Genomic DNA, 114,179 nt, shown 5'->3' with positions numbered 1-114,179 from the left:
GTCGGGATGGCGCAGGGCGTCGGATTTCTGTGTCGCTGTCGCCACCCCGCCAGCCTCGGTCATGCCATAGATCTGGCGCAGCAACACCCCTTTGTCGGCCCAGCGTTTCAGTAGGTCGGTCGGCACGGCCGCGCCGCCGACGATCGCGGTTTGTAGCGAGCTCAGGTCGGCGTTGTCGAATTCATCTGCACGAGAGAGGGACTCGAAGATCAGCGGGACGCCGAAGATCGCGCGCACCGAGTGTTGTTCGATCAGATTCACCGCGCGTGACGGGTTGAGCTCTGGTTCGACCACCAGGGTTCCGCCCAGCACCGTCGTGATCAGCAGTCCGTACACCAGGCCCGGGGTGAACGCCAGCGGCAACACCAGCAGTGTGACGGTGCCCGGACGGAAACCCTCCTCGGTCAGCGTGTTTTCCAACACGATGGCCAGCAAGGTGTTGCTGGTCAGGATCACGCCCTTGGACAGGCCGGTCGATCCGCTGGTGAAAATCACCGCGATCGGCTCCTCGCCGGCCGGGTCGACGCGAAAATCATCAGGAGCGCCATTGCGTTCCGCGTCGACGCCGTCGAACGCCAGCACCGCGAATTCGCGGCCCGCCTGGCGCGCCTCATGTGCAACGCCGGTGTGGGAAGGGGCGGCGATCAGCAGGCTAAGCCCCGCGTCGTCCGCGATTTTGCGAACCTCGGTGGGCTTGAGGCGGGCATTGAACGGCACCAGCACCGCTCCGGCCTTCATGATTGCCAACGCCGCCACCGGCCATTGCAGCACGTTGGGTGCCAGTAGTCCGACGCGGTCGCCCGGCTTGACGCCGTCGTCGGCCAGGCGCCGCGCTACCCGCCCGGACCAATCGTGCAATTGCCGATAGGTGAGTTGGTCCTCGCCGAGCAGGATCGCGGGCTGGTCGCCCTTGGTTCTTGCCCACCAGTGCAGTGCGGAGCCGACGGTTGCCGCCATTTTCCTCCTCGATTCCCCGATGGGTCAGATCGTGGCCGCCGACCCGAATACCGTCGAACTGACCAGTGGTGCCATCGGACCGCCGATCAGCAGCGAAACATCAGCATCGGCAACAGGGTTGGGCGAACCTCCGCGGATTTGCCGCACCGCCTCGGCGACCAGGCCGATGCCGTGCACGAAACCTTCCGCGATGTTTCCGCCGGCGGTGTTGATGGGCAGCCGGCCGCGCTGCACGGTCAGGTTCTCGACGGTGAGGAACTCGCCGGCCGCGGGCCCCGGCGGGCACAAGCCGTGATCGATCATCGACGCCACCGCGGGACCGGTGAAGTTCTCATATACCTGCGCGACATCGATATCGGACGCGCTGAGTTGCGCCCCGTCCCAAAGCCGCTTCACCAGAGCGGGATGAAAGCCCGCACTGGTGTAAGGGTTTTCATTTTCCACTGATTCGGTCCAGCCGGCGGTGGCTCCCTGCACGCCGGACAGGATGTAGGCCGGCGTCCCGCGGTAGTCGTCTACGCGTTCGGCACTGACAACCAAAACCGCGGTGGCGCCGTCATTTTCGCGAGAGCAGTCGAATAGTCGTAGCGGTTCCGAGATGAGCCGGGCACCCTGGTAGCGGTCGTGATCGAGCGGTTGGCCGTAGGCGACAGCGTTTGGATTGTTTTGGGCGTGATGGTAGCCGGCCAGTGCGACCGCCTCCAGGGTTGAAGCCGGCACACCGTCGACCTCGAGCATCCGCTGGGTGCGCATCGCGCACACCTGGGCGGGGGCCAGCATGCCGTGAGCCGCATAGAGATGGCCCATGTGTCCCTTGTTGTATGCCCCGCGCCCGTCGGTGGCCTCCGATAGGCCGCGGTAGACCGCTACGCAGTTCGCCTGCCCACTGTGTACCGCGGCGGCGGCGCAGTTGACAGCGGCCGCCACCGCACCGCCGCCACCGCCCCACACCTGGGTCGACCAGCGCACCTCGTGGACGCCGAGTGCGGCGCCGATGGCCAGACCTTCGCTGGAATCCCCTGCGTAAGAGACGAACCCGTCGACGGCGCGCGGGTCGGCGCCCGCATCATCGCACGCCCGCAGGATCGCCTGCAGCACCAGTTGCGCAGACGACAGCGGACTGGTCCCGCGCTTGTAGTAGTCGGTGCAGCCGACTCCCACCACCGCGGTCGAAGCTCGGAACCCGCTCATTGCGCCTGTCCGTTCGAGTCGGGATCCAGATGCCAGCGCACCAGGGGCCAGTACCGGTCGTCGGAAGGCCGGTCGATGACCCCACGCACCCCGGCACCGATGCGTGGGGTGAGCCCGTCGGCGTTGGCGAGTACGCCCAGGATTCGCCGGCTGCCGGCGGCGGGAAGTTCGACCAGGATCACGACATAAGGCAGGTGGCCGGTGGCCTCCGGGCCGAACGGCTGCCAGGTTCGCGTCCACGAGTAGATGGTCCCTACCGGGTCGACCGCCTCGAACTTGAGGTCGAAACAATGACACGCCGGACAGATGGGGCGTGGCGACCAAACCCAGGTCGCACATCGGCAACACCGTTGCAGTAACAGCTTTCCGGCACGCAGCCCCTCCCAGTGCGCCGCGTCAAGGCCGTCGTCGGACGGTCCGGTGAGACTCATCCACGGTGGAGTCTCGGGAATGTTGCGCACGCTGGCCACCCGCCAGCTGCCGTCGGTGAATTGCACCCAGTGGCTGCGCAGTTCGAACCATTCGTCGTCGGGTTTGGTGTAGCGGATGACGACGTCGTAACTGCCGGGCCCCGCTTCGCGGATGGTGCGGACCTGAGCGCCCTTGAGTCGGTCGGGCACATCGGCCGACGCGATCAATTGGCCGACGCGGTCGGGCAGGAAATCGGCTAGTACCGTCTCATTATCGCCTGCGGCAACGGCCTTGCCGTGCGCCTCGGCCGTGCTGGCCAGGTCGGCGGGGATCGTTGCGGTCATCGCTGCCCTCCGATTTGATAGCGCACGTCGGTGCGGTCGTGTTGAAATCCGGCAAGTCGACAGGCATTAACGGTGCCGGTGTCGTCGGAGTCGACGTAGATGACCACCCCGGTCAGTCCGGCCTCGTGCACGACGGCCGCCGCGCCGTCAAGTAGCCGGCGGCGTGGTGGCACCTCGGCGCCCGGCGGGGCGAAGGCCGACACAATGGTGGCGCAGCGGCCGAACTCCTCGGATGTCGTGGCACGCAGATCCAGCGCTACCACCCCCAGAATGCGCCCCGACTCACGCAGCGCGTAGGTGTGGTCATTGCCCGGTGGCGCCGGCACCCAGCTCAGCTCGGCCAGCGCGACGTCATCGACGGGCTCCAGAACCGGTGCGGCGGTGGCGTCCTCAACGGCCTCGGCGGAGCGGATCAGTTTCCACACCCGCCGGGTGCGCGGGATCAAGAATCGGTTCGAAAGCCGGCCGGCCGCGGGATGATTGCCCTGGGCCCATGCGGTCACAGTGTGGGCACCGGTGTCCAGCCAGCCGCCGGGAGACGACGTGTCCAAGCCGACCCGTTCCACGAGTAGTGTCATGATGCCGATCGAGCGCAGCCGAGGATCGATCACGGCGCTAGCATGCGCCGACCCGTCCGGCAGGCACCTAAGGCGAAGTAGCCCGGCGATTCGCTCGGGTTGGTCGGGCTCGCCCATCGCGGTGGCGTGCGGCAGCATCCAAATCAAAAGATGGCGCTGCGACGAATCGGATTGGGACATAGCGCGATCGACGTCGGTGAAATCGATCCGATTGTATTCGGGTTCGGCGTCGTAGCTCGCGGCGCGCCTGAGGAGGTCGGATAGCTCGGCCCTTTCGTCGGGGCTCAGACTATTTCGCCACTCATATTTGATCATCGCAAGGTCACTCCGCGGTGAGGCCTTCGGCGAGAAGCCTTTTGGTTTCGCGGCGGAATACCTGGTTAGCGGTCTCGTTGCGGCCCAACAACATATCGCCGGCATCCGCGCTGGCCATCCCTCGCTGCGAATTGCGCAGCAACGGGAAGTCCTCGTTGTGCAACACGGCCAGGAGAATGTCCCAGTTCTTGTCCCACAAGCGGTTCCAGTGTGCCTCGTCCATACCCGAGTCTGCCTGTGCCGGGACCATCAGCCGTTGCTCCATGCGGGACTGGGCCGGATCGCTGGGGTGGGGCCGGAAGGTCAGTAGCTGGAAGTGATCTGGTTGACGCAGCAACGTGCTGTTAGGCAGCAGGAAGTGCGTCTCGGTGACATAGCGGTCGAGTTGACGGTCGCCGGGGTCCTCTTCCAACCAGCGGTCGATCGACTTACGCGGCGCGATGAATCGGCAGTGCCGACCGAAATCCTCGAATGCCATCACGTTGGTGTGGATGATCTTGCCGGCGGTGTTCGGGTGTGCGTACTGGATGTGGTAACCGTCGAGGAACGCGTCCTGCATGATCTTCCAGTTGGTCGGTTCGTCGAACCCCGCCGAGCGCACGCACTGGAGTTTGTCCAGGTGATAGCCGGCCAAGATCGTGTCCATATCCGGCCCCAGCCAGGCCGCGACATCGATTGAGGCGTGTGCGTTGTCGACCACCCAGATGAAACCGTGGCGTTCCTCGCACGGCAGCTCCACCAAACCCTGTTTCTTGCGGTCGATCTCGCCGAATGTGGCATCTCGGGTGACCATCCGCAACGAGCCGTCGGGATCGTAGGACCACCGATGATATGGGCAAGAGAAGAAACGGCAGCGTCCCTTCTCACTGTCCTCCAGCAGGGCACCGCGATGCCGGCACAGATTCACGAACGTCTTGACACTCTTGTCTTTTTGGCGCACCACGATGATGTTGTTACGTGGCATCTGCACGGTCATGAAGTCGAGTGGCCGCGCGATCTCGGAGCCGTGGGCAACGATCGAGGGGACACGGCCGAAAATGAGATCGCGCTCTTGTTGCGCGAGTTCCGGGTCGGTGAACTCGTGCGCGGAAAAGCCGACGACGTCGTCGAACTTGTCCGTCGTTTCGTTCCGCAACAGCTCAAGTGCCCGACGGATTCGGTCCTGGCGCGGTAGCGATGTGGTCATCAGACTCACTTCTCTGGCGTAAAGACGATCGGCATTCGGAGGCAGCCGCGCACCTGGGTCGAGTGGAAGACCGGGGGATCGGATTCCACCAGTTGGTAGTCCGGGATGCGTCGGTGCAGTTCCTCGAGCGCGATGGTCAATTCGACGCGCCCGAGATGTGAGCCCAAGCAACGGTGCACCCCGGCGCCGAACGACAAGTGCCGGTTGGGGGAGCGGGTGATGTCGAAGTCGCCGGGTTGGGTGAACGTATCCGGATCGCGGTTCGCCGAACACAGCATCAACAGGAGCTGGTCGCCCGCCGCGATATTGACCCCGCCGAGCTCGACATCGCGGGTCGCGCGACGACCGGCGGCGACGGCCGCTTCGATGCGCAGAATCTCTTCCACGGCCTTCGGGATCGAGGTCGGGTCGGCAATGATGAGATCCCGTTGCGCAGGGTTGTTGACCAGATGCACGATCGCCCATGCAAGCGAACCCTGCACCGTGTGCAAGCCACCCATCAACAGCAGGTAGAACATCAAGATGAGTTCTTGGTCTTGCAGCACCCGTGTGCCGTCGGGCAATTCGACCTCGGTGTTGATCAGGGTAGATGTCGCGTCGTCGCCGGGGTTGTTGCGCCGGTCCTCGATGACCTTCTGGAAATAGCCGGCCACGGTCAAACCGGCGGCGATGCGGGCCTGGTCCGACTCCTCCGGTGTACCGCCGGGCTTGCCGAACAGCACCACATCGGTTGCCTCGGTGAACAGCCCGGCGTCTTCCAGCGGCCAGTCCATCAGGGCCAAGAAAATCCTCGCCGGTAGCTCGTGGGCGAATTCTGAGATGAATTCGGCGCTGCCCCTGGCCGCAAAGCCGTCGATCAACTCGTTGACCACCGCACGGATATCGTCCGAAAGCTTCTTCATGCGCTGCGGACTGAATAGTGGCTGCAACACGTGGCGGTACGCGGTGTGCTCCGGCGGGTCGAGTTCGAGTGGGATGAACTTCCCGAAATCCATTGGCGTGACCAGATTGTTCGGGTAGCTGGAAAACGTTTCCGCGTCGGTGAGGATCTGATGGATCTCCTTGTACCGGGTGACCACCCAGTGACCTCCGTAAGCCGGCGAGTACACGACGGGACCTATGGCGGCCAGCTCGGCAACTCGCTGCTGAAAGACGTCAACCGGAGTAGCCAGGGCGGGCTCGTAGACGTCGAAGTCGGTGACGAGGTTCGGCGGCACCCGATCCATTGCTGTGGTCATCTCGCTACGCTCCAATCATTCGCGACGTCATTTTGGGGCCGGTCAATTCGCGTTGGTAACAGGCTCCGGGTTGAGATCCTCTGGGAACCACATTCCGACGCGGGCCAGCGTGCCCCCGTCGGTGGCGCCGAGGGTGACCCCGGAGATGTAAGCCGAGTCGTCGGAAACCAGGAACAGCGCCACTTTGGCGTTGTCGTGCAGCGAGGGAGGGCGTTGCAGCTTGAGGGGGATTGGTGACAGTGTCGGGTTCCACGGGCCGGCCATCTCTTCGTAGGATTGGCCAACCACCGGCGCGCCAGGGGGCATCAAGAAATTGGGTGACATGCCGTGGGTCGGCGCAATCGCATTGACCCGGATGCCGTAGCGGCCCAGATCCAGGCTCAAGGCGCGCACCAAGCCGTTGACGCCCGCCTTGGTGGCGCAGTACAACGCGATCTTTGGGTAGGCGACAAACGACGCCGCCGAGGACGTGGCCAGAATCGTGCCGCCACCATTGGCCTTCAGGTGTGGAACCGCGGCTTGAGCGGTGTAGACAACGCCACTCAGGTTGACGCCCAACACGTGCTGCCAATCGGACTCGGTCATGTCCTCGAATTCGATCGGCTGCTCAGTGCCCAGAGCCGCCGCACCACCACGTGACACGATTCCCGCGTTGGCCCAGGCGATGTCGAGCTTGCCGTAGTGATCGACGGTACTGGCCACGGCGGCGGTTATCTGGTCCTTCTGGGCAACGTCGGCCGTAATTGCGATGGCGTCACCGCCCTGCTGCTCGACCAGCTTTGATGTCTGCTCCGCGCGATCGGCGTCGATGTCCACGATTGCGACCCTGGCGCCCTCGGCAGTGAACAGTTGTGCCGCTTGCCGGCCAAGGCCAGAACCCGCTCCGGTGATCAAGGCGACCTTGCCTTCGAGTTTCATCGTTCTCCTTCGCTGTGTCCCCGGTCGGAAAAGCCTCACCTACCGAAGCCTCGATGTGGCTGACCAGCGGGCTGTTGCACCCGCGCGGTACGTGTTGCGAGCTCACGCCGCTTCACGGCAATTAAACTTACGACACTAGGTATAAGACGTCAATCAAGAAATGTCAGCTGATTTGTGGCCGGCCGGCCGCGTCTGCCTTTGGCGGTGCGTCGCGGCTTGTTTGGAACACAGCTCGGACATGGACTTTAACTTCAGTTGAAGAGGCTAATCTCACCAGGGCCGAGCCGGAGAGCCGCGACCCGTCCCGCAACTTCCGGCCCTGTTACCTGCCTACGGCACCGCGAGCCGTAATCTATGACAGCAAGGTTATTGGTTGCGGTGCGGAGGGTAGTGATGGACAGCGATCTGTTCGACGAGGACCACGAACGGTTTCGCGCGTCGGTACGTGAATTCGTGGACGCCCATGTGGTTCCGAAGCTGGCACAGTGGGATGCCGATCGCCTGATCGACCGCGAAACCTGGCTAGCGGCCGGTAAACACGGCATCCTCGGCCAGTCGGCGCCGAAAGAATTCGGCGGGGCACAGGAGCAGGATTACCGCTATCGGGTAGTGATCCAGCAAGAAATCGCCCGGGTCGGGGCCTCGGCCCTGCAGTCGGGTTTCTCTACCAACGACGACATCGTGTTGAACTATCTGCTGCGTCATGCCGATGAAGGACAGCGCGAGCGGTGGCTAGCCGGATTTGTGACCGGTGAGACCATCGGCGCCATCGCGATGTCCGAACCCGGCGCGGGCAGCGACCTACGCGCCATCCAGACCACCGCCCGCAAAGACGCGCGCGGCTGGGTCCTCAACGGTTCCAAGACTTTTATCACCAGCGGGATTCTGTGTGACCTGGTGATCGTGTTCGCCAAGACCGACCCGGGCGCGGGCTCGCGGGGTTTCAGCTTGTTCGTCGTCGAGGACGGTACGCCTGGTTTTCGCCGCGGCCGCAAACTGGACAAGGTTGGGCTGCACGCGCAAGACACCGCGGAGCTGATATTCGACGATGTCGTTCTCGGCCAAGAAAATCTGCTTGGCGACCAGGGGGCGGGATTTGCGTACCTGATGCAGAGCCTGCCGCTGGAACGTCTCGGGATCGCAATTGCCGCACAGGCTTCTGCCGAGGCGGTGTTCGACTGGACGCTGGCCTACGTCGGGCAGCAGTCCGGGTCCGGTGAGCGAATCGGTGATCTCCAGTCGCCGGGATTCGTTCTGGCGGAAACGAAGACGGCCATCGAGGTGTCTCGGGCGTACCTGGATCGCTGCGTGCGCGCATACAACCACGACAAGCTGACGGCCGTGGATGCGGCCAAGGCCAAATACTGGGCGACCGAATTGCAGGGCCGCGTCATTGACGCGGGCCTTCGACTACACGGCGACTACGGGTACGTGCCGGAGTACCGGTTCGCCAAGGCACTCATCGACGCGCGCATCCAGCGAATATATGGCGGCACAAACGAAATCATGCGCGAGATCATCCGCCGGGACCTGCTGGCTTCTCCGTAAGCGAGAGCCCGCCAGCTAGTCGTCCTCGATGATTAGCGCGACTTCGGGGCAGGCATTTACGCCCAAACGGGTGGCTTGCTCGTCGCCGGGGGCGACGTCGTGGTCCTGCAGGGTCGAGTAGCCGTCGTCGTCGATCGGGAACAAGTCCGGTTCGACCGCGAAGCACTGCGCATGTCCGGAACACTTAGCGCGTTCAAGGTGAACCCTCATTACCTATCGCCTCCGCTCGACAGCTTGACGCCAAAGGGTCTGGCCGGCTATCTGTTTCACGCAAAACTATAAGCTTTAGCTGTTCGCGGGTCCAGTAACCCCTCGATGCTGGACCGAAATGCTATGCGACGCTCGCGACGGCTTGCCCGTTCAGCTCGCGCAGGGCGTCGAACGTCTCGGCGAGCCGGCGCGCGCCGTTGAAGGCCGAGCCCATGTCGCCGGACTGCTGGACGCCTCCGCGCGGATGCGAGCGAGGACGAAATCATCGACTGGCTGCAAAGACAGATGACGTGGCTGACGCCACGCGACGACCTCGACGAAGCAGCCATGACGAAGCTGCTCCTGACTTTCGTCGGGCCGGCGTTGTTTCAGCCCTGATCAGAGGCTGAAGTCACGCCGCCGAACCGAAGTGCCCTAGGTGAGGTCTTCTTGCGGGTCCCGGAACCTAGCAGGCCGTTCGGTGCCGGCGATGCGGCCGGGATCGCGAAACGTTGGGTCCAGTCTGCGAACGGTGGAAAGAAACGCGATAGCGATGAACAGCGCGATGATGCCGTACACCGCTGCCGGGATGGCCATTTCGGGGTTGTTGAGTAGCTGCGGACTCAGCGCAATGCCCATCGCCAACACCCCATTGTGCATGCCGATCTCGAGACTCATCGCGATCGCCTGCCGTCCGGCAAGGCGCATCAAGCGCGGCATCAGGTAGCCGACGGTCAGGCTCGTTACGCAGAAGGCCGCAACGGCGCCGCTCAGCACTCCGAAGTACCGCGAAAGTGTCGCCCAGGATTTGACGAGCGTCGCCGCGATGATGAGCACCAACAGCAGTGCTGCGGCTATTCGGATGGGCGTCTGAAGTCGCCGGGCGAGCCCGGGAAAGCGATGACGGATTGCTACCCCGATCGCCGTGGGCACCAGCACAAGCCCGAACACTCCGAGAAACTTGTCCCATTGGAGCGGAAGAAAGCGCCCATTCCCCAGAAACCAGGTCATCGACAGCGCCAGGATCACCGGTACTGCGACGATCGATAGCACCGCGTTGACCGCGGTCAACGTGAGGTTCAGCGCGAGGTCTCCATTGAACAGGTGACTGAGAATGTTCGCGGTCGTCCCGCCCGGGGTCGCTGCCATCAGCATCAGCCCGACCGCCAGGTTCGGTGGAAGGTCAAACGCCTCGGCGATCAGCCAGCACAGAGCCGGGAGTAACAGGGCCTGGCAGATCAAGGCCACCGCCAGCGGCCGCCGCAGTGTGGCAGCGCGCCGGAAGTCGTCGATCGTAAGTGTCAAACCAAGCGCGAGCATGACCACGACTACGACTATCGGGAAATATCGGTTGTCCATGATCCTCCGGGTGCTGAGGCCGTCGGCACCGACCGGCCCGGAATCGAATGCGACTGCTGGTCCTCAGTTCCCGTTCCTAGCATCATTCGAGCGGTGCCGCAGTGTAACGATCGTTCGCCGCGATCGTGGTGCGAACCGACTCAGGGCCGGGTCGCAAATTCTGGAGTCGGGGCGGGCGAGTCGCCTGCAACCGGCTCGAGCCGCACCGGGATCCCGTCGAGCAGCGTCATTCCCGCGATCTTCTCGACATCAGCGATCTCGGTGGACGCGAGAACGTTGATGTTCGGTCCACCGGCGTCATTGGCCCGTCGCCATCCCGCCGACCGGTGGCCCCAGCCGTGCGGTACCGCGACGGTGCCCTCGATGATCTCATCGGTCACGAGCACTTCCGTCTCGATCTCCCCCGACGCCGAGACGATGCGTACCCGATCGCCGTTCATCAGGCCGGCGCTCGCGGCGTCCTTCGGGTGCACCCGCGCGGTGTGTTTGCGGCGCGCCGTCATCAGCGACGGCAGGTTATGCATCCACGAGTTGTGAGAATGCAATTCGCGCAACGTGATCAGCGACAGTGGCAGGTCCGGGTCGGCTCTGTGCCGGTCACCGAGTCGGCGCGATTCGGCCAGTACCGCGGGGGCATCCAGATGCACCAGACCGTCCCTGTGTCGAATCCGTTTGCGCTGCTCGCCGGTGGGTTGATGCTCGCCGAGCTGTATCCCATTCGTCGCCGCCGTGAGCTTCTTCAGGCTTAATCCGTTGCGGCGCAATCCGAAGAAGTCGCCATAGGGTCCCAACCGGACGGCCAGGTCGACCAGGGTCCGCGGCTTCGGCCTGATGCCGAACCTGGCCGCCGTCCGCAGCGCCGGGGCGCTGTACGGGGCGATGCCGATACGGCGGGCGATTTCATCGATGATCTGCCACTCGTCCTTGGACTCGCCGCGCGGGGCGATCACCGGCTCGGTCGACTCCGCGAACGGAACAATGTGATATGGCGCGAATTGCAATGGCACATCGTGCTTCTCGAGAAACGTGGTGCCGGGCAAGATGTAGTCGGCCAGCAGGCCCGTCTCCGACACGTACAGGTCGATCGAGACCATCAGCTCGAGGCCCTTGATGCCGCGGGTCAGTTCGTCGGGATTGGGGTTGGCCAGGACCGGATTTCCACCGACGGTAAAGAACGCCCGCAACTGCCCGTCGCCCGGGGTGAGCATTTCCTTGCCCATCATCACCGACGGCAGCATGCCGAACGCGTCAGGGAAGCCGCCGATCCGGCCGAAATGCTTGCCGAACGTATCGGCGGCCTTGTTGAATGCCGGCGGGGTCAACGACTTGCCGAGCAGGGAGCCGCCGGGTCGATCGAAATTGCCCGTGACGACGTTCAGGGCGTCGAGCAGGAACACGGTCAGCGTGCCATGCCGACCACGGCAGGTGCCGATTCGCCCGTACACGGCGGCGCTCCTGGCGATCGCGAGATCGCGTGCGAGCTGGCGGATCTGATCGGCGGGAATGCCGGTACGCCGTGCGGCTTCCTCGCAGGTGAAGGTGTCACCGGCGACCATCTGACGCAGCATCTCGATACCGCGCGAGGTCTTGGCAATGGCCTCGCGGTCCTCGAGTCCCTCGTCGAAGATCACCCGCAACATTGCGCCCAGTAGCCACGCGTCTGAGTCCGGGCGCACCTGCAGGTGCTCGAAGACCCTCGCCGTCTCAGTGCGCCGCGGATCGACCACGACGACTCGTCCACCACGCTTGGGAATCGCCCGCAGTGTCTCTTTGATGTGCGGAGCGGTCAGCAGACTGCCATGCGACACAAAGGGGTTCGCACCCAGCATCAACAGGAAGTCGGTGCGCTCGAGGTCCGGGATCGGGAAGAGCAGGGCCGAGCCGTAGAGGAACGCGCTGGCAGCAGAGCGACTCGCGGTGTCTTGCGACCCCGGGGTGTAAAAGTGCGGCGATTGCAGCGCGTCGATGAATCCCTTCACCCACATCGGTGGCGAATACGAAAAGTACACGGGGTTGCCGAGATAAGCACCCACGGCGCTGCCGCCATGGGTGTCGACCACGGACCGAAGCTTCGAGGCGATCTCGTCGAAGGCCTGCTCCCAGCTGATCCGCTCGAACTGTTCGAGTCCGCCCTGTCCGCGCGGTACTCCGGGCTTGCGTCGCAACGGGTACAGCACCCGGTCCGGGTCGTTGACCAGCTCAGTCATCGCGACGCCCTTCGGGCAGCCGAAGCCCCGCGACATCGGGTGATCCTTGTTGGGTCGCATCTGGACGAGCACGCCGTCCTCCACTGTCGCGATGTACCCGCACAAGGCTTCGCAAATGCGGCAGTAGGTGTGCGTATTGGTAACCGTCATGGCGCGCCTCCGGGCTGTGGATCAACTGCGAAATCGCTAATCAGTAGATCTGTGTCGCGTGTCGCTTCGTGCGGCGATGAATTGCAGCACCAAATCGCGGAACTGGTCCGGGAATTCGATCATCGGACTGTGTCCCGAGCCGGCGATGACGACGAGTTCGGAGTTCGGCAACTTGTCGTGCATTCGGTGGGCGCAGCTGGGCGGCACGATGGCGTCGTGCTCGCCCCACACCAGCAACACCGGGCAGGTGATCGACTCGAGCACAGTAGCGTTCACGGCGCGACCGGCCGCGGCGATGGCAGCTACCGAACCCGGGCCGCCGAAGATCGGCATGGTCTGCGCCGCCAGCTCCGGCGACATTACGCCGGGATCGCGAAAGGCGGCGCACAGGGCCAGTCGCCGAACCCATGGTTTGGTCGCCAGCGCGTGGCGAATGAAGCGTCGCCGCAAGACGCCCACGCAGATGCGCAGGCCTACCAGAATCACGGCCAGGCGTCGCTCCGACATGGGCACCCCGCCGGAGTCGACCAAAATCAGGTTTCGGACCCGCTGCGGGTCCGCATTGAACATCGCTATCGCGACCAGTCCGCCCATGGAATGTCCGGAAACCGTTGCCGATTCGATGCCGAGCCGGCTGAGCAGTTCGAGCACCGTGCGGGCGTGGGTGGCCATTTCGGCCGGCGCGGGCAATGGGTCGGAATGACCGAACCCCGGCAAATCGACGGCGATGACTCGGTGCCGTTGGGCAAGTGCCGGAATGTTCTCGAGCCACCACTGCCAGCTGGCGGCCATGCCGTGCAACAACACAACGGCCGGGCCCGAGCCGCAGTCGAGGTAGCGGACCCGTACGCCGTTGATCTCGCGATCGGCGATCGACGGGCCCCAGTCGACATCGGTCCAGTGCGGAACGTGCGGCGCTCTCGACGTCACCACCGCTGTCCCTGCAGCGGAGCCGCAGTAAACCTCATGGCGATAGATTAATGGGTCCGGCCCGTTCGGGCCAGCATTCGGAGTTAATCGTCGACGGGGTGACGGCGGCGGACGACCTGGATGCCGAGCATCGTCATGACGAGGTCGCCGTTCTGATCCACCATCTCGTAGCGGCAATGTACGTCGGCCTTTCGCGGGCCCATTCTGACCTCGACGACCTGTAGCGATCCGGTGAGCACCGAGCCGGGCCGGACGGGATGCGGTAGGCGCATCCGGTCGAACCCCTTGCCCGCCACCAGCGCGAGCCGTGCGATGAACGTGCGCGACGAGATGCTCGCGAACAATGCAAGCGTGTGCATGCCGCTGGCGATCACGTCCCCAAACGGCGATTCGGTTCCATCAATGTGAATCGGCAGTGGATCGAATTGCCGTGCAAAGTGGATGATTTCGTCGCGGGTCACCTTGACGGAGCCCAGGCTCATCCAGTCTCCGATGGCCAGATCCTCCGCGTACAGAATCCGATCGGCGTCGATCGACGCCAGATCGCGGCCCTCGTGTGGCTGCACACTCATCCGATCAGGCTAGAGCGTCGGCCGGCTGGCTGTCGGGCCGGCTCGGCAGCTGCACTCCGCCGTCCCCATGCGGTACCAAACACTGTTAGGATATCGGCACCGCAGTCCACCGAAAGGACCGTCGATGGCGACGCAGACCGACTTGGGTGTGAGCGACTCAGTGCAGGGATCCGGGTTGATCACCGTGCGCTGTCCCGCGGATGGACGGGTTGTCGGCGCCGTGCCCGACATGACGGCGGGACAGGTGCACGACGTCGCGCAGCAACTGCGCGCCGCGCAGCCGGCGTGGGAGGAACTGGGCCCCCGGGGCAGGGCCAAACACCTGCTACGGCTGCTGGACTGGGTGCTCGACAACGACAAACGGTTGATCGGCCTGATGCAGGAGGAAACCGGGAAATCGTGGGGTGACGCCCAGGTCGAGACCGCGGTATTCGTCGACACGGTGAACTATTTCACCAAGCATGCCGCCGAATTCCTCGCTGACCGCACCGTCGAGCGTTCGGGCGCGATGGCGTTGACGAAGAAGTTGCGCGTGTTCCATCGGCCGCATCAGCTCGTCGGCGTCATCACCCCGTGGAACGGCCCGCTCGCTACCTCGACCGTGGACGGCATCCCGGCGCTGATGGCCGGAGCGGCGGTCCTTTTCAAGCCGTCCGAGGTCACGCCACTGACTTGGGCCGAAGTCGTCCGTGGCTGGCTGACCGAGATCAACGGACCACCGGTGATGGCATGTGTGACCGGCGGCGGTGCCGTCGGGGCCGCGGTGGTCGACGAGGTGGACATGATTCAGTTCACCGGATCGACCGCCACCGGCCGAAAGATCGCCGCCAGAGCGGGGGAGCGGCTCATCCCATGCAGCCTGGAGCTTGGCGGCAAGGACGCGATGATCGTGCTCGACGACGCCGATATCGACCGTGCGACCAGCGGTGCGGTCTGGGGCGGCCTATGGAACTCCGGTCAGATTTGCGTTTCAGTGGAGCGAATCTACGTGGAGGACAAGGCCTATGACGAATTCGTGGACAAGCTGACCGCCAAAGTCGCGGCGCTGCGCCAGGGTATGGACCGTGCAGGGAGCTTCAAAACCGATATCGGGGCGATGGCCACCGAGAGGCAGTTGAACATCGTCGAGCATCATGTCACCGATGCCCTGCAGGCCGGCGCCCGCGCCGTGACCGGCGGTAACCGTCGTGACGACGGCATGTTCTTTGAGCCGACGGTGCTGACCGGCGTTGACCATTCGATGGCGTGCATGCGCGAGGAAACGTTCGGTCCGACCCTGCCGGTGATGCGAGTGCGTGACGAGGACGAGGCCATCGAGTTGGCCAACGACTCGCCCTACGGGCTGGCCGCCAGCGTGTTCAGCGCGAACAAGGAGCGCGCGGACCGGGTCGCTCGCCGGTTGGAAACGGGCGCCGTCAACATCAACAGCGTGCTGACCGCCACCATGCTGCTCACCCTGCCGATGGGCGGCTGGAAGTCCTCGGGTGTCGGTGGCCGCAATGGCGGGGCCGCTGGACTGCTGAAGTTCTGCCGGCAGCAGGCAATCGTGACCGAGCGGTTCAATCTGAGGTCCGAGCCGCACTGGTATCCATACCGGCCGCGGATGAGCCGGCTGCAGGCAATGTTGGTGCGGCTCACCGGCGCTCATGACTGGCGGCGGCGGCTCGGCCGCAAGGGCAAGAACCGCGAGGGGTGAGAGGTTGTCTCGGGTTTCGATCGACTCAGGAAAGTGCCAGGGGCACGGCCGATGCGTGCTGATCGCCCCGGCCTACTTCGACATGGACGACGCCGGTTTCGGTGTGGTGCTGCGCGACGAAGTCGACGCCGCGGACAAGGCCGATGTCGACGAGGCGGTGCTGAGCTGCCCGGAACACGCCGTCATCCTGGAATGACCTGTGCCGCTCGCGGTCTCAGCTGGGTCCGGAGACCGTTTCGTCGGCAATCAAGGCATTGACTTCGCCGTCGCCAAAACCGGACTCGCGCAGTACATCTCGGGTGTCGGCCCCGGTTGCGCTCGGGGCCGGGCCGGTACGCCCCGGCGTGCGGGATAGCCGGGGAGCAGGGCTGGCGGTCAGGGATCCGTCCGGCTCGGTGACGAGCGTGGCGCGCGCCCGCAAATGTGGGTCGTCCGCGAGTTCGTCGAGTTCGAGAACGGGGGCTCCGCAACCGTCCACATCGGCGAACACCGAGGTCCAGTGCGAACGCGGTTTGGTGGCGAAAACGCTTGCGATTCTTTCGCGCAATTCGGCCCAGCCCGCCGGGTCGAGCTGCGCCGAATAGTCGACACCGTCGAGGCCCAGCGCGCCCAGGAAATTGGCGTAGAACTTGGGTTCGATCGCGCCGACCGCGAAGAAGCGACCGTCGGAGCACGCGTAGGGGCCATAGAACGGCGCGGCTCCGGACAGGATGTGGCGACCGCGGCCGGCCCATATCCCCGCGTTGAACTCGGCCAGGTTGGTGAGGTTGAGAAGTGCTGAGCCGTCGGCGATCGCGGCGTCGATGACCTGGCCGCGGCCGGTGATGGTGCGTTCATAAAGTGCCATCACAATTCCCAGCGCGGCGAACAGTGACCCACCCGCCAAGTCGCCCAGCATCGCCAGCGGCGGTACCGGCCGTTCCTCCCCGATCACACCGAGCGTTCCCGCGATCGCGGCGTAGTTGATGTCGTGTCCGGCCCTGTCCCGGTAGGGTCCGTGCTGGCCCCAGCCGGTCAGCCGGGTATAGATCAGCCTCGGATTGCGTTCGCACAGCACGTCCGGGCCCAGCCCGCGGCGTTCCATCGTGCCGGGACGGTTGCTCTCCAGCAGGACATCGGCGGCGTCGGCAAGTCGAGCGATCACCTCTGGCCCGCGCGGCGCGCGCAAATCGACGATGACCGACCGTTTACCGCGCGACAGCGACTTGGCCGGATCGAAGGGGTGCGGTGTCGCCGGCCGTTCGACTGCGACCACGTCGGCTCCGAAATCGGCGAGCAGCATGGAACAGAAGGGGCCGGGACCCAGTGCGCTCAGGTCCAGCACGCGCACGCCCGTCAACGGCGGCGGACCGGTCGGGGCGCGGCGCGGTGCTGAAGGCTCGACCACCCGGCCAAGATACCAAACATAGTTCGTTTGTAGCTGCCTGGCCCGCGACTCGGTGGGCGACCAGTTGTGGTTTGTGGGGTGGAAATCGATCGTCGCGATAGGGCTGAACAGCTAGTTCGAGCCGAGCGGCGACCTCGGACGACCGATCCAGGGCATAACCAAATAATGATCGTCAAATGCTTGATGATGACCTAAGCTGGCGCCATGACCATGCGAACCTTGATCCAGCTCAGTAAGGGAAAGACGAGCAGGCAGGCTCACCGCGATCTGCCCGGCGCCGGCACCAACGGCGAACTCCTCAAGGACGACGAACTCACCCGGCGTGGTTTCGACGGCCGTGAGGCCGTGTTGTACCGCTCCAATGACCCCACCGTCTTCCGCAGCGAGGGCCGGTTCCGGTCGACCAGCGTGATGCTTGGTGACATCAAGCCAGAGGATCTGACCGATCCGCGTGGCAGCGCCCAACGGCTGTACTACAACGCCGATGCCACCATCTGGTTGTCGCGCCGGGCCGAGCCGATGCCGTTCTACCGGCGCAACGTCGACGGCGACGAGTGCTGGTTCGTCCATCGCGGATCGGGGACCGTCGAAACGGAATTCGGGCCAATCGGTTACGGGCAAGGCGATTACGTCGTGATTCCCAAGGCAATCACGCATCGCTTCGTGGTCGACGGGGGCGAGTGCATGTTGTTCGGCATCGAGACGGTCGGTGAACTGCGAGCCCCCAACTACGTGGGCCTGGGCCGCCACGCTCCGTTCGATCCCGACGTGATTCGCGTGCCCGAACCCGTTGCCATGGCCTCCGATCGCGACGAATACGAGATCAGGGTCAAGTACGACAACGAGTACTCATCGATCTACGTCGGCCAGCACCCGTGTGACGTGCAGGGCTGGAAGGGCGACTACTTCCCGTTTGCCTTCAACATCGCGGACTGGAACGTGATCATGTCCGACAGCCTGCATTTGCCGCCGTCGATGCATTGCTTCCTGGTCGCCGACGGGATCAACATCATCAACTTGCTTCCGCGGCCGTTCGAGTCGGTGGCGGGAGTCGAGCGCATTCCGTGGTTCCACCGCAACGCCGATTACGACGAGATCGCGCTGATCCACGGAGGAAAATCGCTGGGACGTCCGCTCAAATCCGGTCTCGTCAGCCACGATCCGCAGGGGATCCACCACGGCTTCCCCGACCGTGCTCGCATCAAGTCTCGCCGGGAGTGGGACGAACACTCGCGAATCGAGTGGGAGATCATCATGGTCGAGGCCGCACGGCCGCTCAAGTTGGACCCCGTCGTTCAGGTTTGACGATCCCGGTGCCCGGCGTAGGTCACGTTGCATGTTGGACGTGATCCACTTCATATGGCATGCTGGCCAATTAAATACCAAACGCTGTTTGACTACTCTTTGTCCGAGACTCGGAGCGTTTCCATGACTTCTTCCGCTGTTGAGCGCGACGCCGCCGCTCTGCTGCCCACCTTCGACCTGTTCGACCCCGAACACGAGAACTGGAAGTACGACGCTTTCGCCTATGCGCGCAGGCACTGTCCGGTGGTGCGCGTCGAGACCGAACTGACCGGGCCGATGTGGATGGTCACCCGGTACGCCGATGTCCGGAAGGTTCTCGAGGATCCGGAAACGTTCTCGTCGCGGGGAGGATCACCGGCGCCCACCCCGATCGGCCTGGGCCCACTGGATTCGGATCCGCCGCTGCACACCGGATTTCGTAAGCTGCTCAACCCCTACCTGTCGCGCAAGTACTCGCTGACGTTCGAAACCGAAATGCGCAGCATCGCCCGCGAGCTCATCGACGGGTTCATCGACAACGGCAAGGTTGAACTCCTGGGCGAGTTCGCCGGACCGTTCGTCTCCCGGGTGCTCGCGTCGGTGGTCTTCAAGGAGACCGACATGGCGAAAATGGAGCGGGCCAAAGAGGTCGTGTTCGCCGTGACCGAGGACGGCACCGAGCAAGCCTTCATCAACCTTGGCATGCTGGCCGCCGAATACCTGGCCGCGGCCACGGAGAACCCGCCCGCCGAAGAGGGCATTCTGCGGTCCCTGGTGACCGGCACCGTCGACGGCAAGCCGCTGGACCCGCAGGAAGCGCTCGGCGCGATCTGCGTGCTATTCCTGGGTGGGCTGGACACCACCCGCTCGGCGATTGGCACCATCGCCATGAACATCGCGCTGCAGCCGGAACTTGAAGCCCGCGTACGTGATCCGCGTTGGGTACGTAACGACATGGATGAGTTCATCCGGCACGCTTCCCCGGTCGCCACATTCGGCCGCACGGTCACCCGGGACACCGAGGTTGGCGGTTGCCCGATGCGCAAGGGTGACCGGGTGTTGGTGCGTTTCGACTCGGCCAATCGCGATGAAGAGAAGTTCCCCGACGCCGACCGGCTGCAGTTCGACCCACCGCGAGGGGGCAATGCCGGCTTCGGTCTGGGGATTCACCGGTGTGTGGGCATGCACCTGGCCCGGGTCGAGATCACGATCGCGTTCGAAGAGTTATTGGCGCGCATCACCAACCTGAAATTCGACGGAGACCCGGCCGACCTCAAGTGGGCCCCCGGTATCGCCAACTGCCCCGACCGTGTTCCGTTGATTTTCGAAAAGGTTTGAGCAGAAGCTTATTTCGTCCACCCTTGATTGGAGAAGTAGATGACCGGACGGGTAGCCGGCAAGGTCGCGCTGATCACCGGAGCGGCGCGCGGTCAGGGTCGCAGCCACGCGCTGCGGCTGGCCGCGGAGGGCGCCGACATCATCGCGCTCGATATCTGCCGGCAGATCGAGTCGGTGCCCTATGCGCTGGCGACGCCGGAGGATCTCGAGGAGACCGGCCGCCAGGTCAAGGAACTCGGCCAGAACGTGGTGACCCGCGAGGTCGACGTCCGCGACGGTGAGGCGCTGACCGCGGCGGTGAACGACGGCGTGAGCCAACTCGGGCGACTCGACATCGTGGTGGCGAATGCGGGCATCATGTCGATCGGCCCGTCGTTCGAACTGTCTGAGCAGACCTGGTCGCAGGTGGTCGATATCAACCTGTCCGGGGTGTGGCGAACGACGAAAGCCGCGGTGCCGCACCTGATTGCCGGCGGCAATGGTGGATCGATCGTGCTGACCAGCAGCATCGCCGGGCTCATCGGTCAGCCCGGACTCGCGCACTATGTCGCGGCCAAGCACGGCGTGGTCGGGTTGATGAAGACGCTGGCGCTCGAGCTGGCGCCGTTGAGCATCCGGGTGAACACGGTCAACCCGACGTGTGTCGATACCGACATGATCATGAACGAGGCGACTTATCGGATCTTCTTGCCCGACGATCCGCATCCCACGCGGGACAAGTTCGCCGTTCCGGCCGGGGAGATGAACGCGTTGCCGGTGCCGTGGATCGAAAGCGACGACGTGAGTAATGCGGTGTTGTTCCTGGCCAGCGACGAAGCCCGCTACATCACCGGCATCTCGCTGCCCGTCGATGCGGGCGCCGTGGCCAAGTGATACTCGGTGGCCCTCGATGCGACCGCAAAGAATTTGAGGGGCAAGGTGTCTGGGTCAGCTGACGAAGTGTTTGACGTATTGGTCATTGGTGCGGGCGCCGGTGGCATGGCAGCGGCGGCGCGCCTGAACAAGCTCGGATATCGGACCTTGCTCGCCGAATGCCGCGATCGAGTCGGCGGACGAGCCTCCACGGTCGACATCGACGGATTCCGGGTCAACACCGGTGCGTTGATCATCGAAACGGGCGGCGAGAACGGGAGGCTGTTCGACGATCTGGGGCTCTCGATGGGGACCAGGTTGCCCGCGCAGCCGCTGGTGTTGCGTCTGGGCAAACGCGATGTGCCGGTGATGAACGGGGTGCCCGGCGCGATGCTGAAGTGGGCGGTTGCGCTGCTGGGTGTCACCGCTCGGCGGTTCCCGCGGCTACGACCTTCGTCGGGGCGCACGCTCGCGGACGTCACGACGCGGCGCGGACCGTTTGTCCGCGGCCTGCTGCGCAATCTGACCAGCGCCCTGTTTGCGGCCGAGCCTGCCGACGTGGAAGCCGCACTGCTGTTCGACTACCTGACCAAACCAAAGGCGTTGGACACCTACGCCATGCATCCCGAGGGCAGCATCGGCCCGTGGCGGGCATTGGCCGACGAATTTCAGCGCACCGGCGGGGTGCTGTGGCTCAATAGCGAGGTCACCCGGCTGACATTCGACGACGCCGGTCGCGTCGACGGCGCAATCGTGCGCCACGACGGCCGGGACGTGTCGGTCTCGGTGGGCGTCGTGGTCAGCAACGCCGGCCCGGTGGCGACGGTGCGAATGTGCGGCGAGGAGAATCTGCCCCGCGGGTACGCCGAACGGATTCGGGCGCAGTCGGCACCGAGCACGCTGATCACGGTGAACTTCGCCAGCCGGCGGCCGCTGACCACGGTGCCCGGCGTGGTGTTCTTCGGTCCGACCCGCCGACTCGCCTACGCGGCCAACCTGACCGAGACGTGCCCCGAGATGGCGCCACCGGGATGGCATCTCTACGCCGGCGCCGGCACGCCACATCCGGCGACCGGTGCGTTCGATGAAGCCGCCGAGATCGAAATGCTGAAAGCCGATCTCGCCGAGCACTTTCCAGGTTTCGAGACGGCAAAGATCCTGTCGATCCAAATATGTGCGGGTGAGGACTGGCCCGCTCAGCGGGCAATCGCCGGCCGCGACCTTCCGCAGACCACCCCGATTCCCAACCTGTTCAACGTCGGGGACGGAGTGCGGGAATGGGCGACAGCGGGTCAAAGCGGCTGCGTGCACTCGGCCCGATTGGTCGTCGAACGCGTTGTGGCGCAGTTCCCGGCGCTGGCTAAGCAGGCCGACGGTGTGGTTTGATGGCCACGAACCAATTACTGTTTGGTTAATCCAACTGCGAGTGGTGAGGCGATGAAGACGCTTGTTATCGGCGGCAGCGGATCCACGGGTGTTCCGGTGCTGGAGGGCCTACTGCGCCGCGGCCACGACGTGACGATGCTGCACCGCGGCGTGCACGAACCCGATGGTCTACCGGATGTCCCGCATATCCACGCCGACCCGCACTTCCCGGACACCCTGACCGAGGCCATTGGCAGTGCACAGTACGACCTGGTGCTGGCGATGTACGGACGAGTCGCCACCATCGCCGAGGTGTTCGCCGGTCGGTGCGGGCACCTGATCAGCATCGGCGGCGTGCCCGCCTACCGAGGGTGCCTGCAGGCGGCCAAGATCCACCCCTACGGTATGGCGCTAAACGCCCGCGAGGACGGCCCGCTGTCCGACGCCACCGAGCCGGTCCCGAAATTCGCCAAGCTGATTCGCGCCGCTGAACGAGCGGTGCTCGACCGGGCTGAGGCCGGTGATTACCGGGGCACGGTGATCCGTTACCCGGCGATCTACGGTCCCCGCAACCTGGTGCCGTGGGAGTGGTCCGTGATGCGTCGGGTTCGTGACGGTAGGACCCGGATGATATTGCCGGACAACGGATTATGGATCATCTCTCGGTGCGCCGGGCGCAATGCCGCCGCGGTGGTGCTCGGTGCGGTGGACCATCCCGAGGTGGCCAACGGGCAGGCCTACAACGCCGCCGATGACGACCAGTTCACGGTGCGGCAGTGGGCCGACGCCGTCGTCGACATCATGGGCGCCGAGCTGGAATTTGTCGGGGTGCCCCGGGAGATGGCGCCGTCAGCGCTCATCGAGCTGCTGCCGCCGACCGGTGACCCCCACATTCTGCTGGACAACAACAAGGCCAAACGCGAGCTTGGCTATACACAGGTGGTGCCCGCACACGTGGCAATGGTCGAGGCGGTCGAGTGGCTCATCGCCAACCCGGTGACGCCCGCGGACTATCCGTTGTATCCGGCCCGTTTCGATTACGACGCCGAGGACCGGCTCATCGACGCTTACCTCGAGGCGGTGCGGTGGGTGCGTGAACAGGCTCCCGACGAAGCGCCTGATGTGCGGCACCCGATGCCGCATCCCAAGACCGTGTCCGTCGGCCGCGATGAGGGCGGTCGGTGAATGTCTATGATTGGGAGGCCGTGGTGAGCCATATGTGGCGCCGATTCCAGGATCTCGTTGGTGTCGAGTACCCGGTCATGCAGGACGGCATGGGCCCCTCGCCCACGACATACCTGGCCGCCGCGGTATCGGCGGCCGGCGGGCTGGGCACAGTCAGCTGTCCGAGCATCGTCAACACTTCGGAAGACTTTCTGCGCAAGGGCTTTCGTGGCGCGATCGAGCATGTCGCCTCGAACACCGACCGCCCGTTCGCGGTTAATGTGCCGGTCGGTCGCACCCCTGACGGAGAACTGCTGCTGGTCAGCCGCACCTGCATCGACGAAGCGATATCGGTCAAGCGCGACGGCGGCAAGGCGGCCGAGCAGCTGCGTGCGATCGTGACCTCGGCGGGTTTCGCCGGCGAGTTCGGTTCCGCCATCCGCGAATCCGGCCTGGTGCACATGGCCAAGGTGGGTTCGGTGCGGCACGCGGTGAAGGCCGCCGATTACGGGGCGGACGTCATCATCGCGTCCGGCTACGAGATGGGCGGGCATACCCACGCCAAAGGCGTGCACACAATGGTGTTGGCGCCGCAGGTAATTGGCGCCCTCGACCTGCCGGTGGTGGTCTCCGGTGGCATCTGCGACGGACGGGGGCTGGCCGCGGTGCTGGCGATGGGTGGTGCCGCGGCGGCCATGGGTACCCGCTTCATCGCCACTCGGGAACACCAATGGCATCAAGCCTACAAGCAGCGCATCGTCGACGCCAAAGAATGGGATGACGTCGTCTACGGCGGCATCTACGCACCGATCCGCGGATTGCGTAACGACGCGATCGCCGCGCTGGACAAGGCACGAGAGACACTCTCGCCCACGGAGTTCCAGGCCTGGGAAGAAGAGCAGATCCGTGTCGCCCAGCGCGACGGTGACGTCGAGCGCGGCCTGCTGGTCGCCGGTCAGGTGTCCGCGGCGATCCACGACATTCCCACCGTGGCCGAGCTGGTCACGCGGATCGTCACGCAGGCGCGTGAGCTGTTGTCCGCCTCGGCGTCGGTGCTGAAAGAGCCGGCGTGTCCGTAACGGAGACGATCCACGCCAATGGGGTGGCCGAGCTGGTGGTCTGCCATCCGCCCGCCAACGCTTACACGATCGCCGATTTGGCACGTCTTACGGAGTTGCTGCGCAGCTATGAGCACCGCGGTGAGGTTCGCGCGGTCGTGCTTCGCGCCGACGGCAAAGGGTTCTGCGCCGGTGGTGACCTCAAAGAGGTTCAGGCGTTGCCGGGGTTTGAGGGAATTCTCGGACAGGCCAGGGGGTCGCAGGATTCCAGCCTGGCGATTGCCGAGTGCGCGGTACCGGTGATCGGTTGCGTCCATGGCTACTGCGTTGGAGTGGGGGTGCTGATAGCCGGCACCTGCGATGTGCTCATCGGCTGTGTGGCAACGAAATTCGTGCTCGCCGAGGTCGACAACGGAGCCACGACCGGCGGAGTGCAGGCGCTCGGGTTGCTGCCGGAGAAGCGGATGCGCGCCGCGATGTTCACCTGTGAACCGTTCGACATCGCCGAGTTGTACGGCTACGGCAGCGTTTACCACGTGGAACCGAGCGTGGCGGCGGCGGTCGACCGGGCCAGGGAAGTCGCGGCGACGATCGCGGCCAAGACACCCCGGGTGGTGCGTGCGATGAAACAGTCGCTGAACAACACCGCCGCCCGCGATCTACGCACGCTCTACCGACAGGAGCTTAGCTACACCTTCGAGCTCAACATGCTCGGAGACGCCTCCGCCGCAAGGCAAACCTTTCTCGATCGGACCCGCACGGGCTATCTGGACGGTGACTGATCGACCCCGAGTCAGCCCGCGGTCGCGGCTGTCAGCCGAACCGGTAGGGCGCTGGCGAAACCGGTCAGCACCCGAGGGCCGGGGGTGAAGGTGGCCGGCATCGCGAGGTAGCCGTTGACCAAAGGGATTGTCGGATACGCCCGGACCCGCTCGACGTCGATGACGTAGTCGGGCATCCGATTGAGCACTTCGCCGAGCAGCACGGTCAACTCCATCGGTGCCAAGAACGACCCGAGGCAGCGATGCACACCAAATCCGAAAGACAAGTGCTTGCCGCTGTTTTCGCGGTCCAACCGGACCTCGTCGGGGTGCGCAAAGACGTCGGGATCGAGATTGGCCCCACCGATCGCGCAGTACACCCGATCACCCGGGGCGAATCGGTGACCATCGATGTCGACGGGTTTGGCGACGGTGCGGGCAACCCCAGTGCCGGGAGGGAAGTACCGCAACATCTCATCGATGGCGGCGGGAATCCGGGTGGGCTCGGCGATCAGCATCTCGCGGGCGCTGGGATGCGCGCCAAGGTAACCGAACATGTGCGCGATCAGTGCGGTCGAGGTATCAATCCCGCCGTTCAGCAACATGAACAACAATTCGGTGACCATGTCGTCGTCGAGGGGCTTGCCGTCGACTTCGCCGGTCAGCAGCGCATCGACCAGATCGCCGCGCGCGCCGGCACTCGCTCGCCGCTCGACGACGGTAGACCGCACATCCTCGATCAGCGTCACGAGATCGCGCGCCGAACCCTTTTCCCGGTACACGGCTTTGTGCAACGTCGTGGCGTACTGCTCCCACTTGTCCAGGGACAGGCCGAAGTAGTCGAGGGACACCATTGCGGGCAGCGGATTGGCGATTTGGTCGACGAAATCGACGCTGCCGGAGGCGATCACGCGATCGATCGTCCACGACACAATCTCCTGCATTCGTGGGCGGTATGCGTCGATCGCCTTGCGCGACAACAGCGGAGCCAGCAGCTTGCGGTAGGCCTGGGATACCGGTGGGTCCATCTCCATCATGCCCATGCGCACCGGGTTGGTCGGCACCGTCGCGCCGCCCCTCACCACGTTGTCCCCGAACGAGAGTTCGCGGCCACTGACGAATGTCTCGGGGTCGGCCAGCACCTTCTTGATGTCGTCATAACGGGTCAGCACCGAGAAGCCGTCATGCCGATCACTGTGCGCGACGGGGCAGTCTCGCCGCATGCCGGCATAGATGTCGCGCCAGTGCTGGGCGAAGTCCTGCGAGTGATGGTCGAACTGATCCACAGCGATGCTCCCGATCCGGGTGACTTCGACGGTCACTTTATCGAACAACGTTTGGTATAGCAAGGTTGCCGGCCCGCTCGTGGCGCGTCGGCCGTCCCCGTAATCCGATTGGCACCCGGCGATGAGTCGGGGATATTCAACCAAACATCATATGGTTATGATGAGCGCACCGCAGTGCCGATGTGCCACAGCAACGTTGAAGGGACCGGCGATGAGCATTGAGCACTATGCGACCGACGTCGTTGACTATCACTGCCACCGCCGGCCGGATCGCCCGGCAATCGAGGACGCCCGCTCCGGTGAGGTGCACACGTGGCGTGAGCTTGAGGACCGGGTTGCCGGGTTGGCGGGTGCGCTGACCGACGACCTCGGTGTCGGCCGCGGCGACCGGGTCGCGGTGCTGGCTGCCAATCACCCCTGGATATTGATCTTGCAGTTCGCGTGCATGCGGATCGGGGCCATCTTGGTTCCGCTGAACTTTCGGCTCGCGCAACCTGAGCTCGAGTTCTGCTGTGCCGATTCAGAACCCGCCGTGCTTGTGCACGACGCGACCTGGGGTGACGTGGCGGCACGAGTCGGCGCAGCCGCGCGGGTTCCACGGCTGGCTTCGTTCGACGCAGAGGGTGCCGGGTACGACATCGTCGCCGCGGCGGAAGGCGCGTCGCGTCGGAGTGCCAGGCCCACCGTCGAGGTCACCGATCCGGTCCAGCTGATCTACACGTCGGGGACCACCGGACGTCCGAAGGCCGCGATCTGCACGCACCGGATGCTGCACTACCAGATGCTTAATTCGCTGGATCCTTACGAACTCACTTCGCGCAGCCGATATCTCGCGGTGCTGCCGTTCTTTCACGCTGCGGGCCTGAACAGCATGACCAACCCGATCCTCGCGCTGGGCGGCACGGTGGCGATCGTGCCCGCCTTCGACCCGGCGGAGGTGGTGAGGTTGCTTTCCGATCCCGCACAGGGATTCACCCATTTCTCCGGAGCGCCGGTGATGTACCAGGTGATGGCGGGGGTTCCGGCGTTCGCCGACGCCGATTTCGGCCATCTGACCCACGGCCAGGTCGGCGGCGGGTTCTTGAACTACGAGGTCACCAAGGCGTTCTACGACCGCGGCTGGCCGTTGAGCCCCGGGTACGGTGCCACCGAGATGGGGCCCATCGTCAGCGTGGTGAGGACATCGGACACGCTCACGAAATTCGGTTCGTGCGGTGATCCCGTGCAGTACACCAACATTCGCATTGTTGGCCCGGACGGCCGGGATGTCGGGGTCGGCGAGGCAGGAGAGCTGTGGGCCAATGGGCCGGCAGTGACGGTCGGATACTGGCGCCGCAATCGGGATGACGACGCCTCCTTCGCCGGGGACTGGTTCCGCACCGGCGATGCGGTCAAGCGTGACGAAGACGGTTTCTTGACGATGGTCGACCGCTTCAAGGACATGTACAAGTCGGGTGGGGAGAACGTCTACCCGGCCGAGGTCGAGCGAGTGCTCCACGAGCATCCCGATGTTGCCGATGCGGCCGTCATCCCGATCGTCGACGAGCGCTGGGGTGAGGTCGGCCGGGCGTTGATCGTGCTCAATCCGGGGGCCGAGCTCGACCGCGACGCACTCGCCGGGCATTGTCGCGAGCGCCTGGCCAGGTACAAGGTGCCGGCCGAGTTCATGGCGGTGGAGCCGTTCGAGCGCAACGTGACCGGCAAGCTGCCCAAGGCCGACTTGAAGAAGCGATACGGTTCGCTGACCCCGACCGTGTCGGCGCAATGAGTGTCGCCCCGCCGGGTGGGGCGGTGTTTGGTTAACCTGGGGGCACACATTCCTGGAAGGTGAACGGCATGGTACGGCCCAAGGTTGCGTTGATCTCGCGGCGCAAGGTGCTTGAAACGGCGCTCACCATCATCGACGAAGACGGCCTGGCGAGTTTGAGCATCCGTCGACTGGCCGACGCGCTGGGAGTCAACGGCGCGTCGCTCTACCATCACTTCGAAAATAAGGATGAAATCCTAGTTGGGGCAGCGGAATTGGCGCTTAGCAAAGTCCGCACCCCCGAAGCGTCGGAAGACAATTGGCGGCACTGGCTGTCTCAGAACGCGCGCAATTTGCGCAACGCGTTGCTCGAGCATCCAGGACTGGTGCCCCTGATCGTGTCCAAGCGATCGCTGGGGATGGGCGTGCGCATGCTGGACACCTCGGCGGAACGGTTGATGGCGGAGGGGGTGCCGAGCGCGGCGGTCATGCCGTTGCTCGATGCGCTGGAGCTGTTCGCCATCGGCAGCGCTTTGCATGACACGCAAGGCTATTCGCCCGAGGATCAGCACGACATCGACTCCGACAAATATCCCGCGCTGGCCAAGGCGATGTCGGAGAGCGGTCTGTCCTCGGAGGAGATCTTCGACCTCGTGACGTCGAGCATCCTCGATGCGATCGATGCCGCGATCAAAGTGCGCCAGGCGCGGTGGCTGCCGGCCGGCCGCGGACCTGCTAACGGCCGCGGAAAGCGGGCTTAGCGGACGGTCCATGTGCCAGCAGCGTCTCGACGCCGATGGCCGCGTCCTCGCTGCTCAGCACCGGTCCCGCCAGGTCTGGGGTCGCCGCGTCGGCGGCGGCGACGCCACGATCTCGGGCGAGTGTGATGATCTGCTTGGCGATCCCGGTGGCCACGGTTGGCCCCGCCGCGAGTTCGGCCGCGAATGCGCGCGCCGCCGCCAACAATTCGGATTCCGGGAGGACCTTGTCCACGACCCCCCAGTCATGCAGCAGCGGCGCTTCGTAGGTTCGCCCGGTGATCACCATTTCGGTGGCGTGTGCCACCCCGGCGCGCGCGACGAGTCTTTGGGTGCCTCCGGCGGCGGGGGTGATGCCCACCCGGGCTTCGACGAGGCCCATGCTGGCTTTCGAAGCCGCCCAGATGAAGTCGCAGGCCAGCGTCAATTCGAGGCCGATGGTGAGATTCAATCCGTGCACCACCGCGACCGTGGGCACCGGGAGGCGCTCGATCCGCTGGACCAGGCCCAGCAGGCGTCGGCTGAACTCGGTGCCGGCAGCGGCGTCCATGATGGTGAACTGCTGTGCCTGTACCCCCGCGCAGAAGACCTTGCCTTCCGCGCGCACGATCAGCGCTCGCACGTCATCCGAAAGATCGTCTAGCGCAGCGTCGTACGCGTCGGCCACCTCGGGGGTGAACAGGTTGAGCCCCGGCGCCGCCCACACGATCTCGACCACGTCACCGTCGCGCTCGAGCCGAAGATCGCCGTGCCGGATGGTCATGTGCGGAGCGTACTGACGTCGACCGCGGTTAATCAAGCACTGTTTGTATAACCGGCGGCCTCAGCGGGGGAATTGCCCGTCGTCGACCTTCACGATGGTTCCGGTGACGAATTCTGACGCCGGTGCCGCGAGGTAGAGCAGCGTGCTGTCGAGTTGAGCCGGGTCGCCGATCCGCTTGCGGGGCAGGTCGTCTGTGAAGTCGCCGACGCGCGCGATCCGGCCCTCCATCATCTCGGTCATGAATGCACCCGGCGCGATCGCGTTGACGTTGATGCCATAGCGGACCCACTCGACCGCCAGCGCTTCGGTCATCCGGCTGACGGCCGCTTTGGTTATCGAGTACAGAGCGGCCCCGTCGCCCTGGTAGTGATAGGCCCCCATTGAGGAGAGGTTGATGATCCGGCCCGGCAACCCCGCAGCGATGAGCCGCCGGGCTACCTCGCACGTGAGTACGAACGGTCCGCGCAGGTTCGTATCGATGACCGCGTCGATCAACTCCAGCGACATGCGATGTGCCCGTTGAGCATCTGGAATCGCGGCATTGTTGACCAGAGTCGTTATGGTTCCGAACGCCTGCTCGGCGCGGTCCACTGCCTCGCTTAGTCCGGCGGGTTTCGACACGTCCATCTCCAGCGGTGCGCAGCGCTGGCCGCGCCCGCCGATCTCGGCGGCGACCTGCGCCAAGCGATCGAGCCGGCGACCGGCCACCACGACAGCCGCACCGGCGGCGGCGAGCACCGTGGCGAAGCGACGGCCGAGTCCGGCGGAGGCGCCCGTCACCAGCGCAACTTGACCACTGAGGTCCGTCGAGTCGTGGGGCAGTGGAAACCTGTTGGGTGGGTTCATGATGGGCACGGTCTCCAATTCGCTCGAAGCGCTCCGAACGTCGCCGCCGGTTGCCGACGACGCCCGCCCCCAGCCTAGTGGCTTTAGTTTTCCGCCATGCTCGGGGCGCGTGCTCCCCGGAACTGATTTGAGACGTCCAAACTCAAAATGTTATCGTGGTCTCCGTGCGCCACTCGGAAACGGGCCCGCGGGCATGACGGACACTGCCTCTATGGCGGAACATGACCTGCGAGCCGACGGCGATGCCACGCAGCGGCTCGCGGCGCTGCGTCAACAGGTGCGTGAGCTGACCGCTTCGTGGCTGGCGGCGGGGCGCTACACGCCGCGCAGCGACTGCTGGCTGCGCTCCTACGATCTGGAGTTCTCCCGCGAGCTTGCCGCGCGTGGGCTGATCGGTATCACCTGGCCGGTGGAATTCGGTGGCGGCGGACTCGACGCTCGCTCACGACTTGTGGTCACCGAGGAGCTGCTTCGTGCCGGAGCGCCGGTCGCGGCCCACTGGATCGCCGACCGTCAGATCGGTCCGGCGATCTTGCGCCACGGCACCCCTGAGCTGCAAAAGGAATTGCTGCCGGGCATCATCCGCGCTGACTACATCTTCTGCCTAGGCATGAGTGAGCCGGAGGCCGGCTCGGATCTGGCCGCAGTGCGTACGACCGCGAAGAAGGTTGACGGCGGCTGGTCGGTCACCGGCCGCAAGATATGGACCAGTGTTGCCCATCGGGCCACTCACGCCTATCTGTTGGCTCGCACGGATTCATCCGGCAAGAAGCACGAAGGCCTGTCGGAATTCGTCGTGGACATGTCCGCTACCGGGATCGACGTTTCGCCGATCGTGGACATGTCGGGCGAGCACCACTTCAACGAGGTCACCTTTACCGACGTCTTTGTCCCGCAGCATCGTCTGCTCGGGACCGAGGGAAACGGCTGGCGTCAGGTGATCGAGCAGCTGTCGTTCGAACGCGGTGGCCCCGAACGAGTGTTGAGCACCTACCCGCTTTTGGCCGAAGTCATCAGTCATCTGCGGGATAGCAGTGACGATCAGCACGACGTGGAGCTGGGCGCACTGGTCGCGCGCCTGGCCACGCTGCGGCGACAATGCTGGGAGATCGCCAACGCGATGGATGCGGGAGGCGCGCCTGTCGTGGAGGCGGCGAGTTTGAAGTATCTCGGCACCGAGTTCGAGAACGACGTCATCGAATTCGCCCGACGGGTGGGGTTGCCGAACTCACGCACCGACCCCTTGGCGGAAGCGCTGCTGGCGTCACCCGGGTTCACGCTTCGCGGCGGCGCCTCAGATGTCCTGCTTTCCATCGTGACCAAAAGCGAGATCAGGCCATGAGCGAATTCGCCCGCGAACTGACCGACCTCGTCGCCAACCTCGCAACGGACGCCGCTGACCCGGACGCAGTATGGGGCCAGGTTTGCGAACTGGGGCTCGCCGGAATTGGAATGCCCGAGGACAACGGCGGTTCGGGTGGGAGCCTGGCCGACCTGGTGGTCGTCGTTCGGGAGCTAGCACGCGCCGGACTGAACACTCCGATCGTCGAGGCGTCGACGACTGCGTTCGCCGTTGACTCCGTGACCGACGGAGAAGGTTTCGACACGATCGTCGTAGTTCCCGAGCTGGAGGTCTCGTCAAAAGCCGTCACCGCCAACCTAACTCAAGTGCCATTCGCCGACCGAGCCGCGGGGCTGGTCATCGTGACGGAATCATCGGTCGTGAGTGTCCCGCTGGCGGGTGAATCTGTCACCGTCGAGCCCGGACACGACATCGCCGGCTTGCCCGAGGCACGGGTAAACCTTGCCGGCGCCTCGGTCACGAACATATCGGGCGGACCCGGCGCCGCGCGGGTCATGGACCGACTGGCGCTTGCGCGCTCGGCCGCATTGCTCGGCACCGCTTGGGGGGCTTACGAACTCACCCGCAGGTATGTGACAGAGCGCGAGCAGTTCGGTGCACCGCTGGTAAAGATCCCCGCCGTGTCGACCGCGCTGGCGCAGATGGCGGTGCGGACCAGGTTCGCCCAGTCGGCGCTCGACCGGGCAACTTCGGCATGCGCGGATGCTCACACGCCCGAACCGCAGCGGTTCGGCGCGGTGTCGGCGGCTCGCATCGCCGCGGCCACCGCCGCCACCCTGGTGGCACGGACCTCGCACCAACTGCACGGAGCGGTCGGCATCACCGCGGAGTACGGCTTGCATCGTTACACCAGCAAGCTGTGGGCATTGCGGGACGCCGATCAGTCGGAATTCGCCTACTGCCGCCGGCTCGGGGCACGGGTGCGAGACGAAGGCGAAATTGAGCTGTGGGAAGGCATCTCGGCTTAACCGGCTTCGGTGCCGGCGAAACTTCAGGAGGCAAGCAATGACTGACACCGTTCTGGTGGATACGGCGGATCGAGTCATGGTCATCACGATCAACCGTCCGCAGGCCAAAAACGCGATCGACAGTTCTGTCGCCACCGGGATCGCCGCGGCGATCGACGACTTGGAAGCACGCGACGATCTCACGGCGGCCATTCTGACCGGTGCCGATGGAACATTCTGCGCCGGAATGGATCTCAAGGCCTTCCTGAGGGGCGAATCACCATCGATCCCGGGACGCGGCTTTGCCGGGCTTACCGAAAGTCCTCCGACGAAGCCCTTGATCGCGGCGGTGGAGGGCTGGGCCCTCGCTGGTGGCTGCGAGCTGGCTCTGACCGCGGACATCGTGGTGGCCAGCACCGCCGCCAAATTCGGTCTGCCCGAAGTCAAGCGAGGGCTGGTCGCCGCGGCGGGCGGGCTGCTGCGACTCCCGAAGGCGTTGCCCTACTCACTGGCCATGCTGACCGCATTGACGGGCGAACCGATCACTGCCCAAGACGCCGAGCGACACGGACTCGTCGCCGTGCTCACCGAGCCGGGTCAAGCGTTGGCAACGGCGCGCGAAGTCGCGGCCAAGATTGCCGCGAATGGGCCCCTGGCGGTCAAGGCGACGAAGAAGATCCTTGCGCATCAAAGCAACTGGACCGATCTCGCTGCGTTTGAGTGGCAACGTGAAATCACGTCACGGGTAAGGGAATCGGCCGACGCTAAGGAAGGCGCGTTGGCCTTCGCGGAGAAACGCCAACCACAGTGGCAAGGCAGGTAGAGAGGCCCTAACCGCCGCTTGGGCTGACACTGGGTTGCCCACCGGGCCCGCCCTGCCTGGTGTCGGATTGTGTGAAGGCGCTTTGCCCGTCGGCCAGCCCATTGGGATCTTGGGTCAGATCAATGTCGTGGTCGAGGTCGGGCACCATGGGGACCATGCGACAGATCGGGTTGAACATCGAGCGACAGGGGTCGTAGCCGGGATCCGCACCGGCGGGAACCGCGAGATACAGACCGGTCAGCACGCTGGCCAACACAACGATCCCGACCTTCCGCAAGGTGGGCATGACGCCTTCCTCCCCGTCGTCTCAGGCCGACCTTCTCCAGGAGATCGGGCCAGTATATTGAGACGTCAAATCTCACACAACCCCGTGGTGCGTGCTACGTCGACGTGGTTTCGTGGGTCAGCGACTCGTGGCCGGGGGCATCGGCGCCCGCCTGAGTTTCGCGTTCTTCGGAGTTGATGGCCTTGATGAGCCAGACCGTGTTAACAATGAATAGCGCGGTAAACACCGTCGCAGGCATCCAGAAAACGAACAGTCCATTCCAGGCGAACGGGCCGGATTTGAAGAACGGCAGCACGGTCGCGGGCGTGAACATCAGCTCGACCCAGATGTTGAAATACGCCAGCCACCGCGGGAACAACGGCTGCGGCCTCGGATCGGACAAGATCGCGAAGGCAAAGGAGAAGTACTGGGGCATGAACGGCGTCCACGGCATCACCAGCAGGATCCAGCTCATGTCGTTGAGCAGCAGGGTCGCGTCGGGTGAACGATCGGGACGGAACGCGGTGACCGCGAACATCAGCGCTGGCACCAAAAATGTCACGCCGGCGAACGCCCCAGCGGCCAGCGACGCGTTGACGACGGTGGGGTGCACCCCGGGGATCCGCCGCATCTGCCCGGATATCACCGCGGTGAACCATACGTAGAACATCGAGCTGAGGAAGATCAGCCCCGCGCCCAGCCGGATGCCGCTGGTGTGAGCCTGGTAGTGCGCCGCGATTTGCGTCGCGGACATGCCCGGGGACAGCGGCGGTATGAATCCGGCGGCGACGAAGCCGCCGAAGAACAGCAGCACGCAGATGATGCCGCTGAATGCACAGAACCGCTGAAAAGCCATCTGGGCGTTCACATCTACTGCCCTCGATTCCCGATGAAGCTCGTCGTTGCCCCGGTGGGCGCCGGGAGGTCCAGCAGCTTCGCGACCAGCTGGCTTGCCGGATTGCTCTGTGCCATTGGGGAGTCCGGTGGCAGCAGGCCCGCGCCGATCATCATGTGCGCGGCGCGGACCATCAGGATGGACAGCCGGGTGCCGGCCATGACCTCGTAGTAGTCGAGGTTGCGCACCGTGTGGCCCGTGATCCGCTGGTAGTAGTCGATGGTCTCGGCGTGGTCGGGGATGCCTTCCGGCAGTGGGAGGCCGACACCCTCGGTGTGGTGGCGCATCAAGAACAACCACCAGCCGAGCTCTTGTTCGCGGGTGGCCAGCACCAACATCTCCCAGTCGAGCACTCCTGCGGGGGCAAGCTCGTCGGAGAAAATGATGTTGCCCACCCGGGCATCGCCCCAATTCAGCACCTTGGGTTCATCGTCGGCCGGACGGTTCTCGTCCAGCCAGCGCAGTGCCGCCTCGATGGTCGGGTTCGGCTCACCCTCGGCGGCCCACTCGAACGTGCGTCGCCATTGAGCCAGACCCGCGTCCAGCCCGCTGTGGTTCTCGGGGGTGTCGAGGAAGTCCAGCCCGACGGCGCGCCAGTCGACGCTGTGGATCTGCGCGAGCACGTCAAGGCTGTTGTGCCACATCTGACGTCGTTGGTCCGGTGTCAGGTCCAGCACCCAGCCGGCCGCGGTGAACGGCGGGTCGTCGGCGGGGATACGGCCGTCGATCCGCTGCATCACCAGAAACGGCGCACCGAACACTGCGGGATCGTCTTCGAAGAAGTACACCTGGGGCACCGGCACCGACGAATGGTTGGCAAGCGCCGTGATGACTGCGGCTTCCTTCGCCAGATCGTAGTCGGGAAAGACGCCGGGGCCGTCGGGTTGCACGCGGGCGACCATGCCACGGGTCTGCTCCCCGTCGGCGTCGCGCCAATTCGCGGTAAACAGGACTGTCTCGTTGGAGAGCCCGCCCGCGCCGGGCACGGACACATCGGTCACGGTTACGTCGTGGGTGTCAGGCTGTTTCGATGCCAGCCAATCAGCTAGCCGCTTGGCGGCCAGCTCGGTGTCGATGATGTTCTTCAGGGCCATCGCTTGCTCCTCTTTGAGTCAATATGCCTGCGAGACAATGCTTTATGAGTGCGCGGATGCCAACGCCCGGCGCTTCATCATCTGTTGATATTTGTCGAACCAAATCTCTTGATACGTCGCATGAGTGGTTCGGCCCTGTTCGTCCGTCCAGCGATACACGCTGTCGTGGAACGAGGTGTTGGGCCAGGCCGGCAGCGACGCACACGCAATGGCCTCACCCTGGAATCGGTAGACCTCACCGTTCTCGTCCTCGGCGGTGATCTCTTGACGGGTGGGCAGATGGATGCGCGGGTGATATTCAAAGACGTTGCGGCGCACCCATTTGATCGAGCGGGTCTGTTCACCGCGCTGAATCCAGGCGTAGTGGTGGGATGGGCGATCACCGACGTCGTAGAGCCCCGCCCACGCGGGATCGGTGTCCAATGGCTCGAAACTGATTTGGTTGAAGATGAGATCGGGGCCGAAGTACATCGGAGACCAGCCGACGGGCGGAACCGGCACTGCGCCACGGCGTTCCACCCGGATCTGGCGCCACGAGCGGTCGCGTGGCGCGTAGCAGTCGACCGGGTAGGTCGTACCCTCGAGCACCAATTCGCCGGTCATGTGCATGAACTGCTCGGTGCCGCCCGGCTCGCGCGCCACGTCGTGGTGGTCTTCCTCGCCCGGCATGACATGGCCCCGGGCCAGCAACGGGGTCACGGCTTCGGCGAGGACGTCGACCGAGGTGGCTCCGTCACCGCTGCGGTAGGTGATCCGGGCGGTCCGGCCCGGTTCAACGAAGTCGATGCGCAGGCCGTTGTCGGTCGTGATCGTGTTGCCCTCGATTCGCGGCCACGGCATCGTGACCTCGTAATCGAGGAAAGCCATATCGGTGTGTTCGACGTTGTCGGTGCCCTGGAAGATGCAAACCCCGCCCTGCGACAGCGGGAACGCCGGCTGGTAGCGCACGTAGAGGAACGCGCCGATCGCCGCTTCGGGAACGCTGAAGCCAAAGTAATGGGTGTGGATCAGATGCGGATCCCACCGTTCGCCATCCGCCGGCATCGGCAGCAGCAGATCGGTGTCTCCGGAATGTGTGGCCAGCGCCATGCCCGCTTTTGCTCCTATGCCTCGATAGTTTCGGAAATTGCCGGCGCCGCGGGAGATCCCGACATCGCGTTGGGCTCCTGCCGCACCGTCCCCGGACCCGGGTGCGTCGGCTCGCCGTGACCGAGCATCGTCACCATCGCCGCTCCGTCAGCTGTGAGCCAGTTCACCCCCGTGCGGCTAAACTAACATCAGATGAATATGATTTCAAGAGTGAACCTTAATTCATCCGGTAATAATCCGGGGGTGAAGTCCGAGGCCGAGGCCAAGCCCGCGACGCGCGTCGAGCGTCAGCGGCTACGCACCCGGCGCCTGCTGCTGGACGCCGGCCGAACGCTGATCGCCGCCAAAGGGGTTGGCAGCCTGCGCATCCAGGACATCACCGAACAGGCCGACGTCGCGCTGGGTTCCTTTTACAACTACTTCCAGTCCAAGGAGGAGCTCCTTGAGGCGGTCATCACCGAGAGCCTGTCCGACCTGACGTCGGCGATCATCACCAATGTCGACGACGACACCGACCCGGCCGAGGTCGTGGCACTGGCCAACCTTCGCGTCATTCGACTTGCCTACGACGAACCCGACTTTGCCCGCCTGATCGTCAACATCGGACACTCCGAAGCCCTGTTCGGCGACGCCGTCCACAACCCCGCGCGCATCGCCGTCGAGCGCGGAATCGCAAGTGGCCGTTTCGTTGTCGCCGATATCGAGGTGTTGCTCACCGCGGTGATCGGCGGCGCGTTTTCGCTGATCCGGGAGATCCTCAACGGTCGCCACGGTGCGAACGCGCACGAGGCTTTCGCCCGCCACGTGCTGGCGTCACTCGGGGTGCCGCCCGGGGAGGCTGAAGCGATCGTGAGCGCCGCGGTCGCTGGAGAACGGGCTTAGACCCGCTGCGTCACCGAGCTGGGGGACATCGCGTCTACTCCCGACTACTCATGCTCCTCACCGGTTCCGTAAATCAGCCGCCAGCCGACCTCCGAGATTGACCGAGCGAACTTCTTGTCGGCCGAAGCAGGCATGCTGGCGATGTGCTGGGCGGTGAGCCGCTCGAACCCATAAACGATGAAATTTGCGACCATCTGCGCATCGAGGTCCTTGGGCACCGAACCCGCTCGTTGCCCGTTGCTGATCCGCTCTTTCATGACGGCGACGACGGCCTTCATGCGGTCGTCCCAGATCGCGGCCAGGTCCGGTTGGTACGCGGCAGCTTCGAAGTATGCGCGAAGAAGCGGAGCGTGTTCGCGCCAGACCCGCACCGTGTTCCGGTGGGCGGCGAACATGGATTCCCGTCCACCGGTGCCCGCGGCCCATTCGCACGCCGTATCGAACAGGTCGGCGGTCGCGTCGGCGACGACCCTGCGCAACAGGTCGGTCTTGTCGGCGAAGTTTTTGTAGAACGCCGAGCGCGCGACACCGGCCTCCTCGCAGATCCGTTGGACGCCCAGGCTGGTGACGCTCTCCCCGGCTGACAGGCAGCGCACGGTCGCGTCGATGACGTCCCGGGTAACACCGTTGCGGCGGGTCCGGCCGCTGGGAACCTTGCGTGTTGGCACTCGCAAATTTTATCCTTCTTGATGAATTAATGGACATTGTGTCTCTTTAAAGTTTAAGGTGGGCAGCTATGATCCCAACGTCCGTAGGCAACCCACTGGCCACCGCCGAACAACGCGACGGCGAAGCACTTGCCATGCGCGCGTTGGAATCTAGTGCGGTAATGCAAGCTCGCGAGCTCGTCGCGATGCGCTGGAAGACGCTCGCCGGGCGGTCGGCTCCGCAGGAGGCTTGGGGACCCCGGTTCGACGAACTGATCGAGGAATTCGCGTTCAACTACTGCCTCAAAGCGGCGGCCGGCGATGCCAACTACCCGATCGTGTTGGGGATGCACTATTGCCCGCCCCATGAGTGGTTCGGCACGAAAGTGCCCGGGTCACGCGGCTCGGGGGGTGATGGACCCGACCAGCACTACGTGTTGGTTCCGGTGAGTTATGGCGCGCACTATGAAATCGAGGGCCAACGTTTCGACCCGGTTCCGGCCGACATTCCTTTGACCGTCATCGGAAATCCGTCAATCACAATGACATTGGGCAGCCTGGACCTATTGAGCATCAAGGTTGGCGACGACGGCCGCTACCGGTTGACTGTTGGGCCTGAACCGGCGAATGGCGATCCCAACCACGTACAAGTTCCGCCGGGCGCTTTGTACCTATTCAATCGGGAGTGCCGATCCGACTGGCGCCAGGTGCCCAGCAGCTGGACCGTCCGCAGGCTCGACGCCCCGAGTGCGCCGCAGTGGACCGAGGCACAGGTGGCCGCCCGTGCAGCATCGATGATGGTCGAGGACGTACCGCCCATGTACTGGTTCCTCAGCATCTATGCGGGCATGGAACCCAATACCGTGTCCCCGTTGTTCAACACCGGCCGGGTCGGCGGGCTTGTCTCGCAGACAATCATGTTCGCGCGCCTGCTGGTCGACGAATCGCATGCCTTCGTCTTTACCATCGGCCCCGGTGACGCGCCGTATCGCAACATCGTGCTGCACGACTACTGGTTTCGCACCATCGACTATTGGGAGCGGCAGAGCTGCCTGAACAACGGGCAATCGGTGCCTAATCCGGACGGCTCGGTCACTTATGTTGTCGCTCAAGAAGATCCAGGAGTAGCCAACTGGCTGGATCCCTGCGGCTACTCCCATCTGCTGGTGGTCAACCGCTGGCAGGGTATGCGCGGCGGGCCCGAGCCCACCGCAGACGGCTGGCTTGTCCCGCTAGCGGACCTGGAATCCGCGCTGCCCGGCGACATCCCACGCGTGACGCCCGAACAACGAGCCGAGCAATTACGCGAGCGTCGGGAGACCTTCCTGCTGCGCTTCACGGACGGAGCAACATCATGAGCGAACGCACCACGCAATGGGAGCCACCGGCACGCCCCGAGTGGGTTCAGCGCATCAACGAAGAGGGTGCGCACATGAACATCAAAGGTGTTGTCCCGCTTGATCCCGAGTCGTTGATCTCCGCGGCCCAACGAACCACGGGTCTCGCCGACTTCGGCGATGAACACTGGCGCGAGCCCTTCGAGATCTTGTGCAGGTCGATGGAAGAGGAGGCCAACCTCAACCTAATGGGCAGGCTGCGCACCCGCTCCGAGTTGTTGCAGTTGCTCGAGGGACGGTTGCAGATCGAGGATTGGTACACCCGGCACCCCGAAATCGATGAAGAAGTGATCAGCGAGCCCATCTTTGTCATCGGACAGGGTCGCTCGGGAACGACGATGCTGGTCAATATCCTCGACCGTCATCCGGACAACTGTGCGCCGAAACACTGGGAGATCATCTTCCCGTGTCCGCCACCGGAGGCGGCCACCTATGAGACCGATCCGCGAATCGAGCGCGGACACTTTCTGATAGACCAATGGAACCGGGTTACGCCGACGATCGCGTCCATGCACGAGTTCGCGGGCCGGCTGCCCATGGAGTGCTGCCAGATTCTCGGATTTGGGTTTCGCTCTTCCACATGGTTTGACAGCCTCGGCCAGGTACCCAGTTACCAGGCCTGGTTGGCCGGTCAGGATGTACGGATTGGGTTGGCGTATCACAAGCGGGTCCTCAAGCTGCTGCAGTGGCGCAATCCGCGGAAGCACTGGATCCTCAAGGACCCCATGCACCTTGACCGCATTCCCGCGATGCTGGAGGTCTACCCCGACGCCCGATTCGTTTGGCCCCATCGTGATCCGACTCGGGCGTTGGCATCGGCGGTCAGCTTGCTCGGGACCGTGCAATGGGGGCGGACGGACTATCCGTTCCAGTTCGGTGCGTTTGACTACGTCACCGACGCCAACCTCTCGGCAACGCGTTTCAATGCCGTCATCGATCAGATCGATTCCGGCGCCATCCCCAAAGACCGCCTGTATCACATGCTGTACGCCGACCTGGTCGACGATCCGATCGCGGCGATCGCGGCGATGTACGGTGCGTTCGGGCTCGAGCTGACCGAGGCGGGCCGCGCGGAGATGCAACGTTACGTCGACGCCAACCCCAGGGGTGCGCGTCCGGTGCACAAGATCAACCTCGGCAGTGATGAGATGAACTCTCGCGACCGGATCGCATTCGCGCGGTACCAAGAGTACTTCGCGATTCCGTTCGAGTAACCGCGCGAGCGTAAGCGCATGGCGAGAAATCGCGCGGAAGTTCGCCGTGCGCTTACGCTCGCGGCGCGGTCACGCCTGGGATGGCGTCAGCGCTTCTTCTGGTCGCGCATGGCGGTCTGGGCGGCGAGCTTGCCGGGCAGTGCGCACACCCCGCCGACCGGGTGAGTACCCGCTCCGCTGAGGTAGAGGCCCTTCACCGGCGTGCGATAGCCGGCCAGCCCGGCCGCGGGCTTCAGCGGCCCGAACCGTGAGATCAGTGGGTCGACGTGGTAGACATTGCCCGCCGGGGCATTGAATCTCGCTTCGAGATCGGGCCCTCCGAGCACCGCCCGATCGATCTCGAGTTTGTCCAGTCCGCCGTAATACTGTGCGGAATCCCGCAATACGGCGTCGCCGACCTTGTCGCGCACATCGTCCCATGGCTCCTCGGGTGTCACCGGGATAACGCCCGACCACAGCCACAGGTTGTCACGCCCGTCGGGCGCCTGGGTGGGATCCACCGCGGTGGGGATGATGGCGCAGCTCACCGGAACCGGGTCCGGCCACTGACCGCGAACCACGGCGTTCCAGGCGTCGTCCTGTTCCTTCAGGGTGTGCCACGCAATCAGGTACTTGCGCAGGTCCAGACCGTCGCCGCGCCAGTCCTCGTGCTTCTTCATCGTGACGCGGCCCTCGAGGGCGACGTTGATCTTGAGCGACGTCGCGTGTGTCTTGCGGATCGGGATGTCCTTGGCGCGCGCCGTCAGTTTGGTGTCCAGCGTGCCCGGCGGCAGCAGCTCGTTGAGCGTCACGACGGGGTTGCAGGTAGTCAGGACACCGATACGGGCTCCGACGAATTGGCCGGATTCGAGGCGGACGCCCGTGACCCGGTCGTTGGAGACGACGAGCTGCTCCACCCGGCGGTCGGTGTGCACGGTGCCGCCGTGCGCGGTCAGACAACGGTGCAGGGCGGCGGGTAGCGCGCCGGTGCCGCCGACCGGCATCGCGTTCGAAACCTTTTGCACGACACCGAGATAGATCATCGCCCAGGCGGTCATGTCCAGGCGCATCTGGGAGAACGCGGCCATGGCTGCCAGCGCGCCCTTGGGCAACTCGGTTTCGAACGTCTCCTCGAGGAACTCGGTGTGCGACGCGGTCAGCATGTTCCGCAGTCCCACCACTTGTTTCAGGTGGCGGGCGGCGCCGAATAGCGAGCCGGCCATCTCGCGGTTGAACGGCCGCAGCGGGTGCGACTTCATATAGGCAACGACCACGTCCATGATCGGAGCCAACGCGTTGGCCATGTCCAGCCAGGCTCGAGCATCCTTGGGCGAGAAGCGGCGCAGCTCGTCCGCGGTGCGGCTGGCGTCCTTCCAGATCGCCAGGGAGCTTCCGTCCGGGGCCAACTGCACGTGCGCGGGATCCACCGAGATCTGCCGCAGTCCGTACTTCTGCAGTTCGAGTTCCTCGGCGACTCCCGAGACCCGGAAGATTCCGGTCAGCTGGATTGCGCCCTCGTTGAAGTAGTGGCCGGGGGCCTTGGACAGCGTGGCGTTGGTGGAGGTCATACCGCCGACGGTGGGCGATGCTTCGAGCACGGCCACGCTATGCCCGGCACGGGCCAGGTAGCACGCCGCGGTCAACCCGTTGTGTCCTGCTCCGATGATCAGGTAGTCGGCTTCGGTGGGCAGGGTGTCTTGCGTCATAACTGTGATCCTGATCGAACTCGATTGCAAAATCAAGATTGAGATCATGATCGAATGCGATACTGCTCTCGTGACACTTCCCGCTGCCCCGATGGGACGCCGCGATCGCCGCAAGGCCGAAGCCCGGCAACGGCTGCTGAACGCCGCCCACCGGCTGATTGCCGAGAACGGTGTGGCAGACCTGCGCATTGGCGACGTCACCGATCACGCCGACCTGGGTTTCGGCACCTTTTACACCTACTTTCCGTCCAAGGACGCGCTGATTGAGGCGGTCGTGGCCGAAGTGCTCGCCGGCCTGGCGGCGAGCATCGGTGCGGATGCGCTCGAGTTCGCCGACCCGGCCGAGGCGGCGGCGGTGTCCTATCGGCGCTTCATTCGGTTCAGCCGGGACGAGCCTGAGTTGGCGCGGGTGCTGGTCGAACTCGACCGAGTCAATGCGATCTTCGAGAGCGCGGTGGCGCCCTGGGCGATGGAGACGCTGTCGCGCGGCCGGTCATCGGGCCGATTCGCGATCGACGATCTCGACCTCGCGCTCACCTCGATCGTGGGTGCCGCATTGGCCGCCATGCGGGCGATTTTGGCCGACCGGATCCCGTCGGGCCCGAAGACCGAGTCGCGCGGCGCGGAGATGATGCTGCGTGGGTTCGGCGTCGACCCGGCCTCCGCGCGAGAGATCGCCCGCCGAAAACTGCCGTAACCGGCCGGTCACCGTTGGCCAATCGGCTATCGAGTGCCCGCATACCACAAGGGATTTCGGATCTACCCACACCTCATTCGGAGCAGCGGCACCTGTTTTGAATGCAAGTTCACTATTGAAAGTAGGTTCATTCTGGGCTAGTTTTGCCATCACCGGATCGGCCTGGCGGCCCGACCGTAAGGAGTGACTCGTCATGGCACTGCAGCACGACGTCGACCGCGAGACTGCCGGAGCGGATGCGATGGCGAAATCCACTGAGGCAGGCAGAATTTCGCGATCATCGACGACCGGTGTCCAGCGAACGTTCCAGCGGGCGTGCGCTTTCAGTGGCATCGTCTGCCCGTTGCTGTTCTTCGGGGGACTGCTGTCGTGCAGGTTCCTGCCGCCCCTGCGGCCCAGTGCGTCGGCGATCGAGATCGCTGCGCACTACCAGCAGCACGCGACCGGAATCCGGTTTGGTGCGGCGCTGATTCTTCTCGCATCGATGTTCTACATCGCCTACTCCGGTGCGATTTACGGTCAAATCCGCCGCATCCCGGGTTCCGGCCACACCGCGGCGGGCGTCGCCCTGGCCGGTGGTGCGGTGGCGGCGGTGACGTTCATGATTCCGGCGATGCTGTGGGCGGTCACCGCGTTTCGGCCCGATCGGTCACCGGAGACCACGCAGACGCTGAACGACATGGCCTGGTTCATCGTGGTGATGCCGTGGGCGCCGTTCATGGCGCAGAACTTCGCATTCGCGTTCGCGATCCTCACCGACTCCCGAGACAGACCCCTGTTTCCGCGTTGGCTTGGCTACCTGAACATATGGGCCACCCTCGTTTACACACCAGCAATCGTGTTGCAGTTCTTCAAAAATGGTCCGTTCGCGTGGAACGGTATCTTCGTGTTCTGGTTGCCGGCGGTGGTCTTCGGCATTCAGTTCGTCGCGAACACCGTCTGGCTGCTCAAAGCGGTGACCCACCCAACCTCCGCGGGCGGCGACCACGGCGACCGCGATACCGCCTGACAATAATGACCGACGCGCGGCTGCAGCGGATTGGAATCTGGTGCGGACCTGCTATGGCGATCATCACCCTCATCGGAGCCGTCCTCGTCGGGCGATTCATTCCGCCGTTCATGGACCCGTCGAGTATCGCGGCGGTCGTGGCGGCCAAGTACGCCGAACACGCCACGGGTGTGCGCATCGGCGCGATCGTCTCCGCCGTCGGCCTCTGCCTCATCGCACCGTTCGGTGGCGCGCTCGCGGCGCAGACGAGGCCGGCCGAAGGCGCGCGTCCCATTCTCACCTACGTACAGGTCGCGTCGGTCGCGGTCGCCAGTGTCTTTGTCGTACTGGCTTGCACGATCTGGGCGCTCACCGCGTTTCGCCCAGGCGACTACCCTCCCGAGTTGGTCCGGTACAGCAACGATCTCGCTTACTTCCTCTTCATCTTCACCTGGCCACCGTTCACAGTCTGGTTCATCGCGATCGCGCTCGCCGCGTTCAAGGATCCCGACCAGGCGCCGTTTCCCCGATGGTCCGGCTATCTCTGCCTCTGGCTCGCGGTGCAAATCTCCGCGGGCGCGTTGATCGCATTCTTCAAGACCGGGCCGTTCGCGTACAACGGTCTGTTCGCGCTTTACCTGCCCGTTGCGCTGTTCTTCGTCTGGGTCGTCGCGATGACCGTCGTGATGCTGCGGAATCTGTCCGCCGAGCGCCAGAACACCGAAATCCAGCCGGGGCACTAGATTTTGGCCTATTGCGGCTGCACTTGAACCGTGCCCGCATCGCCGTCGACGATCACGCGGTCGCCGGTGCGCAATTTGCGGCTGCCGTCCACAGTGTTGATGACGCAAGGGATTCCGAGCTCGCGAGCAACGATGGCGCCGTGGGACAGTGATCCGCCGATGTCGATCACCACCGCCGCGGCGACCGAGAGCAGCGGGGCCCAGGACGGGTCGGTGATGCGGCACACCAGGATGTCGCCGGGTTCGAATTCGTCGGCCTGGTCGTCGTCCGCGTCGTGGACGACCCGCACCACCCCTTCGGCTGTCCCCGGGCTGACACCCATGCCCGAGACGAGGTCGCCGCACTCACCCGACTGATCGCGGCGGTCCAACGGCACCGGTGTGGGGTTGCCCTGCCAGGTCGGGGGCAGATCCAAGCTTCGGTAGCGCGCGTAGAGCTCGCGGCGCTCGGCGATGACGTCTCCGCGTTTGGTACGGGGGTCGGCGAGCAGTTCGTCGAGCGTCAGAAAGAACACGTCTTCGGCATCGTCGAGCACACCCTCGGCGGCCAGCGCGGTACCGATTGCTCGGGCACCGGCGCGCATTCCGTCCATCGCCAGCAGGAAGCCGGCCTTGCCGACCTCGCGGGCCAGCACGAACCGCCGCGTCAACGCGAGCGTCGGGGCGACCAGCGGCCGGTGTGACCGCGGAAGGCCCTCCCGCAGTTGGCGTTCGGCGCTTAGCCGGGAAAGCCGAGTGGACTCTGCGTTGGCCAGCGGGTCGGCGCCCGACTTGCGGTACGACTCGGCTAACGCGCGAATAGGTGTCAGGTCCTCACGCCACGACCGGCTCGACACATCGCCCTCACCGCGGCCGTGGTAGCCGTGGCGGCGCACGAACTCGCTCTCGCTAAGCCGCCCGCCGGCCAGCTCCCGCACGTCTGCGACGACGGCGGACTCCTCCATCCCGCCATACCCGCTGACCAAAGTCCGTTCCAGCCCCTCTATTCCGGCAGTGGTGCACAGCTTGGCGAGTTGGTCATAGAAAGCCTGGGCCAACAGCGTGACGATGCAATGCGCGCGCATGACCGGGACGTATCGCCGGCTGCCATCGCCCAGCACGACAAGCCCTTCGGTCACCCCGGCGGGGGAGCGGTCACAGATGTTGGCCGTCCACCAGGTGTAGTTGTCGGTGCGGTACGCGGCAACCTGGCGGGGAGTCCGGATCACATTCCACGGCAGCTTCGCCGCCACCACCGGATACCGTTGACGCACTGGATGATTGCGCTCCTGCGACATCTTGGCCCCGAAGAACTGGACCTCCACCGCATCGCCCGATGTGCCGGGCATGCGATCCCCAAAGGCTCGAAACGTGTTGACATTGGCCGCATATCGGCCATAGAAGATACACCCGAATCGTCGATTGACATCGGAGACGTCGGGCGGGCGCGACCAGGCGCCAAGGGCGACGACCACCTGAGACAGCACCTGTTCGGTCAGGCCGCCCCAGATACTCCAGCCCAGCGGTGTGTGCACGCCGGGGGCCGCTTCGGCGACATTGCCCGTCGAAAAGAAGGTGGTCGGGGAGCTGACCATGTGCAGCAGGTTCGGCTGCTCGACGATCGGCGCGGTCGGGGTACTCATCGCGGTCAATATACGACACGTGGAACAAGAAACGAAGACTGTTCCATGTGCTATGTTCCACGCATGGACACCGGCGTCGACGCGGTCGTGGCCACCCGTCGCGCGGTCGAGATGACCGCCGCCCGCGAACGGCCCTCCGGCAAGGTGTGGCTGTGGGCCGCGTTGGGCCTGGCCCTGGTGGGTCTGGCGCTGAGTTGTTGGACCAGATGGTTGCTGTCCCCGCAGGCCACTCCCGTTGATCCCGGGCCCGACCCGTACCCCTTCGGCTGGGTCATCCGGCTGACGGAGGCGATCAGCCTCTCGGTGTTCGCATTCCTGTTCTGGTTCACGCTGGTACGGCCGGCGTACCGGCAGCGGACCATCACCCTGGACGGGAAGCTGTTCTTGGGCGGCCTGTTCGCCTCGGTACTGGATGTGTTGTGCCAGATGTTCAACCCCACCTGGGCGATGAACGCTCACTCGCTGAACCTGGGCACGTGGGCCGGACAATTCCCGGGGTTCGCGGCACCCCAGGCCGACCGATGGGCCTGGAGCCTGGGCTGGTGCATGCCCGCCTATATCTGGTTGGGGGTGGGTGCGGCGATTGTGGGCTGCGCGTACTTGGACATGTTGCGCAGGCACTTCCGCCGGATGAGCACGGTCGCGCTGTACGCGGTCGTGCTGGCGACTTTCGTGATGGCCTTCGGATGCCTCGCCACCGTCTGGAACCGAACGGGCGTCTACACGTATGTGTCTTCGCCGAGCGCGCTGACCCTGTGGGCCGACACCACCCATCGGCTCCCGCTGACCGAGCTGCTGTTCATTTCGTCGTATTGCTTGATGTTCACCTGGCTGCGCGATGGACGCGACACGAACGGGCGTTGCGCGGTGGACCGGGACGTCGACGCGTTGGCGGTGGGCCCCAAGATCAAGACCGTGCTGTCCAGCTTGGCGGTATTCGGCTGGGCGGGCTTCACCACCCTGGTCGCCTACCAGATACCCAACGACTGGGTAGCGATGACCGGCGGAACGAACAGCATCCCGGTGCTGCCGTCCTATCAACAGGGCAGCATCTACTGTGGCCAACCCGGAAAGCCTGTGTGTCCCAACCAGTATCTGGATCAGCTGAAACATACCCAAGGCAGCGGAAGAGCGGGAGGCGGTTAGATGGTCGCCATGCTTACCGAAGAACCCGCAGTCCCAGAGCAGGTACTCGCCGCTGCCCGCCGCTGTTTCGCCCGCTACGGCGTCGACAGAACCACGATGGACGACATCGCCAAGGAATCGGGCATCGGGCGCACCGGTCTTTACCGGCTCGGCCTGACTCGTCCCGAGATCACCGAGGCCGCGATCGTGACCAGACTGCGCGAACTCGGGGAGGGCATTCGGCCCATCGCCGACCGTGACGCTCCGTTCGACGAGCTGCTGCTACAGACCTCGATCGCCACCGTGGATGCGGCCCGCTCGGATCCGGAACTGCGCCACCTGCTGGACACCACCGCCACGGTTTCGCTGCACCGATTGATCACCGGTCACGAATCCTCGATGCAGGGAATCGTCTTGGATGTCTTGGGCCCGATGCTGCGACGTGCCCGCGAGCGCGGCGAAATCCGGGCCGAGGTCAGCGACGAGCGCGCCGTCGAGTGGCTGCGCGGCGTCTACCTGATGTTGATGCTGCGCGAAGACCTCGACGCCGACGCCGAAAAGGCGCTCGTCGCCGACTTCGTGCTGCCCTCCCTGGTCGCAGGCAGCAACCCGAGAAAGAGAGCGAAGAGATGACAGCGAATGCCAGTGGCGGATCGACCGATCGCGGACCGGTCTACATCGTCGGCGCCGGGCCGTCCGGCCTCACCGCGGCGTATCGGCTTCGGGAGCAAGGGATTCCGGCAATCGTCTTGGAGAAGCGCGACCGCACCGGCGGTATGATCCACACCCACCGTGAGCAGGGCTACCTGATGGAGGAGGGCGCCACCATCCTGCCGAGCGCCTATGAGCCGGTGGTCAAACTCGCTCACGAGATCGGCAGCGGTGACGATCTGATCCCGGCCGGGTCGATCATCGGTTTTGCGCGCGACAACGTCATTCACAACCTGCGGTCGGATCACCTGTTTCTCGATGTCCTCAAGACGCCGCTGGTATCCCTGAAGTCCAAGGCGCTGATGGCCCGCTTCGGCGTCGACGCGACCCGCGCCAGCAAGCTGCTCAACTACGAAGATCTTTCGCGCGCTTCGGCATTCGACACCATGACGCCCCGTGAATACTGCTCGCTGCACCTCGGCCTGTCGGGGGAGGTGTACGACTACGTCATCAATTCCACGGTGCGCGGGGTGCTGGGGGTGCGCGGCGACGCCATCTCGAACCTGGAGCTGTTCTTCATGCTCTACAACATCCTCGGCAGCAAGCTCTACGCATTCCGCGAGGGATACTCGACCTACATCGACCGTCTTTCGAAAGGCATGGACATCCGGCTGGGCAGCACGGTTCAAGAGATCAGGGAATCCGCCGATGGGGTGACTGTCACCTGGACCGATGCCGATGGCGTCAGCCACACCGAATCCGGTGCAGGCGTGGTGCTTACCGCTCGCGGCGATACGATTCCGGACCTGGTGCCGGGCCACTTCGATGCGGCTTCGGAGGCGTTCCTGCGTGGCCTGCGCTACACCAAGTGCGTCGTGATGAACACCGGTGTGACCCGTAAACCCAAGGGCATCGTGGCGTCGGTGATCAACATCCCCGAACCCGTCGACGCCGATCTGATGGGCTTCACCTGCGAGCACAACAAGGCGCCGGGCCGCGCACCCGAGGGGCACGGTCTGCTCGACATCCTGACGATGACCGAATTCGCCGAACAGATCATCGACGAGGACGACGACACCATCCGCGCCAAAGTTCTGAGCAGGATGGAAAAGTTGATTCCCGGTATCACCGACACCGTGGACTACACCCGCATCGCGCGGTGGAACGAAGTGATCGTCTACAGCAGGCCCGGTCTGTACAAGGAGCTCGGGCAGTTCCAGGCCCGGCAGGCGGCCATCACCTCGCGCATCCAGTTGGCCGGGGTGTTCCGGTCCTCGTCGAATATGTGCACGGCGACGGTGTCGGGGGAACGCGCCGCGGCGCAGCTGTTGGCCCAGTTGCGGGCCCCGCAGCGACGCTTCGTGGCGGTGTAGCAGAATGCCGCGCACCGCGAAGGACATTTCCAAGATCTGAAAGCCGTTGCACGGCTGAGCTATTGGACGTCACATTCTGCGGCAGCGGGGATTACCACGAGGCGCGGGACCAAGCCGAGCAGCGTGATGAATGCAAATTCATTCTTGAAATAGTATTCATATACCGATACGCTCTTCAGTGTCCTGAGAGATCCGGGCGTGCGGAGTGCGCGCTGCAGTTGGAAGCAAAGGGAAGACATGACGGCGTTCGCTCCTCTGCACATGGCCCCACCGGTCCCGGCGCATCCGACGACGCCGATGCCGTTTGTGCCCGAGGTGCTATTCACGATCTTCCTCGGGATTCCGGTGCTGTTCGGGGTCTTCTTCGCGGTCAAACATCTCGTGACGGGCCGTGGCCCGTTGCTGGCGTACTGCCTGATCGGGGGCGGTTTTGCCTGCCTATTCGAACCGATCGTGGACACCTTGGGCCTGTGCTACATACGTCAGGAGGCCGTGACGACGACCTTCTCGTCGATGGGCAGGGACTTCCCGTTGTTCATCAATTTCGTTTACATCTGGTACGTCGGCGGGCTGGCCTACCTGGCCTATCGCATCTACCAGACGGGTGTCACGCGCAAGGCGGTCTTCCAGCTGTATTTGATCGACGTGTTCATCAACATCTGGCTGGAGAGCCCCGGCGTGCTGATGGGCGCCTACGAGTACTACGGTCCGCAGCCGCTGAACTTCTGGGGGCTGCCGCTGTGGTGGGTCTGCGTCAATCCGCTGATGCCGATGACGGCCGGGGCATTGATCTACCGATTGAGCCCGCAGCTGCGTGGGGCGCGGCTCGCTCTGGTCATCGCGTTCATTCCGATGGCCGACGGGATAGCCAACGGTGCCGCCGCGTGGCCGGTGTGGACGGCGCTAAACCTCAACGCCCACTTGGGGTTCACCTACCTGGCCTGGTTGATCACCCTCGGATTGGCGTTGACGTGCGTGTGGATCCTGTCTTTCGTGGTGGCTCGGCCCGACGACGAGGTTTTCATCACCTCCAAGGTCGGCATCATCAAGGCCGCGATCTTCGGTGCCCCAGAACAAGACAAGGTCCCGGTCGTCGTACCCGCTTCCTGAGCGCTCAGCGAAGCAGATCAGTGGACGCGGTGCACGACGCCTTGTTCGAGAAGGCCGCCGCCACGCAAGCCGGACGACTCCACGTGCATGAAGTCGTCGTAGGTGCCGAATGCGGGCCCGTCGGTCTCGACACCCATCGGGACGAAGAATCCCGCTGCGCGCTCGACCAATGAGATCTCGGTGGTGGTCCCATCTTTGAGTTCCAGTCGCGCCCTCACGAATTGGGCTGCGGCATTGCGCCGAATGCTCATGTTCACCACCGGCGTCGACGTCGTCGGCGTGTTCCAGAATCCGTCCGAGACCTGGGTCCCATCGGTCCGCAGGAACTTCATCGAGCTCAAGAAGACGCCGTCGAACACCGCCGCCAGGGCGGCGTACTCGACCCACATGGCCGCCTCGTCGCGGAATCCCCAGGTGCGATCGCGTATTCCCTGAGCGGCAAAGCTACGCTGACCGTTCTTGGTCGTGACCGAACCCTCGACCCGGCAGCCGCTCTGGAAATGCTGCAGCGGACGCCCGGGGACCAGATCCGGGATCAGCCCGGTCGCCGAGTAGTCGGCAGGCAAGTACAGCGGGGTGTTGACGAAATCTGCGGTGAGATCGGGGTGGTCGATGCGTACTGCGCCGTTGAGCCCGAAATCGATGTGGTCGCCGGTAAAGCTGCCCTCGGGAAGCGGCTCGATGACCTCGACATTCTTACCGTTCACCGAGAAGCTGCATCGCGCCCTGCGTGAACCCGGTGCGTTGGGTGACGTCGAGACATGAACGCTGCCGAACGTATCCGAGTTCAAATCCCAGAACGCGAGATACGCGTTGTCCTTCCAGGTGGGTTCGGCATCGGTCGCGGCCCCCGCGTGTATCGCGGTTGCCAAAGGTCCCCAGCTGTCGACGGTGACTGCGGTCATCGACCGTTCCCTTCTCGATTCGCGGTGCGTGGGAAAAGCTGTTTCGGCGATGGTGCAACTCTCACCAAACCTAGCACATCTGATAACGATCGTTCAGACGCGAAACAGACTGACGATCTTGGTAGTTCGGTGTTCATGCCCGCCGGTACGGTGGCCTCCTTCAAACATGGTGTTCGCCTGGAATGGGCTGATGGCGCTCTACATCCCGGTCGGCATCTTCTTCGTTTGGCTGGCGGTCATGACCTTCTACACGATCAAGAACGTCAACGCCGGCGCTTACCACCACGACCCGCAAACCGGGGACACCGTCGATCCCGCCGGACGGCACTGTCGGCAGCAGCGCGCCGACGAATGTGTGCGAACGATCGTTCGGAATGGACGCGTGACATACGACGTGAAGAGGGCTTGACAGCCCGGGAGCCCCGCGGTCTACAGTGCGTACGAACGTTCGCATAGATCTCAACACCGCACGCTAGGGACTGACTGCCTATGCCCTCTCTCGCCGCCGTCGCCGAAATCGGGTCTGCCGTGGCCAGGACGTCGGCGGCCATCGCCTACGAAAAGCTCGCCCGGCCGCGACCGACCACGCTCGATCAGGTGCCGCCGTCACCGGCGGCCCTAACCGCCGAATGGCTCACCGCCGCATTGTGTTCGGGCACCCCGGGTGCCCGGGTGGAACGATTCATCCTGGGTCCCAAGAACGATGGCACATCCGCCCGCAGAACCTTGGAAGTGGTCTACAACGAGGCGGGTCGCCAGGCTGGGCTGCCCGTCCACCTGTTCACCAAGTCCTCGCCCACTCTGTTGACCCGGCTGGTCACGGCGACCGGCAACCTGCTGCCCGCCGAGCACGCGTTCTACAGCGTGATCCGGCGCGAACTCGACATCGAGGCGCCGACCGGCTACTACGCGGCGTGGGATCCCAAATCGAACCGATCGTTGTTCATCATGGAGGACGTGACACGCACCCGGGGCGCCACGACCGACACGATACTCACCCGCCAGTTCACCAGGGCCCAGGCCGAGAATGCCATCGATCTGCTCGCGACACTGCATGCTGCCTACTGGGATCAGCCCGGCCTGACGCGCCGCTTCGGCTGGCTGATGGATCCGTACTCGTGGCAGCTTCGACTACATAAGTTGATGCTGATGGACCGCTGCGCCGTCGTCGGGTTCGACCGAGCCGAGCACGTGATGCCGCGTGAGATCTTCTTGCGCAGAGATGATTTCGTCGAAGTGCTGCTGCGTAGCAGGCGCATTTCAGCCGAGGGGCCGCGCACCATCGTGCACAGCGATGTCCACGCCGGCAACTGGTACCTCACCGGCGACGGGCGGGTCGGTCTGTTCGACTGGCAGTGCATGCTGCACGGCTTCGGCGCGCAAGACATCGCATACGCGCTGATCGGCAACCTGACGATCCAGAACCGGCGGGCCTGGGAACGCGATCTCCTCGAGCTGTATCGCGAGCGTCTCGGCGCCCACGGCGTCGCGAATGTTCCAGACCCCGAGACGCTTTGGCTGCGCTATCGCCAGATGATCCCGCATGCGATGTTCATGTGGCTCGGCACCATCGGCTCCAACAAGCTGCAGCCGCAGATGCAGAAGCCGGAGATCAGCCTGGCCAATATCGAGCGTTCGGCCCAGGCCTGCGCCGATCTCGACGCGTTCGCCGCCCTGGGCATGTAAATGCGAGTGGGAATCACGGTCGACGATCCGGGTACCGTGGTGGCCGAAGCCCGCCGGGCAGAAGCGCTTGGCTTCGACCTGCTCGGCTGTGGTGAGCATCTGTTCTTCCATGGCGCGACCCCGAATTCGTTCGCGATGCTGGCCGCCGCGGCCGCGGTGACGTCACGCATTCGTCTGGTCTCGTCGATCGCGTTGCTGCCGCTGTATCCGGCGGCGGTGGTGGCCAAGATGGCGAGCGTGATCGATTGCATCTCGGACGGCCGGTTTGAACTGGGCGTCGGTGCCGGCGGTGAATATCCTGCCGAATTCGCCGCCGCCGGAGTCGATCCGGGCACGCGGTTCCGCCGTCTCGACGAAGGCCTGGAAGTCATCAGGAGGCTCTTCGCCGGCGGGCCGGTCGACTTCCAGGGCAGCTACGCGACGCTGTCCGGCATTGCCCTGGATCCACCACCCCGTCAGCCCGAAGGCCCACCGATCTGGTTGGCGGGACGCAAGAAGGGCGCTTTGCGCCGGGCCGGACGCTACGCCCGAGTGTGGCTGCCCTACATGGTCGAACCCAAGCACGTCGGCCACGGACTGGCCACGATTCGTGGGGTGGCCTTTGAACAAGGGCGGGGACCGGACGCCGTTTCGGCAGCACTGTTCGCCTGGACGGCGGTCGATGCGGATTCCTCGTGGGCGCGAAGCACCGGTGTCAACGCCGTCAGTGCGGCCTACCGCCAGGACTTTTCGACGCTCGCCGATCGTTACCTGCTGATCGGCACGCCCGAGGCCGCCGCCGACCGGCTGGCGCAGTTCGCGGAGGCGGGGGTGGACACGGTGCTGATCCAGATCGCCGCGGGCTCGGCGGAGGATCGCTCGAGGATCATCGAAACCTTCGCCAGTCGTGTGCTACCCAGTGTCAGAAATCTCTAGGTGAGCCCCTTCCGGCGGCGTCGTTGACCCCGTTGTAGGACCTCTTTATATTGATATAGCTGGGCTCAATAATCTGAACTGGAGTGAAGGGCACGTCATGCCGACCATAGGCGGAACGGCATTGTCGAATGCCAACCGGGTGGGCGAACGCGAGGCGATCGTCACGGCGGAGCGGCGCTGGACCTGGCGGGCGCTGGAAGGCGACATCGCCAATACAGCTGCGGCCCTTGCGGCTTTCGGCGTACGCAAACACGACCGGATCGCCATCTTGTCGGCGAACTCTGCGGAATTCATTATCGCGTCACACGCCGCGTCGCGACTGGGTGTGATCGTCGTGCCGGTGAATACCAGGTTGGCCCCGCCGGAGATCGCGCATATCCTGGACGACTCCGGCAGTACGGCGTTGGCATTCACACCCGCAGAGGTCCACCTGGCGGAGTCCGCAAGCCGGCTAGCGGCATCCGTCACATTGCTCTCATTGGGACCGTCGCCACACCATCCCGACCTGTTGGCCGGCGGATACGGCGATCCCGTGCATGAAGATCGCGCGGTCGAAGAAGACGACGCGTTCATCTTGTACACCTCAGGTACAACCGGGAAGCCCAAGGGGGTGTTGCTCGATCATCATCGCGCGGTCTGGGCGGCGATGGCCCAGATCGTCTCCCTGGGACTGCGCGACGGCGATCGCTACCTGCACTTGGCGCCCATGTATCACTCGGGCGGAATGACCTTTCTGAACGCGACGACGCTGCTGGGGGGTACCCACATCGTCGTGCCGAAGTTTGATGCCGACACGGTGCTGGAGCTGGTGGAACGTCACCGCGCTACCTGGCTGTTCGCCGTTCCCACCATGTACCAGCGAATCCTTAACTCCCATGAGGGCAGCTGCGCCGACCTGACGTCATGGCGCGTCGGAATTTTCGGCGCGGCGCCGATGCCGGCGGCGGCCATCGAACGGCTTCTGGCCGCATTTCCGCACGTCTCGTTCTTCCAGCAGTGTGGGCAGACCGAGGCCGGACCGACCGGCATCTACTCGACGATGGAACAGGTACGGTCTCGGCCACTGTCGTCCGGTCACCTTGCCCAGCCCTTTGTCGAGGCCCGAGTCGTCGACCCGAGCGGCAACGACACACCACCAGGACAGGTGGGAGAACTGGTCTTTCGTGGCGAGGCGATCACCAAGGGGTACTGGAATCAACCCCAGGCCACCGGCGAGGTGATCCGCGACGGCTGGCTGCACACCGGCGACCTGATGCAGGTGTACGACGACGGCGCCATGCGTCTGGTCGACCGGTTGCGCGATGTCATCATCACCGGGGGACGCAACGTCTACTCGGCCGAGGTCGAACTCGCCATCGCCGATCACCCTCAGGTGTCCGACGTGGCAGTGATCGGCCGACCCGACCCGGAGTGGGGCGAAACGGTGGTGGCGTTCATCACCGCCGTCGAGGGGTCCGACGTCACGCCGGCTTCGATACGGCAGTACTGCACCTCTCGCATTGCGGATTACAAGATTCCACGTGAGTTCATCTTCTCGGCCATTCCGCGCAATGGGGGTGGAAAGGTGCAGAAGCATCTACTCCGAAACGAATTGAGCGCGAACGCGGCTGCCACCTAACCACAGCGTGCCGAGCGGCTTTGAGTGTGCGTCTACGGCGTCGCGTGTGCGTTCAGGGCTTCGCGTGTGCGTTGAGGGCGGCGACGCGCCGAGCGGGCCCGCCGTAGGCGCACACTGAAAACCGTAGCAGCACACCGAAAGCCACGCCCGTACGGCCGTAAGGCCGCACGGGCCTGCTACCCGCCGTGCTATCCGAGCGCGGTTTGGGCGGCCAGTCGGCCGGGCCAGCCGCTGACCCCGCCGCCGGGATGCGACCCCGCTCCGGCGTGGAAGTAGTTGTGTACCGGTGAGCGATAGCCCCCCAGACCCTGTGCCGGCCGGTTCATGGCCAGCCGTAGCGGTGTCATGTCGACATGGAAGTACGAGCCGTTCGGGGTGGCGAACTGGTCGCCGAAATCGGCGGGGCTGGTTTCGATTCGGCCGATCTCGGCGTCGAAACCGTCCATATGCTGGGTCACCGAGTCCATGATCGCTTGCGACATTTCCGTTTTCGTCTTCTCCCACCCGTCGCGGGGTTGGGCCGGGACATTGGCGGCCAAATAGACGACATCTTGGCCCTCCGGTGCCAATCCCGAGTCATTGGCCGAGAGGACGGCCATGTAGACCGGGGGACGCGACAGTGTCTCACCGGTCCGGATGGCCTGCAATTGCCGGATGTTCTCCTCGAATGTCCCGGTCATCAGGGCGGTCTTGCGGATGTCGAAGTCGTCGATGTTGCGTCGCTGCGCAGCGCCTTTCGGATAGGTGGCCCGCCCCGCCAGGGCGACATCGATTTTGAACGTGGCCGAATTGTTGCCGCTGGCCGGCAGGATCGCGACCTTGGCCTTGGTTGCCGAATCCAGCACACCGTCTGCCAGCAGCCCGCCGTAGGCCAGCTGCGGGGGCACCGCGGCGAGTACCCCACGGGCGGCGCGGATCTCAGTGCCGTCGCCGAGCACTACACCGGTGGCACGGTTGTTGGCGACCGCCACTTGCTGCACCCGGGTGCTGGTGCGGATGTGGGCGCCGCGTTGGGTCGCGTACGCCGCCATCGCGGCCATCACCGCGCCCATGCCGCCGAGGGGACGGATCACGCCGGGTTTGCGGTGCACGGCGGCCAGGCCGACGCAGTAGAAGCCGCCGCCGTCGTGATCGATCGGCCCGATCATGCTGCCCCAGTACGTGGCCAGCGACCGCATTTGGTCGCTCTCGAAGGTATCGGCCATCAGGTCGATCAGGTTGTGCGACATGATCCGGCCCAGCTGGCGCCGAATCGCCCGGCTCGGAGCGAGTTTGAGCATCAGCTTGCCCAACCCCGCCTTTGGCAGGTGTGCGGGATGATGCGGCATGACGGTCGTCAACGCCTCGAATATCCAGGACAGCGCCGGCTGCAGCTCGGCGTACGTGCGGGCATCTTTGGCCGAGAACCGCCGCACCTCGGCCAGGGTGCGATCCAGATCGTGGAACAGCAGCAGCGTCGACCCGTCCTCGCCGATCCAGCCGTACGGGGCCTGCACGGGTGTGCTGCGGTAGCCATATTGATTCAGTCCGAGATCGGCGATGAATGTCGTACACGACATGAACATGTCGTCCATCGCGCCCAGGCTGAGGATGTGGTTGGGGGCCTCGGCCAGAAACAGTCCGCTGTTGGCCAGGCCCCCCAAGTGCGGGCGTTGCTCGAGGACCAGCACGCTGGCCCCGGAGTCGGCCAGCGTGCAGGCCGCGCTCAGCCCGTTGTGACCGCCGCCGACGACAATGTAGTCGTAGCTGCTTTGGAGTTCGGGTGTCGTCATCGTGTACTCCATCGGTGCGCGGCGATCAGTGCCAGAAACCACTGAATTAATTGACAGCGCCGTCTCAAAATAAAACACAGGGTCGCGGACCTGTCAACGATCCGTCCGGTGCGTTCCCCGCGATCGGGATCATTGGTACTGGTCATAGAATCGCCGGATATCGATCGGCAGGAGCCGCCACACCAGACGGGACATTCGATGGACGCCACTACCGCCGGGATCGTCGGCGCCGCACGGGCGGTATTCGCCCGTTACGGTGTGGCGCGCACCCGGATGGCCGACATTGCCAAGGAAGCCCAGTTGGCCCGCCAGACCCTGTACGACTTTGTCGCCGGGCGCGACGAACTCATCGAGCTCTCGCTCGTGGCGTGCTGCGGCGAGTTGCAGCAGCGCCTGGAGGCGGCCCTGGCCGACGGGCCGACCGACCTACGTGAACGCTTCGTCGAAGTTCTCGCCCGCGCCGTCGAAATTGCCAGCAGCGATGAAGAATTCGGCGCACTGGCCGATGCACTGCCATCGGAAACCGTTGACCGGATCATCGGCGGTGCGACGGCCGTGCAGGCGTTGCTGGCCAAGAGCCTGCGCCCGGTGCTCGAACAGGCGGCCAGCGCCGGCCAACTGCGCCGCGGTGTAGTGGTCGACGAGGCCAGCCAGTGGTTGCTCGGGGTGATCAGCTTTGCACTGTTGCGAGAAAACCTCGATGCCGCGGCCCTGCGCAAGGAGTTTCGCACCTACGCGGTGCCGTCGGTGTTCGCCGACAGCTAGGGCGACAGGGCGACACATCTTGTCATCGTGTCGCCGGGCGTTGTACGGTGAGGTGCTACATCGTGTTTCCGCGTGGGCTTCAAATGGGAGGCATCATGTCCACGGTCGCAGCGGATCGCCGCAACCCGGTGTCCGTACCAGCACCGCCTCGCCAGGTGCCGGCGCCGGTCATCCTGGCCGTCATCGGTGTCCTGGTCGCCGGGTACGCGCTCTGGACCTGGGGAGCCTGGCTGACCTCGGGCCCGACCCAGATCAGTGCCACCCGCGACCACGGTGCGCCCTCCTGGTGGGTGGCGCGGACCTACGAGACGATCATGGCCGCGACGGTCGTGATCATCGGCGTTTACGTTGTGCGGCAATGCCTTCAGCAGCGTCGGCTGGTTTTCGACGCGATCTTCGTCATCGCCGGGTTCTTCATGCTGTTCTGGGATCCGATGGTCAATTGGATGCAGCCGAACTTCATGTATAGCTCGCAATGGCTCAACCTCAACACCTGGGTCGCCCAGGCCCCGGGTGTGGTCAACCCGACCGCCGGGCTGATGCCGCAGCCGGTGTTCATCATGTTCATCTACCCGTTCGGCCTACTGGGCTTCTCGATCATCCTCAACCACGGCATGCGCGTCGTGCACCGACGCGTCCCCCAGATCAGCACCGTCGCACTGCTGGCATTCGCCTACGCGTACGGGTTGCTCCTGGGTTTCTGCCTGGAGGCGCCGATTTTCCTGTTCAACCTGTGGGGCCTGCCCGGCGCACCCGCGTCGTTCTCCTTGTTCGCCAATGGACAGCGCTACGCGTGGGCCGAATACCTCACCACCGGAATAGTTTTCACGGCCCTGGCCGCGGTGCGGTATTTCCGGAACGACAAGGGGCAGACCATCGCCGAACGCGGTCTGGAATCGTTCACGCCCGCTGCCCGGAGCGCCGTCGCCGTCTTCGCCACCGTTGCGATGTTCGCGATGTCGATGTGGGTGCTGCTGCTGGTCCAGATCCCGGCCGGACTGCACGCGTCGCCCTACCCGACGAACTATCCGGCCCACCTCATCAACGGCCTGTGCAACATCCCGGGCAACCCGAACTCAACCGCCCCCACCGCCTACGGTCCGTGCCCCGGCAGCCCGGGTTTCCGGATGCCGGTCAACAACACCTTCATCCCCAACCCCGGTCACTGAGTGCCCGGTCGCCGGGGTTTTGCAGACGCCGCCTTCGCCGGCCGGCCCGCCGCCGACCGGCCGCTGAGATATATTACCCGCCAAACGATCTCGACCAGCGAGTCGAGCTGGAATTCGACCTCGTCGTCGTCGGCGGTCCCGACCAATTGATACAGGCCCCGCTCGATCATCCAGATGAGCCACTGCGCGGTGCGTCCGGCGTCCAGGTGGGCATCGGCGATTCCGGCTCGCTGCGCGTCGACGATGTAGGCGGTCAGTGCGGTCACCACCTGGCCGATCAGGTTCTGCTGCTGTTCTTGCGCGCGAGGATCATAGGCCGCGGTCTCGGCGATGGTGCCCAGAATTGTCCGGTGCTTGCGATAGGTGTCGATCGGCACTCGCAGGGCCTTGTGCAGGTCCTCGCGGGTGGCGTCGACGGGCAGCTCCCACCAGGATGCGCCGTCGGCGAGTAGGTCGCCGATGACGTCCTGGGCCATAGCGACGAGGAGATCGCCCTTGTCGTCGAAATAGACGTAGAACGTGGATCGCGAAATCCCGCCCGCGGTGATGATCGCCTCGACGCTGAGGTCGGCATACCGCACCCCGTCCGCCACCAGTGCTTCGACGACGGTGACGAAATGGCGGCTGAGCATACCGCGGCGCTGAGGCCGCGACAGCTGCAAAGGGCGGGGGGGCGAAGGGTCCACGCACGAAGTATATGCACTGTCCAGAAGATCATACAGATTGTTCTTTTGATCGAACATGCTGTTTGATAAAGTGCACGGCATGTCTGAGCTGTCGAAGGTGTACGTCGTCGGTGCGGGCCCGTCAGGGCTGGCGGCGGCGTGGCGGTTGAAGGAAGCCGGGCGCGAGGTCGTGGTGCTGGAATCCCGGGATCGTGTTGGTGGACAGCTGCTTTCGGTCAAGCGCGACGGCTACCTGATGGAAGCCGGGACGACGATCTTGCCGGCCGCGTACGACAGCGTGATGCAGCTGGTCGAGGACATCGGCATGACGGACGAGTTGATCCCGGCGAACTCGCTGATGGGGTTCATGCGTGGCGATCAGATGCACTACCTACGGGCGAACCGGCTTGTCCTCGACGCGGCGCGAACGAAGCTGCTGTCAATGCGGTCCAAGTTGAAAGTCGGCAAGCTCGCCCTGGACTCGTTCAAGTTGCGCAACCTGCTCAGCTACGAGGACTTGTCGATCGCCGGCGCTTACGACACCGAGACACCCGAGCAGTACTGCCGGCGGCGCGGACTTGACGGCGAGTTGTACGACTACCTGATCGAACCCACCGTGCGCGGCGGAGCCGGCGTGCCCGCCAGCGTGATCTCGGTCGTGGAGTTCTTCTTTCTATGGCAGAAGGTGCTGGGCACCAAGCTGTACGCGTTCCGCGACGGGTATTCCTCCTTCCCGGAGCGGTTGGCCGCGGCGATTCCCGACGTGCGCCTGCGCACCGACGTGGTGGAGGTCGTCGAAGACTCCGGCGGTGTGACGATCACGTGCATCGGACCCGACGGCGCGCAATACACCGAGCGCGGCGCGGGCGCGATCGTCAGCTCGATGGGCAACCGAGTCCCCGACATCGTGCCGCAATTGGATCCCGACCGCGCGAAGTTCTTGCGGGAGCTGAACTACACCTCGACGATGTCGATCAACTTGGCGCTCAACCGCGTTCCGGACTGTCCGGCCTCGTTTGTCGTCGTTCCCAGGCCGGTGTCCGAGGGGCTGTTCGCGGTCATTCTGGAACACAACAAGGCGCCGGGGCGCGCCCCCGCCGGCAAGGGTCTGGTATCGCTGTTCATGATGAACCAGTGGGCCGTCGACCACATGGATTCCACCGACGACGAGATCATTGCCGACGTGCTGCCCGACGCGGAGAAGGCGATCCCCGGATTGGGCAATGCGATCGAGTTCGCGCGCGTCAATCGGTGGTATCCGGTACTCGTCTACAGCCACCCCGGGCTGTACCGAGATCTGGGTCGCTTCCATGCCTCGCGGGATCTGAAAAGTCGCATCCATCTCGCCGGCTCTTACAATTCGTCCGGCAACGTCAATACGGCCACCACCGCCGGCGAGCGCGCCGCACGAGAACTGCTGCAGGCACTTTCGCCGTCTGCCGCGCTGATGGCGTGATCTTTGATGGTCCAGTTCAACATTCCCACCCCGCCGGAGATGGTCTTCCCGCGGATTCCTCAGACCGTCGCCGAAATCGTGCTCTGGCTGGTGGTGGTCGCGTTCGTCGCTTTCGCCGTGCGCCAATGGCGCCGGACCGGGTCGCCACTGGGATTGGTGCTGTTGGCCGGCGGCGGCATCGCGCTCCTGAATGAACCGCTGGACGACATCTTGGGATTGGTGCACCATCCCCGGCCGGGCCAGGACGTGGTCTTCGAGACGATGGGCCCGATCCCGCACTGGGGCTTGCCCACTTACATCATTTTCTTCGGTGGCATCGCGTATGTATTGCTGCTGGAACTACGCCGGTTGAACTTCACGCCGCGCGCGTTCTGGATCGGGATCGCGATCACTTTCCTGGCCGATCTGCTGATCGAGTTGCCGCTGTTGCACTTTCGGCTCTACACGTACTTCGGTTACGGCGACGTGCCGATGAGCATCGTTGGATTTCCGTTGTATTGGTTGTTCATCAACACCACGGGCCCAATCCTGTGCGCGGCCATCCTCTTTGCGGCCCCAAGCTACTTCACAGGATGGCGGGCCGGGCTGGTGCTGTTCCTGCCGCTTGTCACCGACGCCGCGTGCAGCGCCGCAGTGGGGTTGCCGGTATACAACGCCCTGCATGTGCCCGGCGCCCCGGCGTGGTTGACCTGGGCCGGCGCATTGGCCTCCTGCGCAATCGGTTTGGCGCTACTCGACGCGTCGGCGCGCTGGATCTATCGGCACACACTGTCGTTGCAACACCGCGTGGAATCGGAGCCCGAGCTGCAGGAGCACCGATGAGTTGGGTCCTTGGGCATTTCGACCTGCCGCCCACTCCCGACGGCACGGCGATGCCGCAATCCGCGCAGCTCGTCGCCACGGTGGCCATGGCGGCGCTGGTGGCCGGCTTCGCCGGGTATGCCGCGCGCGAGATCGTCCGATCGCGATCGTTCACGTTGGCATTGCTGTTGCTCGGGGGAGCGATTTCGTACTTCAACGAACCGATCGACGACGTGCTGGGGCTGGTGTGGCATCCGGTTGCGGGTCAGTGGACGGCATTGGACACGTTTGCGCGTGTCCCGTTGTGGGGCTTGGGCATTTACATCGTCTTCTTCGGCGGGATGCCGTACCTGATCCTGCAGAGTCTGCGTCGCGGCGTGAACCGACGCCAGCTGTGGGGTTGGGTCGGCGCGCTGGCCGTGGTCGATGTTGCTGTGGAGCTGCCCGTCTTGGCCAGCGGCATCTACCGCTATTACGGCGATGCACCGCTGCAGGTGGGTGGCTTCCCGGTCTATTGGATCGTGATCAACGCGGTCGGTCCGCTGGCGCTGGCCGTGCTGCTGATGGCCGCCGGGGACACGTTCTCGGGCTGGCGCGCGCTGTATCTGCCGTTCCTGCCGATGATGTCCGACGCGGCGGGCAGCGTGGCGGTGGGTTGGCCGATCTTCAGCGCACTCAATGCCCATGCATCCGCTCCGGTGCGATGGCTGGCCGCCGCGCTGACCATTGCGGTCGGCATCGCCACCCTCGACCTGCTGATCGCTTACGCGGCGCGGTTGTCGGCGGCGCAGGTTCGCACCAAGGCCGTCGACGCCGCGGGCGTGTGACTAGCCTTGCGGGCCCGAGGGCCTAAACGGGTACTGGGCCGGCAGTTTGGTGTTCGGCGGTACGACCGCCTTGCCGTCGGGTGTGATGTAGGCAGAACCCTTGCCGGAGTCGCTGTTGTCGTTGCGGCTCAACGGAACACCCGGGCCGGGGCAGGCGCGGTCCGTACCCTGCCCGCACAATCCGTCGGTGAAGTAGGACCGATCGAGAAGGTCGCGCTGCCATTCCTTCGAGTGGGTTCCGATCCAGTAGTTCGGCACGTTGTAGGTCAGGAACAAGGCCACGTGCACACCGGCCAACACCGCCAATGCCCGGACCACCGCCTGCGCGCGGTCCGACATCCGAAGACGTTCGGTGCCGCGCTCGACGAGTGTCTGGCCCCTGTCATTGCGGAAGTAGCGCAGGCAGGCAACCGCGGTGAATGTCGCGGAGACGGTGACGACTTCGTTCAGCGGAAACGCATGGTAGGTCCCGCTGAAGATCGCGGGGCCGCGGCCGCCCGGGTATTCCCAGATACCGAGTGGCATGAAGATTACGCCCTCGAGGATGATGTCGAATCCGACCATCGCGACGAAGCAGACCCCGATCAGTCCGAGCGTGCCGATGCGGGGCCACTTGGCCTTGGCCCGCCGCATGGCCGCACAGCCCAGGAACATCGTGATCACGAAAACGTAGACGTAGAGCCCCGGCATGATCAGGATCGGCTCGACCACCATCGCGCCGGGCTTGCCGTTGGACAGCCAACCCGGGACGCTGTGCACCCACGAGCCGTAGTTAATGGCCCACGAGTTGTAGGTGAACCAATGTCCCCCGTACGCGGACAACGGATCTTGGAACCACAGCGTCGAAAACGCGAGCACCAGCATGCCGTCGAGGGTCAGGCGGTGTTGCCGGATGATCGGGCGCACCACGAACCAGCCGATGAGGCCGATGCCGACGGGAATCGACGCGGCCTGGAAGAAGACCATCGCCGCCTTCATGTACGCCGGCGGGTCCGTGGGGCCGGTCGGCACCCGCTCGAAGAACGGGCCGGTGACCCAGTCGATCAGCACGTATGCGATGAAGGCCAGGATTATCGCGCCCAGGCCAGCCCACCATTTGACGGGGACCAACCGATGTGGTTCCTGTGCAACCGGGTTCAGGCCGCTGTCAACGCCGACTGACGGTGCCGTTTTCGTAGCGCTGGCCGAAGTGGTTGCCATGGGCTTGATAATGAAACTCGGTGTATCAAATTGTCAACGATCAGCGGAAGTCCATCCAGTGCCCGTGTGGGGTCCAGCCCATGTGGAACGGCAGCTCGATCTTGCAGATCGGACCGGCGGTGATGTCGTCGGTGTCGAAGATCTGGAACTCACCGCGTCGGTCAGCCCACCACGACACCGGCACGATGATGTAGCCGTCGCCCTCGGGAGCGTCGATGGAGCGCGGCGCGAATGAGGCCTCGAGTACCGCGGCCAGCTCACCTTGACCCCGGATCTGGTAGACCTGCTCGCTGACTTTGCTGACGTCGTTGCGGATCAGGCTGTCCATCCGCATGCCACGCTTCTTGGGCTGGCCGCCGATCTGGAATCCGTAGCGGTGCCCCTTGCCATAGAAGCGTTGGTCGACCTTGCAGATCTCGGACGGCAGCTCGGAGAGCTGCTCGGCCTTGGTGTCGCCGGTGGTGAGGTTGACCGTCCATCGCCCCAAATAGCTTGCGGCGTTGCTGAAGAAGAGCGCGGCCTGGTCGCCCTCGTTGAACTCGTTCTCCATCGGGAAGGGCGGCGTGTTGAAAATCGGCGCGTCAAGGATCAGCTGGTCGCCCTTGATGTTGGCGGTCATCGTGTGCATGACATATTGCGCGGGCAGTTCTGTCTGAATCCACCGGATCTCACCCTGCAGGTTGTGCCGCGGGATCAGCGCGATGGTGATCGGTAGTTCGGGTTCCCAGCCAAAGACCGCATACCCCTTGCTGTTACGCTTCAGATCGATGATGAACGGCTGGAACGGCATGACAACCCACTCCGGCGTGAGCCAAATATCATGTGCCACCGTGTTATACGGGGCATCCCACAGGTCGCGCGATTCCACTGTTCCGTCGGGGTGCACGTACTTCATCGACACATAGGGTGCGGTGTCGCTGTATGACCATCCGTAGAGGATTCCGGTGTCTTCGTCCCACTTCGGGTGAGCGCAGAACGTTCCGTCGCCAAAACACACCGGCTCGTGCGGTCCCCTGGACAATGCCGGAGCCCATTCCACGATGCCCTTGGTTTCCAGCGTGATCGGATCGATAACCTGTGGGGGAGCGCCCAATTCGCCGGACACCACCAGGTCGCCGGCGAACGGGAAGATGTTGATGCTGGCGGTGCCCTGCGGGGTGTGCGCGTTCTCCGGGGTGCGCACCACCTCGCCGTAGCCGTAGTCGCGGTAGTCGCCGAACTCGCCGTCGGCGTAGTCGAACATGCCGCGCCCGTATTTGTCTTCGAGGACGTACTTGGGGGTGCGTACCCAGCGGTTGCGGAAATCGGCGCGGCCGTTCTCGAAAACCAGGCCCTGCACCATGCCGTCCATCGCCAGCAGCGGCGTCGTCCCCTGCTTGGCGGGCCGTTTCCAGCATGGCCCGGTCCGGTAGAGACCGCCTGCGAGGTCCTTGGGGATCTCGCCGTGAGTGACGATGCACTCCTCGACGGTGGCCTCGAACCGCATCGGCTGGAAGGGGCCTTTGGTGGTCACCGTGTCGGGGATGGAGTAGCTCATGTTCTGCTCCCTGGTCGTTGTCTCTCGGCAGGCTGCGATACAGCCGATGCTAGTGCCGAAGCCTCGATTTGTAAACGACCACTTACACCATATGACGATACATTGCCGTGAACTGAGGCACACCGGGAGGGCGAGACCAGATCGCTCGCCGCGAGGCTTCGGCGTTAAGAAATACCAGCTAAAGCTGACAGTTGTGGCTATCGTCGACCCATTTCGGCGCGCGCCGGCAGTCGCGGAGTGCCGACGCCGGCCGACCGAATACGTAAACGATCGTTTGAGATAGATCGGGAGTGCTTGCGGTGGCGCGGGGGAGCGGGCGGTCGCCAGCCGTGTCGGTGACCACGGTGGGATCGCCGGGCGGTCCATAATCGGACATGGCTATCCAGCATCCGTCGCGGACGATCACCGTTGAGGAGTATCGGGAACTATTGGCCCGGCGGCTCGGTGGGGACGATGTTGTCGGCCAGGATGCCGCCGAACACGCCGAGCTCGTATTCAATCTGAGCCGGTTGCACTATCGACTGTCCCGGGATTTCGAACGCCTGCACCGTCGGCGGGGCTGGACGTGGGCGGGCTTTCGCATCATGAACGTGTTGTGGGCGATTGGCGCATCCGAACTGCGTGATGTCGCACGGCTGTCGGGTGCGTCGCGGGCTGCGGTGTCCAGTGCGCTGAACACCCTCGAGCGTGATGGCTTGGTGAACCGGACCCGTGAGAGTGCCGACCGGCGACTGGTCCGTGTCGCGCTGACCCCGCATGGCCGTGTTGCGCTCCGCGAGGCGATGCGGGAGCAGGGGAACCGGGAGCGCGAGTGGCTCTCGGCGCTTACCCCGCTCGACCAGCGACGGCTGAACGGGCTGCTGGCCGTGCTCGCCGACCGTAGGGCGCCGCGTTGATTCGGCGTTAAGCCTGGTTGCGCTGAGGAGCGGTCAATGCGGCGTAGGAGCCAGCGTCGCGGTGATGATCCGATCGATGGCCCGCATGGTGCGTTGGGCCCGTCGCTCATCGGAGTAGAAGCCGATATCCATTGCCAGGCCCCACAGCAGGTTTATGCAGACCTGGGTGGTCGCCTCGGGGTCGATGTCGGCGTCGATTTCACCGGCGTGCGCGGCGGCGCTGAGCAGGGCGCCAACGTATTGGCGCACCGAGTCGATCGGCAGTAGTGCCTTGTCACGAAGCTCCGGATGGGTGATCGCGTCGGCGGTGGAGATGACGAAGAAGCGAACGAACGTCTTGTCGGTCTGGCTCGATGCGACGGCGCTTTCGAACACCGCCATCAGGCGACGGTGCACAGAGCCGGTTGCCGCCTTGGCGTCGTCCAGAATGTGCCCGGCGACGACGTCGTGGACCGACGCCAGTGCGGCGGCATAAAGGTCGATTTTGCTTGCGTAGTAGTTCGTGATCGCGTTGCGTGTGATGCCCGCGTCCTGAGCGATCTGTTTGAGGCTGGCCCGCTCATAGCCCGTTGTGGCGAACACCTGGCGGGCGCTGTGCAGGATCTTGAGCCGCGTCTCCGTGCCGTCGGCCCCGAACGGGCGGCCTGGCCGACGGCGAGGGACGGGGGAGCTCATCGGAAAGACTTTACGAGTCGGGCCCGGGTCGACGTTTCGGTCGTGCGGTTCCCCTTCCCAGCCAAACGCTGTTAGATTATTGTGGTGCGCTGCGTGGGTCGGCGGAAGGCACAATATGTCAAGCGGTCTAGACAAAATGGATGCGACGGATGTCGTCCCGATTCCGGCACCCAAGACCCCATGGCGCTGGCAGCACTATCTGTCCGCGATCGCCGGGCTGTTTCTGTTCTGGGGCACGTGGACGCTGGTGGCCTGGCTGGCCGCCGGACCCCGGCCCGTGACGCAGTACCGGGACCCCACCTCGTCCGCGTACACCATCGCGACGGCCTACGAAGTTGGTGCCGTGCTATTGGTGCTGGGTGTCGGCGCCTATGTCGTTCGGGGATGCGTGCGACAGCGTCGCCTCACCTTCGATGCTCAGTTGTGCATCGCCGGGCTGCTGGCGTACTGGCTCGACCCGTTCTACAACTTCTTCGTCCCGATGAACCTGTACAGTTCGAACTTCGTCAATGTCGGCAGTTGGTGCAGCTATGCGCCGTTTGTGATCAACAAGGCCTGCAGTGGCTCACCCGAGCCGATCCTGGTCATCGGCAGCATCTATCTTGTCGGGTTCCTGGTCCTCGCGATGCTGGGCGGGCGCATCCTGCGGAGCGTCCGGGCGCGGTATCCGAACGCCTCGATGGTGAAAATGGTGCTGGCCGTTGCGCTGTTCGCGATTGTCACCGATCTTCTGATCGACGGGCTCTCGAGCCAGTTGGACCTGTGGAGCCAGTTCATCCCTGCCGGGCTCAACATCGCCACTGCCGCCAGGCCTTTCCCCGTCAGTCTCCCGGTGTCGGCAATCCTGTTCTTCGGCGCGCCGACGTTCGCCCGATACCTGCGTGATGACAAGGGAAGGACCATCTTTGAACGTGGTCTCGACCACCTGCGGCCGGCCACGCGGGAGGTCTTGTCGTTCCTCTCGCTGGTCGGATACATGCAGTTGATGGTGGCGGTAACCATCCTGGTCACGATCGCCCCGGTAGGCCTGTACGCCAACAACTCGCCGGCGTATCCGGCCCACATCGTCAACGGGCAATGCGACATCGGGTCGGTGCGTGGCAGCGCCTACGGCCCATGCCCGGGTACCCCGGGCTTCACCGCACCACTTCGGCGTCTGCCACATCCCTAGCCCGTCCGGTCCGGCAGCCAGTGCGGCCGGGACGGCGGGCCCTAGACTTTTTAAGCACAGTTAGATAAGTCGATGATCGGAGCGCAGATCGGTGTTTTCCGCAACTGACTGGGTGGCCTATCACGCGCAGCATCGCGGTGAGTCTCTCGCCCTGGGGTGTGCCGAGGACGACAGGCGTACAACCTGGGCGCAACTGGAAGACCGGGTCGCCGGCCTGGCCGGTGCACTGCGCGATCTCGGTGTCGGCCGCGGCGACCGGGTGGCGTTGATGGCGGAGAACGACCCGCGCGTGTTCGAAGTGCAGTTCGCTTGCATGCGCCTGGGTGCATTGTTCGTGCCGCTCAATTGGCGATTGCATGTCAACGAGATTCAGGAGATCTGCCTCGACGCCAGGCCGTGTGTCATGGTCCACGACGGTCGCTGGGCTGAAGTTGCTCGTGCGGTCGCGGTGAAAGCGGATATTGTCCAACGTCTCTCGTTCGACACGGGGCACGATGCCAGCGATTACGAGTCTGCGATCGCGACGGCTGTCCCGTTGCGCCCAACCGGTGCCGTCTCAATGGACCAGCCCACCCACATTCTGTACACGTCAGGGACCACGGGGCGGCCCAAGGGTGCCCTGTCGACCAATGCCACGTTGGTATGGCAGGCCCTCAACTCGGCCCACACCACGGGGTACTCCCAACCCGGTTGCCACCAGCTCAACCCGATGCCGCTTTTTCACGCGGGCGGCCTGAACGTGATGGCCAATTCGATCCTGTACTTCGGCGGCGCGGTAACGACGATGGCCCGCTTCGACCCGCAAGACGTGCTCGACCATCTGGTCGGCCACCAGCCGCCGATCACTCATTTCGCGGCCATCCCGCTGTTCTATCAGCGCATCGCCGAGACGCCTGATTTCGCTTCGGCGGATTTCTCGCGGCTGCGACACGGAATCATCGCGGGTGCGATCGCGGCGCCGGAGCTGCTGCAGCTGTGGGCCGATCGCGGGTTCCCGCTGCAGCCGCAATACGGCGGAACCGAGATGGGGCCGATGGCAACGGCTCTGGATGACGAAGCGAAAAACCTTGGCTACGCGAAGAAGGGTTCGACCGGTCGCGCCGCGCCACACACGCGGATCAGGCTGGTCGATACCGCCGGCCGCGACGTGGCGGACGGCGTCACGGGTGAGATCTGGTTGCGTGGCCCGAGCATCACCGTCGGATACTGGGACCGCGACAACGCCGACTATTTCACCGAGGACGGCTGGTTTCGCACCGGCGATTCGGCATACCGCGACGACGATGGCTTTTATTATCCGGTGGGACGCGTGAAGGAGATGTTCAAGTCAGGCGGGGAGAATATCTATCCTGCCGAAGTCGAACGGGTCCTTGCGCTGCATCCGGATGTTCGCGATGTCGGCGTCGTCGGTGTCGCCGACGAGAAGTGGGGTGAGGTCGGCTTGGCGGTGGTGGTGCCGGAGCCCGGCGTCGCCCTTACCCTTGATGACCTGAACGCCTTTGCAGCACAACGGTTAGCGCGTTACAAACTCCCTAAACGGCTGGCCCTCGTCGAGGCGCTTCCCCGTAACGTCACCGGTAAGTTGTCCCGCGAGCAACTCAGGTCCGATCACCGCTGCTGACCGTCGGCTCCGCACGGGTCCTTGGGGTGACGAATACCATTTCCTGGGCGACGCTCGCCACGAGTTGTCCCGAACGGGAGCGCAATTCGCCGCGGCAGAACGCCCGGTATCCATGCGCGATCGGCGCGAACTGCTCGAGCAATAGCCAATCGTCAAGACGCGCCGGACGGTGAAACCAGACCGAATGGTTGAGCGTGGCTCCGACGAAAGCGGTGTGACCGACCATATCGCGCCACGCTATTCCGGTGGGAAAGTACACCGGTTCGAACATCGGTAGATCCGTTGCGAAGGCCAGCGCGGCGGCATCGGCTCCGGCGATGTGACGAGGATAATCGATCGCTTTCAGCCAGATCCGATTTCGTGGCGGGGCCGCCGAATCACTCCACGGAACGTGATCGACATAGCGCAGATCGACCGGCCATCGAGGGGCGGCCGCGTCCGGAATGTCGGGTCCATATCGGTCCGACAATGATGCCGAGCGTGATGGCAGCTTGTCGGGGTCGGGCACCGGTTCATTGGGGGCCGATGGCCATTCATGCTCGATGGATGCCGGACAGTCGCCCGACGGCGCGGTGTGAAACGACACGACGCTGGTGGCCAGCATCCGTCCGTCCTGCCGCGCATTGACGACGCGGGTGGCCATCGAACGGGAATCACGGACCTGACTGGCTTCGTAGGCGATCGCTCGGGTGTCGTCGCCCGCGTGCAAGAACGAGGTTTGCAGCGAATGCACGACGCGGCCGGGATCGACGGTCGCGGCCGCGGCCAACAGGCTCTGTGCCCCGACTTGGCCGCCGTACAGCCGTGGCAGCCCCGAATGTATCGGGGCGGATTCATAGCCGCCGGCGGCGATCTCGCGCAGCTCGAAAATCGTTGACCACCAAGGTGTGTTATCGGCGGGCTGGGCCACTGACATCTGGTACGTCAGCGCGCGGTCGCACCCGCGTCAACGGGGATCGTCGCGCCCGTGATGTAGCGGGCCTCGTCCGAGACCAACCACGCGATCGCGTTGGAGACGTCTTCGGCCTGTATGAGCGGGACGGGAAGGATGTTCGTCATCGCCTCGAACAGTTCGGGCACATCGGGTGCGGCACCCAAGAACGATTCGTTGTTGACCATCGGGGTGTCGGCACCGGTCGGGTGCAGCGAGTTCACCCGAATGTTGTAACTGCCCAGCGCATTTGCGTAAGCACGCATCAGGCCTACGACGCCATGTTTGGCGGCCGTGTAGCCGAGCATCCCGTATGTCTTGGACCGCAGGCTGCGCGTCGTTCCTTTCAGGCCGGCGGCCGAACTGGTGATGACGATCGCGCCGCCCTGATTCTGTTCGACGAGCGTGGGAATCGCGGCCTCGATCGTGTGGACGACGCCGGTGAGCATGACGTCGATGCAGTCATGCCAGGCCTGAATCACGGTCGACGTGGGGCCCAGTACGGGCATGATTCCGGCGTTGGCGATCACGATGTCCAATCGGCCGAACTCGGCAAGTCCCTCGTCGACGACTTTGTGGACCGCGGCCTCGTCGCGCACGTCGGCCTTGGCCGCCACGATCCGACGCCCAAGCGCGTGCACCTGTTCGACGGTTTGGGCGAGTTCGTCTTCGGTGCCGAGTGGATAGGGGACCGAGTCGATCTGTTCGCAGATGTCGAACGTGACGATGTCCGCCCCGTCTTTGGCGAGCCGCACCGCATGCGAGCGGCCCTGGCCCCGCGCGCCACCACTGATGAAGGCAACCTTGCCGTCCAACGCTCCCATGCGGATCTCCGTTCAGCGGCACTGTCTGCCGCGGCGCCAACTAACCCATCAATGTTCGATAACGTACTGTGCGGCCCCAGCCTTGTACATCCCCAAGCGTTGACTAACCAAACGACGATGGATTATCGTCCGACGATATGGGCGAAACGCAGGCCGAGTCCGACCGCTCGGCCGCGGCGATCCTGCCGCATTACAACATGTGGGACCCGGCGCACGAGAAGGTCAAATGGGGCGTCTTTTCGTACGCGCGGCGCAATTGCCCGGTCGCCCACACCGATGCCGACGGCGGCGGCCAGTACGTCGTAACCCGCTACGAGGACGTCCGTCGCGTCCTCGAGGACCCGCAAACCTTTTCCTCGGCCGGCGTCGCTCCCCGTCCATCACCGGTGCAGCTCAACCCGCTCGACTCCGATCCGCCCTATCAGGTCGAACTGCGCAAGATCCTCAACCCGCTCTTCACCCGCAACTTCTTGCTGCGCTTCGAGCCCGAGTTGCGCAAGAACGCGATCGACTTGATCGGGCGTTTCATCGACAAGGGGCGCGTCGATTTCATCAAGGAATACGCGGGTCCGTTTGTCGGCAACGCGTTGTCGCGGGTCGTCTTCAACGAGGACGACCCCGAGAAGATGGACCATGCGGCCGACGTCGTGATCCGGGTGGCGGTGGAGGCCACCGACGAAGCCTTTTTCGAACTTGCCATGCTTGCCGGGCAATACATTGCCGAGCGCGAGGCGAATCCCGTTGAGCGCAACGACGTGCTGAACGCCATCGCCACCGGGACGGTCGGTGGGGGCAGGATGCTGACGGACCAGGAACGCCTTGGCGTCGTCACCGTGCTGTTCCTGGGCGGTCTCGACACCACGCGCGGCGCAATGGGTTCGATCGCCTATCACCTGGCCCGAGAGCCCGAACTCGAACAGCGGCTACGCGATCCCGCGTGGATTCGCCAGGACATGGATGAGTTCATCCGATTGGAGTCCCCGGTCGGTTGTCTGGGTCGAACCGCCACCAGGGATGTCGAACTCGGTGGCGTGACGATCAGAAAAGGCGAACAGCTGCTGGTGCGCTTCGATTCTGCGAATCGCGACGAGGATCGCTTCGAGGATGCGTCGCGGCTGAACTTCGATGTGCGTCGCAGCAGCTCGGCCGGCTTCGGGCTGGGAATCCATCGCTGCCTGGGCTCGCACTTCGCCCGGATCCAGATTGCGATCGCTTTCGACGAGCTGTTCAAGCGGATCACGAATCTGCGCTTCGCCGACCCGGACGCCGAGGTGCGCTGGGCCCCCGGAATCGCCAATGGCCCAGAGGGTTTGGATTTGCTTTTCGATGTGATCGGTTGAGAAGACGGTGCCGCTAGTGCGCTTCGTGGCTTGGTGGGCAAGATTGAACCAAACGATGTATGGTTATATCCGACGCAAGGTCGTCGAAATCGAGACGAGAGCCACGTGAACTTCGTACCGGGCGAGGACGCCGAGCAGTTGCGCGCGGTCGTTCGCGAGTTCTTGGCCAAACGTTCGGACGAGGCCAGCGTCCGTGCGCAGATGCAGACCGAATCCGGCTACGACCCGACGGTGTGGTGTCAGTCTGCCGAGGAGCTGGGTCTGCCGGGCCTGGCGGTGCCGGAACGGTTCGGCGGCAGCGGGGCCGGCGCGGTGGAGCTCGGGGTGGTGTTCGAAGAAATGGGCGCGGCGCTGTTCTGTGCGCCGTTCCTGTCGACCGTGGGCCTGGCGGTGACCGCGCTGCTCGAGCTTGGTGACGAGGACGCCGCCGCGCGCTACCTGCCCGGCATCGTCGCCGGCAACACGATCGCCGCACTGGCTTGGTTAGGATCCTCTCCGGCCGTCAGCGCGCTGACCGCCCGCCGCGATGGCGACCGCTGGAGCGTCTGGGGCACCGCCGACGTCGTCGTCGACGGTTGTGCCGCCGACCTGGTGCTGGTGGCCGCACACAGCCACTCGGGCTGCTGCCTGTTCGCCGTTGCCGGCGACGCGGCCGGGATGGTCCGCTCGCCGCTGGTCGCGATGGACTCCACGCGCAAGCTGGCCTGCGTGCATTTCGACGCCTGCCCGGCGGTTCTGCTGGGTTCGGACGGCGGCGCGGGCGACGCGCTGCGGCGCACCGCCGATCTGGCCGCGTTGTATTTGGCCGCCGAGCAACTCGGCGGGGCGGCCCGCGTGCTCGAGATGGCGGTTGGCCACGCTCGCACCAGATACCAATTCGGCAGGCCCATTGGGTCTTTCGGGCCCATCAAGCACCGTTGCGCGGACATGCTCGTCGACGTCGAATCAGCCCGATCGGTGGTCTACCACGGGCTGTGGACCGCGGTTCACGACCCGGACAATCTGGCCCTGTCGGCGAGCCTGGCACGCGCCGTCTGCTCCGACGCGTACACGCGGCTGTCCGCGCACAACATTCAGATCCTTGGGGGCATCGGGTTCACCTGGGAACACCCCGCGCACCTGTACCTCAAACGGGCGAAAAGCTCTGCGTTGCTTCTCGGTTCGGCGACGACTCATCGCGCCCGGCTGGCCGAAGTGGTGGCCACGTCATGCCCTCCGGTGCCGAGCGCAGCGCAGGCCGGCGACGATCGACCAGACGCGGCCGCGCCGATCGACGCTGTGATCGACGACTTTCTCCGCGATCACCCCGTCGGCCCGCCCGACGACGCCGCGGCCGACCGCGCGCTGCGCGAGGCACGATTCGATGCCGGACTGGCCGTCCTGCACTTCGCCGAGGGATGCGGCGGACGGGCGCTGGATGCTGGCTTGCAGGCACACGTCGACCGTCGGTTTGCCGCCGCCGGATGCCCAGATCACATGGCGAGCAATGTGATCGGTCTGGGAATGGCCATGCCGACGATCCATGCGCACGGCACCAGCGAGCAGAAACGCCGCTATCTACGGTCATGTTTTTCGGGCGCGGACATCTGGTGTCAGCTCTTCTCCGAGCCCGGAGCCGGCTCCGACCTGGCCGCGCTGGCCACCCGCGCGGTTCGTGACGGCGACGTGTTCGTCGTCAACGGTCAGAAGATCTGGACGTCGCTCGCGCATGTCGCACGGTTCGGCTTGTTGCTGGCGCGCACCGACCCCGACGTGCCCAAGCACAAGGGGCTGACCTATTTCCTGCTCGACATGCGAAGCGCCGGCGTTCAGGTGCGCCCACTGCGCCAACTCACCGGCGAGGCCGAATTCAACGAGGTGTATCTCACTGACGTGCGAATCCCGGTGGCCGACGTGCTCGGCGAGGTGGGTCAGGGCTGGGCGGTCGCGATGACCACGCTCGCCAACGAGCGGATTTCGATCGGGGCACGCCCGGCACAACGGGGCGAGGGCCCGATCGGCCGCGCCGTCGAAATCTATTGTGAGGCAGCCGCCGCCGGGCTGACCAACGCCGCGGTGACCGAGCGGCTCATGCTGCTGTGGACACAGGCCGAGGCCGCGCGGCTGACCAACATCCGTGCCGCCCAGGCCGGCCGGGGGCCAGGGCCTGAGGGCTCGATCGCCAAGCTGCAAATGGCGGAGTTGAACAAGGCCATCTACGAACTGTGCGTGGACATGTCGGGAACGGCCGGCTTACTCATCGACGGCTACGACGAGCACGCGCCCACAGCGTCGGCCGCCTACGGCGGGGCCGACGTACGCAAGTCGTATCTGCGGTCGCTGGCGAATTCGATCGAGGGAGGTACTTCGGAAGTGATGCGCAACATCCTCGGTGAGCGTGTGCTCGGCCTGCCGGGGGAGCCGCGGGTGGACCGTGACATCCCCTGGCGCGAGGTGCGCCGCTCATGACCCCCCAGACCGACAAGCCGACGACCACCGGTTCGGCGGCCGCGCGGATCAAATACCGGCGCACCCCGTATCTGGTGGTGTCGCAAGAGCATACGGTCCGCAAGGACGTCTACGGCAGCGTCGAGGATCATGTGGTGCGCTACGCGCAGTTGCTGCGCGGCGACCGCGACTCCGACACGGTGATCGTGGCGTCCCATCCGATCGGTTCACCGGCCTACCTGCCGCTGTTCTCCGAACTGGCGCGCACCGGGCTGCACGTCATCGGCTACGCGAACCGGTATTCGGTCGGCGACTCCGCGCTGCAGATGGAGAACCATCTTGTCGACCTTGGTGCCTGCGTTCGTGACGCGCGAGAACGGCTGGGTTACTCGCGCGTTGTGCTGGCCGGTTGGAGTGGCGGGGGATCGCCGATGATGGGTTACCAGGCCGAGGCCGAGAAGCCGACGATCACGCAGACCGCCGCCGGGGAGCCGTCGTCGCTTGCCGAGACCTCGCTACCGCCGGCCGATGCGGTGATGCTGCTGGCGGCTCCGCGCAGCCGTCACCGGTTGCTGACCGAGTTCCTCGACGCGTCGATCACCGACGAGCTGGTGCCCGAGCGCAACCGGGACGCCGAGTTCGACCTCTATGACCCCGCAAACCCCAATCAGCCACCCTATTCGGCCGACTTCCTCGCCGCCTACCGCGCGCGACAGCGCGAACGCAACCGGCGGATCACCGCTTTCGCGCAGCAGAAGTTGCAGGATTTCCGCAACGCCGGCAAGCCGCACGCCGAGCACTCGTTCGTCGTCCACGGGACGATGGCCGACCCGCGCTGGCTGGATCCCACCATCGAACCCAACGGGCGCCGACCGCGGTGGAGCTATCTGGGTGACCCGGAGGTGGCCAACACCAGCCCGGGAGCGCTGATGCGGTTCACCACCGCGCGCAGCTGGCTATCGCAGTGGGGTCTGGACACCGCCCAGGTGGACGCCGCCGATGCCGCGCCCAGGGTGTCGGTCCCGGTGCTGATGGTCGTCAACGGCTGCGACGACGCGGTGCCGACCAGTCATCAGGCGCAGGTGTTCGATGCGATCGGTCATCAGGACAAGGAGCGGGTGGACCTGCCTGAGGCCAACCACTACTTCACCGGCGCCGATCAGCGATCGCATTTGTCGCGGGCGGCCGACCACGTCCGTGACTGGTTGCACCGCAACGGCTTTGACGTGGGCTGAGGACACCGAAGCGAGGACGGCCAGTTCCTCGCGCCGACCGCAAACCCAACAACGATTGATACCCGGCAGAGCAAGGAGCGGACATGAAGCTGAGTCTGATGACCCTGGGTGACGTGGTGACCGATCCGGTCACCGGGGTCACCCCCACGGCTGCCGAACGGCACCGGGCCATCGTCGAGGCCGCCGTGGTCGCCGACGAAGCGGGGTTCGAGGGTGTACACATCGGCGAACATCACGGGCTGGAGTACACGACTTCGGCACCGCCGGTCGTCCTGGCCGCGATCGGGGAACGCACGTCCCGGTTGCGGCTTTCCACCGCGGTGACGCTGGCGGCGAACTTAGACCCGATCCGGGTCGCCGAGGACTATGCGACCGTCGATGCCTTGTCGGGTGGACGTTGCGAGGTCGTCGTCGGCCGGGGCAATTTCTTCGTCTCCACCTACACGCTGTTCGGACAGCGGCTCGAGGATTCGCACGAGTTGTTCGCCCAGAACGTGGAACTGCTCACCCAGTTGTGGGCCGGCAAGGAGGTCAGCTGGGCGGGATCTCGTCACCGCGCCGCGATCAGCGAATTCGTGTTGCAGCCCGCGCCGGTCGGCGCGATGCCGCTGTGGATCGGCGGCGGCGCCTCGGAGTCGTCCACAGACCTGGCGGCCCGCCTGGGTCTCGACTTGATGCTGCCCTCGGCTTTCGGCAACCCGCAGATGTTCAAGCCCGTGGTCGACAGCTACCGGGAAAAGTTCGCGTCCTACGGCCATCCCCGCGAGCCGCGCGTCGGCGCCTGCTGGCACGTCAACGTCGCCAAGACGAGCCAGGCGGCCCGCGACCGATGGGAACCGCGATACCGGGCCTACTTCGAGCTGATGAGCACGGTGATCCCGCGGGTCAACCCCGACCCGCCGGCGTTCGTCACCAAGCCATTCGACTTCGAATTCCTCACCAGCCGGGGACCCGCCATCGTCGGCAGCCCGGCGGAAGTGGCCGACCGGCTCAACGTCTGGTCGGAGGTGCTGACCAGCGACACGAACCTGATCTACATCGACATGGGTGGGCAGCCGGCCGGCGAATACCGCGAGATGGTCGAACTCATCGGTTCCGAGGTCATCCCGGAATTGAACTAGCTCCCCGATGGCCGGGCGATCGCGCTTATGCGGTGCGTATGACGTTATTGCGACCCTCGGCGACGGCGGTGTTTAATCTTAATTCAAAGAAAGGGAGGCGATGGTCGTGGTTTCCGAATCGACGCTTCACCGAAGCGATCGCACGTCGGCCGTTGAGGCATCCCGCTCGGGCGGGGTCACGGTGTGGGCCGCAATCGCGGTGGTGTGGCTGGTAATCGCCGCCCAGGCGCTGGTGCGATGGATGGCGTCCAGCGATTTCGCGCCGGCTCCCCTGGTCGGTCAGGACCGGATGCCGTTGTGGAATCTGGTGGCATTGCGCATTTTCGAGGGTCTCAGCATGGCACTGCTGGTGTACCTGGTCTGGGCCTATGTGGTGACACCGTGGCGCAAGACCGGCGCTTTGAGCCTCGACGGCAAGTTCGTCCTCGGTGGGATGGCGGCGTTCGTCGCGGACGCCTTCCTGAACTGTTACACCTACCTGTTCGCGTGGAACGCCCACAACGTCAACATGGGCGTCTGGACTGCGTATCTGCCGTTTCACAACCCGGCGGCCTCGTCGCGCTACGCGGAGTCGCTGCTGTGGGGCCCACCGATGTATGTGTACTTCTGCGCCGGTGTGGCCATCGTCGGCTGCCCGGCCTATTTCGCGCTGCGCTCCCACTGGCCGCGCCTGTCCAACGTGTCGCTGCTGACCATTGTGTGGGTCGGCGAGTTCGTGTTCGACTTCGTGGTCGAGAATCTGGCCATTCGGCTGACCCACGGCTACGCCTACGCCCAAACGTATGGGCCGCTGACGCTGTGGGCGGGCAGTCAATTCCAATTCCCGCTGTACGAGTCATTTCTGGTGGCCTCGTTGGGTCTGCTCTACACCTGGATGCGGTTGCAGGCTGTCTCGTCGGCTGACGGACTCTCGCCCGTCGAACGCGGATTCGAGCGGTGGAGCCCGGCGCTGCAGTCGACGATACGCACCCTGGCTGCAATCGGGTTCTGCTGTGCCGCAACCATATTGATTTACCATTTGCCGTTCAACTGGCTGGGCATCATCGGAGCGTCGCACGCGCACCTGCCGACGTATCTGTTGGCCGGCTGAGCCAGCAAACGGCTCAGTCTGCTTCGGGCTCGTCGTATCCATCGGGTGGGCGACGGGCCAGGCCCCACACCGCGAGCTGAGTCAAGCTGTCGAGGAAGTTCTCTTGATCGTTGCTGGCCCCCGGGGGCAGTAACCAGCGGTCGAATACGATCGACCCGAAAACCATTGCCGCGATTTGTCTTATCGCGAGATCGAGTCCTTCGCGGTCATACCACCCGACCCGCTCGGACTCGTACACGCCGATCAGTAGCACTTGGTCGAACAGCCGGTTGATCGCCGCGACGAGTTCGTCGACCAGATCCGAGTCGAGCCCGTCGGCACTGACGAGGGCGACTAGGGCGTCCCGGTGGTCGATGAGGTTCACATACAGGTCGCGCAAGAACTCGCGCGCAAGCCGATACGACGTCCAGGGACGCCCGCGTTGGGAGCGCCAGCTGCCCGCGAACTCTTCGATCGCGCTGATCAGGGGCACGAGCGTGACCTCGCGGAAGAGGTCGGTCTTGGTGGGGAAGTGCCGGTACATGACCGACATCGAGACCCCGGCCGCGTCGGCGATCTCCTTTGTCGTGACGTCGGCGTACGGGTGCGCCGCGAAATGCCGGGCGGCCGCATCGACCAACACGGCCCGCACCTCACTCGAACGTCGCCGAACTGCGCGGGGACGTGCGTGTGCGGGGTCCGCAGCCATTCGCCGATCTTAATCGGCGACGGTCGGTACGGGAGGGACCCGGCATCCGTCGATGAAGAGTTTTAGCTCTTAATTAGAGAGATATTGACTCTTGACATGCGGGATCTGCCATGCGAACTTGGGACCACACATTCGGCGACCGAACGGTGAATCTCGATGGACACTTCAGTGCAGAAGGTTGCGGCGTGGTGCGGGATTGCCTTCGCCGCCGTGTTCTGTTGCGGCTTCGCGATCGCCGGCTTCATTCCGCCCCCCGGGCCCGGGCTGTCGGCGCCAGAGATCGCCACGCTCTACGCCGAACACCACATGCGCATCCGGATCGGCCTGCTGATCGCAACGCTGGGATCGGCCGTGTTGGCGGTGTGGGTTGCCGTCATCGGCGTCCAGATGCGTCGCATCGAGGGCCGTCAATCCGTCTTGGCATTTGCACAAATGGTGGCCGGCGCCTGTCTCATCCTCGAGTTCCTGTTTCCGCTCCTGGTGTGGCAGACCGCGGCCTACCGGAACGACCGCGACCCGGCGATTGTCCAGACACTCAACGATCTGGGTTGGCTACCATTCCTCGGGATCGCTTGCACTGCAGTACTTCAGGGCATTGTCATCGGTGTGCTGATTCTGCGCGACAAGCGCCAGGATCCGTTATTTCCCCGCTGGGGCGGCTATTTCAACATCTGGGTGGTGCTCATGTTCGCCCCCGCAAGCTGTGTAGTGCTATTCCACGACGGTCCGCTGGCATGGAACGGATTGATCTCGTGGTGGTTGGCCCTCGTCACTTTCTTCGTATGGATGCTGGGTCTGACGTGGATGCTGCTGCGTGCGATCGCTCGCCAGGAACGAGATGAGCTGACGCTCGCGGCCCCCTCGGCCGCACTGGCAGAAGGGGTTGCCGGGTGACGCTGGCCCATGAACCCGTCGCGGTGCGGGTCCCGACCTCGTGGTCGTTCACCCCACGATGGGCGTCAAAAGTGGTCGGCGCGTGTAGTCCTGGCGCGGTGATCGAGCGCGTCGGTGCGGATCCCGTCGATGCGGGCACAACCAGCAGGATGCGGCTGCACCTCACCTATCGGCACGGGGAGGGGCCTTCGACACTGTTGCGGCCCGCGCTGGACCCAGACAACGCCTGGCAGACCGACCTGCGCACGCCGGCTTACGGATTGACCGCGTGGCTGGAAACCTACGCCAGCGCCGGCTATCAGACGGACGAGGTCAGCCTGACCCTGTTGCAACGCTTCGGCACGGCGTTCGACGACCACGGCACCGGAAACCTGCTATGACGGCCACTCCGCAATCCACAGTCCTCGAGTCAGTGCAGGACATGAGCGCCTACATCGCGGGCGGGCGAATCAAGAATTCGGCCGAGGTCATCGAGCAGGCGGTTGACGCGGAACGAATTGGCTATCAACGTGTCTGGCTGTCCGAGCGGTACGACCTCAAGGAGGCCGGAGTGCTGCTGGGGGCGATCGCCGCGAAGACCACCCGCCTGCAACTCGCCACCGGCGCACTCATTCCATCGTCGCGCCCGCCTATCCTCACCGCGGCGCTGGGCGCCACGCTGCACTCGGCTTTTGGGCCGCGGTTAACGCTGGGCCTCGGCCGGAGTATGGACGCCTACATCTCCAACGCCGGGTTGGCGCCCGTATCGCGAGCCGCATTAGTGGATTACGTCGACATCTACCGACGGCTGTGGCGTGGCGAGGTAGTCAGCTATGACGGACCCGCGGGCCACTACCGGGGCCTGCACATGGCCGACCCGTACGAAGGGCCGCCACCGCAAATCTGGGCGGTCCATTTCGGTGGCCCCAAGGCGTGCCGCATGTCGGCGTCGCCGCTGTTCGATGGCGTTTACCTGCAGCCCTTTTTGACTCTCGAGGCCGTGTACAACGCCGTGGCATGGATACGAGACGAATGCGACCGGATTGGACGCGATTTCGCGACGTTGCGGATCTGCCTACCTCTGGTCTCGGTGCTCGGGCTGTCCGACGACGAGGCCAGATTGCAGATGCACGCCCGCATGGTCACCTATCTGGGGCAGCCTCGGATGGCGGAGGTCTACGAGCGGCTCAACGGCTGGGACACCGCACCGGCCCGGAAGGTTCGCGAGCATCCGATGTTCCGCGACGACCCGGACCGCATCGATCATCATTTCCATCGCGCCGATCTCGCCGAGGTCGCCCGGATGGTGCCCGACGAGTGGATGTACCCGACGTCGTTGACCGGTTCGGTTGACGAGTGCGTCGCCACAATGGCGGCATATCGCCAACTCGGCGTGGATGAAATATCCACTTACGGAACCAGTCCCGCTCAAAATGCCGAACTGGTCGCGGCATGGCGTAAGCATTCGCGTCCCGACAAAGACAAGGAGTTCGTGTCGTGACAACGGTTCAGTTCAACCCCTTGGCTCCCGAGATGGCCGTCGACCCCTACCCGGCCTATCAGGACCTGCGCGAGAACAGCCCCGTCCATGAGATCGAGGGACTCGGGATCTACGTGTTGTCGCGTTACGCCGACGTCGCCGAATTCTACAAAGACCGGCGACTGTTCATGCGGTATAGCGATCGCGAAACGTTGCGGTACGGGCCAGAGGTCGTCGACGAGCCTTTCTACGGCTACTTCATCCAAATGGCCCACGTTGCAGATGCCCCCATGCACACGGAGTTGCGCCGCATGTTTCAGGCCGCGTTCACCCCGAATCGCGTTACGGCATTGCGCGACAACATCAAGCGGATCGCGGAAACGCTCATCGACAAACATATTTCAGACGGGGGGATGGAGTTCATCTCCTCGTTCGCCGAGCCATTCCCTCGAATCGTGATCGGTCAGATGATCGGTCTGCCGGCCGAGGACAACGAAATGATCGGCAAGTGGGCGCTGGAACTCGGTCCCGCCTTCGAGTTCCTCCCGATGAGCCCCGAGACGAAGGAGATCGTCAACGACCGCGTCGTGCGATTGATGGAGTATTTCATCGATTTAGCCGACAAGCGCGCCGTCGAACCTGTCGACGACCTCTTCACCGCAATGGTGCAGGCCGCCGAAAATTCTGACGGCAAGATCACCCGTGAAGCCGTCGCCGCCAATGCGGTGTTGCTGTACATCGGCGGCCATGAGACCACAGGTGGCGCGTTGGGCTTGTCGCTGTTGGCCTTGCATCGCAACCCCGGCCAACTCGAAAGGCTGCTCGGTGATCCCACATTGGTGCCCAGGGCGGCCGAGGAGCTGCTGCGATTTGACACGTCAGCGCAAGGGACGGGCCGTATCTCGGGCGAGGATGTCGTCTACGGAGATATCGAAATTCCTTCGGGCAGTATGATTCTGGCTTATATCGGCTCTGCCAACCGCGACGCAGTCGTCTACGAGAACCCAAACGTGCTGGATCTCGGCCGGCAACCCGGCGCCCGCCTGCTCGCGTTCGGCCCGGGACCACATCAATGCGTGGGCCATGCGCTGACCCGGTTGGAGCTCGAGGTCTTCCTTGAGGTGCTGATCGAACGGTTTCCCCGTCACCACCTGGCAACCCTGGATCCCCAGTTTCGGACATTCCCGCTGCTGCGGGGAATCGTCAACATGGAGCTCAACTGGTGACGATCCACCACGACATTGACGAGTCGTTGCTTCATGAGCTGTCGCCACCGGGAGTGCGGTGGACCACCGTCAACATGGCCGAGGTCTTGCCCGGAGTACTGACCCCGTTGGGTTGGACGTTCTGGCGTGAGCCGTGCGAATCCGGGCTGCGCGGCGCCTTCGCCGACGCGGGTCTGCTCCCGGCCAGCAAGGTGACACCCCCGGCTGACCTGGCGGGCCGGCTCACCGGACTGTTCCACGGCCGTCTGGCCGGCAATCTCACCATGGTGTGCAAACTCTGCGACAGCATGCCCGGCTCATCGGGAGCCGCGTTCGAAGAGCAAGTCTTCGGCTTTGCCGATCCGAATGTCGAACGCCGACGCTCTTTTCGGCGGTACCCGATAGTGCTGGCCAAAATGCCGATCGGTCTTGTGTTGCTGCCCAATCGATTAGGGGCGCTGAGAAGCGAGATCGATCACTGGTGGCGATCGGCTACCGGCACGGTGCGTGTCGGTAGCCCGGAAGCGCGGCTGGCCGAGGCCGGGCGCTGGCTGCGCAAGGCCATGCGACGGCACATGCTCGCCTCGCTGTTCGCCCAGGCTTGCTATGACCAGGTCGCGGGGCTCGCCCGGGTGGCCGGCGAACCGGGCCTGGAGCTGGCGTTGATGACCGGGTACGGCAGCATGGAGGAGACGCGCATCAGCTCCGATCTCTGGGCGGTGTCGCGGGACCGGATGACGATGGCGGAGTTCTTGAACCGTCACGGGTTTCACGGGCAGTCCGAGGGTCAGCTCGCGAGCCGCTCGTGGCGCGAAGACTGTCGCGGTGTCGAAGATATCTGCACCCGGTACCGCGACCTGCCCGACGATCAGAATCCGGCCCGGCGCGAAGAGGAACAGACACGGTCGCGCCGGGCCGCGGAAGACAAGCTCATCGCGGCGCTGCCACTCGCCCGGCGTCGCTTAGCTCGACTCACGCTTGCCATCGCTGCCCGCTATCTGCCGCTGCGTGAAGTGGGGAAGGCGTCCTTCCTTCAAGCGATCGACGGGGCCCGCGCCGCCGCGCGAGAGATCGGCGACCGGCTTGTCGACGACGGCGTGATCGCCGACCGTGACGAGGTGTTCTTTGCGACACTGGCCGAGATCACCGGCAGACCACCTGCGGATCTTCGCGACCGGATTGCCAGCCGGCGCAGCAGGAATGCCGAGTACGCCCGCTTCGAGCTGCCGGAGCGATGGACGGGCACACCCGTGCCGCAACGGGTTGCAAGCCGGCCGGACGAGAAGCGCCACGATGCCGCCGTCCTGGGCGTGGCGGTCAGCCCGGGCGTGGTGGAGGGTTGCGCGCGCGTCGTGCACGATCCCTTCGGGGAAATCGATTTCGACGCCGGCGACATCCTGGTGTGCGAAACCACCGACCCGAGTTGGGTGGTGCTGTTCCAGCTCGCCTCCGCCGTCGTCATCGATGTGGGCGGGGCGATGAGTCACGGTGCGATCGTGGCACGTGAACTGGGTATCCCGGCAGTCATCAACACCCGCAACGGCACCCGAATCATCAAGGACCGAGCTCGAATTCGCGTCGACGGGGCAGCGGGCCGCGTCGATATCCTGACGTCCGATACGAGGAGTTCCGATGCCACTTGACCGCTATGGCCCCGAAGTAGATCTGCTCTACCCGCTCCCTGCTGATGGCGAAAGTTGGCATCACCATCGGGTCTACACCAACTATTTCGGTCTCACCGTTGCCGAACATGGGCTCGGAATCTTCTTCTATCTGCGCTGTCAGCCGGCCTTTCCGATGTGCCAAGGCGGCGTGATGATGTGGAGTGGCATGGACAATGTCGACGCGCTCGACGCCGATTTCTTCGACTACGAGATCTCGATGCCCTGGCCAACGATCACCGCCGATTCCGTGACCACTGCCAATGGTCTGCGACTGGAGTTCGTGCAACCCGGCCAAACCATCCGATTGACCTATCAGAGCAACGACGGCAATACCCGGCTTGATGTCGTTGGTGAAGCGGTCACGCCGCTCGTCGCACGGCACCACGTCACACCCGGGGAGGAGAACCACTTTACTGGGGAGCGCAGTCCCGGTGGCTTCGAACAATTCATGCACTACACCGGCGAGGTCGTCATCGATGGCCAGGTGTTCGCTGTTGACACCGTCGACGTGCGGGATCGATCTCTGCATCAGCTGCGCACCGAGCGCCAAGACGCGGTGAAGGTCCCACCTGCGTGCTGGACCCCCATGTTCTTCGGCGACGATCTCGCGCTCAACCATGTGGGATTCGAATCGGTTGACAGCAAGCCGATCTGGACCGAGGTATACGACATGCCGCCGGATAAACTCGGACCGGTATCAGGCTGGGTCTACTCGAGGGCTACCGATGAGGCTCTCGCTATCGTCGCGACCCGCCGGCGCGTGCTCGAACATCACCCCATCAATTTCATGCCGATTCGCCAGGAACTGGAAATCACCGACGAATCCGGCAAGGTGCGCAAGTTCAGCGGGCAGGCGCTGTCCACCGCGGTGCTCCCGATGTGGCCCAACACGAATATGCGAGGCGCCGTGTACCGCTGGGAAGACGCATCCGGGCGAAGCTGTCACACCATGACGTTCGATCTCTGGTTCGACCGATGGCAGCGTGCGATGAAACGTCGCCGCCAGGCCATGGCGAGGGTATGACGCGGTGAGCACACTGAGCTATCGCAACCAATTGACGTGTGCGTGGAGTGGTTTCGTATTCATAGCGTTGTTCCTCGGTGGATTCTGGGTGATCGCCGGATTCGTCCCCCCGCCTTCGCCTGCCAACCCGGCCGAGGTGACCGCGAGGTTTTTCGCCGGCCACACCATCGCGATCCGCGTCGGTCTTTGGGTCACGATGGTGGGTTGTGCGCTGGTCGCGTCGTGGACGGTAGCGGTTAGCGCTCAGCTCAAGCGCGTTGAGGGCGCGGAGGTCCTCGCGCAATTGCAACTCATTCTAGGGTCACTGCTGACGATCGAATTCCTGATACCGGTGATGATCTGGCAGACCATCGCGTTCCGGCCGGGAAGCGACGCGCAAACAGCCATGCATCTCAACGACATGGCTTGGCTGGTCTTCCTCGGGCTGGTGTCTACGGTGATCCTGCAGGAGATCGTGATCGGTATTGCCATACTTCAGGATTCACAAGAGGAGCCGATCTTTCCTCGGTGGATCGCGTACCTGACCTTCCTCACTGCCTCGCTGACGATCCCGGGCGGGTTGATCGTCTTCTTCAAGACCGGGCCGTTCGCGTGGAACGGGATCGTCTCCTGGTGGATCCTGCTAGCCGCGTTCTGCGTCTGGATGGTCACCTTCACCACCTTCCTGATTCGTGCAATCAAGAAGCAGTTCACCGCAACGGTGGCCGCGGCACCTGGGGAAGTCGCGACAATCTAGCTGCGAGGACGTCTAGTTCGCGTACGACAGGTCTTCGTCTTCGATGCGGCGCACCGCGCGAAACGCATACGGTGTCACCACGGCGATCAGGACGAAGAACATCACGAACACCGCCCAAAAGTTCAGCAGGCCATGCCATGCGAACGGTCCGGTTCGGACGAATGGCAACAGGCTCAGCGGAACGTAGAGCGCGGCGGTCAGGAAGCACAAATAGCCGACCCACCGCGGAAAGAGCGGCTGAGCCCGACGGTCCAGCAGTATGGCGAAACCCAGTGCCACACTCTGTAGCAGCGAGAACATGTAGGTGAGGTCGAAGAACAGCCATCCGAAGTCGTAGAGCGTCTGCACGGTTTCGGGGGAGCGGGCCTCGGCTCGGAATGCCGCCGTCTGCCACACGACGGCCGGCACGGCGGTGACGAGGCCCGTCATAAGGCCGCCGAGAAGCTCTGTTGTCGACAGGACGCCCATCGGTCCTTCCATCCGGCCGATCAACTTGGAGACGGCCGCACTCCACGTGTAATAGCAGGGAGCGCCGACCACCATTAACACCATCCCGACCTGGATGCCGGTGTGGTGGGTCTGGAAATACCGGGATATGGCCGACGCGTTGAGGTCCTGCCCCGGCGGCGGCCAAAAACCGGCGAACACCGCAAAGCCCAGCAGTCCTAGGCCCGCGTACACGCAGACAGACCCGAGGCCGAGGCGAAGCGTCGTGTAATCGGTACGTGTCGGCTGGGCGTTCCCAACAGAAGTGTGTCGCGCCGTCGTGGTCACCGTGCCTCCCAAGTATCGGATCGTCAGTCGCGTCGACGGGATCGCGTGCCGGCGGGGCCGGCAGAAGTAATTTAACACGTACTAGAAAACTCTGCTAGGGTGTGAATGGATCGCTGTTTAACTGGTCAGACACTGATCGAATGAATATTAAATTCCTGGCTGACATCGCCCATCCGAAGGGATTCAGACGACATGGTGTCTGACTCCCCGCCGTCTCACGAGGCCAAAGTCGCTGCCGTTCGGAGCCTTTATGCCGCGCTGGCCGCGGGTGACCGGGATGCGCTGGCGCGGCTGCTGCATCCGGATTTCATCGGTCGCGCGACGGCAGGGCTGCCGCTGGGGGTGGGGGGCGAGCACGTCGGGCCCGACGCGATGCGCCGTGAGTTCTGGTGGCAGCTCGGTCGGCATTACGACGTGGTCGCCCATCCCGACACGTTTCACGCCCTTGATGACGGCCGGTTGTTGGTGGTGGGCCACTATCGGGGCGCGGCCCGGCGGTCCGGCAAGAAGCTCGACGCGGCATTTCACCATGTGATCGGGTTCGCCGACGACGGCCGCATGACCTCGCTGGATCAGCTGACCGACAGTGCCCCGTGGGTCGACGCGCTCGATGAACGGGACGTGCTGGAAACGATCGACTACCGCGTCAGCGATGGCGTCGCGACCGTCTGCCTCAACCGGCCCGAGGCCCACAACGCGATCGACCCACGCATGGCGGACGAATCACTGGTCGTGGCCCGCCGAATCGCCGACGATCGATCCGTTCGCGCCGTGCTGATCTGTGGTGACGGGCCGTCTCTTTCGGTCGGCGGCGACATCAGGTCTTTCCCTTCGGATCCGTCGACGGCATACGGTGACCTGCTGGAGCGGATGACCACACCGTTCCACGAAGCCTTCCGCATACTCAGCCGCATCGACGCGCCGATCGTCACCGCGGCCCACGGCGCCGTCGCAGGTGGCGGGCTGGGCTACGTCTACGCGGCCGACCTGGTAGTCGCGGCCGAGGGCACGAAGTTCGTGACAGCGTTTGCCGCCCTTGGCCTTTCCGGAGACGGGGGCGGCACCTGGCACCTGCCGCGCCTGATCGGCGCGCGCCGCGCGGCCCAGGCCTACCTGCGCAACACCCCGATCGGGGCGGCCGAGGCCCTCGAGTGGGGGCTCGTCAACGAGATCGTGCCCGCCGACGAGCTGCGGACACGGGCACTGGCGCTAGCCACGGAGCTGGCACAGGGGCCCACCCGAGCTTTCGCGAAGATGCGCACATTGTTGCGCGAGTCGTGGCGCACCGACCTGGCGACGCAACTGAAATCCGAGACCGACGCGCTCAGCGCCGCCGCGAACACCGCCGATGCCGCGGCGGCGCTCTCGGCATTTCGGGCCAAACGCGCGCCGCGCTTCACGGGAAGGTAGGAGATGACACTGATCACCGATTCGCCCGAACATCGGGCGATTCGCAACAGCGTGGCCGGGATCGCCAAGCGATACGGCCCGGCGTACTTCTTGGAGCGGGCGCGCACGGGTGGCGGGATCGAAGAGCTGTGGGGCGACCTCGGTGCCGCCGGACTGCTCGGCCTGCACCTGCCCGAGGACTACGGCGGCGGTGGGGGAGGGATGGCCGAAGCCGTCGTCGTGGTGGAAGAGCTTGCCGCACAAGGGATGCCGTTGCTGATCTGGGTGATCTCGCCCGCCATCTGCGGCAGCATCTTGGCCTGTCACGCGTCGGAGCAGATGAAGCGGCGGTGGCTGCCGTCGATCGCGGACGGGACGAAAAAGATGGCGTTCGGGCTGACCGAGCCCGACGCCGGATCCAACAGCCATGACATCAAGACCACAGCCCGGCGCGACGGTGCCGGCTGGAGGATTTCCGGATCCAAGTACTACATCTCCGCGGTGGATCAATCCGACGCGATTCTGCTGGTCACCCGGGACGCGGATCATTCGACGGCGGAACGTAATCGACTGTCGCTGTTCGCGGTTCCCACCGACAGCCCGGGTTTGAGCTTTACCTCGATTGACACGTCGATCGTGTCGCCGGACAAACAGTTCGCCGTGTATCTCGATGACGTCGCGGTCGGCGACGATGCGCTGATCGGGGTCGCCGGCAATGGTCTTCGGCAGGTTTTCGACGGCCTGAACCCCGAACGGATCCTGGTCGGCGCGCTGTCCAGCGGCATCGGCCGATACGCGATCGGCAAGGCCGTGGACTACGCGAAGCAGCGCAGCGTCTGGTCGACGCCGATCGGCGCCCATCAAGGCATCGCCCATCCGCTGGCCGAATGCCACATCGCGGTCGAACTGGGCCGGATGGCGACCGTGCGCAGCGCGCAACTCTTCGACGCCGGCGAATCGGCCGGCGAGGCCGCGAACATCGCCAAGTACGCCGCCTCCGAGGCCGCATTGAAAGCGCTCGACCAGGCGATTCAGACGCACGGCGGCAACGGCCTGTCCCACGAATACGGGCTCTCCGAGTTGTGGTTCGTGACCCGGTTGATGCGCACCGCACCGGTGAGTCGCGAAATGGTGCTCAACTTCGTGGCCCAAACATCCCTGGGCTTGCCCCGGTCCTACTAGGAAGTGAGATCGACATGCACTCAGCACAATTCGACGCCGTCGTGATCGGTGCCGGCGCGGGCGGGTTGTTCACCGCGGCGCGGCTTGCCCACCGGGGTTATCGGACGCTCGTCGTCGAGAGGCTCGACAAGGTCGGTGGACGCGCCTCGACCGACGACATCGATGGGTTCAAGGTCAACACCGGCGCCATCGTGATCGAGGTCGGCGGCATTACCCAGCAGACATGTGCCGAGGTCGGCGCACCATTCGACATCCGCGAGCCCAAACCCGCGCTGCTGTACCGGATCGGCGGCAAGAACGTCGACGTAACCGGTGGCGGGTGGGGGTTTCTGCTGAGCAAACTCACCCGCCAGGGTGCCAAACTGGTCGCGGGCATCGGCGCGGCCCGCAGTGACGACGGCTTGCCCGAAGATCAGATCAGCACCGCCGAGTGGGTATCTCGATACACCAAAAACGAACGCGTGCATGGGATTTTCCGCAACATGTGCGCCTCCATCTTCGCGGTCGGCTCCGAGGACCTGCCGGCGCGAGTGTTCCTCACGTACTTCACCCGCAAGAGCGCGTTCAAGCGGTTTGGCTTTCACCCCGAAGGGACCATTGGATTGTGGCGGGGTCTGGCCGGCGCGGTGGAATCGCGCGGCGGCCAGGTATGGCTTTCCGCACCGGTCACCAGGATCCTCTCCGACGGTGGGCGGGTGACCGGTGTCGAGGTGCTGCGCGGCGACGAGACCGTCTGCGTCACAACGCCCGTCGTGGTAAGCGACGTCGGGCCCGCCGCCACCGTCAAGCTGCTCGGCGAAGAAGTCGTGCCAACCGACTACCAGGACCTGGTCAAGAAGGGCGATCGCCCGACGTCGATGATCTCGGTGAACTTCGCAAGCCGCGACAGCCTCGTCGATGTTCCCGGCATGCTGAGCTTCGCGACATCACGACGGCTGGCATACATCGCGAATTTCACCGACACCTGCCCCGAGATGGCGCCGCAGGGATGGCATCTGTACGTCGGGACATCGGTGCCCAAGCCGTCGATCGGCGACTTCGACGAAGCCGCCGAGACGGAGCTGTTGCTGCAGGACCTGCGCGACAACATCGACGGATTCGACGACCGCGCAAGGATTCTGAGCATTGCGGTCACCCGCGACGATTGGCCGCCGCAACGGGCGGTGGCCGGATTCGATCTGCCGCACGACACCCCGTTCGCGGGCCTGTGGAACGTCGGCGATGCCGTCAAGGAATACGCCAACGGTGGAACGACGGCGTGTGCCGAGACGGCTCAGTTGGTGGTCGACAAGATCATTGCGGCGTACCCGCCTCCGGTCGGTTCGGCACCGCCGCGCACCTAATCGACCGGCGTCTCGGCAAGCCCGTGCCGGACGAATGACTGTGCGTTGGCGACAACGGTATCCAGGGAACCGCGCCGGGGGTCCCACCACTCGACCGCCCAATTCAGCGCGCCCAGGACCAGCATCTGCGCTATGTACAGGTCGAGGTCGGTGCGAAGCTCACCCGCGCGTGCCATGTCGTTGATCAGTCGTCGCCAGACTTCGCCGTAGCGTTGCTCCTCGAGGATCTGGCGCTTTCGAATCGCCGGCGGAACTTGACCCGCATTGCGGATGGCCGCGGTCGTGTAGTCCGATATCTCGAGTTCGTGCCGCAAATGTGCCTCGACCGCGGCGAGTAGCCGATCCAGCGCGGAGGCGTCGGCGGGCAACGCGTCGAGAACGGCGATGACATGCTCTCGCATGTCGGCGATGCCGGCCCACATCACCTCCTCGATGAGGTCGTCGCGCGAGGTGTAGTAGTAGTAGATCGCCGGGGCCTGCAGTTCGGCCTGGGCCGCGACGTCATTGAGGCGCAGGCCCGCATATCCCTTGGCGCTCAAAACGTGCGCGGCCGCGTCGAGGATTCGCCGTCGTGTCTGGGCCGATTTGGACTCTGCGATGTCGGCGGACGCTGGCCCCGCCACGGCGGCCACCTCAGTCTGCCTGGTCATTGGTCGATTCTAGCCAGTCGACGCGACTTCGCCGGTGCCAACAGGCAGTGATTTTATCCGGCATTCGATGCCACCGAACCCCCGACGCCCGCGTCGGGCCTGCGCCGCGCGGTTCGGGTCGCGTACTGCCGTGGCGGGGGATGGTATCACCCCGCCACGGCAAGTTCGGGTTGGCGGCTAAGACGCTCGCGCTCGCGCTGGCAAATCGACGAGTGTCGATTTCCGGCCCCTAATATATCTTAGATTAAATATCTGGATCAACTTTCATCCCGCGCAATGGTTTTTGAGCCGACGATCTCGCGGCCGATGAGTTCCTTCATGATTTCGGTAGTGCCGCCGTAGATGGTTTGCGCGCGAGTGTCGAGATATGCGCGTGCTACCGGGTATTCGACCATGTACCCGTAGCCGCCATGAAGTTGTAGGCACCGGTCCAGGAGCCGGCGTTGTAGCTCGCTGACGTACCACTTGCCCTTAGCGGCGTCCACGGCCGAGAGCTCGCCGGCGTTGAACGCCTCAACCGACTTGTCGACATACGCCTCGGTGATGTCGAGTTCCGTTGCCATTTCCGCGAACTCGAACCGGATGTGCTGCAGCGCGGCCAGCGGCTGGCCGAACGCCACTCGCTCTTGGCAATATTCGACGGTCTGGTCGAAGATGGCGCGCGCGGTCGCGATGGCCTGGGCGGTGACTCCCAGCCGCTCCCGGGGTAGATGGCTCATCAGGTACTGCAGCCCACGGCCCTCTTCCCCCAACAGATTCTCGGCGGGAACGATCGCGTCGTCGAAGAACAATTCTGCGGTGTCTTGCGCGGGCAGCCCGATCTTTTCCAGCTGGCGTCCGCGTCGAAATCCGGGAGTGTCGCGTTCGACGACGAACAAACTGAACCCCCGCGAACCACCGTCCTGGTCGGTGCGCGCCGCGACCACGACGAGGTCGGCCATGATGCCGCTGGAAATAAACGTCTTCTGACCATTGAGGATCCAGCTGTCACCGTCGCGGCGAGCGCTGGTGCGGATTCCCCGAAGATCGCTGCCCGTGCCGGGCTCGGTCATCGCAAGGGCGCCGATCAATTCGCCGGAGGCGAAGCCCGGTAGCCAGCGCTGCTTTTGATCCTCGGAGGTGAGATCGAGTAGGTAGTGCAGCACCAGGTCGTCTTGCAGGCTGACCGTCAGGCCGAAGGACAGCACGTTGACCTTGGCGATCTCCTCGCAAACCACCATCCGGTAGCGGTAATCGCGTTCACCGGCACCGCCGTAAAGCTCCGGCACCTCCAACGCGTAGATGCCCGCCTTGGCGGCGCTGGCGAACGCCGAGCGCTCCATCCGGTGGTCGCGTTCCCACTCAGCGTGATGCGGGACCACTTCGCGAGCCAGGAACTCCCGAACGGTTTCTCGATACGCCTCGTGGTCGGGGGTATACAGCGTCCGGCGCACCGGTCAAAGCCTCTCGATGATCGTGACGTTGGCCTGTCCGCCACCCTCGCACATGGTCTGCAGCCCGTAGCGGCCGCCGGTGCGTTCCAGCTCGTGCAGCAGCGAGGTCATCAGGCGCGCCCCAGTGCAACCGATCGGGTGGCCCAGCGCGATTGCCCCGCCGTTGACATTGACGCGCTCGGGGTCGGCCTCGAGTTCGGCCAGCCAGGCGAGCACCACCGGAGCGAATGCCTCGTTGATTTCGACCACGTCGATGTCGTCGATCGACAACCCCGTTCGCTTGAGCGCGTGCCGGGTGGCCGGGATCGGGGCAGTCAGCATCATCACCGGGTCGGCGCCGCGTACCGACATGTGATGGATCCGCGCGCGAGGCGTCAACCGGAACCGGTCGACCGCGTCCTGAGACGCGATCAGCAATGCCGCGGCCCCGTCGGAGATTTGGCTGGCCACCGCGGCGGTCAACACGCCCCCTTCGATCAGGGTGGGCAACTTGGCCATCTTTTCCAACGAGGTGTCCGGGCGCGGCCCCTCGTCGGTGGTGAGACCCTCGTAGGGGACGATTTCACGGGTGAACCGACCGTCGGCGATCGCGGCAAGAGCGCGCTGGTGGCTGGTCAACGCGAAGGCCTCGTTGTCCTCCCGGCTGAGGTTCCACTGGCTCGCGATCATCTCCGCGCCACGGAATTGCGAGATCTCCTGGGTGCCGTACCGGGCCTCCCATCCCCGGCATCCGGTCCATGGATCGCTCGCGCCAAAAGGCTCACCCGCCGCGAACGCGCTCAAGATGGGGTATTGGCTCATCTTCTGGACGCCGCCCGCAACGATCAGGTCCGCGGTGCCGCTCATCACGGCTTGTGCCGCGAAATGCACTGCCTGCTGCGCCGATCCGCATTGGCGATCCACCGTGACGCCGGGCACCGACTCCGGCAGGCCGGCGGCCAGCGCCGCCGTGCGCGCGATATCCCCGGCCTGCGAACCGATGTTGTCCAGGCAGCCGAGGATCACGTCATCGATTGCTTCCGGATCGACGTCATGTCTGCCGACAACGGTGCGAATGACGTTGGCAGCCATATCTGCCGGATGCGCGTCGGCGAACCCACCGCCGCGCTTGCCAACAGGAGTGCGAACCGCGTCAACGATATAAGCTTCAGTCACCTAGAGAATTTAACACAGAATCAAAAAGGTGGGCTAACCGCGTCGCGTGGGGATCGTCTCACCGTCTGCTGGCGGCCGTACGCGCTTTCGTCCGGACGCGGGCCCGGGGCTGCTCGTGCCCGCACAGACCGAAACGAACCAGGGATTGGGCGTTGGCGACGATGCTGTCGACGGAGTCACGGCGGGGGTCGCGCCATTCGGCCGCCCAGTTCAGCGCGCCGAGGACCAACAGTTGGGCGTAGCGGGGGTCGAGATCGGCCCGGATCTGCCCGTCGGCCAGGGCATTGTCGAACAGTCGGCGCCACATCCGTCCGTAGGCCTGCTCCTCTTTGAGCTGACGGGTGCGCAGGTGCCGGGGGATCTGGCCGGAATTACGAATCGAGGCGGTGGCATAGTCGGAAATCTCGAGCTCATGACGCAAGTGAGCCTCGACGGCGGCGACGATCCGATCCAATGGCGAGGTCTCGGCGGGCAGTTCGTTGAGCACCTCCTGCACGTGTTTACGCAGTTCGGCGACGCCGCAGTACATTACCTCTTCGATGAGTTCTTCGCGGGATCCCCAGTAGTAGTAGATCGCCGGCGCCTGAATCTCGGCATAGTCCGCGACGTCCGAGAGCCTCGTCCCGGCAAACCCCTTCGCGCTCAGGACATGCGCCGCCGCATCGAGGATGCGGGCACGGGTGCGGGCGGACTTGGAATCGGCGTCAGGCGCCGCCCCGTTATGTGGGGCCGCAGCAGGCTTTCTAGGCACCGTTAAAGGGTAACGTAGACCACAACTCCGAGCCCGTTGGGTAACGCGTCAGTGCGCCGGTACTGCGCAACGTGTCGCACCGAGTGTTCTACTCGACGTTAGAAACCGAATGCAGCATGTGACGAAAGCCAGGGCTTCTCGGACCCACTGATCGGACCCATTGAAATGGCGTGCCGCCGATGCGATCGTCGCCGGCGCGTAGAACCACCCCGCCACCAGGCCGCCCAACCCCTTGGTTGACAATCGAGGCAAGAACCAGTCAAAGGAGACACAACCATGCCTGAAGCCGTCATCGTCGAGGCCGTGCGCTCACCCATCGGCAAGCGCAACGGGGGACTTTCCGGGGTGCACCCCGCCGAGCTGTCTGCGCAGGTGCTCAACGGACTGGCCACCAGGGCCGGCATCGACCCCGAAATCGTTGACGACGTGATCTGGGGCTGCGTGATGCAAGCCGGCGAGCAGGCCCTCGACATCGGCCGCACCGCACTGTTGACCGCCGGCTGGCCCGAGACCGTCCCGGGTGTGACCGTCGACCGCCAGTGCGGATCCAGCCAGCAGTCCATCCACTTCGCCGCGGCAGGCGTGGTGGCCGGACACTACGACGTGGTCGTCGCCGGCGGTGTGGAGTCGATGTCGCGCACGCCGATGGGGGCATCGCTGGCAAACGGCGGCAACCCGTACCCGCAGGGATTCAAGGATCGATACCACAAGACGCCCAACCAGGGCCTGGGCGCGGAGATGATCGCCGAGCAGTGGGGATTCGACCGCACCGCGCTCGACCAGTTCTCCCTCGACTCACACGAAAAGGCCGCCGCCGCACAGGATTCCGGTGCGTTCGATGACCAGATCGTGGGCATCAAGGACTCCGAAGGCAACGTCGTGGTCAAGGACGAGGGCATCCGGCGCGGAACCCCGATGGAGAAGATGGCCTCGCTGAAACCGGCGTTCAAGGAGGACGGCGTGATCCACGCCGGTAACTCCTCGCAGATCTCCGACGGCGCGGCCGCGCTGCTATTCATGTCGGCCGAGAAGGCAAAAGAATTGGGGTGTAAGCCAATTGCGAAGGTGCACACTGCCACTCTGGCGGCAGCCGACCCGGTCATCATGCTGACCGCCCCGATCCCGGCTACCCAGAAGGTGCTGAAGCGCTCCGGCCTGTCCATCGACGACATCGGGGCATACGAGGTCAACGAGGCGTTCGCGCCCGTTCCGCTCGCGTGGCTGAAGGACATCGGCGCCGACGAGAAGAAGCTGAACCCCAACGGCGGTGCGATCGCGCTCGGCCACCCGCTGGGCGGCTCTGGAGCGCGGATCATGACCACGCTGCTCTACCACATGCGGGACAAGGGAATTCGCTACGGCCTGCAGACGATGTGCGAAGGTGGTGGCCAGGCCAACGCCACCATTGTGGAACTGCTGTGACGGACGCTGACGGCGCTGCGCCGGCAGTGCTGGTCGAGCGTCGCGGCAACGTGATGGTCATCACCATCAACCGGCCCGAGGCGCGCAACGCCATCAACGCGGCGGTCAGCATCGGCGTCGGCGATGCGCTGGAAGAAGCGCAGCACGACCCCGAGGTGCGGGCGGTGGTGATCACCGGTGCCGGCGACAAATCGTTTTGCGCCGGAGCCGATCTCAAGGCGATCGCTCGCCGGGAGAATCTGTATCACCCCGACCATGCCGACTGGGGCTTCGCCGGCTACGTGCACCACTTCATCGACAAGCCCACCATCGCCGCGGTGAACGGCACGGCGCTGGGCGGCGGCACCGAGCTGGCACTGGCCAGCGACCTGGTCGTCGCGCACGAGCTGGCGAAATTCGGTCTGCCCGAAGTCAAACGGGGACTGATCGCCGCCGCCGGTGGCGTCTTCCGCATCGTCGATCAGTTGCCCCGCAAGGTGGCGATGGAGCTGCTGTTGACGGGTGAACCGATGACGGCGTCCGACGCATGGGAATGGGGCCTGGTCAACCAGGTCGTCAAGGAAGGCTCGGTGCTCGACGCGGCGCTGGCGATGGCGGCGCGCATCACGGGGAACGCCCCGCTGTCGGTGCAGGCCAGCAAGCGCATCGCCTACGGCGTCGACGACGGGGTCGTCACCGGCGACGAACCGGGCTGGGAGCGTACCGTCAACGAGATGCGCACCCTGATCCGCTCGGAGGACGCCAAGGAAGGACCGTTGGCGTTCGCCGAGAAGCGGGAGCCGGTCTGGAAGGCGCGCTAGCCCTAGCTCGCCAGAATGTTTACCCCGAAGCCGAACACCGCGGGTAGGCGTTCGCAGGCCGGCACGATCGCACGCCGCGTTGCGCGCGGCGTGCTGGCCAGCACCACCGCCCGGGTCAGCAGGCGGTAGTTGCGGGTAACCCGTTGCCACGACTTCTCATACGCCGCCGGCGTCTCGTTGACGATGGCGTCGACCGCCGCCGCGGCCTGTTTGACGGCCAGGCTGACGCCCTCGCCGGTCAGCGCGTCCTCGTAGCCGGCCGCGTCGCCCACCAGCAGCACCCGGCCCGCGACGCGACGCGAAACCACCTGGCGCAGTGGGCCGCAACCCCGCGCGTGCCCGCGGCTTGCTCCGTCGAGGTGCCGGGCCAGCCGCGGGAACCAGCCCAGGTCGGGCCGGCCCTGCGACAGGATCGCCACGCCGACCAGATCCGGCTCCACCGGTGTCACGTAGGCCTCACCCATCCGGGACCAGTACACCTCGACGAACTGCGACCAGGCCGGCACCGTGAAATGCCAACGCACGCCGTAACGTCGCGGCTTTCCGGCCGTCGCCTTGATACCGATGGAGCGCCGCACCGTCGAGTGCAGCCCGTCCGCGCCGACCAGAAATCTCGCTCGAACGCCGGCCGCGGTCACGCCGTGGACATCTTGTTCGACGCTGGTCACCTTGGTCCGGATCCATTCGGTCTCTTGCTCTTTGGCCCGTGCCTCGAGCGCGGCGTGCAGCGTGGTGCGCCGCACGCCGCGGCCCGGCCCGGTGCGAAACAGGGCCTCGGCGCGGCGCTGCTCGCTGACGTAGGCGATGCCGTGAAACGGCATGCCGGCCGGGTCGACGCCGAGCGACGTCAGCTCGGCCAGGCCGCCGGGCATCAGCCCCTCCCCGCACGCCTTGTCGATCGGGTCCTCGCGCGGCTCGGCCACGATCACCGAAAGTCCGTGCCGGCGTGCCTGCAACGCGGTGGCGAGCCCGCCGGGGCCGCCGCCGACGATCAGCAGGTCCGCGTCATAAGACATGAGCGCCGGTCCTCCTCATCGCTGCGTCCCCCGCAAGCGGGTGGGGGTACCTCCCACTTGTGGGGGCGTGCCCCCACTGCATCGTCTCGGCACGGCCGCTCATGTGTAACCCAATGCGGAGTTCTCCACCCGGATACGCACCGTGAGCAGGATCGCGTTGGCGACGGTGAACGTCGCCGCGGTCAGCCACGCCGTGTGTACCAGCGGTAAGGCGAACCCTTCGGCCACCACTGCAACATAGTTCGGGTGGTGCAGCCACCGGTAGGGCCCCCGCTGCACCAGGGGCGCCTCCGGTAACACGATCACCCTGGTGTTCCACCGTCGGCCCAACGTCGTGATGCACCACCAGCGCAGGATCTGACTGGCCGCCACGATGGCCAGCATCGGCCAGCCCAGCCACGGAATGAACGGCCGGTGGCCTGCCCACGGTTCGACGAGGCAGCCAACCAGCAGCGCGGTGTGGATCACGACCATCACGACGTAGTGGGGCCGGCCAAACTCCTTGCCGCCCTGGGCAAAAGACCATTGCGCATTCCGGTTGGACAGCACCAGCTCGACAATCCGTTCGACCCCGACCGCGAGGATCAGCAGGTAGTACATGACACCACTATCTCGTGGTTCACGCGTCCGGGGCTACCAGGCCAGCAGAACGAGCTCGGAGCAGAAGGCCGGACCCATCGCGATCATCAGACCGATCGAACCACGCGGCGGTGGATCCGAAAGGTTGGCCCGAAGCACGTCCAGCACCGACACCGACGATAAGTTTCCGTTGTCGCGCAACGACTTTCGAGTGCGATGCAGCGCGTCGCCGGGCAGGTCGAACACTTCCTCGATGGCCTCGATCACGGCCGGACCGCCGGGGTGGCAAACCCACCTGGATATGTCCTGCGGTGCGAGCCCGTGATCGGCCAGGAATTTGCGGACGTCCTCGCCGAGGTACTTCTGCACGACGTTCACCACATCCGGGGACAAGACGAGCCGGAAGCCCTCGCTGCCGATCTTCCAGCCCATGACTTCTTCGGTGTCCGGATAGAGCCGGCTTCGGGTGGCCAGCACCCGAGGGCCCCGGCTTTCGTCACCGGCGCGGTCGGCGCCCTTGACGATGACGGCAGCGGCGCCGTCGCCGAACAGGCTGGTGGCCACCAGATTGGCCACCGAGTGGTCGTTGCGCTGAATCGTCAGCGTGCACAGTTCCACCGCCAGCAGCGCTGCCACCTGGTCGGGAAACGCGCGCAGGTAATCGTGCATGCGGGCCACTCCGGCGGCGCCCGCCGCGCAACCCAAGCCGAACAATGGGACGCGCTTGACGTCCGGGCGCAGCCCGACCCGGCCCGCCAGCCGCGCCTCGAGCGACGGCACGGCCAGCCCGGTGACCGTCGTCGAGAACACGATGTCGACGTCGGATGGATCGACGTTGGCCTCGTCAAGTGCGGTGCGTAGCGCCCGCTCACCGATATCGAGCGCTACTTCGAGATAAGCCTCGTTCGCTTCGGTGAAACCGCTCAGCGCCTCCACGCGATCCATCGACACCGCGAGGTGACGGTGCTCGACGCCGCTGGAGTTGGCGAAGCGCCGGAAGTGTGGACCGAGCAGATTGCTCAGCCGGTCGATGATTGCTTCTTGCGGGTGATAGGTGTGCGGGAACTGCACGGATACTGCTGAGACGGTTGGATCGGCGACCGTGGTCGTTGTACTCAGTCCGAGCGTTGCCGAACTGCCCCCTGTGATGTTGTTCATGTAATGACTTACGGCACCGTAAGTAGGTTAGTTCACCCTAACTCGATGTGATGATGACCACCGGTCATTTCTGCTGTCGGGCGCATGTGTTCGCGCGGCTCGGGCGTTTCGGTTTAGACGCAGCCCGTCCGGGATAGGGTCAGGGATATGCGGATTCTGGTCACCGGTGCCAGTGGCTATGTCGGGTCGCGTCTGGTCACGGCGTTGCTTGCGAATCGACACCAGGTGGTAGCCGCCACCCGAAACCCTGCGCGGCTCAAGCACTTCGGCTGGTTCGGCGACGTTGCCCCGGTCCGGCTGGACGCCTCGGATCCGGTATCGGCGCAGGCGGCGCTGGACGCCGCGGGCCCGATCGACGTGCTCTATTACCTGGTTCATGCCATCGGTCAGCCGCACTTCCGCGACGCCGATCAGGCGGCGGCCGCCAACGTCGCGGTGGCTGCCCGTGACGCCGGGGTGCGGCGCATCGTGTACCTGGGCGGCTTCGTGCCCTCCGGTCAGGAGCTGTCCGACCATCTGGCCAGTCGGGCCGAGGTGGCCGACGCCCTGACCGTCCCCGACGGGCCGGAACTGGTGTGGCTGGGCGCCGCGGTGATCATCGGCGCCGGCTCGACATCGTTCGAGATGATGCGCTACGTCGGGGACCGGTTCCCGCTGCTCCCGGTGCCGAGCTGGATGTGCAATCCGATCGACCCGATCTCGATCCGCGACGTGCTGCACTATCTGCTGGCCGCGGCCAACCCCGAGCGCGTGCCCGCCGGCGCCTACGACATCGCCGGCCCCGACACCACGTCCTATCGGGACCTACTCAAGACGTATGCGCGTATCTCCGGCAGGTGGCACACGGCATTTCCGGTCGGCAGGGTCGATACCTCGCTGGCGTCACTGGTCACCGGGCTGGCGCTGCCCGTACCGCCGGGACTGGCCGGCGACCTGGTGCAGTCGCTGGATCACCCGATGGTCGCCTCCGCCAGCGGCCTGCGCGGTCGGGTGCCCGACCCGCCCGGCGGTCTGCTGGGCGTCGAGGACGCCATCGGCCGGGCGCTGACCTTCAACGGCAGACCCCGGCCGGTCAACGCGCTGACCGATCCCCATCATCTGGCCGACACCGATCCCGGATGGGCCGGCGGAGACGCGCTGCGCATCCGGCGCTTGGCGCGGGCGGTCACCCCGCCCATCGCGCGGCCCACACTGAAGCTGGTCAACATGGTGCCCGGTCCCGTCGCCGGAGCAGTGCGCACCGGCCTCGACATCATGCTCACCCTCACCCCGAAAGTGCGCCCGGCATGAGCCAGGCCACCAGCCCGTACCACACCAGCGTGTTCTCCGAGCTGCGTCGCGCCGTCACGAATGTCGCTGTGCCACATCATGAACCACCGTCAGTGGTGCGGCGACGCCGTGTCGTCGTCACGCTCACGCTGGTGATCGGCGCTGCGGTGCTTGGCTTTTCGCTGCGCCGCACGCCCGGTGAGTCCAGCTTCTATTGGCTGACCCTGGTCTTGGCGGCGGTGTGGATCGGTGGCGCGTTCCTGTCCGGGCCGCTGCATCTGGGCGGCATCAACTGGCGGGGCCGCAATCAGCGCCCGGTGATCAGCGGCACGGCGATCGGTCTGTTGCTCGGCGGCGTCTTCGTGGTCGGCGGACTGATCGCCCGCGAAATCCCGGCCGTCGCGTCGCTGATCGCCCGGGTGCTGCAATTCGCCCACCATGGATCGTTTTGGCTGGTGGTCCTCATCACCCTGATCAACGGCATCGCCGAGGAGGTGTTCTTCCGGGGCGCGCTGTACACCGCACTGGGTCGGCATGCGCCAGTGACGATTTCGACCTTGCTGTATCTCTGCGTGACCTTGGCCAGTGGCAACCCGATGCTCGGGTTCGCCGCGGTCATCCTGGGCACCGTGTGCGCGTTGGAGCGGCGGGCCAGCGGCGGCGTGCTGGCTTCGGCGCTGACTCACTTTTTCTGGGGACTGATCATGGTGCTGGCGTTGCCGCCGATGTTCGGCGTCTAGCCGCTGCCACCAATCACGTTGCGTGCCAACGAAGTAAGCGCGGCGGCGTGCAGTGGTCGCGTCGGGTACCAGTACAGCCGCCCCCGCACCCGGCCGGCGCAAAGCTCGCCCGCTGAGTGCACCTGCGCCGCCGCCGTCCTGGGGCGTGACCGTCATTTCCAGCCACGCGGTTCCGCGTGCTCGCATCCGGGACCGCAGCCGAAGTGTGGTTCCGGGTTCACACTCGGCCACCGACCACCCGGCTTTGTCGCCCGCGGCCTGCGACCAAGGAAGGATTGCCGCTTCGGCGGCGGCTAAGCGTCTAGCGGTCGGTGAAATTCGGTGTGCGGCGCTCCTGGAAAGCCTTCGTTCCCTCGCGTAAGTCGGCCGACCGCAACAAGATCGACTGCCCGCGGAACTCACGCTCCAGCGCGGCATCCAGTTCGGTCAGCGTGGCCGCGTTGACCGCATCCTTGGTCTTGGCATACGCCACCACCGGGCCGCTCAGCAACGCCGAAATCACCTTGTCCACTTCGGCATCGAAGACCTCGGCCGGATAGACCGCGGTCACCAGGCCCGCGGCGAACGCCTCGGCGGCCGGCAGCCGTTCGGCCAGCAGCGCCATGCGCATCGCGCGGATCCGGCCGATCGCCGCGGCCACCAACGCCGACGCGCCGCCGTCGGGCATCAGCCCGATCTTGGTGAAGGCGAGCATGAAAAATGCCTTCTCAGAAGCCAATACGATGTCGCAGGCCAGGGCGATGGAAACGCCGACGCCCGCGGCCGGCCCCTGCACGACGGCAACCACCGGGTGCGGCAGGGCGGTGATGGCGCGGATCAGTCGGTTGACTTCCAGGACGATCTCGTCCGGCGGAACGCCGTCACTGCCGGACGTATCGTCGGCGCTGATGCCTGCTCCAGAGCAGAAGCCGCGACCCGCGCCGCCCAGCCGCACCACCTGCACGCGCGGATCGGTGGCAGCGCTTTCCATCGTGTCGGCAAGCCCGGCGATCACCGGTGTCGTCAGCGAGTTGAGGCTGTCCGGCCGATCGATCGTCACCGACAGCACGCCGTCGGACAAAGAGACGGCAAGGCCTTGGACGGACGGGAGCACGGATTCAGACATGGATCTCACCCTAACGACCGGTTGGGTGACCGGGCTGCGCGGCCGTCGAGGGCGGCTGCGAAGATGCCAACGGCCGGGTTGGCACGCGTCGAAGCAGACGAAAGGTCGGTGGATCATGGCGGGACCGCTGGATGGACTACGGGTAGTGGAGCTGGCCGGCATCGGGCCGGGCCCGCACGCCGCGATGATCCTGGGGGATCTGGGTGCCGACGTGGTGCGCATCGATCGCCCGTCGCCTTTAGCCGCCGGCGGCAGCGGAGGCACAGTCAAGGACGCGATGATGCGCAACCGGCGGGTGGTGACCGCCGACCTGAAATCCGAAGAGGGCCGCAACACCGTGCTCGAGCTGATCGCCAAGGCCGACGTGCTGATCGAGGGGTACCGCCCCGGCGTCACCGAGCGACTCGGCCTGGGGCCCGAGGACTGCGCCAAGGTCAACGAGCGGCTGGTCTACGCGCGGATGACGGGCTGGGGCCAGACGGGTCCGCGCAGCCAGCAGGCGGGGCATGACATCAACTACATCTCGCTGAACGGCATCCTGCACTCGATCGGGCGGGCGGGCGAGCGGCCGGTGCCGCCGCTGAATCTGGTCGGTGACTTCGGCGGCGGCTCGATGTTTCTGTTGCTCGGCATCCTGTCCGCGCTGTGGGAGCGGCAGAGCTCGGGCAAGGGGCAGGTCGTCGATGCCGCGATGGTGGACGGCTCCAGTGTGCTGGTTCAGATGATGTGGCAGATGCGCAGTTCGGGGATGTGGACCGACGCGCGCGGCACCAACCTGCTCGACGGCGGCGCGCCCTACTACGACACCTACGAGTGCGCCGACGGTCGCTACGTCGCGGTCGGTGCGATCGAGCCGCAGTTCTACGCCGCCATGCTGACCGGGCTGGGCCTGGACGCGGCCGACCTGCCGCCGCAGAACGACGTCGGCCGCTGGCCCGAACTGCGGGCGATTCTCGTCGAGAAGTTCGCCAGTCAGGACCGCGACCACTGGGCCAAGGTATTCGCCGACTCCGACGCGTGTGTGACGCCGATCCTGGCGTTCGGCGAGGTGCAGACCGAGCCGCACATCACCGAGCGCAACACCTTCTACGAAGTCGACGGCGGCCTGCAGCCGCTGCCGGCGCCGCGGTTCTCCCGCACCGCGCCGGAGACACCCCGTCCCGCGGCGCCGGTGACCGACCCCCAAGTGATACTCAACGATTGGACATAACCCCCAACCAACCAGGTGGCCGGAAGGCCACGGAATCACGAAAGGACTCGCATGGAGATCAAAGACGCCGTCGCCGTCGTCACCGGGGGCGCCTCAGGTCTGGGGCTGGCCACCACCAAGCGGCTGTTGGACGCCGGCGCGCAGGTCGTCGTGATCGACCTCAAGGGCGAGGAGGCCGTCGCCGAACTGGGCGACCGGGCGAAGTTCGTCGCGGCCGACGTCACCGACGAGGCCGGCGTGAGCAAGGCGCTGGACGTGGCCGAGTCACTGGGCTCGCTGCGCATCAACGTCAACTGTGCGGGTATCGGCAACGCGATCAAGACGCTGTCCAAGGACGGCCCGTTCCCGCTGGACGGCTTCAAGAAGGTGATCGGGGTCAACCTGATCGGCACCTTCAACGTGCTGCGGCTGGCTGCCGAGCGCATCGCCAAGACCGAACCGATCGGTGAGGAGCGCGGCGTCATCATCAACACCGCCTCGGTTGCCGCGTTCGAGGGCCAAATCGGCCAGGCGGCCTACTCCGCGTCCAAGGGCGGCGTGGTCGGCATGACGCTGCCGATCGCCCGCGACCTGGCGCGCGAACTCATCCGCGTGGTGACCATCGCGCCGGGGTTGTTCAAGACCCCGCTGCTGGGTTCGCTGCCCGAAGAGGCGCAGAAGTCGCTGGGCAAGCAGGTGCCGCACCCCGCGCGGCTGGGTGACCCCGACGAATACGGCGCGCTGGCGGTGCACATCGTGGAGAATCCGATGCTCAACGGCGAGGTGATCCGTCTCGACGGCGCCATCCGGATGGCGCCGCGCTGAGGCTGGATTAAGGCGCATACACAAAAACCCCCGCCGTGGCGGGGGTTTTTGTTGGCAACAGGTTCAATGCGATCGACGGAACCAACGGGAGACTGCGGGTTCGGCCATAAGAAGCCGTGCGAGCAAGCTCATGGTCAGCTCGCGTTGGGCAGCGGGTGCCAGTCGTCAAACTGCTCGGAGGTCTCGCCTTCCACCAACACGTCGCCGTGGTAGAGAGCCTCGAAGTCAACCTTGATGACGTCCGCACTTGAGTCGTCGATCCACATGACACTGAGCGTAAAAGCCACCATTAAGGAATCTTTGAGTCACGATTCGGAAAATGGTGGCAATTTACTCGCCAGTAGGGTTGCCGGTCGTCTAGAGGCGGATTCGGCCCGTGAGCGGCTTAATTCGCGCCCAATTTTCTAGCCGGACTCTTAGCGTTCGCGGGTTTGAAACCGCATCGAACCTTTCGGGCTCTTACCCCGTGAGTTGTTTGACACCTGTCACTTACCGGGGCTAGGTTACCGCGAATATGGTGCGTGTCCCGGCGGGACCGCCACCGGGGGAGGAAGCATAGATGCTGCCACGGATCGCTCGGCTGGCCATCGCCGCGCCGCGCCGAATCATCGCGGTCGGGGTCCTGGTGTTCATCGCCGCCGCGATCTTCGGCCTTCCGGTCGCCAAGAGCTTGGCCCCCGGCGGTTTCCAGGACCCGCAGTCGGAGTCCGGCCGTGCCATCGCGGTGCTCACCGAGAAGTTCGGGCAGAGCGGTCAGAAGATGCTCATCCTGGTGACCGCGCCCGCCGGGGCCAACAGCGATCAGGCCCGCAAGGTGGGCACCGAGCTCGTCGACCAGCTGCAGCACTCTTCGTTGGTCTACAACGTGACGTCCCCCTGGACCGCGCCGCCGCAGGCTGCCGCCGACCTGACGAGCAAGGACGGCAAGGCCGGGTTGATCGTGGTCAACCTCAAGGGCGGCGAAAACAACGTGCAGAACAACGCCCAAACGCTGTCGGACCAGCTCGTGCACGATCGTGACGGTGTCACCGTCCGCGCCGGCGGCTCGGCCATGGAGTACGCCCAGATCAACAAGCAGAACCAAGAAGACCTCTTGGTCATGGAGATGATCGCCCTCCCGCTCAGCTTCCTGGTACTGATCTGGGTGTTCGGCGGGCTGCTGGCGGCGGCGCTGCCGATGGCGCTGGGCGCGCTGGCCGTGGTCGGCTCGATGATGGTGTTGCGACTGATCACCTACACGACCGAGGTGTCCATCTTCGCGCTGAACCTGAGCACCGCCCTGGGCCTGGCGCTGGCCATCGACTACACGCTGCTGATCGTCAGCCGCTATCGCGACGAGTTGGCCGAAGGCGGTGACCCGCACGACGCGCTGGTCCGCACCATGGCCACCTCCGGGCGTACGGTGCTGTTCTCCGCGATCACCGTCGCCCTGTCGATGTCGGCGACGGCGCTGTTCCCGATGTACTTCCTCAAGTCGTTCGCCTACGCCGGAGTCGCCACCGTCGCGTTCGTCTCGACCGCGTCGATCGTGATCACGCCGGCCGCGATCGTGCTGCTGGGTCCCCGGCTGGACGCGCTGGACGTGCGGAAGCTGGTGCGGCGGATCTTGCGCCGGCCCGAGCCGGTGCACCGTCCGGTCGAGCAGATGTTCTGGTACCGGTCCAGCAAGTTCGTGATGCGCCGCTGGCTGCCCATCGGCGTGGCGGTCGCGACGCTGCTGGTGTTGCTGGGGCTGCCGTTCCTGCGGGTGACGTGGGGCTTCCCCGACGACCGGGTGCTGCCGCGATCCGCGTCGGCACACCAGGTCGGCGACCAGCTGCGCACCAACTTCGCGCACGACTCCGCGACGTCGGTGCCCGTCGTCATTCCCGACGCGCGCGGTGTGAGCCCGGCCGATCTCGACACCTACGCCGCGGCGCTGTCGCGGGTGCCCGACGTGTCGGCGGTATCGGCGCCCAGCGCGACGTTCGTCGGCGGAAACCCGGTGGGGCCACCGGCGGGTGCCACCGGGGTCGCCGACGGCAGCGCGTTCTTGACCGTCAGCAGCACGGCGCCGCTGTTCTCACCGGCGTCCGACACCCAACTCAGGCAGTTGCGCCAGGTGCCGGCGCCCGCCGGGCGCTCCATCGCGTTGGCCGGCGTCGCGCAGGTCAATCGCGACAGCGTCGACGCGGTGACAGACCGGCTTCCGATGGTGCTCGGTGTGATGGCCGTGATCACCTTCATCTTGCTGTTCCTGCTGACCGGCAGCGTGGTGTTGCCGGTGAAGGCGTTGATGTGCAACGTGCTGTCGCTGACCGCGGCGTTCGGCGCGTTGGTGTGGATTTTCCAGGAAGGCCATCTCGGCGCGCTGGGAACGACGCCGAGCGGCACGCTGGTGGCCAACATGCCGGTGCTGTTGTTCTGCATCGCGTTCGGCTTGTCCATGGACTACGAGGTGTTCCTGATCTCCCGGATTCGGGAGTACTGGCTGCAGTACCGGCCGATGACGTCGACGGCCCGAGAGGCGCACGCCGCCAACGACGAGGCGGTGGCCCACGGCGTCGCGCGCACCGGCCGGGTGATCACCGCGGCCGCGTTGGTGATGTCGATGTCGTTCGCCGCACTGATCGCCGCGCACGTGTCGTTCATGCGGATGTTCGGTCTGGGCCTGACCCTGGCCGTGTTCGTGGACGCGACATTGGTGCGGATGGTTTTGGTGCCGGCATTCATGCACGTGATGGGCCGCTGGAACTGGTGGGCGCCGCGGCCGTTGATGTGGCTGCACGAGCGGTTCGGCATCAGCGAGGGACCGGCCGCGCCGATCGAGCCGGTCGAGATCCCCGTGGAGCACAACGGGCGTCCGGTCGGCGAGACTGTGACGAAGATCGGCTGAGCCTGGCGCAGTTGAGCTACGGATCCACAAATCCCAAGTGTCATCGGGCTTTATGCTGGGGTCGGCTCCGAATCGAATAGGTGGGGGATGACAGCAGCAGTAACAGCACCGTGCGACAACCCTTTCTTCGCACGGGTGTGGCCGGTCGCCGCGGCTCACGAGACCGAGGCGGTCCGGGCCTTGCGCCGGGAGAATCTGGCCGGCCTGTCGGGCCGGGTGCTCGAGGTCGGTGCGGGCATCGGAACGAACTTCCCCAACTACCCCGCATCCGTGCAGCAGGTGGTGGCGATGGAGCCCGAGCCGCGACTGGCGGCCCGGGCGCGTGGCGCCGCGGCGGCCGCGTCGGTTCCGATCGTCCTGACCAACGAGACAGTGGAGCAGTTCGACGACGACGAGCCGTTCGACGCCGTGGTGTGCTCGCTGGTGCTGTGCTCGGTGCGCGACCCCGAGCTGGTGCTGCAGCGCCTGTACAAGTTTCTGCGTCCGGGCGGGGAGTTGCGCTATCTCGAGCACGTGGCCAGCGCCGGTGTGCGCGGCCGGCTGCAGCGGTTCGCCGACGCGACGGTGTGGCCCCGGCTGCTGGGTAACTGTCATACCCATCGCGATACCGAACGCGCGATCATCGCCGCGGGGTTCGAGGTGAGCAGTTCTCGTCGCGAGTGGACGCTGCCCGCGTGGTCGCCGATGCCGGTGTCGGAGTTGTTGCTGGGACGCGCGCGCCGGCCCTAGCGGCGCTAATTGAGCAGGGCGGGCAGTTTTTGCAGCAGCCCCGGCAGCGCTCGGCTCGCCGATTCGCGGATGCTGAGCGTGACGCTGTTGGACAGCGGGGTGGGCTCGGGATTGACCTCGATCACGGTGGTGCCGCGCGAGAGCGCGAGATCGGCGAGGCCGGCTGCCGGATAGACGATTGCCGAGGTCCCGACGACCACCATCACGTCGGCCGCCTGGGTCGCCTCGACGGCGAGGCGCCAGGGTTCGTCGGGCAGCTGCTCGCCGAACCAGACGATGTCGGGGCGGATCAGCCCGCCGCAGCGCGCGCACAGCGGCGGTGGCACCTCGAGCGCCGGTTCGGGCATTTCGGGCAGGGCGTCGTTGTAGGGCATATCGCAACTCGCACAACGGAATTCGAAGAGGCTGCCGTGTAGGTGATGCACCGGCGCGCTGCCGGCGCGCTCGTGTAGGTCGTCGACGTTCTGGGTGACGACGCTGACCTCGGCGTAGTCCTGCCACGCGGCGATGGCCCGGTGCCCGTCATTGGGTTCGACGGTGCCCACCAGGTAGCGCCGCCACAAATACCAGCCCCACACCCGCTCGGGGTTGTTGAGCCAGCCCTGGGTGCTGGACAGCTCATAGGGGTCGAAACGGGCCCACAGCCCGTTCTTGTCGTCGCGAAATGTCGGCACGCCGCTCTCCGCGGAGATCCCTGCGCCGCTGAGCACCGTCACTCGCATGCACCCAACATAGCGGTGGTTGGGGTAATACTGGATACGTGGAGCTGGGCGAATGGCTACGGGTCGACCTCAAGGGTGGCCGGCCGCTGTTCGACCAGCTCCGGACGCAGGTCATCGATGGTGTGCGGGAAGGCGCCCTGCCGCCGGGCAGCCGGTTGCCGACGGTGCGAGAGCTGGCCGGCCAACTCGGTGTGGCCGTCAATACGGTCGCGCGGGCCTACCGTGAGCTGGAGACGGCGGCCATTGTCGAAACCCGTGGGCGCTTCGGCACTTTCATCGCCCGCTACGATCCGACCGACGCGGCGATGGCGGCCGCGGCCCGCGAGTACGTCCATGTCGCCCGCGGACTCGGCCTCGGCAAGGCCGACGCGCTGCGCTACATCGAGGCGGTGCCCGACGAGGATTCGCGCTAGCGCCTTGGTGGCGGTCGACCGGGAAACCTGCTGGGCACTGGCGAATCAGCTCCAAGGCCCGTTCAGGTAAATCGATTGTCAGCCAACGGAATTGGGCTTCGGAAAGCGCTGCTTCCAAGAGCGTCTCGCTTCAGCGCATCAGTTTGGCCAGAGTCCGCATATTGCGTGTAGTAGTCGACGACTTGTACCGGGGTTTGCCCATCGTCTTGCCGATCGTGCTGTCCAGGGTGCCGCCCTTGGGTACCTGCCAGTAGATGACGCCGTCACCGCGGCTGATCTTCTCGTCGGGGCCGGCGCCTTCGGCCAGCCCGGCGAGCTCGTCGAGCACCGCGGACCCACCATCCGGCGAGGCGACGAACGTGACGTAGGAGTGATATCCGTCCACCTCGGGCTGGTACGGGTAGGCCTCGATCACGGCACGCACGGCATCGACGTCGTAGGCCAGGACCCACGCGTCGTAACCGAACTTTTCGCGCAGGGTGGCTTCGGCCTTCTTGCGCACCGCGGGCGCCTTGGCGGACGACTCCAGCAGCACGTTGCCGGTGGCCAGGACGGTGCGCACGGCCCCGAACCCCGCGTCGGTCAGGGCCGCCGCGACGTCGGCCATTTTCAGGTTGACCCCCCCGACGTTGACGCCGCGCAGGAACACCGCGTACTTGGTCATGATCCGATTGCACCAGAGCGACGTAGTCTTTGGGGATGGGACGCCAAGTCTTCGACGACAAACTGCTGGCACTGATCGCGGGAAACTCCCTCGGGGTGCTGGCCACGATCAAAGGCGACGGGCGCCCGCAACTGTCGAACGTGAGTTACCACTTCGACCCGCGTGAGTTGGTGATTCGGGTATCGATCACCGAGCCACGGGCCAAGACCCGCAACCTGCGCCGCGATCCGCGGGCGTCGATCCTGGTCGATTCCGATGACGGCTGGTCGTATGCCGTTGCCGAGGGCACCGCGGAGCTGACGCCACCGGCCGCGGCGCCCGACGACGACACCGTCGAAGCGCTGATTGCGTTGTATCGCAATATCGCCGGTGAGCATCCGGATTGGGACGAGTACCGGCAGGCGATGGTCACCGACCGTCGGGTGGTGCTGACGCTGCCGATCTCTCACCTGTACGGCATGCCTCCGGGCAAGCGGTAGTCGGGTTAGGCTGCCGCTATGGCTGAATCGAAGTCCGAGCCGGACGCTTCGGGCGCAGGGGACGACAACAAGCGCAAGTTTCGCGACGCCCTGGAACGCAAGATGGCCAGGTCGACGGGCGGATCCGATCACAAAGACGCCGGCGGCAAGCAGTCCCGGGCGCACGGTGCCGCGGCCGGGGGTCGTCGGGAATTCCGTCGCAAGAGCGGCGGCTAGTCTACCCGGAGTTGGTGGCAGGCAAGGGCTTTGGATCACCCCTGGGTCAGGTTGAACAGTCCGATCGACGGGTCCGCTTTGCCCGGTTTGCCGCGCATGCTGCCGCGGGTGCTGGGATGCGAGAAGTCCACTCGCGACGGGTCGTTCTGGTAGGCCCAATCCGCCACGATGGTGCGTTGGAGGAACTTCCAGCGGCCGTCGTGCTTGATGTAGGTGTCCAGGTACCGGCCGCCGATGATGACGTCGATGTCGTGTTCGGGACCGGCGAAGGTGTGAAACACCAGGCAGTAGATCTCGCCGCGGGCCCCGTCGCCGTCGACCACGAAGTTCGTCGTGGTGATGTTGTGTTGGGAGACACGCACATACGGCGCCGCCGCCTGCAGTTGCGCGATGAACGCATCGACGCCCCCGGTCGAGAACGAGCCGTGTGAATCGGTCGCGTCGGGGTGGTACAGGTCCCGCAGCGTTTCGTAGTCTGCGCGGTCGACGGCCCGGCAATAGGCGCTGACCAGTTGATGCAGTTCGTCCCGGGCCACCATCAGTGCCAGTTTGGCTTCGTCCACCACCTCGCCACGATAACGCGGTGTTGGTGGTGAGTAGTCTGTCGAACAAGTAGGTCATCGGTCGTTCGGCGAAAGGTTGGTCGTTGACTGTCAAACTTTGCCTCGCTCAGGATCCTGAGGCCGACCAGCTGCTGGCCGACGATCCGCTGGCTTTGCTGATCGGGATGGTGCTGGATCAACAGGTCACGTTCGAAACCGCCTTCGCGGGACCGAAGAAGATCGCCGACCGGATGGGCAGCTTTGACGCCGCCGTGATCGCCGCCTACGACCCGGACAAGTTCGCCGCATTGTGCTCGGAAAAGCCTGCGATACATCGGTTTCCGGGATCGATGGCCAAACGCATCCAGACGCTCGCGCAGATCATCGTGGACCGTTACGACGGCGACGCGGCGGGATTGTGGACCGCCGGCGACCCGGACGGCAACGAGCTGCTGCGGCGGATCAAGGGGCTACCCGGCTTCGGCGATGTGAAGGCGCAGATCTTTTTGGCCCTGCTGGGCAAGCAGTACGGCGTGACGCCGAAAGGCTGGCGCGCCGCCGCCGGTGCCTTCGGCAAGGCCGGATCGCACATCTCCGTCGCCGATATCGTCGATGACCAATCGATGGGCAAAGTGCGGGCGTACAAGAAGCAGATGAAGGCGGCAGCCAAGGCGGCTAAGTAGTAGGTCACCAGAAGGGAAGGGCGGCAACGTGAAGACACACCTGACGTGTCCGTGCGGAGAAGCCATCGTCGGCAAGGATGAGGACGAGCTGGTCGAGTTGACGCAGGCTCACCTTTCCAGCGTTCATCCGGGCCTGGAGTACGACCGCGACGCGATCCTGTTCATGGCGTACTGACACGGCCCGGCGCCGACCACATCTCGCAACCAGTACACACTCGGCACCGGGCCCGCAAGGCGAGCGCGCGTGTCGTGCGGGACACGCGCGCTCGCGCTAGGGGAGGGTTCAGGGCACCACCGTCGAGCCGATGGTGGGCAGGAACTGGCACTGCTTCTCTTTGGTCGTGACCTGACCGAAGATCGTCGACATGATGCTGCCCGAACCGGTGTCGGCGATCGCGGTCAACGTCGTCGGGCCCTCGGGGTTGATGTCGGTGCGCGGCTTGAGCGTCACGGTGCCCGACTTGCCAGTGGTCAGGTTCACCCAGGTGACGTTCAGCGGCAGCTTCTGCACCTCGGCGGGTCCGGGCGTACCGACCGCGGTGAACACGTAGGCGGTCTGGCCGGCTTCCGGACCCGGCAACGGAATCGAGGCCGGCCCCGCCACCGATAGCGCCGTCGCGATCGAGCTGCTCCCGTCGGCGAGGCAATTGCTGCCGATCGAGGGGTACATGAAGTCCTGCGTGGTCGGCGCGTCCGGGCCGAAACCCGGGGCCGCCGCCGGGGCAGCGGCCGGAGCGGGTGCGGGAGAGTC

Annotated in this window: 111 protein-coding genes and 1 pseudogene (1 of these 112 cut by a window edge); 65 read left to right on the top strand and 47 right to left on the bottom strand. The window is 65.0% G+C overall.

The features are described 5' to 3' along the window. The 7 genes from BN973_RS22715 to BN973_RS22685 form a co-directional block, all read right to left on the bottom strand. A protein-coding gene (locus tag BN973_RS22715) for a class I adenylate-forming enzyme family protein (protein ID WP_036470981.1) crosses the window boundary here: on the bottom strand, positions 1-957 show its 5' portion. 570 nt of this gene lie to the left of the window's left edge; the window shows 957 of its 1,527 coding nt (coding positions 1-957); its start codon is at positions 955-957; its stop codon lies beyond the left edge, outside the window. A 24-nt stretch (positions 958-981) separates the two neighbouring features. Further along, positions 982-2,148 carry a thiolase C-terminal domain-containing protein gene (locus BN973_RS22710; protein WP_036470980.1) on the bottom strand — a complete coding sequence of 389 codons (1,167 nt, stop codon included), beginning with the start codon at positions 2,146-2,148 and terminating at the stop codon, positions 982-984. Then, on the bottom strand, positions 2,145-2,903 hold the full coding sequence (locus BN973_RS32115) for a Zn-ribbon domain-containing OB-fold protein (RefSeq protein WP_036470979.1): 759 nt from the start codon (positions 2,901-2,903) through the stop codon (positions 2,145-2,147). The genes BN973_RS22710 and BN973_RS32115 overlap by 4 nt, the downstream gene beginning before the upstream one ends. After that, positions 2,900-3,514 (bottom strand): hypothetical protein, encoded by a 615-nt coding sequence (locus BN973_RS22700; RefSeq protein WP_232232133.1) that lies wholly within the window; start codon positions 3,512-3,514, stop codon positions 2,900-2,902. The genes BN973_RS32115 and BN973_RS22700 overlap by 4 nt, the downstream gene beginning before the upstream one ends. A 289-nt stretch (positions 3,515-3,803) precedes the next feature. Continuing rightward, positions 3,804-4,982 carry an aromatic ring-hydroxylating oxygenase subunit alpha gene (locus BN973_RS22695; RefSeq protein ID WP_036470977.1) on the bottom strand — a complete coding sequence of 393 codons (1,179 nt, stop codon included), beginning with the start codon at positions 4,980-4,982 and terminating at the stop codon, positions 3,804-3,806. Between the two features lie 5 nt (positions 4,983-4,987). Beyond that, entirely contained in the window at positions 4,988-6,220 is a 1,233-nt protein-coding gene (locus tag BN973_RS22690) for a cytochrome P450 (protein ID WP_036470976.1), read from the bottom strand. 42 nt (positions 6,221-6,262) lie between these two features. Continuing rightward, positions 6,263-7,138: an SDR family NAD(P)-dependent oxidoreductase gene (locus BN973_RS22685; protein WP_036470975.1), complete on the bottom strand. Its 876-nt coding sequence runs from the start codon at positions 7,136-7,138 to the stop codon at positions 6,263-6,265. Between the two features lie 393 nt (positions 7,139-7,531). On the opposite strand from BN973_RS22685, the gene BN973_RS22680 reads away from it, so the two are divergent. Then, complete coding sequence (locus tag BN973_RS22680) at positions 7,532-8,686, top strand: acyl-CoA dehydrogenase family protein (RefSeq protein WP_036470974.1); 1,155 nt, start codon at positions 7,532-7,534, stop codon at positions 8,684-8,686. Between the two features lie 15 nt (positions 8,687-8,701). On the opposite strand, the gene BN973_RS22675 is transcribed toward BN973_RS22680, so the two are convergent. From BN973_RS22675 to BN973_RS22655, 5 genes are all read right to left on the bottom strand, one after another. Then, positions 8,702-8,896, bottom strand: a complete 195-nt coding sequence (locus tag BN973_RS22675) for a ferredoxin (RefSeq protein WP_036470973.1) — start codon at positions 8,894-8,896, stop codon at positions 8,702-8,704. Positions 8,897-9,310: 414 nt separating this feature from the next. Next, entirely contained in the window at positions 9,311-10,234 is a 924-nt protein-coding gene (locus BN973_RS22670; protein WP_051641419.1) for a bile acid:sodium symporter family protein, read from the bottom strand. Between the two features lie 140 nt (positions 10,235-10,374). Continuing rightward, positions 10,375-12,591, bottom strand: a complete 2,217-nt coding sequence (locus tag BN973_RS22665; protein WP_036470972.1) for a molybdopterin-containing oxidoreductase family protein — start codon at positions 12,589-12,591, stop codon at positions 10,375-10,377. A gap of 36 nt (positions 12,592-12,627) precedes the next feature. Continuing rightward, entirely contained in the window at positions 12,628-13,521 is an 894-nt protein-coding gene (locus BN973_RS22660; protein ID WP_139830320.1) for an alpha/beta fold hydrolase, read from the bottom strand. A gap of 83 nt (positions 13,522-13,604) precedes the next feature. After that, positions 13,605-14,093 carry a MaoC/PaaZ C-terminal domain-containing protein gene (locus tag BN973_RS22655; RefSeq protein WP_051641418.1) on the bottom strand — a complete coding sequence of 163 codons (489 nt, stop codon included), beginning with the start codon at positions 14,091-14,093 and terminating at the stop codon, positions 13,605-13,607. Between the two features lie 124 nt (positions 14,094-14,217). On the opposite strand from BN973_RS22655, the gene BN973_RS22650 reads away from it, so the two are divergent. Continuing rightward, positions 14,218-15,789, top strand: coding sequence for an aldehyde dehydrogenase family protein (locus BN973_RS22650; RefSeq protein WP_051641417.1), 1,572 nt, complete (start codon positions 14,218-14,220; stop codon positions 15,787-15,789). Then, on the top strand, positions 15,740-15,985 hold the full coding sequence (locus BN973_RS32035; protein ID WP_084163496.1) for a ferredoxin: 246 nt from the start codon (positions 15,740-15,742) through the stop codon (positions 15,983-15,985). Before BN973_RS22650 ends, BN973_RS32035 begins: the two co-directional genes overlap by 50 nt. 18 nt (positions 15,986-16,003) lie before the next feature. On the opposite strand, the gene BN973_RS22640 is transcribed toward BN973_RS32035, so the two are convergent. Then, positions 16,004-17,176 (bottom strand): CaiB/BaiF CoA transferase family protein, encoded by a 1,173-nt coding sequence (locus BN973_RS22640; RefSeq protein ID WP_232232131.1) that lies wholly within the window; start codon positions 17,174-17,176, stop codon positions 16,004-16,006. Positions 17,177-17,386: 210 nt separating this feature from the next. Here BN973_RS22640 and BN973_RS22635 point away from each other — a divergent pair, with 210 nt between their 5' ends. From BN973_RS22635 to BN973_RS22605, 7 genes are all read left to right on the top strand, one after another. Continuing rightward, entirely contained in the window at positions 17,387-18,481 is a 1,095-nt protein-coding gene (locus BN973_RS22635; protein ID WP_036472895.1) for a homogentisate 1,2-dioxygenase, read from the top strand. A 123-nt stretch (positions 18,482-18,604) separates the two neighbouring features. Next, positions 18,605-19,798: a cytochrome P450 gene (locus tag BN973_RS22630; protein WP_036470968.1), complete on the top strand. Its 1,194-nt coding sequence runs from the start codon at positions 18,605-18,607 to the stop codon at positions 19,796-19,798. A gap of 39 nt (positions 19,799-19,837) precedes the next feature. Next, positions 19,838-20,671, top strand: a complete 834-nt coding sequence (locus BN973_RS22625) for a mycofactocin-coupled SDR family oxidoreductase (RefSeq protein WP_036470967.1) — start codon at positions 19,838-19,840, stop codon at positions 20,669-20,671. A gap of 66 nt (positions 20,672-20,737) precedes the next feature. Beyond that, positions 20,738-22,036 (top strand): FAD-dependent oxidoreductase, encoded by a 1,299-nt coding sequence (locus tag BN973_RS22620; RefSeq protein ID WP_232232130.1) that lies wholly within the window; start codon positions 20,738-20,740, stop codon positions 22,034-22,036. Positions 22,037-22,087: 51 nt separating this feature from the next. Continuing rightward, positions 22,088-23,200, top strand: coding sequence for a Rossmann-fold NAD(P)-binding domain-containing protein (locus BN973_RS22615; protein WP_036470966.1), 1,113 nt, complete (start codon positions 22,088-22,090; stop codon positions 23,198-23,200). Further along, positions 23,197-24,258 carry an NAD(P)H-dependent flavin oxidoreductase gene (locus tag BN973_RS22610; protein WP_232232129.1) on the top strand — a complete coding sequence of 354 codons (1,062 nt, stop codon included), beginning with the start codon at positions 23,197-23,199 and terminating at the stop codon, positions 24,256-24,258. The genes BN973_RS22615 and BN973_RS22610 overlap by 4 nt, the downstream gene beginning before the upstream one ends. Then, positions 24,249-25,019, top strand: a complete 771-nt coding sequence (locus BN973_RS22605; RefSeq protein ID WP_036470965.1) for an enoyl-CoA hydratase-related protein — start codon at positions 24,249-24,251, stop codon at positions 25,017-25,019. The genes BN973_RS22610 and BN973_RS22605 overlap by 10 nt, the downstream gene beginning before the upstream one ends. Before the next feature lie 11 nt (positions 25,020-25,030). On the opposite strand, the gene BN973_RS22600 is transcribed toward BN973_RS22605, so the two are convergent. Next, complete coding sequence (locus BN973_RS22600; protein WP_232232128.1) at positions 25,031-26,320, bottom strand: cytochrome P450; 1,290 nt, start codon at positions 26,318-26,320, stop codon at positions 25,031-25,033. A gap of 175 nt (positions 26,321-26,495) precedes the next feature. On the opposite strand from BN973_RS22600, the gene BN973_RS22595 reads away from it, so the two are divergent. Both BN973_RS22595 and BN973_RS22590 read left to right on the top strand, forming a co-directional pair. Further along, positions 26,496-28,052: an AMP-binding protein gene (locus BN973_RS22595; protein ID WP_036470964.1), complete on the top strand. Its 1,557-nt coding sequence runs from the start codon at positions 26,496-26,498 to the stop codon at positions 28,050-28,052. A gap of 89 nt (positions 28,053-28,141) precedes the next feature. Next, a complete protein-coding gene (locus BN973_RS22590) occupies positions 28,142-28,792 on the top strand; it encodes a TetR/AcrR family transcriptional regulator (RefSeq protein ID WP_232232127.1) in 651 nt (216 codons plus the stop codon). Here BN973_RS22590 and BN973_RS22585 read toward each other — a convergent pair. Further along, the gene (locus tag BN973_RS22585; RefSeq protein WP_036470963.1) at positions 28,767-29,552 is read right to left on the bottom strand and encodes an enoyl-CoA hydratase/isomerase family protein; all 786 of its coding nucleotides are present in this window, start codon (positions 29,550-29,552) and stop codon (positions 28,767-28,769) included. The two genes, BN973_RS22590 and BN973_RS22585, sit on opposite strands and share 26 nt — an antisense overlap. A 60-nt stretch (positions 29,553-29,612) precedes the next feature. Further along, positions 29,613-30,398, bottom strand: a complete 786-nt coding sequence (locus tag BN973_RS22580) for an SDR family NAD(P)-dependent oxidoreductase (protein ID WP_036472887.1) — start codon at positions 30,396-30,398, stop codon at positions 29,613-29,615. Between BN973_RS22580 and BN973_RS22575 the strand changes: the two genes are divergently transcribed. The 3 genes from BN973_RS22575 to BN973_RS22565 are packed head-to-tail and all read left to right on the top strand — an operon-like array spanning position 30,397 to position 33,531. Continuing rightward, entirely contained in the window at positions 30,397-31,740 is a 1,344-nt protein-coding gene (locus BN973_RS22575) for an acyl-CoA dehydrogenase family protein (protein ID WP_232232126.1), read from the top strand. The two genes, BN973_RS22580 and BN973_RS22575, sit on opposite strands and share 2 nt — an antisense overlap. Next, positions 31,737-32,729, top strand: coding sequence for an acyl-CoA dehydrogenase family protein (locus BN973_RS22570; protein ID WP_036470962.1), 993 nt, complete (start codon positions 31,737-31,739; stop codon positions 32,727-32,729). Before BN973_RS22575 ends, BN973_RS22570 begins: the two co-directional genes overlap by 4 nt. A gap of 37 nt (positions 32,730-32,766) precedes the next feature. Then, complete coding sequence (locus BN973_RS22565; RefSeq protein WP_036470961.1) at positions 32,767-33,531, top strand: crotonase/enoyl-CoA hydratase family protein; 765 nt, start codon at positions 32,767-32,769, stop codon at positions 33,529-33,531. 7 nt (positions 33,532-33,538) lie between these two features. On the opposite strand, the gene BN973_RS22560 is transcribed toward BN973_RS22565, so the two are convergent. The 4 genes from BN973_RS22560 to BN973_RS22545 form a co-directional block, all read right to left on the bottom strand. Further along, positions 33,539-33,817, bottom strand: coding sequence for a hypothetical protein (locus BN973_RS22560; protein WP_051641415.1), 279 nt, complete (start codon positions 33,815-33,817; stop codon positions 33,539-33,541). A 94-nt stretch (positions 33,818-33,911) separates the two neighbouring features. Then, positions 33,912-34,652, bottom strand: coding sequence for a hypothetical protein (locus BN973_RS22555; RefSeq protein ID WP_139830321.1), 741 nt, complete (start codon positions 34,650-34,652; stop codon positions 33,912-33,914). 14 nt (positions 34,653-34,666) lie between these two features. Beyond that, entirely contained in the window at positions 34,667-35,785 is a 1,119-nt protein-coding gene (locus tag BN973_RS22550) for a phosphotransferase family protein (protein WP_036470959.1), read from the bottom strand. 42 nt (positions 35,786-35,827) lie between these two features. Continuing rightward, entirely contained in the window at positions 35,828-36,874 is a 1,047-nt protein-coding gene (locus tag BN973_RS22545) for a DUF7064 domain-containing protein (protein ID WP_036470958.1), read from the bottom strand. Between the two features lie 198 nt (positions 36,875-37,072). Here BN973_RS22545 and BN973_RS22540 point away from each other — a divergent pair, with 198 nt between their 5' ends. Then, complete coding sequence (locus BN973_RS22540; RefSeq protein WP_051641414.1) at positions 37,073-37,756, top strand: TetR/AcrR family transcriptional regulator; 684 nt, start codon at positions 37,073-37,075, stop codon at positions 37,754-37,756. A 44-nt stretch (positions 37,757-37,800) separates the two neighbouring features. On the opposite strand, the gene BN973_RS22535 is transcribed toward BN973_RS22540, so the two are convergent. After that, entirely contained in the window at positions 37,801-38,424 is a 624-nt protein-coding gene (locus tag BN973_RS22535) for a TetR/AcrR family transcriptional regulator (protein ID WP_036470956.1), read from the bottom strand. Between the two features lie 68 nt (positions 38,425-38,492). On the opposite strand from BN973_RS22535, the gene BN973_RS22530 reads away from it, so the two are divergent. Further along, positions 38,493-39,761 carry a hypothetical protein gene (locus BN973_RS22530; protein WP_036470955.1) on the top strand — a complete coding sequence of 423 codons (1,269 nt, stop codon included), beginning with the start codon at positions 38,493-38,495 and terminating at the stop codon, positions 39,759-39,761. Beyond that, complete coding sequence (locus BN973_RS22525) at positions 39,758-41,014, top strand: sulfotransferase family protein (RefSeq protein WP_036470954.1); 1,257 nt, start codon at positions 39,758-39,760, stop codon at positions 41,012-41,014. Before BN973_RS22530 ends, BN973_RS22525 begins: the two co-directional genes overlap by 4 nt. Positions 41,015-41,100: 86 nt before the next feature. On the opposite strand, the gene BN973_RS22520 is transcribed toward BN973_RS22525, so the two are convergent. Further along, a complete protein-coding gene (locus tag BN973_RS22520; RefSeq protein ID WP_036470953.1) occupies positions 41,101-42,699 on the bottom strand; it encodes a phytoene desaturase family protein in 1,599 nt (532 codons plus the stop codon). Between the two features lie 70 nt (positions 42,700-42,769). Here BN973_RS22520 and BN973_RS22515 point away from each other — a divergent pair, with 70 nt between their 5' ends. The 3 genes from BN973_RS22515 to BN973_RS22505 all read left to right on the top strand — a co-directional run bounded on the left by BN973_RS22515 (position 42,770) and on the right by BN973_RS22505 (position 45,127). Further along, positions 42,770-43,396: a TetR/AcrR family transcriptional regulator gene (locus tag BN973_RS22515; protein ID WP_232232125.1), complete on the top strand. Its 627-nt coding sequence runs from the start codon at positions 42,770-42,772 to the stop codon at positions 43,394-43,396. 193 nt (positions 43,397-43,589) lie between these two features. Further along, complete coding sequence (locus BN973_RS22510) at positions 43,590-44,405, top strand: hypothetical protein (protein WP_051641413.1); 816 nt, start codon at positions 43,590-43,592, stop codon at positions 44,403-44,405. A 53-nt stretch (positions 44,406-44,458) separates the two neighbouring features. Then, positions 44,459-45,127, top strand: coding sequence for a hypothetical protein (locus BN973_RS22505; protein ID WP_036470952.1), 669 nt, complete (start codon positions 44,459-44,461; stop codon positions 45,125-45,127). Positions 45,128-45,135: 8 nt separating this feature from the next. On the opposite strand, the gene BN973_RS22500 is transcribed toward BN973_RS22505, so the two are convergent. Beyond that, positions 45,136-46,749, bottom strand: a complete 1,614-nt coding sequence (locus tag BN973_RS22500) for a PEP-utilizing enzyme (RefSeq protein WP_051641412.1) — start codon at positions 46,747-46,749, stop codon at positions 45,136-45,138. A gap of 63 nt (positions 46,750-46,812) precedes the next feature. Between BN973_RS22500 and BN973_RS31445 the strand changes: the two genes are divergently transcribed. From BN973_RS31445 to BN973_RS22480, 4 genes are all read left to right on the top strand, one after another. Beyond that, complete coding sequence (locus tag BN973_RS31445) at positions 46,813-47,895, top strand: spirocyclase AveC family protein (protein WP_036470951.1); 1,083 nt, start codon at positions 46,813-46,815, stop codon at positions 47,893-47,895. Next, on the top strand, positions 47,896-48,507 hold the full coding sequence (locus BN973_RS22490; protein ID WP_084163493.1) for a TetR/AcrR family transcriptional regulator: 612 nt from the start codon (positions 47,896-47,898) through the stop codon (positions 48,505-48,507). Next, positions 48,504-49,898, top strand: coding sequence for a protoporphyrinogen/coproporphyrinogen oxidase (locus BN973_RS22485; RefSeq protein ID WP_036470949.1), 1,395 nt, complete (start codon positions 48,504-48,506; stop codon positions 49,896-49,898). The genes BN973_RS22490 and BN973_RS22485 overlap by 4 nt, the downstream gene beginning before the upstream one ends. Positions 49,899-50,135: 237 nt before the next feature. Further along, complete coding sequence (locus BN973_RS22480) at positions 50,136-51,008, top strand: hypothetical protein (RefSeq protein WP_036470948.1); 873 nt, start codon at positions 50,136-50,138, stop codon at positions 51,006-51,008. 17 nt (positions 51,009-51,025) lie between these two features. Here BN973_RS22480 and BN973_RS22475 read toward each other — a convergent pair whose 3' ends face one another. After that, positions 51,026-51,913, bottom strand: coding sequence for a hypothetical protein (locus BN973_RS22475; protein ID WP_036470947.1), 888 nt, complete (start codon positions 51,911-51,913; stop codon positions 51,026-51,028). Positions 51,914-52,079: 166 nt separating this feature from the next. On the opposite strand from BN973_RS22475, the gene BN973_RS22470 reads away from it, so the two are divergent. The 4 genes from BN973_RS22470 to BN973_RS22455 all read left to right on the top strand — a co-directional run bounded on the left by BN973_RS22470 (position 52,080) and on the right by BN973_RS22455 (position 56,132). Next, the gene (locus tag BN973_RS22470; protein ID WP_036470946.1) at positions 52,080-52,322 is read left to right on the top strand and encodes a hypothetical protein; all 243 of its coding nucleotides are present in this window, start codon (positions 52,080-52,082) and stop codon (positions 52,320-52,322) included. A gap of 80 nt (positions 52,323-52,402) precedes the next feature. Beyond that, positions 52,403-53,599: an aminoglycoside phosphotransferase family protein gene (locus BN973_RS22465; protein ID WP_051641411.1), complete on the top strand. Its 1,197-nt coding sequence runs from the start codon at positions 52,403-52,405 to the stop codon at positions 53,597-53,599. Then, entirely contained in the window at positions 53,600-54,514 is a 915-nt protein-coding gene (locus tag BN973_RS30045; RefSeq protein WP_051641410.1) for an LLM class flavin-dependent oxidoreductase, read from the top strand. It begins immediately after the preceding gene. Positions 54,515-54,611: 97 nt separating this feature from the next. Further along, positions 54,612-56,132, top strand: a complete 1,521-nt coding sequence (locus BN973_RS22455; RefSeq protein WP_036470945.1) for a class I adenylate-forming enzyme family protein — start codon at positions 54,612-54,614, stop codon at positions 56,130-56,132. A 188-nt stretch (positions 56,133-56,320) separates the two neighbouring features. Here BN973_RS22455 and BN973_RS22450 read toward each other — a convergent pair whose 3' ends face one another. After that, positions 56,321-57,904, bottom strand: coding sequence for a phytoene desaturase family protein (locus tag BN973_RS22450; protein ID WP_084163646.1), 1,584 nt, complete (start codon positions 57,902-57,904; stop codon positions 56,321-56,323). Between the two features lie 198 nt (positions 57,905-58,102). On the opposite strand from BN973_RS22450, the gene BN973_RS22445 reads away from it, so the two are divergent. Further along, positions 58,103-58,669, top strand: a complete 567-nt coding sequence (locus BN973_RS22445) for a TetR/AcrR family transcriptional regulator (RefSeq protein ID WP_036470943.1) — start codon at positions 58,103-58,105, stop codon at positions 58,667-58,669. A gap of 95 nt (positions 58,670-58,764) precedes the next feature. Then, a complete protein-coding gene (locus BN973_RS22440) occupies positions 58,765-59,838 on the top strand; it encodes a spirocyclase AveC family protein (RefSeq protein WP_169718247.1) in 1,074 nt (357 codons plus the stop codon). Here the strand turns inward: BN973_RS22440 and BN973_RS22435 are convergent. After that, positions 59,832-60,524, bottom strand: a complete 693-nt coding sequence (locus tag BN973_RS22435) for a TetR/AcrR family transcriptional regulator (RefSeq protein ID WP_169718248.1) — start codon at positions 60,522-60,524, stop codon at positions 59,832-59,834. The two genes, BN973_RS22440 and BN973_RS22435, sit on opposite strands and share 7 nt — an antisense overlap. A gap of 79 nt (positions 60,525-60,603) precedes the next feature. On the opposite strand from BN973_RS22435, the gene BN973_RS22430 reads away from it, so the two are divergent. The 3 genes from BN973_RS22430 to BN973_RS22420 are packed head-to-tail and all read left to right on the top strand — an operon-like array spanning position 60,604 to position 63,587. Next, positions 60,604-61,959: a protoporphyrinogen/coproporphyrinogen oxidase gene (locus BN973_RS22430; protein WP_169718249.1), complete on the top strand. Its 1,356-nt coding sequence runs from the start codon at positions 60,604-60,606 to the stop codon at positions 61,957-61,959. 6 nt (positions 61,960-61,965) lie between these two features. After that, positions 61,966-62,781, top strand: coding sequence for a hypothetical protein (locus BN973_RS22425; protein WP_036470940.1), 816 nt, complete (start codon positions 61,966-61,968; stop codon positions 62,779-62,781). Further along, complete coding sequence (locus tag BN973_RS22420; RefSeq protein WP_036470939.1) at positions 62,778-63,587, top strand: hypothetical protein; 810 nt, start codon at positions 62,778-62,780, stop codon at positions 63,585-63,587. Before BN973_RS22425 ends, BN973_RS22420 begins: the two co-directional genes overlap by 4 nt. Here the strand turns inward: BN973_RS22420 and BN973_RS22415 are convergent, their stop codons facing one another. Together BN973_RS22415 and BN973_RS22410 are read right to left on the bottom strand one after the other, a co-directional pair. Next, positions 63,588-64,787, bottom strand: coding sequence for a spirocyclase AveC family protein (locus BN973_RS22415; protein ID WP_051641408.1), 1,200 nt, complete (start codon positions 64,785-64,787; stop codon positions 63,588-63,590). Positions 64,788-64,827: 40 nt separating this feature from the next. Further along, a complete protein-coding gene (locus BN973_RS22410; RefSeq protein ID WP_036470938.1) occupies positions 64,828-66,324 on the bottom strand; it encodes a carotenoid oxygenase family protein in 1,497 nt (498 codons plus the stop codon). Positions 66,325-66,698: 374 nt separating this feature from the next. Between BN973_RS22410 and BN973_RS22400 the strand changes: the two genes are divergently transcribed. After that, positions 66,699-67,220: a MarR family winged helix-turn-helix transcriptional regulator gene (locus BN973_RS22400; protein WP_084163492.1), complete on the top strand. Its 522-nt coding sequence runs from the start codon at positions 66,699-66,701 to the stop codon at positions 67,218-67,220. Positions 67,221-67,253: 33 nt separating this feature from the next. On the opposite strand, the gene BN973_RS22395 is transcribed toward BN973_RS22400, so the two are convergent. Then, positions 67,254-67,895 (bottom strand): TetR/AcrR family transcriptional regulator, encoded by a 642-nt coding sequence (locus BN973_RS22395; protein ID WP_051641407.1) that lies wholly within the window; start codon positions 67,893-67,895, stop codon positions 67,254-67,256. A gap of 136 nt (positions 67,896-68,031) precedes the next feature. Here BN973_RS22395 and BN973_RS22390 point away from each other — a divergent pair, with 136 nt between their 5' ends. Together BN973_RS22390 and BN973_RS22385 are read left to right on the top strand one after the other, a co-directional pair. Beyond that, positions 68,032-69,066 carry a spirocyclase AveC family protein gene (locus BN973_RS22390; protein ID WP_036470936.1) on the top strand — a complete coding sequence of 345 codons (1,035 nt, stop codon included), beginning with the start codon at positions 68,032-68,034 and terminating at the stop codon, positions 69,064-69,066. A gap of 91 nt (positions 69,067-69,157) precedes the next feature. Continuing rightward, positions 69,158-70,687, top strand: coding sequence for an AMP-binding protein (locus tag BN973_RS22385; RefSeq protein WP_036470935.1), 1,530 nt, complete (start codon positions 69,158-69,160; stop codon positions 70,685-70,687). On the opposite strand, the gene BN973_RS22380 is transcribed toward BN973_RS22385, so the two are convergent. Then, positions 70,665-71,597: an acyl-CoA thioesterase gene (locus BN973_RS22380; RefSeq protein ID WP_169718250.1), complete on the bottom strand. Its 933-nt coding sequence runs from the start codon at positions 71,595-71,597 to the stop codon at positions 70,665-70,667. The two genes, BN973_RS22385 and BN973_RS22380, sit on opposite strands and share 23 nt — an antisense overlap. A gap of 14 nt (positions 71,598-71,611) precedes the next feature. Further along, positions 71,612-72,442, bottom strand: coding sequence for a mycofactocin-coupled SDR family oxidoreductase (locus BN973_RS22375; protein ID WP_036470933.1), 831 nt, complete (start codon positions 72,440-72,442; stop codon positions 71,612-71,614). Positions 72,443-72,579: 137 nt separating this feature from the next. Here BN973_RS22375 and BN973_RS22370 point away from each other — a divergent pair, with 137 nt between their 5' ends. The 5 genes from BN973_RS22370 (at position 72,580) to BN973_RS22350 (ending at position 79,655) form a co-directional block, all read left to right on the top strand. Beyond that, positions 72,580-73,782 carry a cytochrome P450 gene (locus tag BN973_RS22370; RefSeq protein ID WP_036470932.1) on the top strand — a complete coding sequence of 401 codons (1,203 nt, stop codon included), beginning with the start codon at positions 72,580-72,582 and terminating at the stop codon, positions 73,780-73,782. Positions 73,783-73,887: 105 nt separating this feature from the next. Next, positions 73,888-76,230, top strand: coding sequence for an acyl-CoA dehydrogenase (locus tag BN973_RS22365; RefSeq protein WP_036470931.1), 2,343 nt, complete (start codon positions 73,888-73,890; stop codon positions 76,228-76,230). Next, positions 76,227-77,444, top strand: a complete 1,218-nt coding sequence (locus tag BN973_RS22360; protein ID WP_051641406.1) for an alpha/beta hydrolase — start codon at positions 76,227-76,229, stop codon at positions 77,442-77,444. The genes BN973_RS22365 and BN973_RS22360 overlap by 4 nt, the downstream gene beginning before the upstream one ends. Before the next feature lie 83 nt (positions 77,445-77,527). Continuing rightward, a complete protein-coding gene (locus BN973_RS22355; RefSeq protein ID WP_036470930.1) occupies positions 77,528-78,565 on the top strand; it encodes an LLM class flavin-dependent oxidoreductase in 1,038 nt (345 codons plus the stop codon). A 100-nt stretch (positions 78,566-78,665) separates the two neighbouring features. After that, entirely contained in the window at positions 78,666-79,655 is a 990-nt protein-coding gene (locus BN973_RS22350; protein ID WP_036470929.1) for a spirocyclase AveC family protein, read from the top strand. Between the two features lie 13 nt (positions 79,656-79,668). Here BN973_RS22350 and BN973_RS30040 read toward each other — a convergent pair whose 3' ends face one another. Next, complete coding sequence (locus BN973_RS30040) at positions 79,669-80,277, bottom strand: TetR/AcrR family transcriptional regulator (protein ID WP_169718252.1); 609 nt, start codon at positions 80,275-80,277, stop codon at positions 79,669-79,671. Between the two features lie 222 nt (positions 80,278-80,499). On the opposite strand from BN973_RS30040, the gene BN973_RS22340 reads away from it, so the two are divergent. From BN973_RS22340 to BN973_RS22310, 7 genes are all read left to right on the top strand, one after another. Continuing rightward, positions 80,500-81,237, top strand: a complete 738-nt coding sequence (locus tag BN973_RS22340) for a hypothetical protein (protein ID WP_036470928.1) — start codon at positions 80,500-80,502, stop codon at positions 81,235-81,237. Next, positions 81,234-81,617, top strand: coding sequence for a hypothetical protein (locus tag BN973_RS22335; protein WP_139830324.1), 384 nt, complete (start codon positions 81,234-81,236; stop codon positions 81,615-81,617). Before BN973_RS22340 ends, BN973_RS22335 begins: the two co-directional genes overlap by 4 nt. Positions 81,618-81,658: 41 nt before the next feature. Continuing rightward, complete coding sequence (locus BN973_RS22330) at positions 81,659-82,717, top strand: TIGR03857 family LLM class F420-dependent oxidoreductase (protein WP_169718253.1); 1,059 nt, start codon at positions 81,659-81,661, stop codon at positions 82,715-82,717. 32 nt (positions 82,718-82,749) lie between these two features. Beyond that, a complete protein-coding gene (locus BN973_RS22325) occupies positions 82,750-83,922 on the top strand; it encodes a cytochrome P450 (protein ID WP_139830325.1) in 1,173 nt (390 codons plus the stop codon). Beyond that, entirely contained in the window at positions 83,919-85,544 is a 1,626-nt protein-coding gene (locus BN973_RS22320; protein WP_051641402.1) for a PEP-utilizing enzyme, read from the top strand. Before BN973_RS22325 ends, BN973_RS22320 begins: the two co-directional genes overlap by 4 nt. Further along, positions 85,534-86,589, top strand: a complete 1,056-nt coding sequence (locus BN973_RS22315; protein WP_036470926.1) for a hypothetical protein — start codon at positions 85,534-85,536, stop codon at positions 86,587-86,589. The genes BN973_RS22320 and BN973_RS22315 overlap by 11 nt, the downstream gene beginning before the upstream one ends. 88 nt (positions 86,590-86,677) lie before the next feature. Then, positions 86,678-87,325, top strand: a complete 648-nt coding sequence (locus tag BN973_RS22310; protein ID WP_139830326.1) for a hypothetical protein — start codon at positions 86,678-86,680, stop codon at positions 87,323-87,325. A gap of 12 nt (positions 87,326-87,337) precedes the next feature. Here the strand turns inward: BN973_RS22310 and BN973_RS30035 are convergent, their stop codons facing one another. Next, the gene (locus BN973_RS30035; RefSeq protein ID WP_051641401.1) at positions 87,338-88,006 is read right to left on the bottom strand and encodes a hypothetical protein; all 669 of its coding nucleotides are present in this window, start codon (positions 88,004-88,006) and stop codon (positions 87,338-87,340) included. 285 nt (positions 88,007-88,291) lie between these two features. Here BN973_RS30035 and BN973_RS22300 point away from each other — a divergent pair, with 285 nt between their 5' ends. From BN973_RS22300 to BN973_RS22290, 3 genes are read left to right on the top strand one after another with little or no spacing between them, the layout of a single operon-like run. After that, on the top strand, positions 88,292-89,509 hold the full coding sequence (locus tag BN973_RS22300; RefSeq protein WP_036470924.1) for an enoyl-CoA hydratase-related protein: 1,218 nt from the start codon (positions 88,292-88,294) through the stop codon (positions 89,507-89,509). 3 nt (positions 89,510-89,512) lie between these two features. Continuing rightward, positions 89,513-90,670, top strand: a complete 1,158-nt coding sequence (locus tag BN973_RS22295; protein WP_036470923.1) for an acyl-CoA dehydrogenase family protein — start codon at positions 89,513-89,515, stop codon at positions 90,668-90,670. 14 nt (positions 90,671-90,684) lie between these two features. Continuing rightward, the gene (locus BN973_RS22290) at positions 90,685-92,013 is read left to right on the top strand and encodes a phytoene desaturase family protein (RefSeq protein ID WP_036470922.1); all 1,329 of its coding nucleotides are present in this window, start codon (positions 90,685-90,687) and stop codon (positions 92,011-92,013) included. Here the strand turns inward: BN973_RS22290 and BN973_RS22285 are convergent. The 4 genes from BN973_RS22285 to BN973_RS22270 form a co-directional block, all read right to left on the bottom strand. Beyond that, the gene (locus BN973_RS22285) at positions 92,010-92,663 is read right to left on the bottom strand and encodes a TetR/AcrR family transcriptional regulator (RefSeq protein WP_036470921.1); all 654 of its coding nucleotides are present in this window, start codon (positions 92,661-92,663) and stop codon (positions 92,010-92,012) included. The genes BN973_RS22290 and BN973_RS22285 overlap by 4 nt on opposite strands. A 257-nt stretch (positions 92,664-92,920) precedes the next feature. Beyond that, on the bottom strand, positions 92,921-94,096 hold the full coding sequence (locus BN973_RS22280) for an acyl-CoA dehydrogenase family protein (RefSeq protein ID WP_036470920.1): 1,176 nt from the start codon (positions 94,094-94,096) through the stop codon (positions 92,921-92,923). A gap of 3 nt (positions 94,097-94,099) precedes the next feature. Beyond that, positions 94,100-95,251, bottom strand: coding sequence for an acetyl-CoA C-acetyltransferase (locus BN973_RS22275; RefSeq protein ID WP_036470919.1), 1,152 nt, complete (start codon positions 95,249-95,251; stop codon positions 94,100-94,102). A 58-nt stretch (positions 95,252-95,309) separates the two neighbouring features. Next, positions 95,310-96,002, bottom strand: a complete 693-nt coding sequence (locus tag BN973_RS22270) for a TetR/AcrR family transcriptional regulator (RefSeq protein WP_084163489.1) — start codon at positions 96,000-96,002, stop codon at positions 95,310-95,312. 276 nt (positions 96,003-96,278) lie between these two features. Between BN973_RS22270 and BN973_RS22265 the strand changes: the two genes are divergently transcribed. Then, complete coding sequence (locus BN973_RS22265; protein ID WP_036470918.1) at positions 96,279-97,424, top strand: thiolase family protein; 1,146 nt, start codon at positions 96,279-96,281, stop codon at positions 97,422-97,424. Next, complete coding sequence (locus BN973_RS22260) at positions 97,421-98,224, top strand: crotonase/enoyl-CoA hydratase family protein (protein WP_036470917.1); 804 nt, start codon at positions 97,421-97,423, stop codon at positions 98,222-98,224. The genes BN973_RS22265 and BN973_RS22260 overlap by 4 nt, the downstream gene beginning before the upstream one ends. A 2-nt stretch (positions 98,225-98,226) precedes the next feature. Here the strand turns inward: BN973_RS22260 and BN973_RS22255 are convergent, their stop codons facing one another. From BN973_RS22255 to BN973_RS22245, 4 genes and pseudogenes are all read right to left on the bottom strand, one after another. Beyond that, the gene (locus tag BN973_RS22255) at positions 98,227-99,240 is read right to left on the bottom strand and encodes an NAD(P)/FAD-dependent oxidoreductase (RefSeq protein ID WP_036470916.1); all 1,014 of its coding nucleotides are present in this window, start codon (positions 99,238-99,240) and stop codon (positions 98,227-98,229) included. After that, positions 99,216-99,356: pseudogene (locus BN973_RS32210) on the bottom strand (hypothetical protein); the annotation flags it as partial. The pseudogene BN973_RS32210 and the gene BN973_RS22255, both read right to left, overlap by 25 nt. After that, entirely contained in the window at positions 99,340-99,840 is a 501-nt protein-coding gene (locus tag BN973_RS22250) for an isoprenylcysteine carboxyl methyltransferase family protein (protein ID WP_036470915.1), read from the bottom strand. The pseudogene BN973_RS32210 and the gene BN973_RS22250, both read right to left, overlap by 17 nt. Before the next feature lie 33 nt (positions 99,841-99,873). Beyond that, the gene (locus BN973_RS22245; RefSeq protein WP_036470914.1) at positions 99,874-100,977 is read right to left on the bottom strand and encodes a type III polyketide synthase; all 1,104 of its coding nucleotides are present in this window, start codon (positions 100,975-100,977) and stop codon (positions 99,874-99,876) included. 147 nt (positions 100,978-101,124) lie between these two features. On the opposite strand from BN973_RS22245, the gene BN973_RS22240 reads away from it, so the two are divergent. Next, on the top strand, positions 101,125-102,267 hold the full coding sequence (locus BN973_RS22240) for an NAD(P)H-binding protein (RefSeq protein WP_036470913.1): 1,143 nt from the start codon (positions 101,125-101,127) through the stop codon (positions 102,265-102,267). Beyond that, complete coding sequence (locus BN973_RS22235; protein ID WP_036470912.1) at positions 102,264-102,986, top strand: CPBP family intramembrane glutamic endopeptidase; 723 nt, start codon at positions 102,264-102,266, stop codon at positions 102,984-102,986. The genes BN973_RS22240 and BN973_RS22235 overlap by 4 nt, the downstream gene beginning before the upstream one ends. Before the next feature lie 301 nt (positions 102,987-103,287). Here the strand turns inward: BN973_RS22235 and BN973_RS22230 are convergent, their stop codons facing one another. Beyond that, complete coding sequence (locus BN973_RS22230; RefSeq protein WP_139830327.1) at positions 103,288-104,091, bottom strand: enoyl-CoA hydratase; 804 nt, start codon at positions 104,089-104,091, stop codon at positions 103,288-103,290. A gap of 115 nt (positions 104,092-104,206) precedes the next feature. On the opposite strand from BN973_RS22230, the gene BN973_RS22225 reads away from it, so the two are divergent. Continuing rightward, positions 104,207-105,301, top strand: coding sequence for a CaiB/BaiF CoA transferase family protein (locus BN973_RS22225; protein ID WP_036470910.1), 1,095 nt, complete (start codon positions 104,207-104,209; stop codon positions 105,299-105,301). Positions 105,302-105,352: 51 nt separating this feature from the next. Then, positions 105,353-106,105, top strand: a complete 753-nt coding sequence (locus tag BN973_RS22220; protein WP_036470909.1) for a 3-hydroxyacyl-CoA dehydrogenase — start codon at positions 105,353-105,355, stop codon at positions 106,103-106,105. 134 nt (positions 106,106-106,239) lie between these two features. Here BN973_RS22220 and BN973_RS32030 read toward each other — a convergent pair whose 3' ends face one another. Continuing rightward, positions 106,240-106,371 carry a hypothetical protein gene (locus BN973_RS32030; protein ID WP_096289721.1) on the bottom strand — a complete coding sequence of 44 codons (132 nt, stop codon included), beginning with the start codon at positions 106,369-106,371 and terminating at the stop codon, positions 106,240-106,242. Positions 106,372-106,664: 293 nt separating this feature from the next. Between BN973_RS32030 and BN973_RS22215 the strand changes: the two genes are divergently transcribed. Continuing rightward, positions 106,665-108,980: an MMPL family transporter gene (locus BN973_RS22215; protein ID WP_036470908.1), complete on the top strand. Its 2,316-nt coding sequence runs from the start codon at positions 106,665-106,667 to the stop codon at positions 108,978-108,980. An 87-nt stretch (positions 108,981-109,067) separates the two neighbouring features. Next, the gene (locus BN973_RS22210) at positions 109,068-109,709 is read left to right on the top strand and encodes a class I SAM-dependent methyltransferase (protein WP_036470907.1); all 642 of its coding nucleotides are present in this window, start codon (positions 109,068-109,070) and stop codon (positions 109,707-109,709) included. A gap of 5 nt (positions 109,710-109,714) precedes the next feature. Here the strand turns inward: BN973_RS22210 and BN973_RS22205 are convergent, their stop codons facing one another. Next, the gene (locus BN973_RS22205) at positions 109,715-110,431 is read right to left on the bottom strand and encodes an SIR2 family NAD-dependent protein deacylase (RefSeq protein ID WP_036470906.1); all 717 of its coding nucleotides are present in this window, start codon (positions 110,429-110,431) and stop codon (positions 109,715-109,717) included. 38 nt (positions 110,432-110,469) lie between these two features. Here BN973_RS22205 and BN973_RS22200 point away from each other — a divergent pair, with 38 nt between their 5' ends. After that, positions 110,470-110,844: a GntR family transcriptional regulator gene (locus tag BN973_RS22200; RefSeq protein WP_036470905.1), complete on the top strand. Its 375-nt coding sequence runs from the start codon at positions 110,470-110,472 to the stop codon at positions 110,842-110,844. A 130-nt stretch (positions 110,845-110,974) separates the two neighbouring features. Here BN973_RS22200 and BN973_RS22195 read toward each other — a convergent pair whose 3' ends face one another. After that, entirely contained in the window at positions 110,975-111,508 is a 534-nt protein-coding gene (locus BN973_RS22195) for a DUF1697 domain-containing protein (RefSeq protein WP_036470904.1), read from the bottom strand. 35 nt (positions 111,509-111,543) lie between these two features. Between BN973_RS22195 and BN973_RS22190 the strand changes: the two genes are divergently transcribed. Both BN973_RS22190 and BN973_RS22185 read left to right on the top strand, forming a co-directional pair. Next, positions 111,544-111,987: a PPOX class F420-dependent oxidoreductase gene (locus BN973_RS22190; protein WP_036470903.1), complete on the top strand. Its 444-nt coding sequence runs from the start codon at positions 111,544-111,546 to the stop codon at positions 111,985-111,987. An 18-nt stretch (positions 111,988-112,005) separates the two neighbouring features. After that, positions 112,006-112,203 (top strand): DUF5302 domain-containing protein, encoded by a 198-nt coding sequence (locus tag BN973_RS22185; protein WP_036470902.1) that lies wholly within the window; start codon positions 112,006-112,008, stop codon positions 112,201-112,203. 35 nt (positions 112,204-112,238) lie between these two features. On the opposite strand, the gene BN973_RS22180 is transcribed toward BN973_RS22185, so the two are convergent. Further along, positions 112,239-112,742 (bottom strand): nuclear transport factor 2 family protein, encoded by a 504-nt coding sequence (locus BN973_RS22180; RefSeq protein WP_036472858.1) that lies wholly within the window; start codon positions 112,740-112,742, stop codon positions 112,239-112,241. A gap of 107 nt (positions 112,743-112,849) precedes the next feature. Between BN973_RS22180 and BN973_RS22175 the strand changes: the two genes are divergently transcribed. Both BN973_RS22175 and BN973_RS30725 read left to right on the top strand, forming a co-directional pair. Then, positions 112,850-113,428: an HhH-GPD-type base excision DNA repair protein gene (locus BN973_RS22175; protein WP_036470901.1), complete on the top strand. Its 579-nt coding sequence runs from the start codon at positions 112,850-112,852 to the stop codon at positions 113,426-113,428. Between the two features lie 28 nt (positions 113,429-113,456). Next, the gene (locus tag BN973_RS30725; RefSeq protein ID WP_084163488.1) at positions 113,457-113,603 is read left to right on the top strand and encodes a DUF1059 domain-containing protein; all 147 of its coding nucleotides are present in this window, start codon (positions 113,457-113,459) and stop codon (positions 113,601-113,603) included. 108 nt (positions 113,604-113,711) lie between these two features. On the opposite strand, the gene BN973_RS31800 is transcribed toward BN973_RS30725, so the two are convergent. Continuing rightward, a partial coding sequence (locus BN973_RS31800; protein WP_036470900.1) for an Rv1157c family protein occupies positions 113,712-114,179 on the bottom strand: 468 nt, incomplete at its 5' end.

The organism is Mycobacterium triplex (genome assembly GCF_000689255.1).
In the GTDB taxonomy this organism is placed as follows: domain Bacteria; phylum Actinomycetota; class Actinomycetes; order Mycobacteriales; family Mycobacteriaceae; genus Mycobacterium; species Mycobacterium triplex.
Note: the sequence above shows the minus strand (reverse complement) of the source record. Positions and strands in the feature narration are given on the sequence as shown.

Bases quoted from the DNA above. Each gene is read 5' to 3' on its own strand.
- BN973_RS22650 (WP_051641417.1), top strand. From the start codon at position 14,218: ATGGCGACGCAGACCGACTTGGGTGTGAGCGACTCAGTGCAGGGATCC.
- BN973_RS22360 (WP_051641406.1), top strand. From the start codon at position 76,227: ATGACCCCCCAGACCGACAAGCCGACGACCACCGGTTCGGCGGCCGCG.
- BN973_RS22695 (WP_036470977.1), bottom strand. From the start codon at position 4,982: ATGACCACATCGCTACCGCGCCAGGACCGAATCCGTCGGGCACTTGAG.
- BN973_RS22330 (WP_169718253.1), top strand. From the start codon at position 81,659: ATGAGCGCCTACATCGCGGGCGGGCGAATCAAGAATTCGGCCGAGGTC.
- BN973_RS22665 (WP_036470972.1), bottom strand. From the start codon at position 12,591: ATGACGGTTACCAATACGCACACCTACTGCCGCATTTGCGAAGCCTTG.
- BN973_RS22350 (WP_036470929.1), top strand. From the start codon at position 78,666: ATGGTCGTGGTTTCCGAATCGACGCTTCACCGAAGCGATCGCACGTCG.
- BN973_RS32030 (WP_096289721.1), bottom strand. From the start codon at position 106,371: ATGTGGATCGACGACTCAAGTGCGGACGTCATCAAGGTTGACTTCGAG.
- BN973_RS30045 (WP_051641410.1), top strand. From the start codon at position 53,600: ATGCGAGTGGGAATCACGGTCGACGATCCGGGTACCGTGGTGGCCGAA.
- BN973_RS22470 (WP_036470946.1), top strand. From the start codon at position 52,080: ATGGTGTTCGCCTGGAATGGGCTGATGGCGCTCTACATCCCGGTCGGC.
- BN973_RS22240 (WP_036470913.1), top strand. From the start codon at position 101,125: ATGCGGATTCTGGTCACCGGTGCCAGTGGCTATGTCGGGTCGCGTCTG.
- BN973_RS22550 (WP_036470959.1), bottom strand. From the start codon at position 35,785: ATGGCCCTGAAGAACATCATCGACACCGAGCTGGCCGCCAAGCGGCTA.
- BN973_RS22250 (WP_036470915.1), bottom strand. From the start codon at position 99,840: ATGTACTACCTGCTGATCCTCGCGGTCGGGGTCGAACGGATTGTCGAG.
- BN973_RS22635 (WP_036472895.1), top strand. From the start codon at position 17,387: ATGCGAACCTTGATCCAGCTCAGTAAGGGAAAGACGAGCAGGCAGGCT.
- BN973_RS22685 (WP_036470975.1), bottom strand. From the start codon at position 7,138: ATGAAACTCGAAGGCAAGGTCGCCTTGATCACCGGAGCGGGTTCTGGC.
- BN973_RS22395 (WP_051641407.1), bottom strand. From the start codon at position 67,895: ATGAGCTCCCCCGTCCCTCGCCGTCGGCCAGGCCGCCCGTTCGGGGCC.
- BN973_RS22710 (WP_036470980.1), bottom strand. From the start codon at position 2,148: ATGAGCGGGTTCCGAGCTTCGACCGCGGTGGTGGGAGTCGGCTGCACC.
- BN973_RS22585 (WP_036470963.1), bottom strand. From the start codon at position 29,552: ATGACCATCCGGCACGGCGATCTTCGGCTCGAGCGCGACGGTGACGTG.
- BN973_RS22625 (WP_036470967.1), top strand. From the start codon at position 19,838: ATGACCGGACGGGTAGCCGGCAAGGTCGCGCTGATCACCGGAGCGGCG.
- BN973_RS22235 (WP_036470912.1), top strand. From the start codon at position 102,264: ATGAGCCAGGCCACCAGCCCGTACCACACCAGCGTGTTCTCCGAGCTG.
- BN973_RS22595 (WP_036470964.1), top strand. From the start codon at position 26,496: ATGAGCATTGAGCACTATGCGACCGACGTCGTTGACTATCACTGCCAC.
- BN973_RS22520 (WP_036470953.1), bottom strand. From the start codon at position 42,699: ATGACGCAAGACACCCTGCCCACCGAAGCCGACTACCTGATCATCGGA.
- BN973_RS22220 (WP_036470909.1), top strand. From the start codon at position 105,353: ATGGAGATCAAAGACGCCGTCGCCGTCGTCACCGGGGGCGCCTCAGGT.
- BN973_RS22560 (WP_051641415.1), bottom strand. From the start codon at position 33,817: ATGCCCACCTTGCGGAAGGTCGGGATCGTTGTGTTGGCCAGCGTGCTG.
- BN973_RS22230 (WP_139830327.1), bottom strand. From the start codon at position 104,091: ATGTCTGAATCCGTGCTCCCGTCCGTCCAAGGCCTTGCCGTCTCTTTG.
- BN973_RS22265 (WP_036470918.1), top strand. From the start codon at position 96,279: ATGCCTGAAGCCGTCATCGTCGAGGCCGTGCGCTCACCCATCGGCAAG.
- BN973_RS22675 (WP_036470973.1), bottom strand. From the start codon at position 8,896: ATGAGGGTTCACCTTGAACGCGCTAAGTGTTCCGGACATGCGCAGTGC.
- BN973_RS22180 (WP_036472858.1), bottom strand. From the start codon at position 112,742: ATGGTGGCCCGGGACGAACTGCATCAACTGGTCAGCGCCTATTGCCGG.
- BN973_RS22425 (WP_036470940.1), top strand. From the start codon at position 61,966: ATGGTCCAGTTCAACATTCCCACCCCGCCGGAGATGGTCTTCCCGCGG.
- BN973_RS22450 (WP_084163646.1), bottom strand. From the start codon at position 57,904: ATGACGACACCCGAACTCCAAAGCAGCTACGACTACATTGTCGTCGGC.
- BN973_RS22445 (WP_036470943.1), top strand. From the start codon at position 58,103: ATGGACGCCACTACCGCCGGGATCGTCGGCGCCGCACGGGCGGTATTC.
- BN973_RS22190 (WP_036470903.1), top strand. From the start codon at position 111,544: ATGGGACGCCAAGTCTTCGACGACAAACTGCTGGCACTGATCGCGGGA.
- BN973_RS22315 (WP_036470926.1), top strand. From the start codon at position 85,534: ATGCCACTTGACCGCTATGGCCCCGAAGTAGATCTGCTCTACCCGCTC.
- BN973_RS22575 (WP_232232126.1), top strand. From the start codon at position 30,397: ATGATGGGCACGGTCTCCAATTCGCTCGAAGCGCTCCGAACGTCGCCG.
- BN973_RS22490 (WP_084163493.1), top strand. From the start codon at position 47,896: ATGGTCGCCATGCTTACCGAAGAACCCGCAGTCCCAGAGCAGGTACTC.
- BN973_RS22210 (WP_036470907.1), top strand. From the start codon at position 109,068: ATGACAGCAGCAGTAACAGCACCGTGCGACAACCCTTTCTTCGCACGG.
- BN973_RS22555 (WP_139830321.1), bottom strand. From the start codon at position 34,652: ATGGCTTTTCAGCGGTTCTGTGCATTCAGCGGCATCATCTGCGTGCTG.
- BN973_RS22440 (WP_169718247.1), top strand. From the start codon at position 58,765: ATGTCCACGGTCGCAGCGGATCGCCGCAACCCGGTGTCCGTACCAGCA.
- BN973_RS22530 (WP_036470955.1), top strand. From the start codon at position 38,493: ATGATCCCAACGTCCGTAGGCAACCCACTGGCCACCGCCGAACAACGC.
- BN973_RS32035 (WP_084163496.1), top strand. From the start codon at position 15,740: ATGACTGGCGGCGGCGGCTCGGCCGCAAGGGCAAGAACCGCGAGGGGT.
- BN973_RS22400 (WP_084163492.1), top strand. From the start codon at position 66,699: ATGGCTATCCAGCATCCGTCGCGGACGATCACCGTTGAGGAGTATCGG.
- BN973_RS22290 (WP_036470922.1), top strand. From the start codon at position 90,685: ATGCACTCAGCACAATTCGACGCCGTCGTGATCGGTGCCGGCGCGGGC.
- BN973_RS22565 (WP_036470961.1), top strand. From the start codon at position 32,767: ATGACTGACACCGTTCTGGTGGATACGGCGGATCGAGTCATGGTCATC.
- BN973_RS22630 (WP_036470968.1), top strand. From the start codon at position 18,605: ATGACTTCTTCCGCTGTTGAGCGCGACGCCGCCGCTCTGCTGCCCACC.
- BN973_RS22195 (WP_036470904.1), bottom strand. From the start codon at position 111,508: ATGACCAAGTACGCGGTGTTCCTGCGCGGCGTCAACGTCGGGGGGGTC.
- BN973_RS22185 (WP_036470902.1), top strand. From the start codon at position 112,006: ATGGCTGAATCGAAGTCCGAGCCGGACGCTTCGGGCGCAGGGGACGAC.
- BN973_RS22455 (WP_036470945.1), top strand. From the start codon at position 54,612: ATGCCGACCATAGGCGGAACGGCATTGTCGAATGCCAACCGGGTGGGC.
- BN973_RS22420 (WP_036470939.1), top strand. From the start codon at position 62,778: ATGAGTTGGGTCCTTGGGCATTTCGACCTGCCGCCCACTCCCGACGGC.
- BN973_RS22500 (WP_051641412.1), bottom strand. From the start codon at position 46,749: ATGAGTACCCCGACCGCGCCGATCGTCGAGCAGCCGAACCTGCTGCAC.
- BN973_RS22690 (WP_036470976.1), bottom strand. From the start codon at position 6,220: ATGACCACAGCAATGGATCGGGTGCCGCCGAACCTCGTCACCGACTTC.
- BN973_RS22545 (WP_036470958.1), bottom strand. From the start codon at position 36,874: ATGGCGCTGGCCACACATTCCGGAGACACCGATCTGCTGCTGCCGATG.
- BN973_RS22215 (WP_036470908.1), top strand. From the start codon at position 106,665: ATGCTGCCACGGATCGCTCGGCTGGCCATCGCCGCGCCGCGCCGAATC.
- BN973_RS22570 (WP_036470962.1), top strand. From the start codon at position 31,737: ATGAGCGAATTCGCCCGCGAACTGACCGACCTCGTCGCCAACCTCGCA.
- BN973_RS22430 (WP_169718249.1), top strand. From the start codon at position 60,604: ATGTCTGAGCTGTCGAAGGTGTACGTCGTCGGTGCGGGCCCGTCAGGG.
- BN973_RS32115 (WP_036470979.1), bottom strand. From the start codon at position 2,903: ATGACCGCAACGATCCCCGCCGACCTGGCCAGCACGGCCGAGGCGCAC.
- BN973_RS22300 (WP_036470924.1), top strand. From the start codon at position 88,292: ATGGTGTCTGACTCCCCGCCGTCTCACGAGGCCAAAGTCGCTGCCGTT.
- BN973_RS31445 (WP_036470951.1), top strand. From the start codon at position 46,813: ATGGACACCGGCGTCGACGCGGTCGTGGCCACCCGTCGCGCGGTCGAG.
- BN973_RS22580 (WP_036472887.1), bottom strand. From the start codon at position 30,398: ATGAACCCACCCAACAGGTTTCCACTGCCCCACGACTCGACGGACCTC.
- BN973_RS22205 (WP_036470906.1), bottom strand. From the start codon at position 110,431: ATGCGAGTGACGGTGCTCAGCGGCGCAGGGATCTCCGCGGAGAGCGGC.
- BN973_RS22505 (WP_036470952.1), top strand. From the start codon at position 44,459: ATGGCGATCATCACCCTCATCGGAGCCGTCCTCGTCGGGCGATTCATT.
- BN973_RS22415 (WP_051641408.1), bottom strand. From the start codon at position 64,787: ATGGCAACCACTTCGGCCAGCGCTACGAAAACGGCACCGTCAGTCGGC.
- BN973_RS22255 (WP_036470916.1), bottom strand. From the start codon at position 99,240: ATGTCTTATGACGCGGACCTGCTGATCGTCGGCGGCGGCCCCGGCGGG.
- BN973_RS22410 (WP_036470938.1), bottom strand. From the start codon at position 66,324: ATGAGCTACTCCATCCCCGACACGGTGACCACCAAAGGCCCCTTCCAG.
- BN973_RS22375 (WP_036470933.1), bottom strand. From the start codon at position 72,442: ATGGGAGCGTTGGACGGCAAGGTTGCCTTCATCAGTGGTGGCGCGCGG.
- BN973_RS22475 (WP_036470947.1), bottom strand. From the start codon at position 51,913: ATGACCGCAGTCACCGTCGACAGCTGGGGACCTTTGGCAACCGCGATA.
- BN973_RS22670 (WP_051641419.1), bottom strand. From the start codon at position 10,234: ATGGACAACCGATATTTCCCGATAGTCGTAGTCGTGGTCATGCTCGCG.
- BN973_RS22245 (WP_036470914.1), bottom strand. From the start codon at position 100,977: ATGAACAACATCACAGGGGGCAGTTCGGCAACGCTCGGACTGAGTACA.
- BN973_RS22480 (WP_036470948.1), top strand. From the start codon at position 50,136: ATGACGGCGTTCGCTCCTCTGCACATGGCCCCACCGGTCCCGGCGCAT.
- BN973_RS22525 (WP_036470954.1), top strand. From the start codon at position 39,758: ATGAGCGAACGCACCACGCAATGGGAGCCACCGGCACGCCCCGAGTGG.
- BN973_RS22615 (WP_036470966.1), top strand. From the start codon at position 22,088: ATGAAGACGCTTGTTATCGGCGGCAGCGGATCCACGGGTGTTCCGGTG.
- BN973_RS22540 (WP_051641414.1), top strand. From the start codon at position 37,073: ATGATTTCAAGAGTGAACCTTAATTCATCCGGTAATAATCCGGGGGTG.
- BN973_RS22325 (WP_139830325.1), top strand. From the start codon at position 82,750: ATGGCCGTCGACCCCTACCCGGCCTATCAGGACCTGCGCGAGAACAGC.
- BN973_RS22485 (WP_036470949.1), top strand. From the start codon at position 48,504: ATGACAGCGAATGCCAGTGGCGGATCGACCGATCGCGGACCGGTCTAC.
- BN973_RS22340 (WP_036470928.1), top strand. From the start codon at position 80,500: ATGGACACTTCAGTGCAGAAGGTTGCGGCGTGGTGCGGGATTGCCTTC.
- BN973_RS22465 (WP_051641411.1), top strand. From the start codon at position 52,403: ATGCCCTCTCTCGCCGCCGTCGCCGAAATCGGGTCTGCCGTGGCCAGG.
- BN973_RS22285 (WP_036470921.1), bottom strand. From the start codon at position 92,663: ATGACCAGGCAGACTGAGGTGGCCGCCGTGGCGGGGCCAGCGTCCGCC.
- BN973_RS22390 (WP_036470936.1), top strand. From the start codon at position 68,032: ATGGATGCGACGGATGTCGTCCCGATTCCGGCACCCAAGACCCCATGG.
- BN973_RS22225 (WP_036470910.1), top strand. From the start codon at position 104,207: ATGGCGGGACCGCTGGATGGACTACGGGTAGTGGAGCTGGCCGGCATC.
- BN973_RS22510 (WP_051641413.1), top strand. From the start codon at position 43,590: ATGGCACTGCAGCACGACGTCGACCGCGAGACTGCCGGAGCGGATGCG.
- BN973_RS22355 (WP_036470930.1), top strand. From the start codon at position 77,528: ATGAAGCTGAGTCTGATGACCCTGGGTGACGTGGTGACCGATCCGGTC.
- BN973_RS22680 (WP_036470974.1), top strand. From the start codon at position 7,532: ATGGACAGCGATCTGTTCGACGAGGACCACGAACGGTTTCGCGCGTCG.
- BN973_RS22295 (WP_036470923.1), top strand. From the start codon at position 89,513: ATGACACTGATCACCGATTCGCCCGAACATCGGGCGATTCGCAACAGC.
- BN973_RS22655 (WP_051641418.1), bottom strand. From the start codon at position 14,093: ATGAGTGTGCAGCCACACGAGGGCCGCGATCTGGCGTCGATCGACGCC.
- BN973_RS22370 (WP_036470932.1), top strand. From the start codon at position 72,580: ATGGGCGAAACGCAGGCCGAGTCCGACCGCTCGGCCGCGGCGATCCTG.